Raw genomic sequence first — 115,343 nt, forward strand, 5'->3', positions numbered from 1 at the left:
CGGCGAGCGGCGAGAGCACACCGGCGGCGATCGCCATGGGAACGAGCAGCAGCGCCGATTCGGTCGGGCTGAGCCCACGACCCAGCTGGAAGAAGAACATCATCGGCAGCGACATGCTGGTGACGCTGAAGCCGACGGTCGCGATGCCGATGTTCGCCACCGAGAAGTTGCGGTCGCGGAACAGCTCCATCGGCACCAGCGGCTCGCTCTTCGTGCGGAACTGCTGCCAGATGAAGAGACCCATCACGACCACGCCCGCGATGATGAGACCCCACACCGTGATGGGTCCCCAGATCACGCCCCAGTCGTACGTCTCGCCCTCCTGAAGACCGAAGACGATCAGGAAGAGACCGATGGCGCTGAGGAAGACGCCGACGATGTCGAAGCGGTGCGGATGCGTCTCGAGCTTGGGCACCAGCATCCACGCCAGCACGAACCCGACGATTCCGACGGGGATGTTGACGAAGAAGATCCACTCCCACCCGAAGCCGTCGACGAGGAGGCCTCCGGCGAGGGGTCCGACGAGCATGGCGACGCCCGAGGTCGCGCCCCACAGCCCCATGGCCGCGCCGCGCTGGTTCGGCGGGAAGGTCCGGGTGATGACCGCCATGGTCTGCGGCGTCATCATCGCGGCGCCGAGGCCCTGCACCGCGCGGAACGCGATGAGGGTGCCGAGGGTGGGCGACAGCCCGCAGGCGAGCGAGGCGAGCGTGAAGACCGCGAGGCCGGTGAGGTAGATGTTCTTCGGGCCGAAGCGGTCGCCGAGGCGTCCGGTGATCAGGAGCGGCACCGCGTACGCGAGCAGGTAGGCCGACGTCACCCACACGACGTTGTCGAGGTTGGGTGTGCCGGGGTCGAGGTCGGCCTTGATCGCCGGGTTCGCGACCGACACGATCGTGGTGTCGACCAGGATCATGAAGAATCCGATGACGAGCGCCCAGAGGGCGGGCCACGGGCTGTGGGTCTTGACGGGCGACGTCGACGGATGCTGCGCGTCGATCGGCGGGTCGGCAGGCGCGGCGTCCGCGCGGGTGGTTTCTTCGGTCACTGTCGTGCCGCCTCTCTCTGGGCGATGTAGCGCTCGGTGGGCTCCCCTGTGGAGCCCCAATCGAATTCGGGATCGGAGATGCGCGCGACGGCGGTGTCGAGCCACGCGAGGTCGGCGGCGATGAGCGCCACGTCGCGGTCGAGTTCGAGCAGGTACTGAGCGGGCACGCCCTTCTCGCCCGCGTGGACGAGGCCCGCGGCGAGCGCGACGCGCGCCTGCTCGAGCGCGCCTCGCCGCAACGCGAGCAGCGCGATCGCCTCTGCGCGGTCGAGGTTGTGCGCCTCGGCCAGCGCCACCCGGAACCGGTCGGGCATGCCGGGGGCGACGAGCTCGCGCCGCACCCACTCGGGCACGGCCGCGGCGCCGGCATCCGTCAGCGTGTAGGTGGTGCGCTCGGGCCGGTTGCCGTCGCGGTCGACGCCGACCTCGGCGACGAGCGCATCCTTCTCGAGCCGCGCGACCGTGTGGTAGACGGTGCCGTTGGTCAGGGTGACGAGGCGGTCGTCCCGCCGCGCGCGCATCAGCCGGATCATCTCGTACGGGTGCATGTCGCCCTCGCCGAGCAGCGCGAGCACCATCAGCCCGAGGGGCGTGAGTCGCGAGATGGGGTCGATCATGTCACTCCGTGTCGAATAGTCCACGTGGACTATATGCGGTGCGCGCGAGTCGCGCAAGACGTCGGCGAGACGGAGCGCTCGGTGCCGGCGGGGCACTCCGCGATAATGAACGGGTGACGGATGCCGCCCCCACCCCCGACCTCGCCGAATGGCGCCACGTCTACTCGGGGAAGGTGCGCGACCTGTACGTGCCCGCCGACACCGCCGACGGAGCAGAGCCTGAACGGATGCTGGTGGTGGCGAGCGACCGCGTGAGCGCGTTCGACCACGTGCTCGAGCCCGGCATCCCGGGCAAGGGCGTGCTCCTCACGACGCTCAGCCTGTGGTGGTTCGACCAGCTCGCCGGCGGCGACGGCGGGCGGCGCATCCCGAACCACCTCACCGCGACGAGCGTGCTCGGCGACGGCCCCGACGGCATCGCGAACACCGCCGACGACCTGCGGTCGCTCGTTCCCGCGCAGTTCACCGGCCGCGCCATGGTGGTCAAGAGCCTCGACATGCAGCCGATCGAGTGCGTCGTACGCGGCTACCTCACCGGCTCGGGCTGGGCCGAGTACCAGCAGACTCGTACCGTGTGCGGCATCCCCCTGCCCGACGGTCTCACCGACGGCGACCGCCTGCCCGAGCCGATCTACACCCCCGCGTACAAGGCCCCGATGGGCGAACACGACGAGAACATCTCGTTCGAGCGTTCGGTCGAACTCGTCGGCGCCGAGCGTGCAGCAGAGCTGCGCGACCTCTCGCTCGAGATCTACGCGCGCGCGGCGGCTCTCGCCGAGTCGAAGGGGCTCATCCTCGCCGACACGAAGTTCGAGTTCGGTCTCGACGCGAACGGCGTGATGACGCTCGCCGACGAGGTGCTCACGAGCGATTCGTCGCGCTACTGGGATGCCGCCGCCTGGGAGTCCGGCACCACGGCGAAGGAGCGCATGGCGAGCTTCGACAAGCAGATCGTGCGCGACTGGCTCGCCGCCAACTGGGCGCCGCCGCGCGAGGGCGAGCCGCCGGCGCTCCCCGCCGAGATCGTCGAGCGCACCGCCGACCGCTACCGCGAGCTCATCGAGCGCCTGACCGGCGCCTGAGCCCATCCCGCCGGCCCGGCCACCTGCGCCCGCACCACCTGAGCACTCGCTCACCACGCAACCGAACCGAACATCGAACCGAGGAGCTCCCATGCCTCAGTGGACCCTGCACGGAAACGGCCGCACCGTCGAGCCCGGCGCCGTCGTGAAGCCCGACGAACGCCTCAACTGGGGCGCGACGATCGCGATCGGCATGCAGCACGTCGTCGCCATGTTCGGCGCGACGTTCCTCGTGCCGATCCTGACGGGGTTCCCGGTCTCGACCACGCTGTTCTTCTCGGGCGTCGGCACGCTGCTCTTCCTCATCATCACCAGGAACAAGCTGCCCAGCTACCTCGGGTCGTCCTTCGCGTTCATCGCACCGGTCACCGCGGCGACGGCCTCGCAGGGCATGGGCTCGGCGCTCGCGGGCATCGTGGCCGTCGGCATCCTGCTCGCCCTCGTCGGGTTCGTCGTGCAGTTCGTCGGCATCGGCTGGATCGACAAGCTGATGCCGCCCGTGGTCGCGGGCGCCATCGTCGCGCTCATCGGGTTCAACCTGGCGCCGGTGGCGTGGACGAACTTCCAGCAGGCGCCGATCACGGCGACCATCACCCTGGTGTCGGTCGTGCTCTGCAGCGTGCTCTTCCGCGGGTTCCTCGGGCGCATCTCGATCTTCCTCGGCGTGATCATCGGCTACGCGGTGGCGCTGATCCGCCAGGAGGTCGACTTCACCGCGGTGAACGCGCTGATCGAGAAGGGCCAGTGGATCGGGCTCCCCGAGTTCCACCTCGCCGACTTCGCCTCGCCGGGCACCTGGTCGGTCATCGCCATGTTCCTGCCGGTCGTGCTGGTGCTCATCGCCGAGAACGTCGGCCACGTGCGCGGTGTGGCCACCATGACCACGCGCTCGGTCAACCGCCAGACCGGACGCGCGCTCATCGCCGACGGTGCGGCGACCACGCTCGCCGGCGCGTTCGGCGGTTCGGGCACGACGACGTACGGCGAGAACATCGGGGTCATGGCGGCCACCCGCGTCTACTCGACCGCCGCGTACTGGGTCGCGGGCGCGTTCGCGATCCTGCTGTCGCTCTCGCCCGTCGTCGGTGCGGTGTTCAACTCGATCCCGGCGGGTGTGCTCGGCGGCGTGACGACCGCGCTCTACGGACTCATCGGCGTCATCGGCATCAAGATCTGGGTCGACAACGGCGTGGACTTCTCGCGCCCGGTCAACCAGTACACCGCCGCGGTCGCCCTCGTGATCGCGATCGCCGGGTTCACCATGCAGTGGGGCGACTTCCAGCTCGGGGCCATCGTCATCGGCTCAGCGGCAGCCCTGCTCATCTACCACCTCGGCAACCTCATCGCCCGCTGGCGCCGCACCGGTGCCGACGACGGCGGCCCCATCCCGGCGATGGGCCAGCTCGGCGGCGACCCGCAGGACGCCTGATCGCGGTGACGGATGCCGCATCCCGGGGCGGCCGGGAATGCGGCATCCGGAACAATGGTTGTATCTACACGTGAATGACGTGACTCCCGCCGACAAGCTCGCCGCCGACGCCGCGATGGGCGCCGTGACCCTGCTCGTCGGCGACCTCGACGCGATGACGCGGTACTACCGCGACGTCGTGACGCTGCAGGTGATCGCCGCCGACGGCGACACCGTCACCCTGGGCCGCGCCGGGCGACCGATCGTGGTGCTGCGCCACGAACCCGCCCTGAAGCACGCCACCCCCGGGTCGGCCGGTCTCTTCCACACCGCGATCCTCTTCGAGAGTCAGCGCGCGCTCGCGGCCGCGCTGTACAGCGTCGCGCAGCACGCCCCCGGCACCTTCACCGGCTCGGCCGATCACCTGGTCAGCCAGGCGTTCTACTTCACCGATCCTGAGGGCAACGGCATCGAGCTGTACTGGGACCGCGCCCGCACCGCGTGGTCGTGGACGCACGGGCAGATCGAGATGGCCACGCTCTACCTCGACCCCAACCAGTTCCTCCGCGAGCACCTGACCGAGGACGCCGCGCTCGGCTCGACCGCCGCGGACGCGGCATCCGTCGGCCACGTGCATCTGTCGGTCGGCGACGTCGCGAGCGCCCGCGCGTTCTACGTCGGCGCCCTCGGCTTCGACGAGACCGCCGGCCTCGGCAACCAGGCCGTGTTCGTCAGCGCCGGCGGCTACCACCACCACATGGCGATGAACGTGTGGAACTCGCGCGGCGCCGGGCCACGGATGCCTGCACTGGGGCTCGGCCGCGTCGACCTCGACCTGCCCGACGCCGACGCGCTCGGCGCCCTCGCCGAGCGGCTGCGCCACCACGGCGTCACGGTGCGCGACGACGGACGCACGCTGGCGTTCGACGACCCGTGGGCGAACCTGCTGCAGGCCACGGTGGCCGGGCGCGGCTGAGCCGCGGCGCGCGTTTCGTCTCGTCGCTGCGCTCCTCGCTCAACGACCGGTAAGGGCTCGCGGTCGTTGAGCGAGCGCAGCGAGACGAAACGCCCGACTCAGGCCACCGGAGGCGCGCACGGTCGTTGAGCGAGCGCAGCGAGACGAAACGCCCCACTCAGACCGCCGGAAGGGCTCGCGCGCGTTTCGTCTCGTCGCTGCGCTCCTCGCTCAACGACCGGAAGGGCTCGCGGTCGTTGAGCGAGCGCAGCGAGACGAAACGCCCGGACCGTCAGACGGAGTCGCGGACGACCAGCTCGGTCTCGAGGATCGTGACGTGACGCGGATGCCGCCCGGCGAGGATGTCGAGCAGCGTCGTGGCCATCCTCTCCCCCTGCGCGAACGAGGGCTGGCGCATCGTCGTCAGGTGCGGGACGACGGAGGTCGCCACCGGGGAGTCGTCGAAGCCGATGATCGCGAGGTCTTCGGGCACCCGGATGCCGGCTCGTCCGAGCACCGCGAGGGCGCCGCGCGCCATGAGATCGCTCGCGACGAACAGGGCGTCGGGTCGGTGACCCGCGTCGAGGATGCGCTGCATCGCGGCGGCGCCGCCGTCGGAGGTGAAGTTGCCGTCCTCGACCGCGACCGGCTCGAGGTCCCACGCGCGCAGCGCGTCGTGGAAGCCCTGCAGCCGGTCGACGCCCGCAGGCATGTCGAGGGGGCCGGTGATCGTGGCGATGCGGCGCCGACTGCTCTCGACCAGGTACGTCGTGGCGTCATAGGCGCCGCGCACGTTGTCGACGTCGACGTAGTAGTCGCGCTCGCGCTCCCGCACGGGGCGCCCGCCGTAGACGACCGGCACCACCGTCGCGATGCGGTCGATGAACGTGTCGCTCGTGTGGTGCGAGACCACGATCGCCCCGTCGACGGCGCCGGAGCGCACGTACGAGGTGGTCTTGTCGCCCGGGTCGTCGCTCGCGATGAAGAGGTTCAGCACGTAGTCCGACCGGCTCAGGCGCGCATTGATCCCCGACACGATCGCGGCGAAGAACGGGTCGCCGAAGAACCGCGTGGTGTCTTCGGGGACGATCAGCGCGATGGCGTGGGTCTGCCGGCTCGCGAGCGAGCGCGCGGCACGGTTGGGCACGTAGTTGAGCTCCGTGATCGCGCGCTGCACCGACTCGAGCGCCTCCGGGCTGACCGCCGTGGAGCCGTTCACGACGCGCGACACGGTCGAGCGTGAGACGCCCGCCGCTGCGGCCACCTCTTCGATCGTCACCGTCCCGCGGATCGCATCCGTCACCATCGGCGTCACACCCTCCTGTTCGCCCGCGGCTCGACGCTACACCGCGACCGACGCCGGGACGGCGTCGAGCGCGCGTGCGGCGATGATGCGGCTGTACTCCAGGCCGGAGTCCTTGACCGCCCGCTCCTGGGTGTCGTAGTCGACGCGCACGATGCCGAAGCGCTTCTCGTAGCCCCAGGCCCACTCGAAGTTGTCGAGGAACGACCAGTAGAAGTAGCCGCGCACGTCGACACCGGCATCCTGAGCGTCGAGGATGGCACCCAGGTGCCCGCGCACGAAGTCGACGCGCTCGTCGTCGTGGACGCGGGTCTCGCCGTCCTCGGCCACCGGCTCGTCGTCGTACGCCGCACCGTTCTCGGTGACGTACAGCACGGTGCCGGCGGGCTCGGCGTACTCGCTCCACACGCGCGACAGCAGCGCGGTGAGACCGGCGGGCTGCACCTCCCAGTGCATCGACGTGCGCTCGAGGCCGCGCTCGTAGTTGTGGATGCCCTCGTGCGACGGGAACGGCGAGTTGCTCGGCCGGTCGGTGGGAGCGTCGCCGCCCCGCGGCGGGTTCGCCGACGGCGTGCCGCCGACGAGGTCGCCGTGGTAGTAGTTCACACCGAGCGAGTCGAGGGGCGCCGAGATGACCTCGAGGTCGCCCGGCTGCACCGCCTTCTCGAAGGACTCGACCGCCGCGGCATCCACCGCACGGAAGTCCTCGACGATGTCGGCCGGGTACGCGCCACGGAACACGGGGTCGAGGAACCAGCGGTTGTGCTGCCCGTCGAGCCGGCGCGCGGCGTCGAGGTCGGCGGGGCTGTTCGGATCGGCCGGCTCGGCGACGGTGAAGTTCAGCGTGATGCCGAGGTTCAGCGACTCGTCGCGTGCGCGGAGCTCCCGCACGGTCTGACCGTGACCGAGGAGCAGGTGGTGGGATGCGAGCATCCCCTCCTCGACGCTGTAGTGGCCGGGCGCGTGGATGCCCGCGGTGTAGCTGAGGAAGGACGAGCACCACGGCTCGTTGAGCGTCGTCCACACGTTCACGCGGTCGCCGAGGGCGTCGTGCATCGTGAGTGCGTACTCGGTGAACAGCTCCGCGGTGTCGCGGTTCGCCCAGCCGCCCTTCTCCTGGAGCGCCTGCGGCAGGTCCCAGTGGTAGAGCGTGAGCCACGGCAGGATGTCGGCGCCGAGCAGCTCGTCGACCAGACGCTTGTAGAAGTCGACGCCCTGCGCGTTGACCGCTCCGCCGTCGGGACGCACCCGCGACCACGACGTCGAGAAGCGGTAGGTCTGCAGACCCATCCGCTTCATGAGCGCGACGTCGTCGGCGTAGCGGTGGTAGTGGTCGCACGCGACATCGCCGTTGTCGGCGTTGATCACGGCGCCCGGCACGCGCGAGAACGCGTCCCAGATGGAGTCGCGGCGCCCGTCCTCATGGGCGGCACCCTCGATCTGGTAGGCCGCGGTGGCGGCACCGAACAGGAAGTTCGACGGGAAGGGGCGAGTGGGAGTCGCGGTCATGCTGACGCCGTCCTCTCGTGTGTGTGGGGAAGTGTGGGGATGCGGGCGGGCTCAGCCCTTGACGGCGCCGGCCATGATGCCACTGACGAGCTGCTTGCCGGCGACGGCGAACAGGATCAGCAGCGGAACGGTTGCCAGGAGCACGCCCGAGAGCACGATCGAATAGTCGACGAAGTAGTTTGACTGCAGCATCGACAGTGCCACGGTCAGCGTGGGATCGCGACGGTCGAGCACGATGAACGGCCAGAAGAAGTTGTTCCAGGCACCGACGAACGTGAACAGGAACAGCATCGACGCGGCCGGGCGTGCGGCGGGGACGCCGATCGTCCAGAACGTGCGCATCATCGTGGCTCCATCCACGCGTGCTGCCTCGATGAGCTCATCGGGCACGGTCTGCTGCAGGTACTGCGTCATCCAGAACACGCCGAACGCGCTCGTGATCGCGGGGATGATGATCGCCCCGATCTGGCCCGTCCAGCCGAGGTCGGCGAACAGGATGTACAGCGGCACGACGCCGAGCTGCGTCGGGATCGCCATCGTGGCGACGACGAACACGAGCAGGCCCTTGCTGCCCGCGAAGCGGAGCTTCGCGAACGCCCAGCCGGCGAGCGTGGAGGTGAGCACGACGGCTGCGGCGATCAGGGTGGAGCTGTACAGCGAGTTCCACAGCGCCTTCCAGAAGCCGACGGCGGGGTCGTTGACCACCTCGAGGGCGTTGGCGATGAAGTTGCCGCCCGGGATCCACGACATGTTCGGGTCGTTGATCGTGGTCGAGTCGCCCGAGCCGATGAGGAAGGACCAGTAGTAGGGGAAGATCGCAGAGACGATCACCACGCCGAGGCCGGCGTAGACCCAGAATCCGGCGCGGTAGCCGCGGATCTTGGTGGTGCGGTCGCGGTCGTGGCGTCCGCGACGCCCGGGCGCCTCGTGCTCGACGAGCGAGAGGGGGGGTGCGGCGGTCATCGGCCCGCTCCCTTCTTGAACAGGCCGCGCTTGAGCGGCGAGACGCCTCGGCCGCCTTCGTCGCGGACGAGCCGGCGGGTGATCGCGAGGTTGATGAGGCCGATCACGAGGATGATGAGGAACAGGATCCACGCGAGCGCGGCGGCCCGGCCGAAGTTCCACTCGCGCCAGCCGATGTTGTAGAGGAACAGCGAGATCGTCAGCCACTGCTGGGCCGACCCGCCTTCGCCGGTGTTGTCGAACTGGCTCGGCTCGTCGAAGATCTGCAGGCCGCCGATCGTCGACGTGATGATCACGAAGATGAGGGTGGGCCGCAGCGACGGCAGCGTGATCGACCAGAACTGGCGGAATCCGCCGGCGCCGTCGACGGTCGCCGCCTCGTAGTATTCGCGCGGCACAGCCTGCATGGCGGCGAGGAGGATCAGTGCGTTGTAGCCGACCCAGCGGAAGTTGACCATCGTGGCGATGGCGACATGGCTCGCGAAGACTTCCTTGTGCCACTGGACGGCCGGGAGACCCAGGTCGGTGAGGATGTTGTTCACCAGGCCGTGGTTGTCGCCGAACATGTTGCTGAAGATGAGGGCGACAGCGACCGGGGCCATCACGTACGGGAGCAGCACGCTCGTACGCCAGAACGTCTTGGCGCGGATGTTCTTGTCGAGCATCGCGGCGATGAAGATCGCGAGGATCAGCTGCGGCACGCTCGAGAGCAGGAAGATGCTGAAGGTGTTGCGCAGCGCCGCCCAGAAGTGGGGGTTCTGCAGGAGCCAGACGTACTGGCCGATGCCGATGAACTCGCCCTCGTTGCGCACGAGATCCCAGTCCATGAACGAGATGACGGCGGTGTACGCGATCGGGAAGAGGCCCACGACGGCGAACATGATGAAGAACGGCGAGATGTAGAGGAACGGCGAGAACTTGAGGTCCCAGCGGCTCAGCTTCTGGCTGAACGAGAGTACGCGCACGCGCCGCGCTTCGGGCTCAGATCCGGCCGGCGGCGCTACGGGACGCGCTTCGGTGGTGGTCACGAGTGGCTCCGGTTCGAATGGGGTGGATGCCGGGTGGGTGCGGGAGCGGACTCCCGCACCCACCCGGTCAGCTGGTCAGGTCAGCGGCTCAGAAGGCCTCGACCTCGGCGACCCACGTGTCCCACGAGGTCTGCTCGTCCTCGACACCGTCGAAGACGCGGTTGACCGCGTTCTGGAGCGCGTCGTGGTACTTGAAGTAGCTCGCGTCCTTGTAGGGCGCGACCGTGACGGCCTCGGCGCGGGTCGAGAGGATCTCACCGGTCGGGGCGTCGTTGAAGTACTCGTTCGTCGCCGATGCGAGCTCGTCGCTCTCGAGCGCCTCGACCTGGCTCGGGAAGGTGCCCGCGGCAGCGAACGCCTGCATCTGCTGCTCGGGAGCCGTCAGCCAGTCGGCGAGCGCGAGCGCCGCGTCGACGTTGGCGCCGTCGGCCGGAACGGTCAGGTACGAGCCGCCCCAGTTGCCGCCGCCGTTGGGGAAGACATCCGCGATGTCCCACCCGGTCACGTCTGCAGCGTTGCCCGAGATGACACCCAGCATCCAGCCGGGGCAGAGCATGGTGGCGAACTCACCGTTGGCCATCGAGGCGAACCAGTCGTCCGACCACTGGCCCGAGTAGGCCGAGTTCGGGATGGCGCGCTCGGTGACGAGCTTGTACGCGTTCTCGATCTCGGGGTTGCTGGTCGCGATGACCGTGCCGTCCGACTCGGTGTACGTGTACTCGATCTGGTTGACGATGCCCTGGAGCACCGAGTTCGCCGAGTCGATCATCGGCTTGCCGGTGGCTTCCTTGTACTGGTCGGCCACGTCGAGGAAGTTCTCCCAGTCGCCGTTGAACAGGTCGGCGACGCCCTCGCGGTCGCTGGGCAGGCCGGCGGCCTCGAACAGGTCGGCGCGGTAGCAGATTCCCTGCGGGCCGATGTCGGTGCCGAAGCCGACCAGACGGCCGTCGGCGTCGGTCGCAGCGGCCTCCTTCCAGTCGAGCCAGCGGCCCTTCACCGAGTCGGGAGCCTCGGCGAGCATGTCGGAGTACTGCATCGCCTCGGCGAACCAGTCGATCTCGACCGCTTCGATGTCGGCGAGGCCGCCCTTGCCGAGCTTGGCGAAGTAGTTCGAGCGGGCGTCGCCCGACTCGGCTGCACGGGTGTGCTCCACGGTGACGTTCGGGTGCTCGTCCATGTACTGCTGGAGGAGCTCGTCGGTGTAGCCGAAGTCGTTGAACGTGGCGATGGTGAGCGTGACCGGCTCATCGCTGTCGCCGGCCGGCTCCTCGCCGCCACCACCGGCACAGCCGGCGAGGACGATTGCGGTTGCCGAGAAGGCGGCGACTGCCACTGCGCTTCTGCGGAAGGCACGAGTGTTCACTGTCACTCCTTTGTGTTTTCAGATCGGATGCTGGTGTGTTGCAGATGGGCTCTCGCGACTTCGCGTCTGAGCCCCGGTGCCGTGGGAGCGTTCCCACCGGACGATGGGTAACGCTATGGGATCGCTCCCACGAATGTCAAGGGAGCGCTCCCATGGTTTCGTCACGGTTGTGTCACGACGTCGACGGACGTGCCCATGGGCGTCCACCCGACCCGGAATCGCGGGACGGATGCGGGGACCGTAGACTGGAGCCGACCCCTGCCCCGCGACATCCGGCGTTTCGACTCCTCGCTGCGCTCGTCGCTCAACGACCGACCGCAGCGGCCGCACGCGGCCGCCAGGAGGACTCATGCCCACCATCGTCGTCGACGTCATGCCCAAGGCCGAGCTGCTCGACCCCCAGGGGAAGGCCGTCTCCGGCGCCCTCGCGCGTCTGGGTGTCGAAGACTTCTCCTCCGTCCGCATCGGCAAGCGATTCGAGCTCACCGTCGAGGGTGAGGTGACCGACGAGGTGCTCGCCGAGGCGAAGCGCATCGCCGACGAGATCCTCTCGAACTCGGTGATCGAAGACGTGGTGGGCGTCGAGGTGGTCGCGTGACCACCCGCGTCGGGGTCATCACCTTCCCCGGCTCGCTCGACGACCGCGACGCACAGCGCGCGATCGAGATCGCCGGCGGCGAGCCCGTCGCCCTCTGGCACGGCTCGCACGACCTCGACGGCGTCGACGCCCTCGTGCTCCCCGGCGGCTTCAGCTACGGCGACTACCTGCGCGCCGGTGCCATCGCGGCGCTCGCGCCGATCATGGCCGAGGTGAAGGATGCCGCGGCCCAGGGGATGCCCATCCTCGGCATCTGCAACGGCTTCCAGATGCTCGTCGAGGCGCACCTGCTGCCCGGCGGCCTCATCCGCAACGCCCACCAGCAGTTCATCCGCCGCGACCAGAAGCTGCGCGTCGAGAACGCCGACACGGCCTGGACGAGCGGCTTCGATCTCGGGCAGGAGATCGTGATCCCGCTCAAGAACGCCGACGGCGGCTACATCGCCTCCGATGACGAGCTCGACCGCCTCGAAGGCGAGGGCCTCGTCGCGTTCCGCTACCTCGGCGTGAACCCGAACGGGTCGCTCCGCGACATCGCGGGCATCACCAACGAGCGCGGCAACGTGGTGGGGCTCATGCCGCACCCCGAGCATGCCGTCGAGCCGGGCTTCGGCCCGAACACCGCCGAAGCCATGCGCTCGGGCGTCGACGGCCTGCCGTTCTTCACCTCGGCGATCGCCGCGGTGGTCGCCGCCGCGGCCTGAGCCGCCTCGCTGACCCCGCTCGGCCGCCGGGGAGTCCGAGCACCTCACGGCTGGGGAGCGACCGACTCCTCAGCATCCGAGCGGTAGACATCGATCCGCCCGTCGTTCAGGACGAACATCACCCCGGTGCCCTCGGGGAACGCGGCGCGGAACTCCTCGGGCATGGCCTCGGTCACCGTGAACTGGGCGATCGCGGGGAACGCCGCGGCGGTGCATCCGGAGTACGTGGGCGACGTCGACGACCAGGAGTATCCGTCGGACGGGATCGTGTCGGGCACGTCAGCCGACGCGACCACCATGAAGCATGTGTCCCCGGTCGACGGGAAGCCCTCGGCTGCGGTGAACAGCGTCAGCCCGTGGAAGTCGTATACCAGCGAATCGACGGCCACGCCCATGAAGCCCTCGGGAACGACGAGACTCGGGTCAGGCTCGAGCGTGGCGATCTTCGGCGCGGCCACCGTGAATTCCGCACCCTCCGTCCGAGTGAGCGCGACGGTGGCGGCGGTCACGGCGACGGTGACGCCGACGGCGAGGACCAGGACGAGCAACGGGATCAGCCACGACCGGAGCGTGCGCGGTGCCTGAGCGGGCGACGCCGGCCGGGCGGTCTCACCGGACGGCGCGGACGACTGCCGGGGACCACTCGGCGCGGTCTGCTCAGCCGCGTCCTGCGCGGGGGCGGCATCGGATGCGGTCGCGTCGCCGCGCGCCTGCGGGGTGTCGGCGTTCTCGACGCGCTGGCCACGCGCCTTGCCCTCGAGGTCCCGGAGCCGGCGGAGCGCTTCGGGATCACCCTCGATGTCGGCTGCGGGGCCGTATGCGCGTGCACGCAGAGCATGCAGCTCGTCGCGGCTCAGAGTGTCCATCCCGGGCATCGTCTCACATGCGCGCGTTCCGACTCGCTCCGTTCACGGGGGTGCCGGGGCATGCCGGGCGTTGAGCGAGGGAGCCCCGCGACCAGACGCAACGCCCCGATCAGACCGTGCCGGCCGGGGGCCAGACGCCGATGATGATGCCCATCACGACGAACGTCACGAGCTCGTGCGCGATGTTCAGCACCGTGAGCGACGACGGCCGCCCCTCGAACGCGTCATGGGTGATGAACCGCGCCGCCGTGAACCCCGCCCACAGGATGATCGCCGTGCCGAGCGCGGCCCACAGGTACGAACCCTCGTAGAAGTGCCACGCGATCGATGACGCGCCGGCCAGCACCCAGGCAGACACGAAGCTCACGATGACCGTCACGATGATCGGCATCCAGGCCTGCAGCCCCGTCTTCTCGGCGTTCAGGTCGACGTTCGCGAGCTTCGCCCAGCGCGTGCCGAACACCTTCGGCGTGTACCAGATCGAGCCGACGACCATCGTCGACAAGGTGGCGATGATGACCGCCCAGTAGTTGATCTCGGGCACCTGCATGGCAGCCTCCTCGGGTCGGGCCTGTCTCCTGGCGCGAGGCTACTCCCCGGCGCCGGGGCGGGCGCGGTGACGCGCGGTGACGGATGCCCGACCCGACGCCTCGCGGCATCGCGTAGCGTGGTCGGGTGACAGCATCCGATCTCGTCGTCAGTGTTCCGACCGATCAGCTCGCCGCCGATCTGCAGCCGCTCCCCGCCGGAGTCGAGCTCGTGGTGTGGCCGATGGACGCCCCCGCACCGCGCGACCGATTCGACATGGTCGTTCCGCCGTACATGTCGATGGCGAAGGTGCTGGCCCGTCTCGAAGGCGTCGAGGTCGGCCTCGTGCAGGGCCAGTCGATCGGCTACGACGGGGTCGCCGGCCTGCTGCCGGATGGCCTCCGCTTCGCCAACGCGGCGAGCGTGCACGAGACCTCGACCGCCGAGCTCGCCGTCGGGCTCACGATCGCCGCGCAGCGTCGGATCGACGCGTTCGCCGTCGACACCGCCGCCGGCCGCTGGGCGCCGGTGTTCGCCGACAGCCTCGCCGACCGGCGGGTGCTCGTGCTCGGCTGGGGCGGCGTGGGCACCGCGGTCGCCGCGCGCCTCGCGGGGTTCGAGGTCGAGATCACCGCGGTGGCCTCACGTGCCCGCGTCGAGGACGGGGTCACCGTGCACGGCGTCGACGAGCTGCCGTCGCTCCTCCCCGATGCCGAGATCGTGATCGTCACCCTCCCGGGCGGCGACGCCACGCGCGGCCTCGTCGACGACACGTTCCTCGCCGCTCTTCCCGACGGCGCACTGGTGGTCAACGTCGGCCGCGGCCCGGTGATCGACACCGACGCGCTCGTCGAGCACGTGCGCCGCGGCCGCATCCGCGCCGCGCTCGATGTGACCGACCCCGAGCCGCTGCCGGCCGACCACCCGCTCTGGGGCCTCCCCGGCGTGCTGATCGCCCCGCACGTCGGCGGCGCGTCGAGCGCGATGCGACCCCGCGTCGCGCGACTCGTCAAGCGCCAGATCGAACGGATGCTGGCGGGCGAGCAGCCGCTGAACGTCGTCCTCGGCGGCTGAATCCAGCCCGCTCAGGCCCGCTGGTCGTGGTCGTCGCCGGACCAGAGGTCGGAGCATTCGACCTCGACCACGCCGTGGCGCCGCAGATACCCCCGCGCGCCGCGGTCGCCGGTGATCGTGGCGATCACCGCGTCGACGTGCTCGGCTCCGATGACCACGGGATGCCCCGGCCGGCCGCCGTACACGGCCTGCGCGAGTCCGCCGGCGACGCCGTCGCCGAGCGCCGAGACCACGCGGCGCACCGCCGAGGCCGGCAGCTCCGGAGTGTCGACCGGCACGATCACGACCGCCTCCGCGCCCCCGGGAGCGAGCGCGGCGGAGAGGCCGGCGCGCAGCGACGCCGCCATCCCGTCGGCCCAGTCCGCGACCACCACCACCTCCGCGACCGGCGGCACGAGCGCGGCGACCTCGTCGGCGCACGCCCCGACCGCGACGACAACCCGGTCGCAGCCGGCACGACGCAGAACGTCGACGGCGATCACTGTCCACGGCGCACCGCCGGCGTCGCGTGCGAGGCCTTTGGGGCCGCCGAATCGCGTGCCGGCGCCGGCGGCGAGCACCAGACCGACCAGCATCCCGACCCCCTCGCGCGGCCGGGCCGTGCTCGATCCGCGCCGTCACGACAGCGTATTCCCTTCGAAACACACCGGGGTTAGCGTCGGGACATGCTCGAACTGGCCCGCGACCTGCTTCCGCTGCTGCGGAGCGGAGTCGCGGTCGCCGCCGTCACTGTCACCCACGTGGCGCGCAGCGCGCCGCGCGGAGTCGGGGCGACGATGGCCGTCACCGGCGAGGGCCGCGTGCTCGGCTCGATCTCGGGCGGCTGCGTCGAGAGCGACGCGATCGCGCTCGCCCATCTCGCCATCGGCACCGGCGTCGCGCAGCACGGACGCTTCGGCTTCAGCGACGAGACGGCGCACGCCGCCGGCCTCGCGTGCGGCGGCACGGTCGAGGTACTCGCCTACCCGGTGCGCGGCGACGCCGTCACGATCACGGCGCTCGAGGCTGCGGCCGCGGCCCGTCCGCTGCCGGTGGCGGTGGTCGCGACCGGCCCGGAAGCCGGTCGCACGGTCAGCGCCGACGACGCGCGTGCTCGCCTGACGGATGCCGCGGCCTGGCCGTTCGACGAGGCGGTGCGCCACCACGAATCGAAGATGCTCCACAGCGCATACATCGCCGAGACTCCACCTGCCGAAGCGACGGACGTCGCCGATCTGCTGTTGCTCGGCGCGCCGGGCGCGCCACGGCTGATCATCCTCGGCGCCGGTGAGCACGCCGCCGCGCTCTGCCGCGTCGGGGCGGCGGCAGGGTTCTCGGTGACCGTATGCGACCCCTGGCATACGCTCGTCACGGCCGATCGGTTCCCCGATGCCGAGACCCTCGAGACCGCGATCCCCGCCGACCACCTCGCCTCCCTCGACCACGCTCTGCTCGATGCGCGCACCGCCGTGTGCGTGCTGACCCACGACGAGCGCCTCGACGTGCCCGCCCTCGCCGCGGCGCTGCGCCTGCCCGTCGGCTTCGTCGGCGCGATGGGCGCCCGCAGCACGGTGGCGCACCGTCTCGAGCTGCTGCGGCAGGCGGGCGTCGCCGAGGTCGACCTCGCGCGCATCCACTCCCCCCTCGGCCTCGATCTCGGCGGCTCGTCCCCCGACGAGACTGCCGTGTCGGTGCTGGCCGAGATCATCGCCTCGCGCCACGGCGGCAGCGGTCGACCCCTCGGCGAGCTCGCCGGGCCCATCCACTCCTCGCGCGCCGACGCCTGCACGGCATCCCCCACCACGACAGGAACCGCATGACCCGCACCACCATCATCGAGGGCGCCCATGTGGCCACCGTCGATGCCGCCGGCACCGAGCACCGCGACGGTCACATCGTCATCGACGACGGTCGCATCACCGCCGTCGGCGCCGGTCCCGCCCCCGCCGCCCTGCGTGCGGATGCCGAAATCGTCGACGGAACCGGATGCCTCGTGACGCCCGGTCTCGTCAACACCCATCACCACCTGTACCAGTGGCTCACGCGCGGCTACGCGCAGGACTCGATCCTGTTCGACTGGCTCACGAGCCTCTACCCGCTGTGGTCGCGCATCGATGCCGGCCTCACCGGCGCGGGCGCCGCCGGCGCGATGGCGGTGCTCGCCCGCTCGGGGTGCACCACCGTCGGCGACCACCACTACATCTTCCCGCAGGGCTCGGGCGACATCGTGGGCGCCCTCGTCGAGTCGGCGACCACGGTCGGCGTGCGCCTGCACGCCACGCGCGGTTCGATGGACCTCGGCGCCTCGCAGGGCGGGCTGCCGCCCGACTTCGCGGTCGAGACGACGGATGCCGCCCTGAAGGCGTCGCAGGAGGCGGTCGAGCGGTACCACGACGCATCCTTCGACTCGATGGTGCGCATCGCTATCGCGCCCTGCTCGCCGTTCTCGGTGACCGCCGACCTGCTCCGCGAAGCTGCCGTGCTCGCCCGCAGCCTCGACGTGCGCCTGCACACCCACGCGTCGGAGACGGTCGAAGAGGATGCGTACTGCGCCGAGCACTTCGGAATGACGCCGACGGAGTACCTGGAGTCGCTCGGGTGGCTCGGCGACGACGTGTGGATGGCGCACGCCGTGCACCTCGACGACCCCGCGATCCGCCGCTACGCCGAGACCGGCACCGGCGTCGCGCACTGCCCGTCGTCGAACGGCCGGCTCGCCGCCGGCATCGCCCCGGTGCGCGCAATGCTCGACGCCGGGGTGCCGGTCGGGCTCGGCGTCGACGGCGCCGCATCGAACGAGTCGGGGCAGCTGGGCATCGAGATCCGCGAGTCCGTGCTGATGAACCGACTCCGCACCGGCGCGGACTCGATGAGCGTGCGCGACGGTCTGCGGGTCGCGACCATGGGCGGCGCTCGTGTGCTCGGTCGACAGGACGAGATCGGCTCGATCGAGCCCGGCAAGCTCGCCGACATCGCGGTGTGGCAGGTCGACCGGGTCGAGCACGCCGGCATCCTCGACCCGGTCGCCGCCCTCGGCCTCGGCGCCCTGCCTCCGCTCAAGCGCCTGTACGTCGGCGGCCGCGCGATCGTGGAGGACGCCACGCTCGTCAGCGCGGACGAGAACGCCATCGCGCGCGGCGTCGCAGCCGCCTCGCTCGAGCTCGCCGAGAGGCTCTGACCGCAGGCTGCGCCATGGACATCACCACCGTCACATCGTTCCGCCGCGCGTACGAGCGCGCCGATCTGCAGCTCGCCCCGGGCGAGGTGGTGCTCGCCGGCGGCACCTGGCTCATGAGCGAGCCGCAGCCGACGACCACAGGGTTCGTCGACCTCATGACGCTCGGCTGGCCGTCGCTGGAGATCACGCCGACGGGGCTGCGGATCGCGGCCACCTGCACGATCGCCGAGCTCGTCGCGTGGGCAGAGGGCCGCGGCGACGTCGCCGTCCCCGCCGAGTGGACCGCGGCATCCGTCTTCCCCGAAGCGGCGAACGCGCTGCTCGCGTCGTTCAAGATCTGGAACACGGCGACGGTCGGCGGCAACATCTGCCGGTCGTACGCGGCGGGCGCCATCACGACGCTCGCGGTGGCGCTCGACGGCGAGGCCGAGATCTGGATGCCGGGCGGCGGCGAACGACGGATGCCGGTGGCCGAGCTCATCACCGGCAACGGCACCAATTCGCTTGCCCCGGGCGAGGTGCTGCGCGCCGTCGAGCTGCCCGCGGCGGCGCTGCGGTCGACCACGGTGCTCCGCAAGATCGCCCTCGCCGAGCTCGGGCGGTCGGGCGCGGTGGTGACCGGCCGCATCGACGACGACGGGTCGAGCGTCTTCACCGTGACCGCGGCGGTGCTGCGCCCGGTGGTGCTGGGCTACGCCGGGATCCCGGATGCCGCGACCCTCGCCGCGGCCGTCGCGGATGCGCCGGGGTACTACACCGACCCGCTCGGCGCCGCGGACTGGCGGCGCGGTGTGAGCGTGGTGCTCGCAGAGCGGATCCGCGGCGAGCTGGCAGGCGTGCAGGTCGACGCGGAGGGCCGCTCGTGAGGTTCGAGGTCAACGGCGAGCAGGTCGAGGCCGAGCCCCGCGCCGGGCAGTGCCTGCGGACGCTGCTGCGCGAGAACGGGCACCACGAGGTGAAGAAGGGCTGCGACGCGGGCGACTGCGGTGCGTGCGGCGTGCTCGTCGACGGCGTGCCGGTGCACTCCTGCATCATCCCCGCCGTCCGCGTCGAGGGCACGGCGATCACGACCGCGGCGGGACTCGCACCCGACGATCGGCTGCACCCCGTGCAGGAGGCCCTGGTCGAGCACTTCGGATTCCAGTGCGGCTTCTGCACGCCCGGCATGGCCGTCACCGCGTCGACGCTCACCGCCGACGACCTGCCCGATCTCGACCGGCGCATGAAGGGCAACCTCTGCCGGTGCACCGGGTACCGCCCGATCCGCGAGGCGATCGAGTCTGTGCTGGGCCCGGTGCGCGAGACCGGGAGGGCGACGGATGCCGCGCGCGTTTCGTCTCGCTCCGCTCGCTCAACGACCGAACTCCCCTCCGATCTGTCTCGCTCCGCTCGCTCAACGACCGAACCCCCCTCCGATTCGTCCCGCTCCGCTCGCTCGACGACCGAGCACGACGAGCCCCGCGTCGGGGCATCCGTCCGTCCCGAACCCGGTCGCCGCGTCGTGCAGGGCCTCGAGCCGTTCACCTTCGACACTGACCTCACCGCCGACGCGCTCGTGCTCCGTGTCGTCGGCTCGCCGCACGCGCACGCGCGCGTCCGCTCCATCGACACGACTGCCGCCCGTGCGGTCCCGGGCGTGGTGAAGATCTTCACGCACGAAGACGTGACCGCCCGCCGCTTCTCCACCGCCCGCCACGAGCACCGCGAGGACGACCCCGACGACACGCGCATCCTCGACGACACGATGCGCTTCGTGGGGCAGCGCGTCGCCGCGGTGGTCGCCGAGACCGCCGAAGCGGCTGATGCGGCATGCGCCCTCATCGCGGTGACGTACAACGTGCTCCCGTCGGTGCTCGACCCCGAGGCCGCCCGGGCGCCCGGCGCGCCCCTGCTGCATCCCGACCGCACGCCCGCAGACCGGGTCGAAGACGCCGCGCGCAACGTGGTCGCCACCCTCCACGACGGCATCGGCGGCGACGCCGACGCGGCCCTCGCGGCGAGCGCGGTCACCGTGACCGGCACCTGGAGCACCGGCCGCGTCTCGCACGCCCAGCTCGAGACCCACGGCGCCATCGGCAGGCTCGACGACGACGGCCGGCTGGTGATCCGCTCCAGCACCCAGGTGCCGTTCCTCGTCCGCGACGAACTGGCGACCCTGTTCGGACTCCCGCAGGATCGCATCCGCGTGCACGCCGCGCGCGTCGGCGGCGGATTCGGCGGCAAGCAGGAGATGTTCACCGAAGACCTCGTCGCCCTCGCGGTGCTGCGTACCGGGCGGCCCGTCGCGTACGAGTTCGCGCGGACCGATCAGTTCCGCCGCGCGTCGGTGCGGCATCCGTTCCGCGTCACCGTGACGCTCGGCGCCACGGCCGAAGGCAGGCTCACCGCCATGAAGCTCGACGTGCTGAGCGACACGGGCGCCTACGGCAACCACGGCATCGGCGTGATGTTCCACGGATGCGCCGAGTCGATCAACGTCTACCGCTGCGCGGTCAAGCGGGTCGACGCGGAGGTCGTGTACACGAACAACGTGCCGTCGGGAGCGTTCCGCGGATACGGGCTCGGTCAGGTGAACCTCGGCGTCGAGTCGGCGATGGACATGCTCGCCGAGCGCCTGGGACTCGACCCGTTCGACCTGCGCCGCATCAACGCGGTGCGCGAGGGCGACCCGCTGCTCACGGTGCACGACGAGCACGAGGAGGGGCTCGTGTGGGGCAGCTACGGCCTCGACCAGTGCCTCGACCTCGCGCAGGGCGCGCTGCGCAGGGGCAACGGCGCCGAAGCACCCGCGGGGTGGCTGGTCGGCGAGGGCATGGCGATGTCGTTCATCGCGGCGATGGCCCCCGGCGGGCACATCTCCCACACCACCGCCACGCTCCGCCACGACGGCGCGATCGTGATCGCCGCCGGCACCGCCGAGTTCGGCAACGGCACATCGACGGTGCTGCGCCAGATCGCGGCGACCGTGCTCGAGGCATCCGACGACCGTGTCGTGCTGCGGGCGTCCGACACCGACCTCGTCGCCCACGACACGGGCGCGTTCGCCTCGTCGGGGGTCGTCGGTGCGGGCAAGGCCCTCACCGCCGCATGCACGGAGCTGAAGTCGCGGATGCTGCACGCCGCACGGCGGGTGACCGGAGCCGACGACGCGCACCTCGTCGCGGGCGGCGTCGAAGCGGGCGGGCGCCTGGTCGCCTACGCCGAACTCGTGCGCGCGGCCCCGGCCGCCCACCGTGCGCGCGAGGGGATCATCGGCACGGGCGAGGAACGCGGCGACGAGCGCAACCTGTCGTTCAACGTGCACGCGGTGCGGGTCGCCGTCGACCCCGAGACCGGTTCGGTGGCGGTGCTGCAGTCGGTGCAGGCCGCTGACGCCGGCTTCGTGATGAACCCGGCGCAGCTGCGCGGACAGATCGAGGGCGGCGCAGCGCAGGGCCTCGGCAGCGCGCTGTACGAAGAGGTGCTGATCGACGAGAACGGGGCGGTCGAGAACCCGATGTTCCGGCAGTACCGCGTTCCGCAGTTCGCCGATGTGCCCGTGACCGAGGTGCTGCTCGCCGACACCCACGACTCTGTGGGTCCGTTCGGCGCGAAGTCGATGAGCGAATCCCCGTACAACCCGGTCGCCGCCGCCATCGGCAACGCGATCGCCCGGGCCGTCGGCCGGCGTCCGTTCCGCCAGCCGTTCATCCGCGAGCGGGTGTGGCGCCTCGCCCAGGGCGGTGACTGAGTCCCGTCACACCGCCGAAACATGCTGACGCATGCGTCGAAACCTCGGTCCCCTAGCGTCGCCCTGATCACACTGCATCACGTGCACAGCATCAGAAGGGGAGCCAACCCGATGGCATCACACAGCAACCTGGGGCGACGCAGTCGCCTCGCGGCCGGCGCGGCCGCATTCGCAGCATCCGCCCTCGTGCTCGCGGGCTGCGCGTCGGGCGGCGGCGAGCCCGCCGCATCCGGCGACGGCACCGAGGAGGCCTCGTACGGCGACATCAGCGTGCAGTACTCGTGGATCAAGAACGAGGAGTTCGCCGGCGAGTTCTACGCGTACGAGAACGGCTACTACGACGAGGCCGGCTTCGGCGAGGTGACCGGCATCGCCGGCCCCGACACCGGTGTCGCCAAGCTCCTCTCCGGAACCGTGCAGTTCGCCCTCAGCGACGCGGCCTCGGTCGGCGCAGCGGTCGCCGAGCAGGACGCCCCGCTCAAGATCGTCGGCGCGACGTTCCAGAAGAACCCGTTCACGATCCTCTCGCTCGCCGACGGCGGCGACATCGCCACCCCCGAAGACCTCATCGGCAAGAAGATCGGCGTGCAGGACTCGAACGCGTCGGTGTTCGCCGCGCTCCTCGCCGCCAACGGCATCGACGAGAGCGAGGTCGAGATCGTCCCCGTCGACTTCGACCCGACCCCGCTCATGAACGGCGACGTCGACGGCTTCATGGCCTACCTGACCAACGAGGCCATCACGGTCGAGATGGCCGGATACGAGGTGACCAACCTCGCCTACGCCGAGAACGGCCTGCCCTACGTCGCCGAGACCTTCACGGTGACCGACCAGTACCTCGCCGAGAACCGCGACCTCATCAAGGCGTTCCTCACGGCCGAGATCAAGGGCTGGACGCACACCTTCACCGAGCCGGTCGACGACACGGTGACGCTGGTGACCGACTACTACAACGAGTCGGCAGCCGCAGGCGACCTCACGTTCGGCGACCTCGACCCCGCGAAGGTGGCCGCCGGCATCGAGGCGCAGGCGCTGCTCATCTCGACCGAGGAGACCGAGGCAAACGGCCTGTTCACCATCTCGGACGAGCTGCAGGAGCAGACCCTCGCGTCGCTGGCCACCTCGGGCTGGGAGCTCGAGGCCGACCAGCTGTTCGACACGTCGATCATCGACGAGATCTACTCCGAGAACCCCGACCTGCTGGACTACCTGCCGTAGTCCGCGACGACACGCACCACCCACACAGCACATGAGCGACATCGAAACGGATGCCGCGGCCACGGCGCCGACGGCGGGGGACACCTCGCCGTCGGCGCCTGCGCCGGGCACCGGCATCCAGATCAGCGGACTGTCGAAGACCTTCGGGCTTCGCGGGGGCAAGACCCTCACCGCCCTGCAGGACACCGACCTGCACACCGACAAGGGGTCGTTCCTGGCACTGCTCGGCCCCTCGGGCTGCGGCAAGTCGACGATCCTCCGCATCCTCGCCGCCCTCGACCACCCGTCGTCGGGCACCGCCCTCGTCGACGGCGAGACCCCCGACCAGCTCCGCGCCAAGAGCGAGCTCGGGATCGCGTTCCAAGACCACGCGCTGCTGCCGTGGCGCAGCATCCGCAAGAACATCGAGCTTCCGTTCGAGGTCGCCGGCCGCAAGGTCGACAAGGCCTACGTGCAGGAGCTCATCGACCTGGTGGGCCTCAGCGACTTCGCGAACGCGAAGCCCTCGCAGCTCTCGGGTGGCATGCGCCAGCGCGCGTCCATCGCGCGCGCCCTCGTGCTCAAGCCGTCGGTGCTGCTCCTCGACGAGCCGTTCGGCGCGCTCGACGACATGACGCGGCAGAACCTCAACCTCGAGCTGCTGCGCATCTGGACCGAGAAGCCCGCCACCACGCTGCTCGTCACCCACGGCATCAGTGAGGCGATCTTCCTCGCCGACCGCGTCGCGGTGATGTCTCCGCGCCCCGGTCGGGTGAAGGAGATCATCGACATCGACCTGCCGCGGCCGCGCACTCCCGACATGATGCGCTCCCCCGAGTTCCACGCGTACGTCGACCGGGCGTCCGAGCTGCTGTTCGGCGCCGACGGGCGCGCCGAAGCGGAGGCCTGAGCATGGCCGCGCGCCGGGTGCCGACGTGGCTCGCCGGCCTCATCGGCGCCGCCGCGCTGATCCTGGTGTGGTGGGTGTTCGCGCTCACCGCATTCCGCCCCGCGGAGGGCACGACGTTCACCCCGGTGCCGACGCCCTGGGCGGTGTTCGACTGGCTGTTCGTGCAGGGCAACATCGCCGGCGCCTGGGGCGTCTTCCAGCCCACGATCACCGCGGCCGCCATCGGCTACATGTGGGGCAACGGCATCGCACTCATCCTCGCCGCGTTCGTTCTGGTCGTGCCGAGGCTCGAGACGCTGATCACCCAGATCGCCGTCGTCACCTATTGCCTCCCGATCGTCGCGGTCGGCGGCATCTCGGTCGTCGTGCTCGGCGGCGCGAAGAACCCGGGCGACCCGTCGGCCACCGCGATCTTCCTCGCCGCGCTGGTGTGCGTCTTCACGACCGTCGTCGGCGCCATCCTCGGCTTCAAGTCGGCCGACAAGGCGTCGCTCGACGTCGTGCGCGTGTACGGCGGCGGAGCGTGGACCCAGCTGTACAAGGTGCGCCTCATCGCCGCCCTCCCCGCGATCCTCAACGCGCTGCAGATCGCCGTGCCGACCGCCTTCCTCGGCGCGGTGCTGGGCGAGTACCTCGGCGCGATCACCGCCGGCGTCGGCCCGACCCTCATCCGCCTGCAGGGGCAGCTCGACTCGGCCGGCGTCTGGTCGGTGTTCCTCCTCACCGCCGTCTTCGCGCTCGCTGCGTACGCCGTCGTGGGGCTTCTCATCCGCCTGGTGACGCCCTGGGTGGCGGGGAGCGCCCGATGACCCCCGAGGACCAGACCATCGACACCGTCACCGCTCCGCCGGCGCCCACCGTGCAGGTCGCCATCGCCGCCGACGCCGCCGCGCAGGCGCGGGTGCGCGCCGATCGCCGCCGGGCGGTGACGCGCGCGCTGCTGCGCTCGCTCGGCAACGCCGCCATCACGATCGCCGTGCTGCTCCTGCTCTGGCAGGCGGTCGTCAGCCTCACCGGCATCTCGCCCTTCATCGCGAAGGGCCCGGCCGACGTCTGGCAGTTCCTGTTCACCGATCCGGATGCCGCGGAGAACCGCGCCGCCATGGCGCCGCTCGTCGCCCAGACCCTCGCGGACTCGGCGCTCGGGTTCGTCGTCGGCATGGTGGTGGCGATCGTGCTCGCCGTGCTGTTCAGCCTCTCGCGGGCCGTCGAGGCAGGTGTCATGCCGCTCGTGCTGCTGCTGCGCACCATTCCGCTCGTCGCGCTCGCCCCGGTGATCATCCTCATCACGGGGCGCGGGACGACAGCATCCGTCGCCGTCATCGGCACCATCGTGGTGCTGTTCCCTGCACTCGCGAACGTGCTGTTCGGGTTGAACCGGGCCAGCCAGCAGAGCCTCGACGTCGTGCGGGTGTTCGGCGGCGGCCGCTTCATGACCATGCGCAAGGTGAACATCCCGGGAGCCCTGCCGAGCGTCTTCGCGGCAGCGCGCGTGTCGGTGCCCGCGGCGGTGACCGGCGCGCTGCTCGCGGAGTGGCTGTCGACGGGCACCGGCATCGGCGGGTCGATCCTGAAGTTCAACGCGCAGGCGCAGTTCACCGAGCTGTGGGCGTCGATCGCGATCATCACGGTGATCACGCTCGTGCTGTACAACATCGTGCAGATCGCCGAGAACATCGTGCTCGCCCGCATGGCGATGACCGCCTCGTAGAGGTTGCGCGCGGGGTTCATCTGGAGCTGCGGAGCGCGGAGCGCGGAGTCTCAGGGCGCGGGGCGCGCCGGGCGCGCGGGGCGGGCTCAGAGCGCGCGGGGCGGGCTCAGAGAAGGATGAGGATGCCGCCGACGACGGATGCCGCGGCCAGCACGAGCGCGATCGTGATCAGCACGACGTGCACACGGTAGAACGCCGTGCGTGCGCCTTGCTCGTCGCGGGCGCGCGGGTCGTTGGCGATGCGCGGGTAGAAGCGCGGCCACACCACGGCGTTGAAGAGCGCGTTGGCGAACAGGAGCACGGCGGCGAGGATCAGCACCCCTAGATGCTACGTGGGCGGATCCGGTGGTGCGGGCGTCGGTACCCGGGCGTAGCTTCGGTGCCGGGGGATCGGACAGAGGAGTCGAAATGGCATCGAAGCTCGGAAACATCGTGTTCTACGCCGACGATCCGCCGGCGCTCGCGCGGTTCTGGGGCGCCGTCTTCGGGTATCCCGAGCAGACGTGGGACGAACCCCTCAAGGGCCAGCTGCTCGCGGCCGGGCTCACCCAGGCCGACCTCGACGCGCGCGGTCTCGCCGAAGATCCGGAGGGGGTGGGCCCGCGGTTCTTCTTCCACCATGCCGACGGCGCGAAGGACGAGCGCAATCGGCTGCACCTCGACATCAGCGCCACACCGGGGAGGGAGCCGACCCACGACGAACTCGAAGCCGAGAAGGACCGGCTCGTCGCGCTCGGCGCGAGCGTCGTGCGCCTCGTCGACCAGTCCTGGGGTCCGTGGCCCGAGCACTACTACCAGATGCAGGATCCCGAGGGGAATGAGTTCTGCCTGCAATGAGGCCCGCCGGGCGTGCGCGCGAACACCGGGGCGGGTCAGAGCTCGTCGAGTGTCACCGTGCGGCGATCGCGGATGCTGCGCCCCACAGCCTCGGTGAAGGTCATGTACGCGAGGCCGTCGGCGAACGTCGTCCGCCGTATCCGCTCGTTGCCGCGGATCGCTCCGACGAACTCCTGCTCGACGCGCCAGCCGATCGCCTCGGCCGGGGGAACGTCGATGGCGGCCAGTGCGGCGTCACCCCGGCGCCCACCTGACAGCACGCCGTCGGCGATGCGCAGCGTGCCGTCGGTGCCGAACAGATGCACGGCGTTCTGCGGGCCGAGCCCGGTCGCCTGCGAGAGGTGCATGCTCAGGTGCGCACCGCCGGTCAGGGCGGCGAGCACATCCAGGTGGTCGGGAACGTCGACCACCTCGACCCCGCCGCCGGCGGCAGGGCGCTGCGGCACCGTCGTCGCGCCGAGCGCGGTCACGCGGTCGGCCGGGCCGACCCAGCGCAGCACCGCCTCGTACCAGATGCCGAGCGACATGATGTTGACGCCGCTGAACTCGGTGGTCTGCCGCCAGGTGCGTGCCGCGGCACGGTCGGCGAAGCCGCCGCGCTCGACCACCTCGATCGAGACCAGGTCGCCCAGGAAGCCGTCGTCGATCAGGCGCCGCACCGTCGCGTCGAGCGCGAGCGTGAACGGCGCGGGCACCACCTGCGCGACCAGGTCGGGCCGGGCATCCGCCGCCGCCACCATCGCGCGCGCCTCGGCGACGTCGCGTGCGAGCCGCGCCTCGCACAGCACGTGCTTGCCGGCCTCGAGCGCCGCGATCGACACCCGCGCGTGGTGGTCGGGCCAGGTGCCGACGACCACCGCGTCGACATCGGGGGCTGAGGTCACGTCGGTCCAGTGCTCGGCGATGCGCGGGATGCCGAACTCCTCCGCGACCGCCCGCGCCGACGCGGCGCTGCGGTTGGCGACCGCGACGACCTCGACGCCCGCGATCGCCTGCAGCTTCGGGATGTGGTGCAGCCGGGTGTTGCCCCCGGCGCCGACCACTCCGATGCGCAGCGGGTTCGTTCCTGCGGCATCCGTCGTCATCGTTTCCTCCGTCCGGGACGCCGACCGCGCCCTCGTGAACCCTAGCCGCCGACAGTCTGTCGAGATCGCCCGAACTGCTGTCGGGGCTTCGACTGCATCACGGTTTGCGCACTCTCGCCTTGCGGCGGGCAGAGATCAGGCCCGACGGTCGGCGGCGAGGTGCAGGATCGACTCCGCGAAGGCACGGATGCCGCGCGCGACGTCACCCGTCGAGACCGCCTCGTCGGGGTGGTGGCTGATTCCGTCGGGGTTGCGGAGGAACAGCATTCCGACCCCTGTGATCGAGCCGATGGCCATGCCGTCGTGACCGGCGGGGCTGAACAGGGTCGCGGGCACGTCGGACACCCCGGGGAGTGTGGCGAGGATGCCCTCGCGCACGACGTCCTGGAGCAGCGGCGCGCAGAATACGGCGGGCGCACTGTGGATCTCGCGCGCCTGCCATCGCAGGTGCCGGCGCCCCATGATGGCGTCGAGCTCGGCCTCGATCGCGAGCCACACGCGGTCGCGCTCACCGTCGAACTCCCCGCGGAGGTCGAGCGACAAGTGCGCCTCACCCGGCACGACGTTGACCGCGCCCGGGTACGCCTCGAGCTGACCGACGGTGCCGATGATGTGGTGCTCGGCGCGGCAGATGCGCTCCACGGCGAGCGCCGCCTCGGACGCACCGAGAAGTGCATCGCGGCGCATGTCGTACGGGGTGCCGCCGGCGTGTCGGGACTCCCCCTCGACGATCAGCTGGAACCGGCGCGCCGACGCGATCGACGACACCACCGCGAGCGACTCGCCTCGGCGGTCGAGCTCGGGCCCCTGCTCGATGTGCGCCTCGAGGTAGCCGACGAGCTCGTCGGGGTGGCGCGCGGCTTCGCCGATGCGGCCGGGGTCGAGGCCGAACTCGCGGAACGCCTCGCGCAGCGTCGTGCCGTCGCCGTCTCGCAGGTTCCACCACTCGTCGTTCCAGGTTCCGGCGACGGCGGATGAGCCGAGCAGGGCCTTGCCGAAGCGGGTGCCCTCCTCGTCGGAGAACGCGATCACCTCGAGCGCGAAGGGGAACGGCGAATGCCAGGCGCCGTCGGGAGTCGGCTCGCGCAGCAGCCGCACCACCTCGAGCGCCATGAGCACCCCGACGATGCCGTCGAAGCGTCCGGCGTCGGGAACGGTGTCGAGGTGCGACCCGAGCAGGAGCGCGGGCGCGTCATCGCGCCCCCCTCCGGAGCGGGCGTGCTCGCCCCGAGCGGGCACGCTCACCACGTGGTCACCGTGCCCGCTCGGGGCGAATGTGCCCGCTCGCGAAGATGAGGGGGAAGGGTGGGGGGCGAGGCGACCGAGCTGGTTGCCGGCGGCATCCATGCGCGTCGTCATGCCGAGCTCGCGCATCCACTCCGCCGCGAGGCGGTTCACCCGGGCGTGCTCGGGCGACAGGTACACGCGCTCGATCGACCCGCTCGTCGCCGTCACGCGCGCGAGCTCGTCGCAGCGCGCCATCACGCGCTGCGCGGCCGCGGCGATCACGTCGGGCGACACCTGCAGCAGGGCGGCCGTCATGCGCCTCCCCCGGTCGCCGCCGGCACGGCGGGGATCGCCGCGCCCGAACAGCGGATCAGCACGGCGAGCATCACGCCGCACCCCGGTAGACGTCGGCCGCGGCATCCACCCCGCCCCCGGCGGGAACGGATGCGCCGAAGCGGCGCAGCACCTGCTCGAGGGCCGCGAGGGTGGTGAGCACGGCGTCTTCGCGCGCGTTGTAGCCCATCGTGCCGATGCGCCAGACGCGCCCGTGCAACGGCCCGAACGAGGTGCCGATCTCGATGCCGAAGTCCTCGAGCAGGGCCGCGCGCGCCGCATCGCCGGGCACACCGGCGGGGATCTCGACAGCCACGACGTTGTTCATCTTGTGCGCGACGTCGCCGAAGACCGTGAGACCCAGCCCCTCGACGCCGGCGAGCATCGCGGCGCCGGAGACCCGGTGCCGCTCGATCACGGCATCGCGTCCTTCGAGCAGCAGCACGCGGGCGCACTCCCGCGCCGCGTACAGCATCGACGTGGCCTCTGTGTGGTGGTTGAGCCGGCGCGGACCCCAGTAGTCGAGGATCATGCCGAGGTCGAAGTAGTTGGAGCGCACGAAGTCGGCGGCGGAGGCATCCCCGTCTTCACGGATGCCTGCCTCGATGCGACCGCGCGACCGGATCACCTCGACGGCGCGCTCCGACAGGGTGATGGGCGACGACCCCGAAGGGCCGCCGAGGCACTTCTGCAGGCCGGCGGTCGCGGCATCCAGCCCCCACGCGTCGGCCTCGAAGTCGTTGCCGCCGAGCGACGCGGTCGCGTCGGAGTAGAAGAGCACGCCGTGCCGCTCGCAGATCGCGCCGATCTCGTCGAGCGGCTGGTTCATGGTGGTCGAGGTGTCGCCCTGCACGAGTGCGAGGAGCGTGGGCTTCACCCGCACGATCGCCTCTTCGATGGCCGAGGGCGCGAACACCTGCCCCCACGCGGTCTCGATCGTGTGCACCTCGGCCATGGCCCGTTCGGCGATCTCGGCGAGCAGGTGTCCGAAACGGCCGAACACCGGCACGAGCACGCGGTCGCCGGGGCGCACGAGCGACACGATCGCCGCCTCGATGCCGGCGCGCGATGTGCCGTCGACGAGCAGGGTCGCGTCGTTCGACGTCGCCCACACCCCCCGGTAGAGCTCCTGCGTCTCGCCCATGAGCTGCGTCATGTACGGGTCGTACTGGCCGACCAGCGGCGCCGACATGGCGCGGAGCACGCTCGGGTACGCCGAGATCGGCCCCGGTCCCATGAGAAGTCGTGCGGGCGGATCGATCGGGCCGGGGATGGCCGACGGCGTCATGCGAGTTCCGTTCTGTGGGCGGCGGCGGCGAGTCGGCGGGCGAGGCGCACGAGCGCGATGTCGGATCCGGCGCGCGAGACGAGGCAGACGCCGACCGGCGCGCGGCCGAGCGGCGAGTCCACTTCGAGCAGCGGGATCGACACGGCCGGCAGTCCGCCGATCGCCGCGGGAGTGGTCATGCGCAGGGTCGCGGTGCGCAGCGCATCGACGCCGGGACCGCCGGCGGCACGCGACGGCGCCGGGCCGGGGACGGTCGGCAGGATGAGCACGGCGGCCTGGGTGAGGTGCTGCATCCGCTCGCGGAGCACCTCGAGATCGCGACGGGCGGATGCCTCGGCCTCGGCCGTGACGGCGGAGGCGAGACGGAACCGCTCGGCGACCGCCGCGCCGACGGCACCCGGGTTCTCGTCGAGCCAGGCGCCGTTGTTGCGCCAGGCCTCCGCGCCTTGCACCGTGCGGAACGGCTCGTGGTACTCGGCCAGGTCGCCGATGGCGACACGGCCGAGGGCGGGCGGGTCGTCGGATGCCGCGAGCCGCACGAGCAGCGCGTCGAACGCCTTCTTCGTCTCGGGCTCGACGGCCTCGAGGGCCTCGTCGGGCACGAGGAACCGCCACGGGAGCTCGGCGGCCGCAGTGCCGAGGGCGTGATCGGTGGAGGCCGATCCGTCGTAGCTCAGGCACCAGTCGGCGACCCGCTGCAGGGTCGCGCCGTCGCGCGTGAGCCATCCGACCGTGTCGAACGACTGCGCGAGGGGCAGCATCCCCTGCCGGGGAACGAGGTCGTGGCTGGTGCGCAGCCCCCACAGGCCCTGGTACGAGGCGGGAACGCGCACGGAGCCGGCGGTGTCCGTCGCGAGGCCGACCTCGGCCTGGCCCGTCGCGACGGCCGCCGCCGGTCCGCTCGACGAGCCGCCGGGCAGGGCACCGGGCACCGCCGCGTTGGGCGGTGTGCCGTAGTGCACGTTGTCGCCGGCGACCGAGTACGCGAACTCGTCGGTGCGGGCGATGCCGCGCAGCGACGCGCCGCCGCGGAGCAGGTCGCCGACCGCGGTCGCCGTGGCCGTCTCGGGCCGGGCCGCGTCGAGGAACGTCGGATTCCCCGCCCCGATGCGGTAGCCCTTGATCGCGAAGAGGTCCTTCACCGCGACCGTCAGTCCGGCGAGCGGTCCCTCCCAGGCACCCTGGTAGAGCGGGTCGCCGACCGTGCGCCAGATCGAGCGGTCGAAGGCTGCGGGGCGACCGGTGACGTGCGCGGCCGTGATGAGCCAGCGGCCGTCGATGCGCTGCCAGATCTGCGTCTGCAGGCCCGATCCGCCGGCGTGATAGCGCGAGACCGACACCAGCAGCGCGGCATCCGTCGACAGCATCCGGTACTCGATGCGCTCGATCGTGCGGGGCGAGACCCCGCCGCGCACGCCGCGGAAGGCGCTGATCGCGTCGTGTCCGACCAGGAGCCCGGCCGCATCACCGCGGAGGGTCTCGGCGCCGGGGGCGAACGCCGCGTCGAGCGCGTCGAGGTCGTTCGCGAGGATCGCCCGCTCGTACGAGTCGAACGCGGTGAACAGCTCGGCGGGGATGTCGTCGGGGTAGCTCATGCGTCGCTCCCGGAGGATGCCGGCGGGCGGGCTACGCCGGCGAAGTCGGCCTCGCGGATGCGGGCGTGCACACCGCACACGATGTCGACCACCTGCGAGATGTCGAAGTCGGTCGCGGCCGACAGGTAGGCGTAGGCGAGGTGCTCGTCCATGCCGTAGCGCGCCTTCAGCAGCGAGAGCGCGGCGCGCACGCAGTTGCGCATCGCGACGTTGAGGTCGGGGTCCATGCCGGTCGGCACGAGGTACTCGTCGGTGCGCACGAGGGGTCCGACCAGCTCGCCGAACTCGGCAAGGGCTACCGCGCGCGGCACCACGTCGAAGGTCAGCGTCGCGCGCAGCGACGCCTCGAGCGCGGTGAGCGCGACCTCGCCGTCGCCCTGCGCGAAATGCGGGTCGCCCACATAGGCGAGCGCGCCGTCGACCTGCACCGGCAGGTAGAGCACCGCGCCTTCGACGAGCAGCTTGATGTCGATGTTGCCGCCGTGGCTGCCGGGCGGCACCGAATGGGGGCGCTGGTCGCCCGCGACGGCGACGCCCATCGTGCCGAGGAAGGGCGCGAGCAGAAACTCGACCACACCCTCACCGCCCTCGACCACGGGGAGCACGCCGACGAGGCCGGCGTCGCGCCCCTCGACCGCGCAGAACACGCTGACGTTGTGCTCGCCGCGGGGCAGCTCCCCCACGAGCGCGCCCTTGCCGTGCCGGTTCGAGATGACGCCGTACGGCACGCGCAGATCGAGACGGTCCACCGTGATCTTCAGCAGGTCGCCGACGGCGGCGCCCTCGATGAACACCGGGCCGGTGACGACGTGCGGGCCGTCGGCGAGCGGGTCGCGCGACAGCGCGGCAGCGATCGCGACCGCGTCGTCGAGCACGGATGCCGCCGGCACGCCCTGGGCGGTGAACCAGCCCAGCGGGTCTTTGCCCTGGTCCTCGAGGATGCCCTCGTGGCTCACGGTGTCGAATGTGACCGACTGACCCGCGGCGACGGTGAGCGCCGGAGCGTCGGCTGCGCACGGGAGGCGCCCCCACATCACGGTCTCGGGGGTCGCGCGCAGGTAGTGGTCGCCGGGGGTGTCGCCCACCCCGGGCTGGAGGATCGGGAACGCGGCATCCATGGCCCCATCCAATCCCATCGATGTCACGACCGGGTTTCCGCTCATGACACCGCCCCCACCGCCGCCGACAGGAGGCGGCCCTTGGGCTTGCCGCGGAACCGGGGCGCGGCGCCGGCCGCTCCCTCGGTGACGTTGTAGATCGCGCGGCCGCGCAGCCACGTGCGGCGGATGCGGCCCGACAGCACGCGGTGGTCGTACGCGGTGATCGGGTTGCGGTGGAGCAGCTCGGCAGCTTCGACCCGGAACGGGTCGTCGACGCCGAAGACCGTCAGGTGCGCGGGCGCACCCACCTCGATCGCACCCGCACCTGTCAGGCCGGCGACCCGGGCGGGGCCGGTCGTGTACAGCGGCAGCACGCTCTCGAGCGGGATGCCGCGCATCCGCGCCTCGGTCCACACCGCCGAGAGACCCACCTGCAGGCCCGCGATGCCGCCCCAGGCGAGGCCGAAGTCGCCGCCGCCGGAGCGCTTGAGATCGACCGTCGACGGGGAGTGGTCGCTGACGATCGCATCGATCGTGCCGTCGACGACGCCCTCCCACAGGCGGTCGCGGTTCGACGCCTCGCGGATCGGCGGGCAGCACTTGAACTCCGACGCCCCGTCGGGGATGTCTTCGGCGGCGATGGTGAGGTAGTGCGGACACGTCTCGACGGTGAGGCGGATGCCGTCGGCCTTCGCCGCGCGGATCGCGGGCAGCGACCCGGCATCGCTCAGGTGCAGGATGTGGGCACGCGCGCCGGTGCGGCGGGCCTCGGCGATGACGGCGTCGATGGCGGAGGCCTCGCTGGCGGGTGGCCGCGACGCGAGGAACGCCTCGTAACCGCGGCCGAGCGCACCGGCCGCGTGCGCCGGGGGCTCGTGCAGGAGCGCCGGGTCTTCGGCGTGCACGATCAGGCGCGAGTCGATCGCGGCGATCTCCTCCATGGCGGCGGCCAGCTGCGACCGGTCGAGGTGGCCGAACTCGTCGACCCCCGAGGGGGCGAGGAAGCACTTGAAGCCGTACACTCCGGCGGCGTGCAGGGGTGCGAGCATCCCGAGGCTCTCGGGCACCGCTCCGCCCCAGAACCCCACGTCGACGAACGCGGACGGCTGGGCGGCGGCCTTCTTCACGGCGAGCGCCGCGGGGGTCGTGGTTGCGGGGATGGAGTTGAGCGGCATGTCGACGAACGTCGTCACGCCGCCCGCGGCGGCGGCGAGGGTCGCCGAGCGGAAGCCCTCCCACTCGGTGCGGCCCGGCTCGTTCACGTGGACGTGCGAGTCGACGAGGCCCGGAAGCAGCACGGCGTCGTCGGGCACGATCGCGGTCTTGGCGCCCGCGACCCGGTCGCCGACGGAGAGGATGTCGACGACCACGCCGCGCTCGACGACGACGGCCGCCGGCCGGAAGGCCCCTCCGAGGAAGGACCTTCCGGCACGGATGACGAGGCGCTCCGGCATCAGGCTCCGTTCTCTGCGGCGGATACGACGGGGACTGCCGACGTGTCGGCGTCTTCGACCGGCGGACGCAGGTTCCACATGACCGCGAGATACAGGATGCCGCCGATCGCCGCGCCGATCACCCAGGCGAACCCCTTGAGGTTCGCGAGCACGGGCACCCACACTGCCGCGACCGAGAAGACCGCCGCGACGAGCACAGCCACGATCGCGCGCACGTTCCAGCCCTTCTGGTAGTGGTAGCGGCCCTCTGGGCTCATCGTGAACAGGTCGGCGACCTTCAGCCGGCGGCGCTGGATCAGGTAGTAGTCGGCCACGAGCACACCGTAGAGCGGAGCGAGGATCGCGCCAAGGGTGTCGACGAACGTCGGCAGTCCGATCTGGCTGATCACCGCCACCCAGAGCGCGCCGATGATGAAGCCGAAGACCGCGGTCAGGTACCCGCCCGCCTTGAAGCTGATGCGCTGAGGGGCGAGGTTCGACAGGTCGTACGCCGGCGGGATGAAGTTGGCCACGAGGTTGATACCCACGGTCGCGACCACGAAGGTGATGGCCGCCACGATCGTGAGGAACACGTTGCCGACGAGACCGACGATCTCGGCCGGGTTGGTGAGCGGGTCGCCCTCGCCGCCCTGCAGCACGATGTACGAGCCTGCCGTGATGAACAGGCTGAGGAACGTGAAGAACGTCAGGCTCACGGGGAGCCCGAGGAAGTTGCCGCGCTTCATGGACTTCTCGCTCTTGGAGAAGCGCGCGAAGTCGCCGAAGTTGATGATCACGGCCGAGAAGTAGGCGATCATCGTGCCGATCACCCCGACGAAGGCGAGCACGGCGTCCCAGCCGACCTTGTCGTCGTTGGCGAAGAGCGACCCGACCGCCGGCAGCAGCCGGTCTCCGGCCTGCACCCAGATCGCCACCAGCAGGAACACCATCACGGCGTACACGGCGGGGCCGGCGAAGTTGAGGAACTTCTCGATCCACGAGATGCCGCCGACGAACAGCACCACCTGCAGAGCGGCGACGAAGATGTACGACACCCAGTCGATGAGGTCCATGCCGAGGAACGGAACGAGGTCGGGGTCGCCGAAGATCGCGTTGAGCGCCATGGCGACCGCCGTCGAGGCGAAGTAGGTCTGCGCGCCGTACCAGAACATCGCGACCACGCCGCGGATGAGAGCGGGGAACTGCGCGCCCTGCACACCCATGCTCGAGCGCGCCATCACGGCGTACGGGATGCCGTACTTGACGCTCGGCTTGCCGGTGAGGTTGACCAGCCAATTGACGAAGAAGCCGGCGAGGATGATGGCCGCGAAGACCCACCAGCCGTTGATCCCGGCGGTCACGAACAGGCCCGCGGCGAGCGTGTAGCCGGCGAGGCTCTGCACGTCGTTGGTCCAGACGTTGAAGATCTCGAACGCCCCCCAGCGCCGCTTCTCGGGCGCGAGCGGAGCGAGGTCGTCGTTGTAGAGCGAGGGGTGGAGGTCGGATCCGACGTTCGTGTCGAATTCGGATGCGGGCGGTGTCAGGGTCATGGCGGTCTCCAAGCGGTGCGGGATGCGGATGCTGGATGGAGCGGGGTGGTGCCGAAGGATCGCCGCAGGCGACACGGCGTCGTGACCGTAAAGCTATTGCTTAACGAGTCCGGGCAGGTTTCACCCCTGTAACGCCTCCATGACGTTAAGTGACCGCTTAAGTCGAGCTCAGTCTGCGGCGGGGCCGTCCGCCTCGACGAGCGTCAGCCAGACCGCAACGGCGACCTCGTCGGTGTCGTTGACCACGCGGTGCGGGCGCGTCGCCGCGAACGAGAGCGATCCGCCCGGCCCGAGCCGCACCGAGCCCTCGGTGAACTCGAACATCAGCTCGCCGCGCAGCACGTGGCCGCTCTCGTAGCCGGCGTGCACGAGCATCGCGCCGTCGATCGACGACGACGATCCGGGCGGGTAGGTCGATTCGAACCAGTCCACGCCGGGGAGCGCGGCCGGGGAGAGGCTGCGGTACGTGACGCCCTGACCGAGGTGGGCGCTCTCGGCGGCATCCGGCTGCGACACGAGCACGCCCTCGAGCGGCTCGGTGACGTCGGCCACGTCGCCGTCGAGCCGCGGCGCGAACACCGCGGTGTCGTCGAAGATCGACGACACCGGCACGCCCAGCACGCTCACGAGCTCGATGAGCCGGTTGACCGACGGCTGCATCGCGCCGGTCTCGATCTGCGACAGCGCGCTCGACGAGATGCCCATCGCCTGCGCGACGGAGGCGAGCGAACGGCCGGAGGTCTGGCGGATGCTGCGCAGTCGCGCTCCGATCTGGGTGGGGCTGTCGGTCACGCCCATGTCGCCTCCCGTGGTGCAGGTGTGCCCACATCGTAGGTGGCGAACGTGTCGATCCGTCGACGCCGTTTCCGGACGCAGGGTGTTAAGTCCCGACTTAACGCACTCGTTACACGGGCTTCACACCCGGCGCGACCGCCGGGGTTTGAATGAGGCCAGTCCCACCAGCACCCCCGTCCACGGCCGGGCCGCCACGCGCCGGTCACCCGAATCAGGAGCATCCACCCATGCCCTCTTCGCGCATGCGAATCCTCATCGCGGCAGCAGCCGCGACCGTCACAGCACTCACCCTCGCCGGCTGCAGCTCGTCGGGCGGTGACGACGCCGCCTCCGCCGAGGAGACCGTCACCGTCAAGGTCGGCACCCTCCGCGGTCAGCCGCACTTCTACCAGCCCTTCCTCTACAACGACTACGCCGAGGACGGGGTGAAGTTCGAGGTCGTCACCCTCGACACCACGCCCGCGCTCTCCGACGCGCTGGTGTCGGGCTCGATCGACTTCGCGATCTCGGGAGTCACGCCCTCGATCGCGTCGATCGCGCAGGACCGCGACCTGAAGATCGTCGCGAGCGCGGCTGACGGCGGTTCGGGCTTCATCGGCAATGGCGAGACCTCGCTCGACGAGCTGACGGGCGAGAAGATCGGCATCATCCAGGGGTCCGCCCAGGAGGTCGCGCTGCGCCTGCTGATCGACGAGGCCGGCATGACGCCCGAGGACTTCGAGCTCACCCCGATCCCGGTGCCCGAGATGGCTGCCGCGTTCACGGCCGGCGACATCGCGGCGTTCATGGGCGTCGAGATCGGCGTCTCGATCGCGAAGGGCAACGGCGGCACCGAGGTGCTCGACCCGTACTCGACCGAGATCGGCAAGGTCAACATCGGCCTGATCACGACGGGCGCGTACATCGAGGAGAACCCCGAGGTCGTGCAGAAGGTCGTCGACACCCACGCAGCCACCACCGAGTACATGGCCGACAACATCGAGGAGTGGCTCCCCGGAATGGTCGAGGAGTTCGGCGGCGACGAGGCGGTCTTCACCTCGGCGCTCGAGAACTTCTGGCTGCGCTCCGACCTGTCTGACGAGTACGTCGGTCAGCTCGAAGCCCTCGCCACGGCGATGGCCGAGATCGGCCTGATCGACGAAGCGCCCGGCGCCGACGACATCGTCGACACCTCGTTCGCACCGTGATCCGGTGAGCGGGGGCGGCGACCCGAACGCCGCCCCCGCTCCCTTCCCCCTCCCCCTTCCCGTCTCCCGAAGGAGCCGTCGTGGCCGAGACCACCGACACCGCGATCGCCGACCAGGCGCCCGCCGCGGCTGCGAGCCCGGTGCGCCGGCGCCCGCCCGCCCGTCGCCCCAACAACCGCACGGGCCTCAAGCGCTTCCTCCTGGCCCTCCCGGTCCCGTTCCTGTTCCTGGTGTTCTGGCAGGTCGGACAGCAGAACGCCTGGGAGGTGCCGGTCGTCGGCATCCGCATGGAGTATCTGCCGGCACCCGCCGACGTGATCACGGCGCTGTGGAACTATGCGTTCGGCAGCGCCGACCCCGACGCGTTCTCGGGCGAGCTGTGGATCAACCTCGGCGCCTCGAGCCTGCGGGTGCTGACCGGTTTCGCGATCGCCGCGGCGATCGCCATCCCCCTCGGCATCCTCATGGGCCGGTACTACACGATGGACTCGCTCTTCGACCCGTTCATCAACCTCTTCCGCCCGATTCCCGCGACCGCGTGGGTGCCGCTCGTCGGACTCCTCATCGGCTGGGGCGACCAGGCCACCGTCTTCCTCATCGCCCTGTCGGCCTTCTTCCCGATCGTGCTCGGCGCGATCAGCGGCTCGAAGGAGGTGCCTCCGCGACTCATCGAGGCCGGGCAGATGCTAGGCGCTCGCAAGTGGGAGGTGCTCGCCCAGGTCGTCGTGCCGGCATCCGCCGCCGCCGTCATGAACGGTCTGCGCGTCGGCCTCGGCATCGCCTGGGTGGTGCTCGTGCTCGGCGAGTCGGTCGGCGTGAGCGTCGGCCTCGGAGCCGACATCATCCTCGCCCGTGACGTGGTGCGCACCGACCAGGTGGTGGTGGGCATGATCGTGATCGGCGCCGCCGGCTTCCTCTCGGATCGCCTCCTCGTCGGGGCGTTCCGCCTCGGCACGCGCGGCCGCCCCCTCATCAAGTGACCCTGCGGACCAACGGAGAACCGACATGAGCATCGACACCCCCGCACACACCTCGGCCGCCGTCGACATCGTCGACCTCGGAAAGCGCTACGGGCCCGAGTGGGCCGGCGTGCAGGCGGTCGCCGACGTCGACCTGCACATCGACTCCGGCGAATTCGTCGCCGTGGTCGGGGCCTCGGGCTGCGGTAAGAGCACGGTGCTGCGCATCCTCGCCGGCTTCGAAGAGGCGACGAGCGGCTCCATCGCACTCGGCGGCGCCCCGATAACCGGTCCCGGCCCCGAGCGGGGCGTGGTCTTCCAGGACTACGGACTGTTCCCCTGGCTCACCGTGCGCGAGAACGTCGCCTACGGGCCGCGACGCCGACGGGTGCCGCGCGCCCGGGTGGCCGAACTCGTCGACCGCTACATCGAGGCCGTCGGCCTCACCCGCTTCGCCGGCAAGTACCCCGGACAGCTGTCGGGCGGGATGCAGCAGCGGGTCGCGATCGCGCGCGTGCTCGCCAACGAGCCCAAGGTGCTCCTGATGGACGAGCCGTTCGGCGCGCTCGACGCCCTGACCCGGTCCGATCTGCAGGCCGAACTCAAGCGCATCCACCGCGAGACCCGCACCACCGTCCTTTTCATCACGCACTCGATCGAAGAGGCGGTCTTCCTCGCCGACCGGGTCGTCGTGATGACCGGCGGCGCCGCACACGGAGTCCCCGGACACATCAACCGCATCGTCGACATCGACCTGCCCGACCAGCGCGACATCACGAGCCCCGCCTTCAACGAGTACAAGCGCGAGATCTCCGACCTCGTGCACGCCGTGGTGGAGCCGGTCTGAGCCGCATGCGCCGCCGCGCGTCACGGCACAGAATGGATCCATGACGCGGGACGGGTCGATGCTGAGCGGTCTCGGCATCGACGGCACTGCCACCGACGACGAGGTGTACCGGTTCATCGTCGGCAACATCGGCGCGAGCGCCGACGACGTCGCCCGGGCCATCGACCGGAGCCCGAAGAAGGTGCTCCGCAGCATCCGGCGCCTGCGCGACCTCGGACTCATCTCGCCGTCCAGGCTCGCCCCTGAAGACGGAGTCGACTCCGCCGATGATCCCGCGGCGCGGTGGCGGGCGACCGCGCCCGACGCGGCGCTCGGCCCGGTGCTCCGCCGCGCGCGCAGACGCCTCCACCACGCCGAGGCGGCCCTGTACGACCTGGTCGACCTCTACCAGCGCGAGCACGTCGCCGAATCGCCGTCGGACTACCTCGAGCTCATCGAGGGACGCGACGCTCAGGCCCACCGCCTCCGCCAGCTCCAGCGCGGTGCCCGCGTCACGATCGACGCGTTCCAGACCGGACGCAACGCGGTCATCGACATCGCCACGGCGATCAGGGCGCCCAACCTCGTCAACCCGGTCGAGGCGGCCCCGGCCGATCCGGGAGAATCCCCCGATGGCCTCCCGCCGGTCGCCTTCCGAGTGGTGGCCGACGGCGACTTCCTCACCGAGCCGGAGGCCCTGCGCGCCCTCGACAACCGGGTGGCGATGGGGCACGAGGTGCGCATCGCGGATGCTCCGCTCATCAAGCTCGCGATCGCCGACGGCAACGTCGGGATGTTGCAGGTCAGCGCGACGACGGCGGTCGTGCTCCACCGCCCGCTGGTGGTGCTCGGAATCGAGCTGTTCGAATCGGTGTGGCGTCACGCCCGCCCGTACGAGCCGGGCACGACGCCCCTCGAGCCGGCCGACCGACGACTCCTCCAGCTCATGCTCGCCGGACTCACCGACACGGCGATGGCGCGGCAGCTCGACATCTCGCCGCGCACCGTGCAGCGCCGGCTGCGTGCTCTCATGGACGAGGCGAGGGTCACAACGCGGTCGCAGCTGGGCTGGCACGCCCTGCGCAGCAACTGGGTCTGAGTTCCGTCGCCCCCGTGGCGAGATCTCGCCGTGGCATCAGTTCGCCGCGCGATCGGCTGTCGGTCGTCCGTCCGCTCCCGCAGGGTGGAATCGACCCGAAGGGACTGGCATGCAACATCACCCGCGCATCCTGCGCATCTTCGCCGCCACGGCTGCAGCAGCGGCCCTCACCGCGGCATCCGCACTCACCGTCACCACCGCGTCCGCCGAGGAGCCCGCTCCCGCGGAGCTGGCCGAGACGGCGAGCGGATCGCGCGCGGTCTCGTTCACCCTCGTCACCGGCGACGTCGTCCACGCGACCGTCGGCGCGGACGGCGACCTCGGCGCACTGCGCCTCGAGAGCGCCGACGGCGTCGAGGAGGTGTGGTCGACCTGGATCGACGGCGACAGCACCTACGTCGTGCCCGCCGATGTGCAGTCCCTCGTCGACGACGGCACGCTCGACCGCCGCCTGTTCGACATCGCGCAGCTGTGGGCCGACGGGTACGACGACGCGTCGACCGAGACGCTCCCCGTGATCGTCGAGTACGCCGAGGGCGCCCCCGCGAGCCGGAGCGCGATCCGCGGCACCACGGTGACGGCCGACTTCGACGAGATCGGCGCCGATGCCCTCGCCGTGTCGAAGGAGCGCGCCGCTGCGGCCTGGGCGAGTCTCAACCCGGCAGCAGGGGCGCGCAGCAGCGCGGGCGTCGAGCGCATCTGGCTCGACGCCAAGGTCGAGGGCACCGCGCTCCTCGACGGGCTCACCCCCACCGTGCCGCTGACCGGCGCCGACGTCGCCCACGAGCTCGGCTTCGACGGCACCGGCGTGACTGTCGCCGTCCTCGACACGGGCTACGACCAGAAGCACGTCGACTTCGACGGGCAGGTCGCAGGCAGCGCCTCGTTCGTGACGAACCAGGCCGTGCAGGACGGCAACGGCCACGGCACCCACACCGCGTCGAGCGTCGCCGGCACCGGTGCCGCCTCGGACGGCACCTATGCCGGCATGGCGCCCGGAGCCGATCTTCTGATCGGCAAGGTGCTCGGAGACGACGGCAGCGGTCAGAGCTCGTGGATCATGGCGGGCATGCAGTGGGCGGTCGACCAGGGGGCCGACGTCGTGTCGATGTCGCTCGGCAACTCCTCGAACACGGTCTGCGCCGGACCGGATGTCGCCCTCGTCGAGGCGCTGTCCGACCGGGCCCTGTTCGTCATCGCCGCCGGGAACGAGGGTCTGCGCGCCCAGGTCTCGACGCCCGGATGCGCCCCCTCGGCGCTCACCGTCGGCGCCCTGGACCGTGACGACGTGACCGCGCCGTTCTCCAGCCGCGGCCCGTCGGTGGGCGGCACAGCCGCCAAGCCCGACATCGCCTCCCAGGGTGTCGACGTCGTCGCCGCCCGCACCGGCGGCGGTGCCGACATGCCGTACGTCGCATACTCGGGCACCTCGATGGCCACGCCCCACGTCGCCGGAGGCGCCGCACTGGTCCTTCAGGCTCACCCCGACCTGACGCCGGCCGAGCTCAAGGCGCGCCTGACGTCGTCGGCGTCCGCGGTCGACGAGCCCGTGCTCGAGCAGGGCGCGGGCCCGATGGACGTCGGCCGCGCCGTCGCGCAGGCGGTCTCGGGTGCTCCGGGCCGGCAACTCGCGACCTTCGCGTACCCGCAGTCGGGCCTCGGCACCAAGCAGTCGAAGGTCACGCTGACCAACTCCTCCGCCGACGACATCGCGCTCGACCTCGAGCTCCAGGCCTTCGGCGACGACGGCAGCAGCGTCCCCGGCGCGATGTTCAAGCTCGGCACGAAGAAGAACGCGATCGTGGTGCCCGCAGGCGACTCGATCGACGTGCCGATCACCATCGACCCGTCGGTCAAGCTGCAGGCCGGCGACTACGGCACCGTCACCGCCCGCCTCATCGGAACCGGTGCGGACGGCGAGCGCGTCACCGTGCCGTTCTCGGTCGTGATGGAGGGGCCGACCGCGAAGGTCACCGTCGTGACCAAGGACCGCCGCGGTGCATCGCCCGACACCATCTCCTCGTTCCGGGTCATCAACGTCGAGGACGGCACCTCAGGGGGCTACGGCGTCGGGACGGGCAGCGTCGTGCTCACCCTGCCGCACGGCAGCTACGACTTCGGCGCCACCATCCTCACCCGTGATGCCCCCGGGGCCGGAAGCCTCGTCGAGTCGGTCACCCAGCTGTACGAGCACGCCGTGAAGATCACGGGCGACACCACAATCGTGCTCGACGCGCAGGAGGCGACCCAGCTGAGCTGGAAGGCTCCGCAGGCAACCGAGCCCCGCGGCTTCTCGATCGGCTACACCTACGGCCTGATGGAGAACGGCGGGTCGAAGACCGGATCGCTCACCACGGTGCCCTCGTACGTCAAGCAGCTGTTCACGAAGAAGGAGAACGTCGACGACCGCTTCACGTTCGAGGCCACGGCCCGACTCGTCGCACCCGGCCTCGAGATGACCTCGTCGGGCGGTCGCACCGTCGACGATGTCGCGGTGGTCTACGCCCCCGAGTACGACGGCGCCGGCTCGGCCGAGCTCGTCAATGTCGGTCCGGGCACGGCGGCGAACCTCGCGGCCGCCGACGTCGAGGGCAGGATCGTCCTCATCGACGGCTCAACCTCGGTGCAGGGCGGAAACTCCTTGCAGTGGAGCAACGAGCTGAGCGGCCGCGGGGCCAAGGGCGTCATCGCCTACTCGTCGTCGGCATCCGGCCGCGTGCAGATCACGGGCGCGGGCGTGACCCTGCCGATGGCCACGATCACCCGGGCCGACGCCGACGCGCTGATCGCCGAGCTCGAGGCCGGCCCGGTCACCATGACCTGGGACGGCAGCGCGGCGGGCTCGAGCCCGTACGTGTACAACGTCGCGACGGTCGTCGACGGCAAGGTTCCCTCCGGTGTCCAGCGCCTCCGCGAGGACGACCTCGCGGAGGTCCCGACGAAGTACTACACGATGGCGGCTGAGTCGAACACCTGGTACCTCGACATCTCGCTCGAGATGCCCGGGGCGACCTCGGTGTACGCCTCGGGGTCGATGCTCCCGGCGAACGCGCCGCTCGAGCGGACGGAGTACTACACCGCCTCGCCCGACGTGACCTGGACGACGATCAGCCGCATGACGTCGAACATCGCCAACGCCGCATCATTCGACGGCCCGCGCACCTACGAGGCCGGAACGACCGAGCCGACGTCGTGGTTCAAGACGCCGCTCGGCGCATCGGCGAACACCTTCGGTGCGCCGATCCTCAACCGCGACCGCAACGGACTCGAGCTCACGCTCGGGTGGTGGGGAGACGCGGCCGGGCACGACTCGACCGGCTACATCTACGCCGACAGTCGCACGCGCGGCGTGTGGGTCGACGGCACGGCGACCACGCCGGCGGCCGGCGTCTACGCGGTGCCCGAATCGGGTGCGGAGGTGCGCGTGCAGCAGGCGTTCACGCGTCGGCTGCTGACCACGCAGAAGCTCGGCGCCGCGTACACGACCGACTGGACGTTCCGCACCGACCGGTCGCTGCAGGGCGCTCAAGCGGTGCTCGTCCCGTCGGTCGACGTCTCCATGGATCTGACCAGCCGAGTGCTCTCCGGCACCGACGCGGAGATCGTGCTGGGCGCGGTGGACGACTCCACCGGCGAGGCGGCCGACCTGTCGTCGGTCACCCTGCAGTACGCCACCGGCGCCCAGGCGACGGTCGCAGCGGTCACCGCGTGGACCGACGTCGCGGTGACGCGGGGCGACGACGGCACTTGGCGCGCGAACGTGCCCAACGACGTGCCGGCCGGCACCTTCGTGCACCTGCGCACGAAGATGACCGGCGCCGACGGCTCGACCGTGCAGCAGACGACGATCCGCTCGTACGAGGTCGGCGGCCGCATCGACGCGAAGGTCAGCGCCCGCAGCCAGTGCGTGAACGGCAAGGTCGCGGTGGCGGTGCATGCGCTCAACCGCAGCGACGTCACCGCCGACATCACCCTCACCACGCCGTTCGGGTCGACGACCGTCGCCGACGTGGAGGCGGGGAAGGCCGCGTACAAGCTGTTCGACACGGGCGTGCAGCGCCTGCGCGACGGCGGCTCAGCAAAGGTCACGGCAGCGGGCACCGTCGGCACCCTGGCGGTCACGACGGAGTATGACGCCGCCTACGACGCCCTGCGCTGCACGGGCTGATCCCCATCTGGGCGGGATCGACGGGCGGGGTCGCATCGCGGCCCCGCCCGTCGGCCTGCGCCCGGAAGCACAGCCTGCCCGTGCCATCGGGGCTCCCGGCGGCGGTCACACGCAGGACACAGCGCGGTAACACCGGGCCGACTCGATCCCGGTAGCCTCGGCGCGGTGAGGACACCCATGCACATCGACGAGTTCGACCGGCTGCCCGAGGCCGACGCCCGCGCGGTCGTGTCGGTGTGGGCGGCGATCAGGCCCTGGGTCGATGCCGTCATCGCGGACCGGCCCTACGGCACGGTCGACGCCCTGGCGGCCCGGGCCGCCGAGCTCGCAGCCGGCTGGACCCGCGCAGACCTCGACGCGGCCCTCGCCCACCACCCGCGCATCGGCGAGAAGCCCGCGGGGGCGGGCGCCGAAGCGACGGCATCCCGTCGCGAACAGGCGTCGATGACGGATGCTGCGGCCGACGTCACCGCACAGATCGCGGCCGGCAATGCCGCCTACGAGACCCGGTTCGGCCGCGTGTTCCTCATCCGCGCGGCCGGCCGGACCCCCGACGAGATGCTCGCGGAGCTGCAGCGTCGCCTGGGGAACGACGACGAGGCCGAGGCATCCGAAGCCCTCGGGCAGCTGGCCGAGATCGCCCTGCTGCGCCTGCGCGGTGCCATGACCGGCGCCTCCGACGCCAGGATGGTGCCATGACCAGCCACCTCACCACCCACGTGCTCGACGCGACCAGCGGCGCCCCCGCCGCGAACGTCGTCGTCTCGCTGGCACGCCACCTGCCCGGCGGCGGCACCGAGGGCGTCGCCCAGGGGTTCACCGACGCCGACGGGCGGCTCGCGCTCGGGCCGGAGCGCCTCGACGCGGGCATGTACGCGCTCACGTTCGGCACCGGCGCGTGGTTCGCCGACCGCGGCATCCCCACCTTCTATCCGCTCGTCACCGTGACCTTCACCGTCGAAGACACCGACCGGCACTACCACGTGCCACTGCTGCTGAGCCCGTTCGCGTATTCGACCTACAGAGGGAGTTAGCCATGGTGTCCGTGAGCCTCGGAGCAAACAAGTACGGCAAGGCCGAGAACCGCATCGTGCGGGTGTACCGCGACACTCCGCGGCACGAGATCGTCGACCTCAACGTCACCTCTCAGCTGCGCGGGGAGGCCCTCGCGTCGTCGTTCCTCGAGGGCGACAACGCCCTGGTCGTCGCGACCGACACGCAGAAGAACACCGCGTTCGCGTTCGCGAAGGAGCACGGAATCACCTCTCCCGAGGACTACCTGCAGATCCTGGGTGCCCACTTCGTCGACGCCTTCGAGTGGATCGACGGCGGTCTCTGGCAGGCCGAGCAGTACGAGTGGGAGCGCATCGTCGTCGGCGGCATCCCGCACGACCACTCGTTCGTGCGATCCGGCAAGGCCGTGCGCCTCGCGGCCGTGCAGAAGATCGGCGGCGCCACGCACGTGACCGGCGGGGTCAAGGACCTCGTCGTGCTGAAGTCGACGGGGTCGGAGTTCTCGGGCTTCCCCCGCGACCGATACACGACCCTCGCCGAGACGACCGACCGCATCATGGCGACCTCGGTGACCGGGCGCTGGCGCTTCCTCCCGGAGGCGGTCGCGGCCGGGATCGACTACAACGGCCTGTACGCCGAGGTGCTCGAGGTGCTGCTGTCGACATTCGCGACGGTGCACTCGCTCGCGCTGCAGCAGACCCTGTTCGAGATGGGACGCGCCGCCATCGAGGCGCGGCCCGAGATCGCCGAGGTGCGTTTCGCGATGCCGAACAAGCACCACTTCGTCGCCGACCTCGCGCCCTTCGGCCTCGAGAACCCGAACGAGGTGTTCTACGCCGCCGATCGCCCGTACGGGCTCATCGAGGGCACCGTCGTGCGCGACGGAGTCGACGCCGCTCCGGATGCCTGGGTGGACCTGCCCGCCTTCGTCTGACCCCGGCGGCAGGTGGGCGTTTCATCTCCTCGCTCCGCTCGTCGCTCAACGACCGAACCACCGCGCCGTCGAGCGCGCGCAGCGCGACGAAAGGCGTCTACCGACTCCGCGCGGGCAGCAGCGATGCGACGAAGTCGAGCTTGTCGAGCACCGGCGCCGGGATCGTGAAGGGGTACAGGTCGTCCTTGCCCATCGAGCGGTTCACCGCGTTGAGCGCAGTCGACAGCGGGACCCACACGTCGACGACGAGCACCCGCATGCTCGATACGTCTGCGGTGCCGCGGGCGACGGCATCCGTCAGTCCGAACGCCGTCGCGCTGTCGACCGTGTCGAGGATGTGCATCAGGTGCGCCCAGGTCTCGGCGAAGTCCTCGAACGGATGCATCGTCGCGTACGCCGAGATGAACGTGCTCTGCCAGCCCGCCGGCGCCCCCTCGACGTAGTGGCGGTCGACCGCCGCCTGGTAGTCGGCTCGCTCGTCGCCGAACAGTTCCCGGAACCGCGGGGTTTCGGCATCCGTCACCAGGGTCCACTGCGCATAGTGGCCGAACTCGTGGCGGAAGTGCCCGAGCAGGGTGCGGTACGGCTCGGCGAGCTGCTCGCGCAGCCCCTCGCGGTGCGCCGCCTCGCTCTCGGCGAGGTCGATCGTGATGACGCCGTCGACGTGCCCGGTGACGACGGGCTGAAGGGTGCTCGAGAGCAGGTCGAAGCAGAGACCGGATGCCGCGTCCTCGGCGCGCGACCGCACCTCCACGCCCAGCCGGTCGAGCTCCGCCAGCAAGTGGCGCTTCGCACGCTCGGCCGGCACGAAGTTGGCGAGACCCGCGAGGTCGGCGTCGTTCGGACGCACGCGGGTGAAGTCGCATCCCTCGCACTGCCCGCCCTCGAGCCGGGCGAGCCAGGTGCAGCCCGACAGATTGAGGTTGCGGCACACGTGCCAGATCAGGCCCTCGGCATCCACGTACCGCCCCGCCTCGTCGACGGGCACGATCGCCTGCTCCTGCCGCGAGTAGCCGAGCGCCGACCCGCACGAGACGCACACCGAGTTCTCGAAGAACAGTCGGGCGTCGCACACCCGGCACCGGAAATCCTGCATGTCGAGAACCCTACGTGTGAAACGTGAACGCGAGCGGGCGCGAACTAGACGGCGACGGGCGTCTGATCGACCGGAGCGACGTCCACCGACACCCGTAGCGTCGACTTCTTCGCCTTCGACCAGATGATGCCGCGCACCGGCGCGACATCGCCGTAGTCGCGGCCCCAGGCGACCGTGATGTAGCGGTCGTTCGCCCACTGGTCGTTGGTCGGATCGATCGCGAGCCACTCGTTCGAGGCGGGCAGCCACACTTCGAGCCACGCGTGCGAGGCGTCGGCGCCGACCACCCGCTCCTTGCCCGGCGGCGGCTGGGTCGCGAGGTACCCGCTGACATAGCGGGCCGCCAGCCCGTGCGAACGCAGGCAGGCGAGCGCGACGTGGGCGAAGTCCTGACACACCCCCGCGCGCTTGCGCATCGCGTCGGCGACGGTGCTGGTGACCGTCGTCGCCTTCGTGTCGTAGTCGAAGTCGCGATGGATGCGCCGCATGAGGTCGGTCGCGGCATCGCCGAGCGGGCGGCCGGGCAGCAGCGACTCCGCGCCGTAGGCCGCCGCTTCGGCGGTGTGGGTCACCCGCGGCGACTCGAGCGCGAACTCGGTGGCGGCCCAGCCGCCGGGTCCGGTGTCGCCTTCGAGCGGCCGGGCGACCTCCCACGGCATCGCGAGCGCCTCCTCGTCGTACTCCGGGGTGCGCACGGCCACCTGGCTCAACGCGTCGATCGTCAGCCGCGTGTGCGGGTCGGTGACGTGGAAGTAGGTGACCGAGTTGCCGTAGTAGTCGGTGTCGGGCGCGACGTCGGCGGGCAGGGGATCGACCGTCACCGCGTGCGACGAGACGCTCTGCCACGCCAGCGTGCGGGGGCGCAGGTGATGGATGCCGACGCTGTTGCCCACGGGCTTGTCGTAGGTGTACTCGGTGCGGTGCGAGAGCAGGTAGGTCTTCATGCGCGCGCCATCTCCTCGATGAGCGACAGCGACGACATCTGCATCGCGGGCGGGCCACCGGCGAAGTGCAGGTCGGCGATCGCCTCCGACAGCTGGCGCAGGTCGCGCGCGGTGGTGTCGAGGAATTCGGCGAGCGCGAGGCGTCGGCCCTCGGTCTCGGCCGCGAGCAGCGCCACGTCGACGCCGTCGAGCGTGCCCGCGAGCTCGTCGCGCAGCCGCTCCGGTCGGGTCGAGCCGGTGGAGTCGGGCAGTGCTGCCAGGTGCACCCGCAGCCGCTCGAGCGAGAACGCCAGCGAGCGCGGGTTGTCGAGGTCTTTCAGCAGCAGGTCGAACACGCTGCGCGTGCCGCCATAGCCGCGGTAGCGGCGGCGGTGGGTGACGAGACTCTCGGCGGCGAGCAGCACGCCGTCGAGCACGGCGCGGTCGGTGGCCGCGGCATCCGTCGACGTCGTCGTCGCATGGAGGAGCGTGCACAGCTGCAGCGACCGCTCGAGGTAGCGGCCCGCCGAGATCATGTGCCAGCCGCTGTCGCGGATCATGTTCGCCGTCACGCCGTGCAGCGACAGCACGCCGGTGAGCATGCGCTCGGCCGAATCCGCGATCTGGGGGCTGTGACGAGACTCCCGCACCGCGGCCTTCGCGCGGTCGGCGAGGCTGAACACGCGCCAGGTGTCGCCCGAGAGCTGGTCGCGCACCCCTTCGAGCGCTCCGCGCATGCGGGCGAGCGCGTGGGCGCCCGAGCCGAGGCGGTCATCGTCTAAGAGCAGGGAGCGCAGCTCGTCGTCGACGGCCAGCCAGCGGGTGCCGGCGAGGCGGTGGAGCACGTCGAGCAGCACCGCTCCGGCGAGGTCGCGGCCGCTGCCCGCCCGGTCGAAGTGGGCGTGGGTGGCGACCACGAGGCGCAGCAGGTCTTCGGCGCGCTCGGCGTACCGGCCGGCCCAGAACATGTCTTCCAGGGCACGCGGTGCGAGCGTGGGGATCGAGGGGATCATGTCGACCGGCGACGCGGCGGGGAGCCCCTGATCGGGTTCGGATGCGTCAGCCTTGAGCACCCAGACGTCTTTGGTGAGCGGCGATCCGTCGTGGTCCCACGTGGTCGCCATGCCGCCCGCGAGCGTGCGGTACGCCGAGCCGTGGCGCATGGTGAAGGCGCGCAGCGCGAGCGGCCGGGAGTGCGCGGAGCCGCGCCCCCACACCGGCGCGTGCGACAGCGGCAGCCGGCCGATGCCCACGTGGCGGTAGGGGTGGGCGAGGATGCGCGCGCGCAGCTCGTCGGGGGTGCCCGCGACCGCCGTGCCGTCGAGGGTGCGGATGATCACGCTTCCGTGGTCGTCACCCAGGCGCGCGAGCACCTCGGCGAGACCCTCGCGATCGCCGCACCACCACGCCGGTGCCGCCGGCAGCCGCAGCTGCTCGCCGAGCAGGCGCTCGCATGCGCCCGGCAGGAACGCCAGCAGGGCGGGGTTCTCGAGCACGCCGGCGCCGAGCCCGTTCACGACGTGCACGCGCCCGCGGCGCACGGCCTCGACGAGTCCGGCGATGCCGAGCCGCGAGTCGCCGCGCATCTCGAGCGGGTCGCACCACGTCGAGTCGACCCGTCGCAGGATCACGTCGACGCGGTCGACGGGCTTCGAGCGCGGCCAGCGCGGCGGCTGGATCCATACGCTCCCCTCGTGCACGACGAGGTCGCTGCCCTGCACCAGCGGGAAGCCGAGGTGATTCGCGATGTACGCCTGGTCGTACGCGGTCTCGGAGTGGGTGCCGGGCGACAGCACGACCACGCGGGGGTCGGTGTCGCCGGCGTCGGCGCTGCGCAGCAGGGCATCGCGGAACGCCGCGAAGTAGGGGGCGAGCCCGTGCAGATCGGCTTCCTGGTACAGCTCGGGCAGCAGGCTCGAGATCACCTGCCGGTTCTCCATGGCGTAGCCGAGGCCCGACGGCGCCTGCACGCGGTCGCTCAGCACCCGCCACTCGCCGTCGGCGTCGCGGCCGAGGTCGGTGGCGGTCATGAGGAGCGGATGCCGGTCGGCGATGCTCGGGCGGGCGATGGCGCGCACGAACCCGGGGTGCGCGACGACCGCCGCGGCGGGGATGACTCCGTCGGCGAGCAGCCGCTGGTCGCCGTAGAGGTCGGCCATGATCGCGTTCAGCAGCTCGGCCCGCTGGGCGAGACCCACTTCGAGCCGCGACCACGACGCCGCGTCGACCACGAGCGGGAACGGGTCGAGTCGCCACGGGCGGGTGCCCTCGCGGTGCGTGTATGTCACGCCGTCGTCGGCGAGCGCCGATGCGATCTCGGCGTCGACGCGATCCACCTCGGACGGCGTGAGGCTGAGCGTCGCAGCCGCCAGGGCCTTCCACGCCGGGCGCAGGGTGCCCTCGGGGCCGATCACCTCGTCGAAGCGCGCGGCCTCCCCCGCGTCGCCACCCGGAAGGGGCAGCGTCGCCTGGGTGAGGCTCGTCGCGTAATCGTGGAGGACGGTCACCGCGGGGGAACCCTCCGCAGATCGAGGGTGTGCGGGTAGTCGGTGGTCGCGGCGGCACGACCGGCCTCCCGCATCGCGGCGATGTCGAGGCGGCCCGGAGTGTGACCGTGCGGGGCGAACCGGGCGGCGCGGCGCGCCTCGGCCTCGTTCGCGTTCACCGGCGGGTGGTCGTACGAGCGTCCGCCCGGATGCACCACGTGATACGTCGCCCCGCCGAGCGAGGCCTCGGCCGCGGCATCCACCACGTCGAACACCAGCGGGGCGTGCACCGGGATCGACGGATGCAGGGCAGACCACGGCTGCCAGGCACGGTAGCGCACGCCGGCGTAGTACTCGCCGAGGTGCCCGGTCGGGGTGAGAGGCACAGGTACACCCTGACACGTCACGAGGTGCCGGGCCGCATCGACGCCTCGCACCCGCACCTGGATGCGCTCGACCGACGAGTCGACGTAGCGCGCCGTGCCGCCGGCCGTCGCCTCCTCGCCGAGCACGTGCCAGGGCTCGATCGCCTGACGCAGCTCGAGCTCGACGCCGTGCCCCGACGCCCCGCCGATACGGGTCATCCCGATGCGCGGGAAGCGGAACTCGACGAACGGATCGAGCCACGTCTCCTCGAACGCGATGCCGTGTGCGCGCAGGTCGGCCACGACCTCGGCGATGTCGGCAGCGGCGCCCTGCGGCAGCAGGAAGTCCTCGTGCAGGCGCGTGCCCCACCGCACGAGCGGCGCCGTGTACGGCTTCTCCCAGAACATCGCGACAAGGCTGCGCACGAGCAGCGCCTGCACGAGGGCGAGCTCGGGATGCGGCGGCATCTCGAACCCGCGCAGCTCGAGCAGGCCGAGCCGGCCGCGGCTGGAGTCGGGGCTGTACAGCTTGTCGATGCAGAACTCGGAGCGGTGGGTGTTGCCGGTCAGGTCGGTGAGCAGATGCCGCAGCGCCCGGTCGACGAGCCACGGCAGGGCGGTGGCGTCGGGGTCGTCGGTGACGGCCGCGAGGCGGTTCACCTCCTGCAGCGCGATCTCCATCTCGTAGACCGCTTCGGGGCGACCCTCGTCGAACCGGGGCGCCTGGCTCGTCGGCCCGATGAACCGACCTGAGAAGAGATAGGAGAGAGACGGATGCCGCTGCCAGTAGGCCACGAGCGACGCGAGCAGGTCGGGTCGGCGCAGCAGCGGGGAGTCGATCGGCTGCGTGCCGCCGAGGGTGATGTGGTTGCCGCCGCCGGTGCCGGTGTGGAGGCCGTCGAGGTCGAACTTCTCGGTGCTGAGGCGGCTGTGCCGCGCGTGCTCGTAGAGCGACAGGGTGAGGTCGCGCTGATCGGCCCACGATCCGGTCGGCTGCACGTTGACCTCGATGACCCCGGGGTCGGGGGTGACGACCAGCTGCGTGAGCCGCGCGTCGGGCGGCGGGCCGTAGCCCTCGAGAACGATCGGCACGCCGACGTCGCGGGCTGCCGTCTCGATCACGGTCAGCAGGTCGGCGTACGCCTCGAGCGTGGTGGTCGGCGGGAGGAAGACGAGCACGTGGCCGCCGCGCGCCTCGATCGCGAGCGCGGTGCGGGGCGCGTCCGCCGGGTCGACCACCGAGACGGAGGGGATGCCGGGGGCCAGTGTCGGCCCGGCTTCGACGTACGACGGCTCGCCCTGCTGCTCGGGGTCGGTCCACGAGACCGAGTCGAGCGGCAGCCGCAGCCCCACGGCGCTCGAGCCGGGGGTGAGCACCAGCCGCCCGCGGCGGAAGCGCCAGGCGGGGCTCGTCCAGGCGTGGTCGGTCGTGATCGGCAGCACCCATCCGGTGGGCTCGGCGACGGATGCGTCGAGCTCGGCGAGCGCCGCCTCGTCGAGGCCGTCGTCGTCGGGGGCCGGGCCGGCCGGCTTGCGCACCTCGGCGGCGAGCACCGCAAGCGGGTCTTCGAACGCCGGGATCAGCTGCTCGGGCGGGAGGCCCAGCACCTCGGTGATGCGGCGCGCGAGCGCCGCGGCGCGGGCCGCGGCATCCGGATGCTCTTCACCCGTCCACGGATCGGCGAACAGCTGCGGATCGTGCCAGAGCGGCACGCCGTCGGTGCGCCACTGCAGCGCGATGTTCCAGCGCGGCAGCGGCTCGCCGGGGTACCACTTGCCGTCGCCCCGGTGCACGGCTCCGCCCTGTGCGTACGCGGCACGGAGTCGCTCGGCGAGGCCGGTGGCGAGCTCGCGCTTGTGGGTGCCGTCGGCGGCGGTGTTCCACTCCGCGGCGGTGGCGTCGTCGAGCGCCACGAACGTCGGCTCGCCGCCCATCGTGAGGCGCACGTCGCCCGCGCGCAGGCGCTCGTCGACGGCTTCACCGAGCGCGTCGATGCGCTCCCACTGCTGCCCGGTGTACGGCTTGGTGGTGCGCGGGTCCTCGTGCACCCGGCGCACCTCGTTGCGGAAGTGGAACTGCACCTCGACCGGCGCCGTCGCCCCCTCGATCGGCGCGGCGGTGCTCGGATGCGGGGTGGCCGACAGCGGGATGTGCCCCTCGCCCGCGAACAGGGCGCTGGTGGCGTCGAGCCCGACCCAGCCCGCGCCGGGGATGAACACCTCGGCCCAGGCGTGCAGGTCGGTGAAGTCGGCTGTCGGACCGCTCGGCCCGTCGAGCGACGCCTGGTCTGCGGCCAGCTGCACGAGGTAGCCCGACACGAAGCGGGCAGCGAGCCCGTGCGCCCGCAGGAGCGCGACGAGCAGCCAGGCCGAGTCACGGCACGAGCCGATCGCACGGCTCAGCGTCTCGTCGGGCGACTGCACGCCCGGCTCCATGCGCACGTCGTACGCGACGGCGTCGTGCACCGACCGGTTGAGCGCCGAGAGGAACTGCACGGTCGGCACACCCTCCACCGGGAGCGGCGGCTGCGCCAGCATCCACGCCTTCGCCTCTGCGCTGTCGTCGACGGGCGCCATGTAGGGGGCGAGGTCGGCCTCGAGCTCGGGCGCGTAGGCGAACGGGAACCGCTCGGCGTACTCCTCGATGAAGAAGTCGAACGGGTTGATCACCATCATGTCGGCGACGAGGCCGACGGTGATCTCGAGGCGGCTCACCTTCTCGGGGAAGACGATGCGCGCCACCCAGTTGCCGAACGGATCCTGCTGCCAGTTGATGAAGTGGTTCTTCGGGCTGATCGCGAGCGAGTACGCCTCGATCGGCGTGCGCGAGTGCGGTGCGGGACGCAGGCGCACGAGATGCGGATGCACCGTCACCGGCTCGGCGAAGTCATAGCCGGTGTAATGCTCGAGCGCCACCTTGATCGACATGGGTCCAGGGTGGCGCATATCTGTTGCCGGGTGGTTACGTGTGACCGCACGGAACCGGATGCCGCTGGGCTCTGCGCGGTCGCCCGCCCGTAGATGACTCGAACAAATGTCCGAGCCTCATGCCATGATGGATCCATGGAAATAGAACCTGCAGACGACGCGACGGGTGACGTGCGTGCGGCCGAGAACGCGGCGCTCGTGCACCTGGCCGACTCGCTCGCCGCGTTGCAGTCGATGATCGCGACGCTGCAGGCGCAGGAGAACGTCATTCTCGTCGCTGCCCGCGACATCGCCGACCTGCAGTCGAAGCGGCTTCCGGCAGACTTCCGCAACCGCGAGATGCCGCTGCGCAACACCACCGCCGAGCTGGCAGCGGCGCTGCGGGTGAGCGACCGCGTCGTTCAGGCGCGCATGGCCGATGCCTGGACCATGGTGGCCCGCTTCCCCGCCACCCACACCGCCCTCGCCGAAGGACGCATCACCCGCACGCACGCGTCGGTGATCGTCGACGCGGGTGCGGCGATCGTCGACGACGACGCGCGTGGCAGGTATGAGCACACTGCCCTCGATCGCGCGCAGGGAGAGACTCCTGGCCGACTGCGCCCGATCGCGCGCAGCCTCGCCGCGCGCGCCGAGCCGACGTCGGCCGCCGAGCGGCATCGCCGCGCCCGTGGTCGCCGTGGCGTGTTCGTGCGCGACGTCGAAGACGGCATGGCCGAGGTGCTCGCGGTGGTGCCGTCGGTGATCGGGCACGGCATCCACGACAGACTCACCCAGATGGCGCACGAAGTGCGACAGGCGTCATCGCACGACGACGCTGCGACGCTCGAACTGTTCGACGACGACGGCACGCCGGCCGAGCGCGACGCGCGCACGATGGACCACCTGCGCGCCGACATCCTCGCCGACCTCGCGCTCGCGGGTGGTCCGCTCGCGGCCGGCGACGGGCTCGACGCGATCCGCGCGCGCGTGCAGGTGACGCTTCCGGTGCTGGCGCTCGCGGGGGTGCGCGACGACGGCGCAGAGCTCGCCGGGGCCGGCCCCATCGACGCCGAGACCGCCCGGCGCCTCGCCGGCGGGGCCACGAGCTGGACGCGGGTGATGACACATCCGGTCACCGGAGCCGTACTCGCTGTCGACGGGTATCGCCCGACTGCAGATCTGCAGCGCGCGCTGCGCGTGCGCGACGAGCACTGCCGCTTTCCGGGGTGCCGCCAGCCGGTGTGGCGCTGCGATATCGACCACAGCCACGACGCAGCGCTCGGCGGCGAGACCCGCGTCGACAATCTGGCCCACGTCTGTCGTCGGCATCACGTGCTGAAGCACTCGCAGCAGTGGAGGGTGCGCCATCTCGGAGGCGGATCGCTCGAATGGACCACGCCGGCCGGGCGCACCTACGTCGACGTGCCTTCGCCGACGCTGCGCTTCCTCCCGACCGATGTCCCCGACGGTGATCCGCCGCCGTATTGAGGTGCACACGACCCGCCCCTCGATGGCGGCGATCGATGACGGCAATCGACGACGGCAATCGACGACGGCGGAGCCCGGGAGTGGCCTGCTCCGCGGGGTCTCCACCGTCGTCCGTGCTCAGAGGGCGCTCGCGCACTGCCTCCGGTTCGCCCCGGCCCCGGGCAGTTCTCGGGCTTCGAGCTTTGCCACGCCGGGTCGACCTGTGTGGACCGGCCCGGTCATGCGTCGACCGGCCGGCCTACTTCGTATCGTCGGGAGCCGCCGGCTCGGCGGCATCAGTTCCCGCCTCAGCGCCGACGATCACGGCCACGTCATCCGTCGCTGCGGAATCGTCGGCCTCCCCGGCATCCGTCCCTGCCCCCTCGAGCAGCTGGGTCGGGATCAATCCCGTGCCCTCGGCGTCGGGGTGCACCAGGGCGACGGCGGCGGGGCCGCGCACCGCGTCGGACGCGTCGATGTGCGGGTCGGCTGCGCGCGCGGCGCGCATCTCCTCGGAGTTCAGCAGCAGATTCAGCAGGATCGCCACAATCGCGCCCGCCGAGATGCCCGAGTCGAAGATCAGCTGGAACCAGGTGGGGAACTCCTCGTAGATCGTCGGCGTCACCGTCGGCAGGAGCGCGATGCCCACTGAGATCGCCACGATGAGCACATTCTTGTTGTTGAAGCGCACCTTGGTCAGCGTCCGGATGCCCGACGCGGCCACCATGCCGAACAGCGCGATGCCGGCGCCGCCCAGCACCGCACGCGGCACGCCCTCGACCACCGCCGCCACCGCGGGGATGAGGCCGAGGACCACCAGGATCGCGCCGGCCATCGTCGCGACGAAGCGCGATCGCACACCGGTGAGCGAGACGAGCCCCACGTTCTGGGCGAACGCGGTGTACGGGAACGTGTTGAAGATGCCGCCGACAACGGTGCCGAGGCCGTCGGCGCGCAGGCCGTCGGCGAGCTGGCGACGCGTAACCGGCTTCTCGACGATCTCGCCGACGGCGATCATGTCGCCGGTCGTCTCGGTCATGATCACGATGCCGACGACGAGCATCGACAGGATCGAGAAGATCTCGAACTGCGGCAGACCGAAGTAGAAGGGGGTCACGATCGCGAACCACTGGGCGTCGGCCACGTGCGACCAGTCGACCATCCCGGGCACGAACAGGGCGGCGATCGTGCCGATCACGAGACCCAGCAGCACCGACACCCGCTGCAGCGCCGGCGGGGCGAACCGCTCGATCAGCACGATGACGAGCAGCGTGCCCATGGCGAAAGCCACGTTGATCGGCGGAGCGCCCGGGTGCTCCTCGGTCGCACCGGTCATGATCCACCCGGCTGCGACCCGCATGAGCGACAGGCCGATGATGAGGATGACGGTGCCGGTCACGATCGGCGGGAAGAAGCGGAGCAGCTGCGAGAAGAACGGTGCGATGAGGATCATGAAGACGCCGCACGCGATCACCGCGCCGAACACCGTCTGCACGCCGTGCTGCTGCCCGATCGCGATCATCGGACCCACCGCCGCGAAGGTCACGCCCTGCATGAGCGGCAGTCGCACTCCGAAACGCCAGAACCCGATGGACTGCACGATGGTGGCGAGCCCCGCGACGAAGAGATCGGCACTGATGAGGAAGGCGAGCTCCTCCGGCGAGAAGCCCAGCGCGCCGCCGACGATCAGGGGCACGGCGACCGCGCCGGCGTACATCGCGAGCACGTGCTGCAGGCCGAGGGGGAAGAGGCGGCCGAGCGGTGGAACCGCGTCGACGGAGTTCTCCATCGTGCGGCCCGTTCGGCCCGTGCGCGGTGACCGCGCCGCCTTGCCGGTGGTGGCCGTGTCGTCTGTCTTCGTCATGCGCGCGCTCCCTGAACCCGGAGCGGCGACCAGCGGATGCGCCCTGTCGCCGTTGGGTGAACCTACCCGCGCGCTTGCGTCGTCACCAGGGCGAGGCGAGTTTCGTCGCGGGGATTTCACCGCGCGAAACCGACCCGCAACACGGCGGCGGGCATCGCAGACCCTGCGTCAGGGAACGGGCACGCCGCCCGGTTCCGCCTCGGTCAGCACCAGCACCCCGGTCTCGTCGGCGCCGCAGAAGCGGGCGAAGGAGCCGAAGTACGAGTCGGCGTTCGACCCACCTGGCAGGTCGTCGACCTCGACCACCGCACCGATCGCGGCGACGGGGTCGCCGTCTCCGACCTCACCGGTCGCGAGCACGACCTCGTCGTCGTCCTGATGGGCGCCGTCGGGCCACACGATCCAGGCGCCGTCGGGATCCGACCCCGGCTCGTCGGCTCGCCAGGTGAAGCATCCGTTCGACTCCACCGCGACCGCGCCGTACAGCTGCTCCGCCGCCGTTCCGGCGATCTCCTCGGCGTCGGGCGGATCCAGCGTCGGCAGGCCGAATCCCGCGCGCGCACCGGGATCGCTGCACCCCGTCGCCGTCGCACAGACGACGAGACCGGCCAGCGCGATCGACAGTGCGCGGCGCACGGACATCAGGCTGTGAACACCGAGCACACGTCGCCGACCGCGGCGCGGCCGCCGAGCGCCTCGAGCTCCATCAGCACGGCGGTGCCGACCACCACGCCGCCGAGCGCTCCGACGAGCTCGTGCGCGGCGACGAGGGTTCCGCCCGTCGCGAGCACGTCGTCGACGAGCAGCACGCGGGTGCCGTCGGCGATGTCGTCGTGCGCTTCGATCGTCGCCGTGCCGTACTCGAGGGCGTAGTCGACGGATGCCGCGGGCCGCGGCAGCTTGCCCGCCTTGCGGATCGGCACGAGGCCCACGTCGGCGCGCATGGCGACGGCACCGGCGAGGAGGAAGCCGCGCGCCTCGACGCCGGCGACCACGTCGAACGTGCCCGCGAACGGCTCGATCATCGCGTCGATCACGGCGGTGAGCGCGGCGCCGTCGGCCAGCAGCGGCGTGATGTCGCGGAAGAGGATGCCCGGCTCGGGGTAGTCCGGGATCGTGCGGATGAGCGATTCGGCGCGTGCGAGGGCTTCGTTCACCCGCCAACCCTAACGCCGCGCGCGCCGCAGCCACGGGTCGAAGATGGTCGGACACGCGCCGCGGACACCGGAATGTAAGCGCTTGCAGTACCCTGGCCTCATGACTTCGCCCGAGACCGCTTCGCGCAACGATGCGACCATCACCACCGCGGGATCCGAATGGTGGCGCACCGCCGTCATCTACCAGATCTACCCCCGATCGTTCGCCGACGCAACAGGTGACGGCATCGGCGACCTCCCGGGCATCACCGCGCACCTCGACGATCTGCGCGATCTCGGCGTCGACGCCCTCTGGCTGAGCCCGTTCCAGCGCTCGCCCCAGAAGGACGCCGGGTACGACGTCTCGGACTACTGCGACGTCGATCCGCTGTTCGGTACCCTCGCCGACTTCGACGAGATGCTCGCCGGGGCGCACGCCCGCGGCATCCGTCTCATCGTCGACCTCGTGCCGAACCACTCGTCGGATCAGCACGTCTGGTTCCAGGAGGCGCTCGCCTCCCCCGCCGGCAGCGACGCCCGCGCCCGCTACATCTTCCGCGACGGCAAGGGCACGAGCGGCGAGCTGCCGCCCAACAACTGGGAGTCGGTCTTCGGCGGCCCCGCGTGGAGCCGCATCACCGAGGCCGACGGCACCCCCGGCCAGTGGTACCTGCACATCTTCGACTCGTCGCAGCCCGACTTCGACTGGACCAACCCCGAGGTGCGCGAGGAGTTCCGCCGGGTGCTGCGGTTCTGGCTCGACCGCGGTGTCGACGGCTTCCGCGTCGACGTCGCCCACGGCATGATCAAGGCCGACGGCCTGCCCGACTACCTGCCCGACCCCGAGGCCGGCTCGATGGGCGGCGAGGCCGCCGACGTTCCGTACTGGGGCCAGGACGGCGTGCACGACATCTACCGCGACTGGCGACTGCTGCTCGAGGAGTACGACGGCGACCGGGCGCTCTGCGCCGAAGCATGGCTGCCGACGCTCGAGAAGACGGCACGGTGGGTGCGGCCCGACGAGATGCACCAGGCGTTCAACTTCATCTACCTCGAGACGCCGTGGGATGCCGCCGCCCAGCGCGCGGTGATCGACGAGTCGATCGCCGCGTTCGGCGCGGTCGGCGCCCCGAGCACCTGGGTGCTCTCGAACCACGACGTCGTGCGGCACGCGTCGCGTCTCGCGCTCACCGCCGAGAACCCCCAGGGCGCCGGCATCGGGCCGGACTCCCCCGGCCTGCCGATCCCCGAGGTGGGCCTCCGCCGCGCTCGCGCCGCGACCACCCTCATGCTGTCGCTGCCGGGCTCGTCGTACCTGTACCAGGGTGAGGAGCTCGGCCTGCCCGAGGTCATCGACATCCCGGGCGACGCCCGTCAGGACCCCACCTGGTTCCGCACGAACGGCGAGCGCTACGGACGCGACGGATGCCGCGTTCCGCTGCCGTGGGAGTCGGATGCCCCGGCCTACGGGTTCAGCGACACCGGTGCGACGTGGCTGCCCCAGCCCGCGGAGTGGGCGACGCTCGCGCGCGACGTGCAGGTCGCAGACCCCGCGTCGACGCTCTCGCTCTACCGCACGCTGATCGCGCTGCGTCGCGAGCACGGCCTCGGTGCCGGCTCGATCGTGTGGCTCGACGGCTTCGGCGACGACGTCGTGGCGCTGCGCAACGGCGCGGTGACCGTTCTCGCGAACATCGGCGAGAAGCCCGTCGCGGTCCCCGCCGGCACGGTGCTCGCCGCGAGCGGCCCTCTCGCCGACGGCGCACTCCCCGTCGACACGACAGTCTGGATCGCCGCCGCGTGACGCGCGCGGATCGGGCCACGACGTGGTGAGCATCGATGAGGTCGCGAGGGTCGCCGGAGTGTCGACCGCGACGGTCTCGCGCGCGCTGAGCGGGCGCGGGCACGTCTCGCTCGCCGCGAAGACCAAGGTGCAGGCGGCGGCGAAGGGCCTCGGCTACGTCGTGTCGGCGTCGGCGTCGAGTCTCGCGTCGGGCCGCACCCGCAACATCGGCGTGCTGGTGCCGTTCCTCGACCGCTGGTTCTTCTCGACGGTGCTGAGCGGCATCGCGTCGGCACTGATGCGCCGCGGGTACGACATCACGCTGTACGCCCTGTCGGCCGACCGCGACGAGCGTCGCGACGTGTTCGACACGTTCCTGCGCCGCCAGCGCGTCGACGGCGTGATCGCGATCTCGCTCGAACTCGGCGAGGACGAGACCGGGCGCCTGCTCGAGCTCGGCATGCCCGTCATCGCCATCGGCGGCCCCAATCCGAGGCTCACCACCCTCACCGTCGACGACCTCGCGGTCGCGCGCCTCGCCACCGAGCACCTCCTCACGCTCGGGCACCGCGACATCGCCCACATCGGGGCGAGCCCTGAGTTCGACGTCGACTTCCACGTGCCGACGCACCGCCGGCAGGGGTTCGAACAGGCGCTCTCCGACGCCGGCATCGAGGTGCGCCCCTCGCTGTTCGAGCCTGCGGACTTCACGATCGAGGGCGGGTTCCGCGCGGCGAAGCAGCTGCTCGGCAAGCCCGGGGGCCGGCCGACCGCGATCTTCGCGGCATCCGACGAGATGGCGATCGGAGCGCTGCTGGCCGCCCGAGAGCTCGGCTACCGCGTTCCCGAAGACCTGTCGGTCGTCGGCATCGACGGTCACGAGCTCGGCGAGTTCTTCCGCCTCACCACGGTCGACCAGTTCCCGCAGGGGCAGGGCGAGCGCGCCGCCGACGCGATCCTGGCCGAGCTCGAGGCGAAGGACGCCCACGCCGAGCCTGCCGCGCACGAGCCGGGCGAGCTCCCGTACGACCTGATCGTGCGCGGCTCGACCGCGCGACTCCTCGCCTGAGCAGGCTTTTCGTCTCGCTGCGCTCGCTCAACGAGCGGGGAATCGGTCGTTGAGCGAGGACGCGCAGCGACCGAGACGAAACGCCCCGACCACGCGGCGGGCCCCGGCTAGGCTCGACCGCATGACCCTCGCCTGAACGGGCGTTTCGTCTCGCTGCGCTCGCTCAACGAGCGGGGAATCGGTCGTTGAGCGAGGACGCGCAGCGACCGAGACGAAACGCCCCGACCACGCGACAGGCCCCGGCTAGGCTCAACCGCCCGACTCCTCGCCTGAGCAGGCGTTTCGTCTCGCTGCGCTCGCTCAACGAGCGGAGAATCGGTCGTTGAGCGAGGACGCGCAGCGACCGAGACGAAACGCCCCGACCACGCGACAGGCCCCGGCTAGGCTCAACCGCCCGACTCCTCGCCTGAGCAGGCGTTTCGTCTCGCTGCGCTCGCTCAACGAGCGGAGAATCGGTCGTTGAGCGAGGACGCGCAGCGCCCGAGACGAAACGCCCCGACCACGCGACAGGCCCCGGCTAGGCTCGACCGCATGACCCTCGACCTCGAAGCGCTCTACATCGATCTGCACCGTCACCCCGAGCTGTCGTTCCAGGAGACGCGCACGGCGGGGGTCATCGCGCATAGCCTCACCGACCTCGGCATCGAGTTCGAAGAGGGCGTCGGCAAGACCGGCGTCGCCGCCGTGATCCGAAACGGCGAGGGCCCGGTCGTGTGGCTGCGCGCCGACATGGACGCCCTCCCCGTGCCCGAGCAGACCGGCCTCGACTACGCGAGCACCGCCCGGGGCACCGACCCCGCCGGCACCGATGTGCCCGTCATGCACGCGTGCGGGCACGACATGCACGTGAGCTCGCTGCTGGGGGCGCTCGAGCGGCTCGTCGCGACGAAGAGCGAGTGGAGCGGCACCGTCGTGGCGGTGTTCCAGCCCGCCGAGGAGTACGGCGCCGGCTCGCAGGCGATGATCGCCGATGGCGTGCTCGACCGGTTCCCGCGGCCCGACATCGTGCTCGGCCAGCACGTGACCCCGCTTCCCGCGGGCACCATCGGCGTGCGTAGCGGCACGCAGATGGCGGCATCCGACGGCCTCACCGTCACCCTGCTCGGCCGCGGCGGCCACGGCTCCCGGCCGCAGGCGACGATCGACCCGATCGTCATGGCGGCCGCGACGGTGATGCGACTGCAGACGGTGGTCTCGCGCGAGGTCGACCCGCGCGACGTGGCGGTGGTGACGGTCGGCTCGATCCACGCCGGACTCAAGAACAACATCATCCCCGCCGAGGCGAAGCTCGAGCTCAGCCTCCGCTACCCCGACGACGAGGCGCGCGCCCGTGTGCTCGAGAAGGTGGAGCGCATCGTGCGCGCCGAGGCGCTCGCCTCGGGCGCCGAGGAGCCGCCGGTGATCGTCACCGACCACTCGCTCCCGCCGACGATCAACGACGTCGATGCGACCGCCCGCCTCACCGCCGCGTTCGACAGGGCGTTCGGCGCCGGCACCGTCATCGATCCCGGCATGTTCACCGGCAGCGAGGACGTCTCGTGGTTCGCCCGCGAGGCCGGCGTTCCGCTGGTGTTCTGGTTCTGGGGCGGCGTCGACCCCGCGGCTTTCGCGGCAGCGAAGGCGGCGGGCACCGTCGAGCGCGACATCCCGACCAACCACTCGCCGTTCTTCGCACCCCTGCTGCAGCCGACGCTCGCGAACGGCGTCGAGAACCTCGTTGTCGCTGCGCGCGAGTTCCTCACCGACGCCCCCGCCTGAGCCGGACGCCTCCGCCCGAGCCGGGCGCTCCCGCCCGACCCGAACGGTCGGCCGAGCCGGGGGCCGCCCTCAGTCATCCGAGGGAGCGACGACCGGCTCGCGCGCATCGACGAGGCGCTGACCCGAGATCACCCCGGGCAGTCCGCGGCGGTCGGGTGTCGTGAGCACGACGATCACCGATGCGACGGCGAACAGCGCCGCGACGAATCCCCAGAGCGTCGGCAGCGCGATGAGCACGAGGTATCCGCCGATGCCGCCCGCCCACCGCAGGAACCGGGCGATCGGCACGAAGATCGGCCCTCCCTCGTACCGCAGCCGCACCGCGTGGTCGCCCACGGTGGCGCCCGTGGTGACGGTGACCACGAACCACACGACGATCGCGGTGACGTCGCCCACCGTCTCGGCCGCACTGCCGTCGCGGACGGCATCCGTCGCCCCGAGGGCGTTCAGCACCGCCTGCACGATCACCATCACCGAGAACGCGGTGAGCCAGGCGCCCAGCACATCGCACACCATCGCGAGGTACTTGCGGGCACGGGTGACCGGCTGCGGAGAGGTGGTGTCGGCACCGGGCACGAAGCCGCGATGACGGCTGGGCACGGCCAGGGCGATCAGCGATCCGATGACCGCGCCCGCGGTGTTCGTGAGCAGGTCGTCGACGTCGAACTCCCGATACGCGCAGGGGTAGAACCCCCACATGCCGGTCAGCTGGGCCGTCTCGACGAGGAGCGACAGGCCGAGACCGACGAGGAGCGCGGTCAGGATGCCCCGGCCCGTGAGCACGCGCAGGAAGAAGCCCAGCGGCAGGAAGAGCAGCACGTTGAGCAGCAGCTGCAGCACGAGGGGATCGGCCAGGAAGAGCCCGGGCCGCATGAGCGCACCGCGCAGGGCGCCGACGAAGGCGAAGAGCTCGAACCGCGGCGATGCGCACACCATCGTCTCGCGGTCGGGCAGCGGCAGAAGGGTGTACGCCAGGATGGCGACGAGCGACACCAGGGCACCGGCCCACAGCGCGAACCGGGCGAACCCGAAGCCGCCGGTGCGCCGGTAGCTCCACGCGATGAACGGCACGAAGACGGCGATCGCCACGACCGCGCTCAGACCGACCGCGGTGAAGCCGAGCATCACCGGCGCACCCATGCGGCGAGTCTTCCAGACCCGGCGCACCCTGCCCACGCGGATCTGTTCCGGACCCGCCCGCTGCGGCCGTATGGATTCCGTGAGGATGGGCTTCCGGATGCGTCCGCGGCGCTCGCACGCGCGTAGCATCACCCGCCGTGACGAATGATTCCCGTGAGGTCAGCGACGAGCCGCCTTTGGCGAAACGCCTGATCATCGGCGAGCCGCTGACCTCGGAAGCCCTCGACGAGCAGCTGCTCCCGAAGCGCCGCGCGCTGCCGATCTTCGCGTCCGACGCGCTCAGCTCGGTGGCGTACGCGCCGCAGGAGCTGCTGATGATCCTGCTCATCGGCGGCACCGCGTTCCTGGCGCTCAGCCCCTGGGTCGCCGCGGGCGTCGTGCTGCTGCTGATCGTGGTCGTCGTCAGCTATCGCCAGCTCATCAAGGCATACCCGTCGGGCGGCGGCGACTACGAGGTCGCGCGCACGAACCTCGGCGAGGTGCCCGGCGTGGTCGTGGCATCCGCCCTCCTCGTCGACTACGTGCTGACCGTCGCGGTGTCGGTCGCCTCGGGCGTCGACAACATCATCTCCGCCATCCCCGGACTCGACCCGGCCCGCATCGAGCTGGCCGTCGGCTTCGTCATCCTGATCATCGTCGTGAACCTGCGGGGCGTGCGTGAGGCGTCGTTCGCGTTCGCGATCCCCACCTACGTCTTCATCGGCTCGGTCGCCGTCATGATCGTCGCGGGCCTCGTGCGCACCGCGCTCGGCGACCCGCCCGTCGCCTCGAGCGCGGAGTACGCGGTGCAGGGCGAAGAGCTCACGCAGGCCGCGATGATCCTGCTCGTTCTGCGCGCGTTCTCGTCCGGATGCTCCGCCCTCACCGGCGTCGAGGCCGTGTCGAACGGCGTGCCCGCGTTCCGCAGGCCCAAGGTGCGCAACGCCCAGTCGACGCTCTCGCTCATGGGCGGCATCGCGATCCTGCTGTTCGCCGGCCTCACCGCGATCGGCCTCATCTCGGGCGTGCACTACGCCGAGAACGCGTGCCACCTCATCGGCTTCGACTGCAGTCAGCCGCAGCCGAGCCTCATGGCTCAGGTGGCCGCGGCCACGTTCGGCGCCGGGTCGATCCCGTTCTTCATCATCCAGGCGGCGACCGCGTGCGTGCTGCTGCTCGCCGCCAACACCGCGTTCAACGGCTTCCCGCTGCTCGGCTCGGTGCTCGCCCGCGACGGCTACGCCCCGAAGGCGATGAACACGCGCGGCGACCGGCTCGTCTACTCGAACGGCATGATCCTGCTCGGCATCGGCGCGATCGTCGTGCTCGTCGTGTTCCGCGCGAACCTGACCACGCTCATCCAGCTGTACATCATCGGCGTGTTCGTGTCGTTCTCACTCGGGCAGATCGGCATGGTGCGCCACTGGAAGCGTGTGCTGCGCGACCTCGCGAAGCTGCCGACGGATGCCGCGGCCCAGGTCTCGGCATCCGTCGAGCGGCGCTCGGCGTACAAGGGGCTCGTGATCAACACGCTCGGAGCGGCGATGACCGTCTTCGTGCTGCTGATCGTGACGATCACGAAGTTCACCCACGGCGCCTGGCTCGTGTTCATCGCGATCCCGGTGCTCGCGGTGCTCATGGTCGGCGTGCACCGCTACTACCGCGACGTTGAGCACGAGATCGCCGTCGACGACGCGACCCACTTCGGGTCCGAGGGCGACCTCGCCATCGTGCTGGTGAACCGCCTGCAGAAGCCGGTGATCAAGGCGATCGACTACGCCCTCGCGGCACGCCACGACAAGACCATCGCCGTGCACGTCGCGGTGAGCGAGGCCGAAGTGCTCGAACTGCAGCGCCAGTGGGCGGAGCACCGCATCCCGATGAAGCTCGTGATCATCGATTCGCCGTACCGCTCCTACGCGTCGCCTGTTGCGAAGTTCATCAAGCACTACCGCGAGCAGCACGGGTCGTCGGTGGTGACCGTGTACCTGCCGCAGTACATCGTGGGCCACTGGTGGGAGTCGCTGCTGCACAACCGGCGCTCGCGGCGCATCGCGCAGCAGCTGATGCTCGTGCACGGCGTCTCGATCACGCTGGTGCCGTGGCTGCTCGATTCGACCGAGCTGATCTACGGCCGGCGCTCGCGCCCGCTCCCGGGCGACGAGCGGGCGGGGCGCCCGGCGCCGCCGATCGAGCGGCACGGACGCAGGGTGAGCAGACCTGCGGGCCCGCCGACCCAGACAGAGTCCGCCGAGACGCCGACGCCCGCCGGAGTATGACCCGAGCCTGACCCGGCTTCGGGCACGGGGCGGAGCGATCCGAAGGGTCGCACCCCTCCGCCCCGGCGGACGTGCGGGACGAAGGGGTGCGGATCGTGCTCGGGTTCAGCCTGCGTACGTCTCGAACTCCGCCACGCGCGGGGTGGCGGTCGAGCCCGTGATCTCGAAGTTGATCTTCTTCAGCGTCGTGGATGCGAACGACGCGGTTCCGGCGCTCGTGCCGGAGGCCAGCACCGCGCCGGTGTCGTTGTTCACGACGCGCCACGAGGTGATGTTGCCGACGGCTCCGGATGCTTCGCGGATGACGACCTTCGACACGGTCTTCGCCGAGTCCCACTTCACCGAGATGCGCCCGGTGCTGCCCGACGGCGACCAGTAGGTGGTCGCGGATCCGTCGATGGCGCTGCCGTACGACGTGCCGCCGCCCTTGCCCGACCCGTCAGCGCCCGCGCCGAGGCTGAGGTTCGTGCCGGTGGGAGGCGTCGTGGGAGTGGGTGTCGGCGTGGAGGTCGGAGTCGTCGTCGGCGTCGGGGTCGTGGTCGCCGTCGGCTCCGGGTCGGGGTTCTGCGGGGTGCACGAGCCGTCCGACACCTTCAGGCCGGTGTTCGCGCCCGCCGTCGCCGCGACGACGCTCGGCACGCAGTTCGCGGCATCCGCCGTGAACGCGTACGGGATCGACACCGACGTCGTCGACGTGGGGTTCGGTCCAGCCGGGTTGTAGTCGTCGCCATTGGCCGGCGACCAGGTCACGTTGTCGAAGATGTTGCCGCTGACCTGCCAGGTTCCGGCCTGGTCGGTGTAGAAGGTGCCCAGCACGTCCTTCGAGTCCTCGAAGTAGTTGCTGTCGACCCGCGCCTGAGCTCCCGCGCGCGAGTTGATGCCCGACTCGTTGAGGCTCACGTAGTGGTTGTTGTACATGTGCGCGATGCCGCCGCGCAGGAGCGGCGCACGCGAGTCGATGTTCTCGTACAGGTTGTGGTGGAACGTCACGAACCCGTTCGCGCGGTCGCTCTCACTCGAGCCGATGAGCCCGCCGCGGCCGGAGTTGCGCAGGATGCTGTACGACAGCGTCACGTACTTCGTGTCGGCCTTCATGTCGAAGAGACCGTCGAAGCCCTCGGACTCGCCGCCCGACGCCTCGAGCGTCGTGTGGTCGACCCACACGTTGCGCACGCTGCTCTCCATGCTGATCGCGTCGCCGCCGTTGGAGGTCGGCGATCCCGACTTCTTGACGTTCCGCACGGTCACGTTCTGCACGATGATGTTCTCGGCCTCGCGGATGTGGATGCCGATCTCGTCGAAGACCGCACCCGAGCCGACGCCGATGATCGACACGTTGCTGATCTGCTTGAGCTCGATCACCCCGGCGGCGGTGTTGCAGCTGCCCGACACCTTCGCGGTGTTGCCGGGGGTGATCCGCCCTTCGACCTGGATGGTGATGGGCGTGGTGTCGGTCGCGCGGGCGCACAGCGCCGCGTGGATCTCGGTTCCGGTCGTCGCGCGCACCACTGCGCCTCCGGCGCCGCCGGTCGTGCCGCCGTTCTGCGTGGCGAACCCGGTGGCTCCGTCGGTCGCCGCGTGGGCTGCGGGCAGGCTGACTCCCATGATCGCTCCGGCTGCCACCAGGGCTCCGGCCGCGGTGGCGGCGATCGTTCTGCGGACGTTCGTTCTCTTCATCGCTCTTCCTTCTCACCATTGAGTGGGCACTCGACATCGAGTGCGTCCTTCTCGGCGTCCGCTCCGAGAAAGCGCTTTCTCAGCCATGATAGGAGGTGGATGCGTCTGGCGGCAAGCCCTTTCCCGCGAGGTGTGAGGAATCTCATCGACACCCGGCGGGTGCGCCCGACCGCCCGGGGCGCCGCCATCGCGCGTAGCCTGGAAGGGTGAGTTCCCCTGCGTCCGTCCTCGATCTCGCTGCGATCCGCGCCGACTTCCCCCTGCTCGCCGAGCAGGTGAACGGGCAGCCGCTCGTCTACCTCGACTCGGGCGCCACCAGCCAGAAGCCGCAGGCGGTCATCGACGCCGAGGTGGCCTTCCTGACCCGATCGAACGCGGCAGTCCACCGCGGCGCGCACACGCTCGCGGCCGAGGCCACCGAGCTGTTCGAAGACGCCCGCGCCGCCGTCGCCGGCTTCGTCGGCGCCCAGCCCGAACAGCTGGTGTGGACGAGCGGAGCGACCGCCGGACTCAACCTCGTCGCCTACGCGATCGGCAACGCCTCGGTCGGTCGCGGGGCCCCGGCGAGCGCCCGCTTCGCGCTTGGGCAGGGCGACGAGATCGTGATCACCGAGACCGAGCACCACGCCAACCTCATCCCCTGGCAGGAGCTCGCCGCCCGTACCGGCGCGGTGCTTCGCCACATCCCCGTTCGCGACGACGGCACGCTCGACCTCGAGGTCGCGGCATCCGTCATCGGCGAACGCACGCGCATCGTCGCGTTCACGCACGTGTCGAACGTGCTCGGCATCGTGAACCCGGTCGGTGAGCTCATCGCGCTCGCGCAGAAGGTCGGTGCGGTGACGGTGATGGATGCCTGCCAGTCGGCGCCGCACCTGCCGCTCGATCTGCCGGCGCTGGGCGTCGACCTCGCCGTCTTCTCGGGCCACAAGATGCTCGGGCCGTACGCGATCGGCGGACTGTACGGACGCAGCGACGTGCTCGAGGCGCTCCCGCCGTTCCTCACCGGCGGATCGATGATCACCACCGTCACGCTCGAGAAGGCCGACTACCTGCCTCCGCCGCAGCGGTTCGAGGCGGGGACCCAGCCGGTGTCGCAGGCCGTCGCCCTCGCGGCGGCGGTGCGCTACCTCGACGCGGTGGGCATGCCGGCGGTGCACGCGCACGAGAAGGCGCTCGAGCAGCGCATGGGCGAGGGACTGCGCTCGATCCCGGGCATCCGCCTGCTCGGCGACCCCTCGACAGGCTCGGGGACCACGACCGGTTCGGGGGCCACGGGTGTCGAGCGCGTGGGTCTGTGGGCCTTCGACGTCGACGGGGTGCACGCGCACGACGTCGGCCAGTTCCTCGATGCCCGCGGTGTCGCCGTGCGCGTCGGCCACCACTGCGCCCAGCCGCTGCACCGCCGATTCGGCCTCACCGCGTCGGTGCGCGCCTCGGCCGCCGTCTACAACACCGAGGCCGATGTCGACACGTTCCTCGACGCCGTCTCGGGTGTGCGCGCGTTCTTCGGGGCCGGCGCATGAGCGGGCTCGAATCGCTCTACCAGGAGCTCATCCTCGACCACTCGAAGCGCCCGCACGGCAAGGGTCTCGCCGACGACGAGGGCCGCACCGCCACGTCGTACCAGCGCAACCCGATCTGCGGAGACGAGATCACCCTGCGCGTGCGGGTCACCGACGACGGTTCGGCCGTGAGCGAGATCACGTGGGACGGGGCGGGATGCTCCATCTCACAGGCATCCGCATCGATGCTGGTCGCGCTGGTCGAAGAGGACGGCGGTGACGACGGACTCGGCCGCGAGGCGGCATCCGCCCTCGTCGACGGCTTCCGTGAGGCGCTGCGCTCGCGCGGCACCATCCCGCTCGACGAGGAGACCTTCGGCGACGCAGCCGCACTGTCGGGGGTGTCGAAGTACACCGCCCGGGTGAAGTGCGCGATGCTCGCCTGGGTCGCCTTCGAAGACGCCCTCGCCCGGGCCTGAACCGGGCTCCTCCGGAAGCGCGCGATCCCGGGCCCGACCCCGGGACGCGACCGTAGGGGCTCCGTGAGGGAGTGGGCCGAGGGCGTTTCCATTTCGTGAGGACGCCCGCGACACCACCCCGCGCAGGGTTGCATCGGATGTCGAACCCCGCCTCTCCGGCGGGGCGATCCGAGCCCCTGGAGTCCCCGTGCTGGATGCCGTCTATCTCGCGACCACGATCGCGCTCTTCGCGCTCGTGGCGCTGATCGCCACCGCTGTGGAGAGGATGGGCCCGCACGCCCGGCCGTCCTCCCGCCCCGAGCAGGCCACCGGGGAGGAGCGTCGGTGATCGTCTTCTCGCTCATCGCCGCCGTGCTCGGCGTCGCCGCCGTCGTCTACCTGGTGGTCGCCCTGGTGAAGCCGGAGAAGTTCTGATGGACGCCACCACCGTGTGGACGGGCATCCTCCAGATCGCCACCGTCCTTCTCATCCTCGCGCTCCTCTACCGACCGCTGGGCGACTGGATCGCCCGCGTCTACACGTCGGCGAAGGACTGGCGCATCGAGCGCGGCATGTACCGCCTCGTGGGCGTCGACCCCCGGTCGGAGCAGACCTGGCAGGGCTACGCCCGCGGCGTGCTCGCCCTCTCGCTCGTGGGCGTGCTGTTCGTCTACGCGCTGCAGCGGTTCCAGGCGGTGCTGCCCTACTCGCTCGGCCTCCCGGCCGTGCCCGAGGGCCTCGCCTTCAACACCGCCGTCTCGTTCGTCACCAACACCAACTGGCAGTCGTACTCGCCCGAGCTCACCCTCGGGTACACGGTGCAGCTCGCCGGGCTCGCGGTGCAGAACTTCGTGTCGGCCGCCGTCGGCATCGCCGTCGCGATCGCGCTCGTGCGCGGCTTCGCTCGGCGTGGCTCATCGACCATCGGCAACTTCTGGGTCGACCTGACTCGAGGCATCGTGCGGCTGCTCCTGCCGCTGTCGATCATCGCCGCGGTCGCGCTGCTCACCGCCGGAGTGGTGCAGAACTTCGCCGGCTTCACGACCGTCGACACCCTCTCGGGCGGCACCCAGGTGATCCCGGGCGGCCCGGTCGCCTCGCAGGAGGCGATCAAGGAGCTCGGCACGAACGGCGGCGGATTCTTCAACGCCAACTCCGCGCATCCGTTCGAGAACCCCACGCCGTGGACGAACATCCTCGAGATCCTACTGCTCCTCGCGATCCCGGTCGCCATGCCGCGGGCCTTCGGCCGGATGGTCGGAGACGACCGCCAGGGCTACGCGATCCTCGGAGTGATGGGCACGCTCTTCCTCCTGTCGATCACGGCCCTCACGTGGCTCGAATCACGGGGGCTCGGCACCGCTCCGCAGCTCGCGGGTTCGGCGATGGAGGGCAAGGAGGTGCGGTACGGCATCTGGGGCTCGACGCTCTTCGCCGGGTCGACGACGCTGACGAGCACGGGCGCGGTCAATTCGATGCACGACTCGTACACCGCGCTCGGCGGCATGGTGCCGATGATCAACATGATGCTCGGCGAGGTCGCCCCCGGCGGCGTCGGATCGGGACTGTACGGGATGCTCGTGCTCGCGGTCATCGCCGTGTTCGTCGGCGGCTTGCTCATCGGACGCACGCCCGAGTACCTGGGCAAGAAGATCGGCCCGCGCGAGATCAAGCTCGCGAGCCTGTACATCCTCGTCACGCCGATCCTCATCCTCACGGGCGTCGCGCTCAGCTTCGCGATCCCGGGCGTCCGCTCCGACATCGAGGCGACCTCGATCTGGAACCCGGGTGTGCACGGCCTCGGCGAACTGCTCTACGCCTTCACGTCGGCGGCGAACAACAACGGGTCGGCCTTCGCAGGTCTCACGGCGAACACGCCCTGGCTCAACACGGCGCTCGGCGTCGCGATGCTGCTGGGCCGCTTCATCCCGATCGTCCTCGTGCTCGCCCTCGCCGGCTCCCTCGCCGCTCAGGAACGCGTCCCGGCCACCGTCGGAACCCTTCCCACCCACCGACCGCAGTTCGTCGGACTCCTGGCGGTCGTCGCCGTCGTGATCACCGCACTCACCTACTTCCCCGTACTCACGCTGGGTCCCCTGGCGGAAGGGCTCGTCTGAACATGTCCACCTCGACCACCCGCACCGAATCGACGGTCCCTGAGCTCGTCGACGGGCCGGCCCCGGCACCCCACCCCTCCGAGACGCCCGCACGCTCGCGCGCGTTCAGCGCGGCGCAGCTGGCCCAGGCGCTCCCGGGCGCGCTGCGCAAGCTGAACCCCGCCGCACTGTGGCGCAACCCCGTCATGTTCCTGGTCTGGGTCGGTGCGGCCCTGACGACCGCGATCGCGATCGCCGAGCCGTTCCTCGGCGGTTCCGAGAGCTCGGGCGGCGCGCCCCTGCCGTTCGGCTTCACGTGGGGCATCGCGGTCTGGCTCTGGCTCACCGTCCTGTTCGCCAATCTCGCGGAATCCGTCGCCGAGGGGCGGGGCAAGGCGCAGGCGGCGACCCTGCGGCAGACCCGCACGTCGACGACCGCCCACCGGCTGGTGCGCTACGACGCCGAGACGGATGCCGCCGGTGAGCGCACCGACGCGGTCGCGGTCGCCTCCACGGATCTCACCCTCGGAGACGTCGTCGTGGTCGGCGCGGGCGACCTCATCCCCGGCGACGGCGACATCGTCTGGGGCATCGCCACCGTCGACGAGTCGGCGATCACGGGCGAATCGGCGCCCGTCGTCCGCGAGTCCGGCGGCGACCGATCGGCCGTCACCGGAGGCACGCGCGTGCTCTCCGACCGGATCGTCGTGAAGATCACCTCGAAGCCCGGCGAGACCTTCGTCGACCGCATGATCGCGCTGGTCGAGGGGGCTGCCCGCCAGAAGACGCCGAACGAGATCGCCCTCGGCATCCTCCTCGCGAGCCTGTCGATCGTCTTCACGGTGGTCGTGCTGACCCTCAACCCCATCGCGTCGTACGCGGCGTCCCCCGTCTCGATCCCCGTGCTCGTCGCCCTGCTCGTCTGCCTCATCCCGACGACGATCGGCGCGCTGCTCAGCGCGATCGGCATCGCGGGCATGGACCGGCTCGTGCAGCGCAACGTGCTCGCCATGTCGGGAAGGGCGGTCGAGGCCGCGGGTGATGTCACGACCCTGCTCCTCGACAAGACCGGCACGATCACCTACGGAAACCGGCGGGCCACCGCGACCGTCGCCCTGCACGGCGTCGGCGATGCCGAACTCACCCGCCTCGCCGCCCTGTCGTCGCTCGCCGACCCCACCCCCGAAGGTGCGTCGATCGTCGAGCTCGCCGTGGCACGCGGCATCCGCGTCACCCTCCCCGCAGACGCCGCGGTCGTGCCCTTCACCGCGCAGACCCGCATGAGCGGCCTCGACCTCGCAGACGGCACGCAGCTGCGCAAGGGCGCGGCGAGTGCGGTGCTCGCCTGGCTCGCGTCCGCGGGCGAGGTCCCCACCGAGGTGCGCAGCGAGGTCACCCGAGAGACCGAGCTCATCGCGCAGTCGGGCGGCACGCCGCTCGTCGTCGCGGTGCTCGCGCCGCGAAGCGACGCAGACGGCGCGGCGACCGGCCGCGTCCTCGGGGTCGTGCACCTCAAGGACGTCGTGAAGGACGGCCTCCGTGAGCGCTTCGACGAGCTGCGCGCGATGGGCATCCGCACGGTGATGATCACGGGCGACAATCCGCTCACAGCAGCGGCCATCGCGAAGGAGGCCGGCGTCGACGACTACCTCGCCGAAGCGACGCCCGAAGACAAGCTGGCCCTGATCAAGCGCGAGCAGGAGGGCGGGAACCTCGTCGCGATGACCGGCGACGGCACCAACGACGCTCCCGCACTGGCGCAGGCCGACGTCGGGGTCGCGATGAACACGGGCACGTCGGCGGCGAAGGAGGCCGGCAACATGGTCGACCTCGACTCCGACCCGACGAAGCTCATCGACATCGTCCGCATCGGCAAGCAGCTGCTCATCACGCGCGGGGCGCTCACGACGTTCTCGCTCGCCAACGACATCGCGAAGTACTTCGCGATCATCCCGGCGATGTTCATGGGCGTCTTCCCGGGCCTCGCCGCGCTGAACGTCATGCAGCTGTCTTCGGCGGCGTCGGCGGTCACGAGCGCCATCATCTTCAACGCGATCGTGATCGTGTTCCTCATCCCGCTGGCTCTGCGCGGGGTGAAGTACCGGGCGGCGAGCGCATCCCGCACCCTGAGCCGCAACCTGCTCGTCTACGGGCTCGGCGGCGTGATCGCACCCTTCATCGGAATCAAGCTGATCGACCTGGTCGTCAGCCTCATCCCGGGCTTCTGAGCCCACGTCTGGAGACCGGACATGTCCACCATCCGCACCACCCTCCGTCAGAGCGGCGTCGCCGTCCGCGCGATGCTCGTGTTCACCCTCGTGCTCGGCATCGGCTACACGCTGCTGATCACCGGCATCGGCCAGATCGCCCTTCCCTGGCAGGCGGGCGGCTCCGTCGTCCGCAGCGCCGACGGCGCCGTCGTCGGCAGCGCGCTGCTCGGCCAGCCGTTCACCGATTCCGGCGGCGCCCCGCTGCGCGAGTACTTCCAGTCCCGTCCGTCGGCCGCGGGCGACGGGTACGACGGCGGCGCCTCGAGCGGGTCGAACCTCGGCCCCGAGAACGCCGACCTCGTCGCCGCGATCCAGGACCGGCAGGCCGCGATCGCCGCGTTCGAGGGCGTCGACGTGTCGGAGATCCCCGCCGACGCCGTCACCGCGTCGGCGTCGGGGCTCGACCCGCACATCAGCCCGGCGTACGCACAGCTGCAGGCGGCCCGCGTGGCCGAGGCCCGCGGACTGCCGATCGATGAGGTGCAGTCGCTGGTGGAGGAGCACACCGAAGCCCGCGACCTCGGCTACCTCGGCGAGCCCCGGGTGAACGTGCTGAGCCTCAACCTGGCTCTCGACGCCCTCGCGGGCTGACTCACTAGGGTGATCGCATGAGGCGCGGAACGCTGCGGGTGCTGCTGGGCGCCGCCCCCGGCGTCGGCAAGACCTTCGAGATGCTCGAGGAGGGCCGGCGCCTGCAGGCCGACGGGGTCGACGTCGTGGTCGCGGTGGTCGAGACCCACGGCCGAGCCGCGACCGCCGCGCTCATCCCGGGCCTGCACGAGATCCCCCGTCGCACGGTCGCGCACCGAGGCGTCGAGCTCGACGAGATGGACGTCGAGGCGGTCCTCGAGCGCGCCCCCGCACTGGCGCTCGTCGACGAGCTCGCCCACACGAACGCCCCCGGGTCGCTCCACGCGAAGCGCTGGCAGGACGTGGAGCAGCTGCGCGACGCCGGCATCGACGTCATCACGACGGTCAACGTGCAGCACATCGAGTCGCTCAACGACGTGGTCGAGCAGATCACGGGCATCACGCAGCGGGAGACGGTGCCCGATGCCGTCGTCCGCGGCGCCGACCAGATCGAGGTCGTCGACCTCGCCCCGCAGGCCCTCCGCGACAGGCTGTCGGCGGGTCAGGTCTACCCGGCTGAGCGCATCGACGCCGCGCTGTCGAACTACTTCCGGCTCGGGAACCTCACCGCCCTGCGCGAGCTGGCGCTGCTGTGGCTCGCCGACGAGGTCGACAGCGCCCTCAACCGCTACCGCGCCGAGCAGGGCATCGAGGGCACCTGGCACGCCCGCGAGCGGGTGGTGGTGGCGCTCACGGGCGGACGCGAGAGCGAGACCCTGATCCGCCGCGGCGCGCGGATCGCCGCGCGGTCGGCGGGCGGCGAGCTGCTCGCGGTGCATGTCACCGGCCAGGACGGGCTGCGCGACGCCGCACCCGGAGCACTGTCGGCGCAGCAGGCCCTCGTCGAGTCGCTCGGCGGCACCTATCACCAGGTCGTCGGCGACGACATCCCCCGGGCGCTCGTCGAGTTCGCCCGCTCGGTGAACGCCACCCAGCTGGTCATCGGCGTCAGCCGCCGCGGACGCCTCACCGCAGCCTTGACCGGGCCCGGCATCGGCGCGACCGTCATCCGCGAGTCGGGCGACATCGACGTGCACATCGTCACGCATGCGGCGGCCGGGCGCTTCGCCCTGCCGCGCATCTCGGGCGGTGCCCTCAGCTGGACGCGCCGCCTGCTCGGGTTCGCCGTCGCGCTCATCGGCGGGCCGCTCCTGACCTGGCTGCTGGTCACCATCCAGAACGAGGAGACGATCACGAGCGACGTGCTCGCGTATCAGCTCCTCGTCGTGATCGTCGCCCTCATCGGCGGCATCTGGCCGGCCGTGTTCGCGGCGGTGATGTCGGGGCTGACGCTGAACTTCTTCTTCGTCGAGCCGTTCCACACGGTCACGATCGCCAACCCGCGCAACGCGTGGGCCCTCGTGCTCTACGTCGTCATCGCGGTGCTCGTGAGCTTCATCGTCGACCGGGCCGCGCGGGCCGCGCGAGCCGCGCGGCGATCGGCCGCCGAGTCCGAGCTGCTCGCCGCGGTTGCCGGCAGCGTGCTGCGCGGCCAGGGCGCCGTGCCCGCGCTGCTCTCCCGCACCCGCGAGGCGTTCGGCATGTCGGGCGTGCGCCTGGTCGCGGCCTCCGGCGACGTCGTCGCGACCGACGGCGAGCCGCTCCGCGACGACCGCCATACGCTCGTGCCCGTCGGCGACCGCGCGACGCTCGAGCTGCACGGACCCGAGCTGAGCGCCTCCGAGCGCCGCCTGCTCGACGTGGTAGTCGCCCAGCTCGACTCGGCGCTCGAGCAGACCGCACTGCAGGAGACGGCCCGCGCGGCCGACCTGCTCGCCGAGACCGACCAGGTGCGCAGCGCCCTGCTGTCGGCCGTCAGCCACGACCTGCGGCGACCGCTCGCCGCAGCGGTCGCCGCGGTCGGCGGGCTGCGGGCCGCCGGACCCGCTCTGTCGGCCTCCGACCGCCGAGAGCTGCTCGACACGGCCGACGAGTCGCTCGGAACCCTGGCGAGGCTCGTCACCGACCTGCTCGACGTCAGTCGCATCGAGGCCGGCGTCCTCGCCGTCTCGCTGTCGCCCGTCGATGCCGCCGACGTCGTCCTCGCCTCGGTCGACGAGCTCGGCCTCGGCCCGGCGCAGCTCGACGCCGCCCTCGACGAGCACCTGCCTCCGCTGCGTGCGGATCCCGTGCTGCTGCAGCGCGTGATCGTCAATCTGCTCTCCAACGCCGCGCGGCACACCCCGAGCGGATCGCGGGTGCGCGTGGCGACGAGCAGCCTCGGGGATGCGGCGCAGATCCGGGTCATCGACCACGGCCCCGGGCTGCCACCCGGACCGCACGACGACATCTTCGCCCCGTTCCAGAGGCTCGGCGACACCGACAACACGACCGGGCTCGGCCTCGGCCTCGCCCTCTCGCGCGGGTTCACCACCGGCATGGGCGGCACCCTCACACCCGAAGACACCCCCGGCGGCGGCCTCACCATGGTGATCGAGCTTCCGCTCGCCGCAACACCCAGCCAGGAGCGCACGGCATGAAGATCCTGATCGCCGACGACGATCCGCAGCTCGTGAAGGCGCTGCGCATCACCCTCGCAGCCCACGGCTACGAGGTGGTCGCAGCACCCGACGGCGCCGCGGCGATCGCCCTGGCCGCCCAGACGCGCCCCGACATCGTCATGGTCGACCTGGGGATGCCGCGGCTGGACGGGGTGCAGACGATCGAGGCCCTCCGCGGCTGGACGACGGCGCCGATCCTGGTCATCTCCGGCCGCACCGGCTCGGCCGACAAGGTCGAGGCGCTCGACGCGGGTGCCGACGACTACGTCACCAAGCCGTTCCAGATCGACGAGCTGCTCGCGCGTCTGCGTGCGCTCGCGCGCCGGGCCACGGCATCCGTCGACGAACCCGTCGTGCGCTTCGGCGACGTCGAGGTCGATCTCGCCACCAAGACCGTCACCCGCAGCGGCGAGCGCGTGCACCTCACACCGACCGAGTGGCGGATGCTCGAGTTCCTCGCCCGGAACCCCGGGTCGCTGGTGACCCGCCAGAGCATCCTCAAAGACATCTGGGGCACCGACCAAGTGAACGACACCGGGTATCTGCGCCTGTACATGTCGCAGCTGCGCAAGAAGCTCGAGCGCGACCCGGGCAGCCCCGTGCACCTGCTCACCGAGTCGGGGATGGGCTACCGGCTCGTGCTCGACGAGTGAGGGGATGCCGCTGGCCGCGGCATCCCCTCATCACGTCGCCTCGAGATCAGCTCTTGATGAGGTCGCGCTCGAGCCGCGCGTAGCTGGTCTCCATGCCGTCGGTCATGCCGGTCGCGAGCACCATGTCGCGGGTCTGCATGTCGGGGTAGGTGATGATGATCGTCAGCAGCGTCGCGCCGTCCTCCTCATAGAGCGACAGGTCGTTCGTCGTCGACGGGTAGTCGGTGCCGATCATGTGCTCGGTGGTGACCGCACGGCGCGGCGCCTCGAAGACGAGGTTCTCGCCGTCGAAGCCGAACCCCTGCCCCGCGGTGTCGCCCCTCGGCTCCCACCAGTACTTGTAGCGGCCGCCCACCTGGGGGTCGACCTCGCACTCGGTCATCGCCCAGCCGTCGGGGCCGAGCAGCCACTTCTGCAGCAGCTCGGGCTCGTTGTGGGCGCGCCACACGAGATCCTGCGGGCCGTCGATGAGACGCGTGATGCGCACGTGCGTGTCGTCGAGGATCTCGGTGCGCGTCCCTGCGCCCAGCGCGTACTCGCGCAGATCCTGCAGCACCGCGTCGAGCTGGTCCATCGCCTGACGCGAGCCCTCGATCGCGCCCATGGCGATGATCTCCTGGAGCGACTCGGCCGTGGCCAGGTAGCTGACGTTGCTCAGGCGCGACCCGGTCGCCGTCGCCTCGAACGTGAACACCATGCGGCTCTCGGGCATGCCGTCCATGGGCTTTCCGTCGTCGCCGACGAACACGTCGAGCACCTCGAACGAGTTCGGCGCATCGATGCGGAGGAACTCCCAGCTGCCGCGCGAGACCTCGCCGGTCGGGCTCGTCATGTGGTAGCTCGCCTTGCCGCCGGGCGTGAACTCGAACTCGGTGAACGTCGCCGGCCAGCCGGGAGGACCCCAGAAGCGCTCGAGCTGCGCCGGCTCGGTGAACGCCCGCCAGAGGCGCTCGACCGGGGCGGCGAAGTCGGCGGTGAGCGTCATGGTGAGCTCGTCGGTGTCGGTGGTGATGTCGGTGACAGGCATGTCACTCTCCTTCGTCGGGGTCGTGCGTGGTGTCGGTGATGGGTTCCGCCGGAGGTGCGGCGGAGGGTTCCGGCTCGGCCAGGAGTGCGTCGAGACGGTCGATGCGCGAGCGCCAGAGCAGCTCGTACCGGGCGAGGAGCTCGCGGGCGTGGGCGATCATGACCGGATCCGCCCGCACCCGGCGCTCGCGCCCCTCGGCGCGCTTGATGATGAGCTCGGCGGCCTCGAGCACCGCCACGTGCTTCTGAACCGCGGCGAACGACATGTCGTACGCCGTCGCGAGTTCAGACACCGACGGTTCGCCGGTGAGCGTCCGGCGCAGGATGTCGCGCCGGGTCGCATCGCCGAGCGCCCGGAAGAGGCGATCGAGTGCATCATCATCGAGTCCAAGTTCTACAACCATTTGGTTGTACGTTAGACCCGCGGATGCTCCGCGTCAACCCCTGGCGCGAAAAGACGCGGCCGGCGGATCCCCGAGGATCGCCGGCCGCGTCGTGAGATCGAAAGGTCAGCCGAGGCCGTGGCGCTCGTCGGCGCCCGCGGCATCCCCGCTGATCGGCTTGCTCGACAGGCCCACCGAACCGGCCCCTGCCGGCCCCGACAGTGCGGCCGACACCGCGACGGACTCGTCGACGTCGGGGTACTGCGGCATGAGCTGCACCGAGGTCTGGCGCTTCTTCTCGCGCTTGGCCTTGCCGGCCGCCGCCCACAGGTTCAGCGCCTCGACGAGGATCGCGAACGCCATCGGGCCGTAGATGAACGCCTTGTCGATCTTGATCTCGAAGCCCTCGGCGACGAGGAACACACCGATCAGCAGCAGGAACGACAGGGCCAGCATCTTCACCGTCGGGTGGTTGTTGACGAACGCGAAGATGAACCGCGAGGCGAACAGCATGATGCCGAACGAGAGCACCACGACGGTGATGATGACGACGAGGCTCTCGGTCATGCCGACCGCGGTGATGACCGAGTCGAGCGAGAACACCAGGTCGAGAAGCAGGATCTGCACGAGCACCGAGCCGAAGGTGACGGTCTTGCGCCCGGCGCCGCCGTGCTCCTCCTCGTGACCCTCGAGCTTGTGATGGATCTCGGTGACCGCCTTGTAGACGAGGAAGAGGCCACCGGCGATGAGGATGAGGTCCTTCCACGAGAAGCCCATCTCGCCGATGAAGAACACGTCCTCCTTGAGCGTGATGATCCAGCCGGCGAAGAGCACGAGGATCACGCGCATCACCATCGCGAGGGTGAGGCCGAGGTTGCGGGCCTTCGCCTGCTGCTCCTTCGGCAGCTTCGACGCGAGGATCGAGATGAAGATCACGTTGTCGACGCCGAGCACCACCTCGAGCACGAACAGCGTGAAGAAGACGGCGATCAGATCGGGCGTGAAGGCGAGGGAGAAGTCCACGGAGCCATCGTATGAGCCTCCTGCCGGATGCCTGGGAACTCCCCCTGCATACCGCCCGGGCCATATGGCCCCGCGTAGTGTGGGCGCCAGCGATCGGCGACCTGCCTTTGGCTCCGCGTCGGTCCTCGGTTGCATCGCGAGTGGTCGGCATCCGACCAAGGGGGCGCATCATCGCACCTGTCGCATCTGCCGCAACTGTCGCACCTGAGGCCGTCCTCGGTCCGGTACGCCAGACCTATGCCGGCACCGATACCTTCCCGCCCATCGCGCGGGCCTACACCGATGTCGCGCAGGTCGTGCGCGAGACCGGACTCCTCCGGCGCACGCGCCTCTTCTACGGCGCGGTCGGCCTGGCGATCCTGCTGGGGATCGGCGGCGTGATCACCGGCTTCATCCTGCTGGGCGACAGCTGGTTCCAGCTGCTCATGGCCGCAGCCCTCGGCATCGTCCTCACGCAGGCGTCTTTCCTCGCCCATGAGGCCGCCCACAAGCAGATCCTCGAGGGCGGGCGCTCGAACGACCGGCTCGGGCGCATCATCGCCGCCGGCGTGGTGGGCATCAGCTACTCCTGGTGGAACGCGAAGCACAACCGCCATCACGCGAACCCGAATCGTGTCGGCAAAGACCCCGACATCGAGATCGACACCATCTCGTTCATCGAGACGGATGCCGCCTCCGCCGGACGCTTCCGCGCGCTCATCACCCGCAAGCAGGGGTGGCTCTTCTTCCCGCTGCTCACGCTCGAGGGGCTGAACCTGCACTACCTGGGTCTCAAGCACCTGTTCTCCCGCGGCGAGCTGAAGGACCGCTACCTCGAGCTCGGCCTCATCGCCCTGCACTTCGCGCTGTACCTCACGCCGGTCTTCCTGCTGCTGCCTCTCGGCATGGCGTTCGCCTTCGTCGGCGTGCAGCTCGCCGTGTTCGGCGTCTACATGGGCGCGTCGTTCGCGCCGAACCACAAGGGCATGCCGATCATCGCGCCCGACGCCAAGCTCGACTTCTTCTCCAAGCAGGTGCGCACCTCACGCAACATCCGCGGCGGCTGGTGGGCCACCTGGCTCATGGGCGGGCTCAACTACCAGGTCGAGCACCACCTGTTCCCGAGCATGCCCCGCCCGCACCTCGCCAAGGCCCGTCAGATCGTCATCGACCAGTGCCGCCACCTGGGCGTGCCGTACACGGAGACGAGCCTGTGGGAGTCGTACGGCATCGTCATCGCCTACCTCAACCGCGTCGGGCTCGCCGCGCGCGACCCGTTCGACTGCCACCTGGTGGCGCGCTTCCGCCCTTCCTGACCTCCGGGAGCCCAGCGGGTCCGCACCCATCCGGGACACACCCCGCGCGCGACCACCCGATCGGCCGATGAGGTCGAGCCCATCGGCCGATGCGCGCCAGCCCGGCCGGCGCGAGCATCGGATGCATGACCGACGCATCGCATCCGCACCGCCGCCGCGCGCCCGAGTGGGCGGCGCCTGCGGGGCTCATCGCCCTCACGCTCGTGCCGATGGCTGCCGGGGCCTCACGCCTCACGCAGCTCGGCACGGGCGCCGCGATCACGGCCGAGAACGCCCGGTTCTTCGACTCTCCGGTGCCGGTGATCGCGCACATCGTCGGCTCGACGCTGTTCCTGCTGCTCGGGGCGCTCCAGTTCGCACCGTCGCTCCGCCGTCGCGCGTGGCACCGCCGAGCCGGACGCCTCGTCGCTCCGGCGGGGCTCGTGTCGGCGGCATCCGGAATCTGGATGGCGGTGCTCTACGACCTGCCCGACAACAGCGGCGTCGTGCTCCTGGGGATGCGCGTCGTGCTGGGCCTCCTCATGGCGGGGGCGATCGTGTTCGCGTTCGCGGCCATCCGCCGCGGCGACGTGACCACCCACAGCGCCTGGATGACCCGCGCCTACGCGATCGGACTCGGCGCCGGCACCCAGGTGCTGACGCTCCTGCCGTTCACCCTCGTCGCGGGCCCTCCCGACGAGTTCGCGAACACGGTGCTCATGGGTCTCGGCTGGGCGATCAACCTGTTCGTCGCCGAGGTCGTGATCCGTCGCCGTGCGCGTCGGATGCCGGGCGCCGTGCACGCGGCGACCCGCCCCGCCCCGGCGGCCGCGCCGCACCTATCATGAGGGGCATGACGAGCCCGGTGCGTGCTCTGTGGGATGCGCCCGCCGCCGTGCCCCCGCCGCCCCGACGCGTCTGGCGCGACTGGGTGCTGGTGGGCGTGCTCGCACCGCTGGCATTCGTCGAAGCCGCCCTGCGCCCCGAAGTGCCGCACCGATGGCTGTGGGCGGTGGTGCTCGCCGCCCTCGTGCCCGCCCTGCTGTGGCGGCGCGCGCATCCGCTCGCCGCACTCGCGGGCGCCTACGCGGTCGGCGCGGTCGTGGGCCTCGTCACCGGCGGCGACCCCGAGCTCTACGTGACCGCCGCGTTCCTGATCCTGCTGTACGCCGTGATGCGATGGGGCAGCGGGCGGGCGATCATCATCGGGGCGGCGCTCGTGCTCATCGGATGGGCGACATCGTTCGTCACCGGCTCGCCGACGCCGGGCGACGCGATCGGCGGCCTCGCCGTGGTCGCCCTGACCTCGAGCCTCGGCTTCGCCTTCCGCTGGCGGGCGGCGTCGCGGGCGCGCGAGCTCGACGAGGTGCGGCTGCGCGAGCGCGTGCAGCTGGCGCGCGACCTGCACGACACCGTCGCCCATCATGTGTCGGCGATCGCGATCCAGGCGCAGGCCGGCACGGCGGTCGCCGGCACCGATCCGGATGCCGCGGCCCGGGTGCTCGTCGCGATCGAGCAGGAGGCGGGTCGCACGCTCGACGAGATGCGCTCGATGGTGGGACTCCTCCGCGGCGACGGTGCGGTCGAGCTCGCCCCGACGCCCGACCTCACCGCACTCGACACGCTGACGGATGCGTCGACGCCGACGGTGCACGTGCAGGTGATGGGCGATCCGCGCGCCGTCGCCCCGGCAGCGGCGGCCGCCGTGTTCCGCATCGCGCAGGAGGCGGTGACCAACGCGCGGCGCCACGCGATCGGCGCAACGCGCGTAGACGTGACCGTCGAGATCGGCGGGGTCGACGCCGATGCCGGCACGGTGCGGCTGACCGTGCGCGACGACGGCGAGCCGGCGGCATCCGTCGCTCCGGGATTCGGCATCACCGGCATGACCGAGCGAGCGACGCTCCTCGGCGGCACGTGCACCGCGGCGCCCGGCGAGCGCGGCGGCTGGGTCGTGACAGCCCGGATCCCGCGGGGCGCCCGATGACGATCCGCGTGCTCATCGCCGACGACCAGGAGCTCGTGCGGACGGGGCTCCGCATGATCCTCGACGCGCAGCCCGACATCGAGGTGGTGGGCGAGGCGGCCGACGGCGCCGAGGCGATCGACCGCGCCCGCGAGCTGCGACCCGATGTGTGCCTCTTCGACATCCGGATGCCGGGCACCGACGGCCTCGCGGCGACGGAGGCGCTCGCGGGCCCGGGCGTCGCCGACCCGATCCCGGTCGTGGTGATCACCACGTTCGACCTCGACGAGTACGTCTACCGGGCGCTGCGCGCCGGCGCGCGGGGGTTCCTCCTCAAGAACGCCGGACCGGCGATGCTGCGCGAGGCGGTGCACGCGGCAGCCCGCGGCGACGCCCTCATCGATCCGGCGGTGACCGTGCGGCTCATCGCCGCGTTCGCCGGCACCGAGGCTGGCACGGGCACGAGCTCGGGGCCGGGTGCGCCTGTCGGCGGCAGCACCGCAGCCGCGGCATCCGCTCCCCTCACCGAGCGCGAGGAGCAGGTGCTCGCCGCTGTCGCGCGGGGTCTCGGCAACGCCGAGATCGGCCGTGAGCTGCACATCTCACTCAGCACGGTGAAGACCCACATCGCGGCGGTGATGACCAAGATCGCGGCCCGCAATCGCGTCGAGCTGGCGATCTGGGCGGCCGAACGAGATCGGGCGAGCGAGCGGCGAACCCTTAACTAGACTTGACGGGTCCGGCATCCCCCGATTCATGGAGTTGAGCCGCGTGACCACCCCCTCCTCGCAGAGCATCGCCGACACCGTCGCGAACGCTGAAGCCACCCCCGAGAAGGAGCAGCCGTACGCGGCGCTCGGCCTCAAGCCCGACGAGTACGCGAAGATCCGCGAGATCCTCGGCCGCCGTCCCACCTCGGGCGAGCTGGCGATGTACTCGGTGATGTGGTCGGAGCACTGCTCTTACAAGTCGTCGAAGATCTACCTGCGCAAGTTCGGCGAGAAGGTCTCCGACGAGATGAAGACCCGCCTCATGGTGGGCATGGGTCAGAACGCCGGCGTGGTCGACATCGGCGAGGGCTGGGCGGTCACCTTCAAGGTCGAATCGCACAACCACCCCAGCTACATCGAGCCGTTCCAGGGCGCCGCGACCGGCGTCGGCGGCATCGTGCGCGACATCATCTCGATGGGCGCACGCCCGGTCGCCGTCATGGACCAGCTGCGCTTCGGCGCCATCGACAACCCCGACACCGCGCGCGTCGTGCACGGTGTCGTGTCGGGCATCAGCTTCTACGGCAACTGCCTGGGTCTGCCCAACATCGGCGGCGAGACCGTGTTCGACGCGGTCTACCAGGGCAACCCGCTCGTCAACGCCCTCGCGGTCGGCGTGCTCCGCCACGAAGACCTCAAGCTCGCCAACGCCACCGGCGCCGGCAACAAGGTCGTGCTGTTCGGCGCCCGCACCGGCGGCGACGGCATCGGCGGAGCATCCATCCTCGCCTCCGACACGTTCGCCGACGGCGGCCCCACCAAGCGCCCCGCGGTGCAGGTCGGCGACCCGTTCGCCGAGAAGGTGCTCATCGAGTGCTGCCTCGAGCTGTACCGCGACGAGCTGGTCGAGGCGATCCAGGACCTCGGGGCGGCCGGTATCTCGTGCGCGACCAGCGAACTCGCCGCCAACGGCGGCTCGGGCATGCGCGTCGACCTCGAGAACGTGCTGCTGCGCGACCCCACGCTCACGCCCGAGGAGATCCTCATGAGCGAGAGCCAGGAGCGCATGATGGCGATCGTCGCTCCCGAGAAGCTCGAGGCCTTCCTCGCCGTCGTCGGCAAGTGGGACGTCGAGACGAGCGTCCTCGGCGAGGTGACCGGCGACGGCCGCCTCCAGATCTTCTGGCACGGCGAGGAGATCGTGAACGTCGACCCCTCCACCGTCGCGGTCGACGGCCCGGTCTACGAGCGCCCCGTGGCGTACCCGACCTGGATCGACGCGCTGCGCGACGACTCGGCATCCGCGCTCCCCCGCTCGAGCGACGCCGATACCCTGCGCCGTCAGTTCACGCAGCTGGTCGCGAGCCCCAACCTCGCCGACACGTCGTGGGTGACCAACCAGTACGACTACTACGTGATGGGCAACACGGCGCTGAGCTTCCCCGACGACGCCGGCATGATCCGCGTCGACGAGCAGTCCGGCCTCGGCTTCGCGATCGCGACCGACTGCAACGGCCGCTTCTGCCAGCTCGACCCGTACCAGGGCGCCAAGCTCGCCCTCGCCGAGGCATACCGCAACGTGGCGGTCACGGGGGCCATCCCCACCGCCGTCACCGACTGCCTCAACTTCGGCTCGCCCGAGAACCCCGAGGTCATGTGGCAGTTCTCGCAGGCCGTCGACGGTCTGTCGGACGGATGCCTCGAACTCGGCGTCCCGGTCACCGGCGGCAACGTGTCGTTCTACAACCAGACCGGCGACCAGCCGATCTTCCCGACGCCCGTCGTGGGCGTGCTCGGCATCATCGACGACGTCGCCCGCCGCATCCCGTCGGGCTGGCAGGACGCCGGCGAGAACATCTACCTGCTGGGCGTGACCTCGACCGAGCTGAGCGGCTCGCAGTGGGCAGGCACCATCCACGGGCACCTCGGCGGCCGCCCGCCGGCTGTCGACCTCGCGGGCGAGCGCAAGCTCGCCGAGCTGCTGCACGCGGCCGGCCAGCAGTCGCTCGTGTCGTCGGCGCACGACCTGTCGTCGGGTGGCCTCGCGCAGACCCTCGCCGAGGGCGTCATGCGCTTCGGCGTCGGCGCGCGCGTCTGGCTGAACGAGATCATGGAGCGCGACGGGGTGGATGCCGCGACCGCGCTGTTCTCGGAGTCGACCGGCCGGGTGATCGTGACCGTGCCGCGTGAAGACGACGTGAAGTTCCGCGGGCTGTGCGAGGGCCGGGGCTACCCGGTGCTGCGCATCGGCGTGACCGACGCGGCAGCCGACGGCGATGCCCCCGCACTCGAGGTGCAGGGCCTGTTCACACTGCCGCTCACCGAGCTGCGCGACCTGTCGCACGGCACGCTCCCCGCCGCCTTCGGCCCGATCGTCGCCGAGCCCGTCGCCTGACCCGTTTCGACTCGCTGCGCTCGCTCAACGACCGTTCATCTCCCCGGTCGTTGAGCGAGGAGCGGAGCGACGAGACGAAACGCCCCACCCTAGACTGGACACCATGGCGACCGACGACGACGAGTACAGCGACTTCAACGAGACCCGCCAGCAGCGCGTCAAGATCGTCGCCTGGGTGACGATCGTCGCCCTCATCCTCGTCGGCGGCGGCGCCACGGTCTTCGCCCTCCTCTTCGGCTGATCCCCAGCCCATGCGGCCTCGACCGCGATTACCATGGGCTTCGTGGAGCCGATCCTCGTCTTCTTCGGGAGCGTGTGGTGGATCGCTCCGGCCGTCGTCGGCGCCGGAGCGGTGAGCTACGGCGCCCTCACCACCGGCAGGCGCCGGGCGCGACGCCTCGAGCTCGACGCCGCCCGCCACGAAGAGACGCGGGCGTACAAGGCCCTCGTCGCGGCGAAGGCGCAGGTGCGCTCCGCCCACGCCGACCTCCTCGCCGCCAAGGCCCAGTCCCGCGCGAGCGGCCGCCAGGCGCTCATCGACGCGGTGCTCCCGTCCGATCCGGGGACCGTCGACGCGCATCGGCGACTCCAGGCGGCCAAGCAGGATGAGCGGTCGGCATCGCTCGCCCTGCGTGCGAGCCGCACCCGCATCAAGGCGTCGTACGCCGAGTACCGGGCATCCTCGTCTCGCGATCCGCTGCCGCTCGCGCGCCTCATGGCCGAGCACGACGCGATAGCGACGCGCTTCGTGGCGTACGAGACCGATCCGGAGCTGGCGATCGCCTACCCGCAGATGACGGATGCGCGGCATCCGGCGACCCTCGCCTTCCTTCAGGCGCTGCGCGACGCGGGCTCGCATCGGCCGTCGAGTGCGCAGGCGAAGGTGTCGCCACCGCAGTTCCTCGACTACCGGCAGGCGGTGCGTCACCTCGCGGTCGCGTTCGACGAGGCCGAGCGAGCGGCCGGTGCAGCCCCGCGCCAGCCGGTGGTGCTCGGCGGATGGACGATCCCCGAGTGGCTGGGCGTCGTGCGCCCGAACACCGGGCGCCCGACGGGCTGAGACGCCCGCTCCCGCGGCGCGCGTGCTCCGGCGGGTGGCTAGCATGGCAGGGTGGAGCCGTTCTTCGACTTCCTCCAGGGTTACTGGTGGCTGGCGTTCCCGGCGTTCGGGCTGCTCGCAGCGGCCGGCAACGCCTGGGAGCGCGGCGCGCGGCGCCGCCACAAGCAGCGCCTCGAGATGATGCACGCGAAGGCCGAGTTGAAGGCGGCTCAGGCGGCGGCGCGCGGCAAGCCCGTGGCTGCGGCATCCCTCCCGCCGATCACGGGGGCGACGGCGACTGCCGGTGCCGAGAAGGCGACGGATGCCGCGGCGCCCGGAGCGGGCGCCGGCGACCCGGGGCTGCAGAAGCTCATGAAGACGCACGACGACATCGCCGCCCGGTGGCTGGAGTACGAGCTCGACGTGGCCAAGGTGATCGCCTTCCCCGCGATGAGCGACGGGCGTCAGCCGCTCACTGCGGCGTTCCTGCGCGCCAAGCGCATGGCCGACGGCCTGCGACCGGCGTCACCGAAGGCGAAGCTCACCGCGGCTCAGCTCGCCGAGTACCGCGCGGCGGTGACCGACTTCGACGTCGCCTTCGACCTGGCCGAGCGCGATGCCCGGCGCATCCGCGATTCGGAGTTCTCGCCTGTCGAACGCAAGCGACTCGACACCGCGAAGCAGCTGCTCACCGTCGCGATCGACCAGGCGGCGACCCCCGCCGAGCGCCAGGTCGCCTACCGGCGCGTGCGCGAGGAGCTCAACGGGCTCATCTCGCTGTCTGACGAGGCGATCGAGGTGCTCGAGAACAAGGTCATGCTCGAACTGCCGGCACGCACCGGCACGCAGGCGACCGCTGCGGATGCCGGTTCTGCCGCAGGCTCCCCGGTGCCGCAGGCTCCAGCCGCGGCGCCGAAGACCGCTCCCGCGACTCCCTCACCTCCCGCGGCACCGCCGAAGTCCACGACCGGTCAGCCCGAGAAGTGGCCGATCCCCGCGCGCACGAGTGAGAAGCCGGCGCCCCGGCCCGGCGTCACCCCGCCGCCGGCGACCTGACCCCAGCGCTCACCCCCGAGAACGCACTCACTCGTCGGCGCAGATGTCAACCCGGCGGACAGATGCCGGCCTATGGGGTTGACTGCACCCATGTGGACCGTTCTCGTCATCCTGCTCGTCGCCTGGGCGATCGTCGCCGTCGTCGGGTTCGCCTTCGAGGGGCTGATCTGGCTGGCGGTCATCGGAGTCATCCTGTTCCTCGGCACCGTCGTCTTCGGGCTCATCCGTCAGCGGCGCCGCAACAACCGCGGCTGACGCAGCCGGCCAACGTGATCGGCGTCGGCCGGCTGACGGTGCGCGGCGGATCGTCGGTTCGACTCGCAGCGGCTCCCAATCCATTACTGCATACAGGTAATCATGTAGTAATGTAACTAAATGCCCGCACCCCTGCTCCTCGATCGTCTTCTGCAGATCGCCGACCTGTTCCAGCGCGACATGGCGCGCGAGTACGAGGGCACCGCGCTGTCGCCGGCGAGGATGGCCGTCCTGTGGACGGTGCACCACGCGGGGCCGTCGCCGCAGCACGCCATCGCCGAAGCCCTCGACGTGACACCGCGCAACATCACCGCGCTCGTGGACGCACTGGAGGGCGCGGGGTTCGTCGAGCGACTGCCGCATCCCACCGATCGGCGGACGCGCCTCGTCGGACTCACCGCGGACGGTGTGAGCGTCATGTCGCGCACCACGCGCGAGCACGAAGCGCTGAACGCGACGCTGCTCGATGCGGTGGACGAAGCCGACCGGCAGCGCGTCGAAGCCGGCCTCGCCGCCATCGCCGAGCGCCTGTCCGCCATGGTGGCCGAGGCCTCCGCCTCCGCCTCCACCTCTGCCTCTGCCTCTGCCTCTGCCTCCGCCACGGAGCGCACGACATGACTGGCGCCGAGGTCACCGACTCCGCGCTCGCGAAGACCGGGTCGTTCCTCGCCCGCGCGGTGCGCATGGAGCTGCGGATCTACGACTCCATCGGCCGCGCGATCACCCGGCGGCCCGCGATCGATCGGGGCGGCTCCGGGTTCACCTATCACCGCCCCGTCCTCACGATCCTGATCATCTTCATCGCCCTGTCGGCGCTGGAGATCCCGATCCTCGACCTCATCGTGCACCGCTGGCCGGTCGTGCGCATCATCGTGCTCATCGTCGGAATCTGGGGCCTGACCTGGATGATCGGGCTGCTGTGCGCGTACTTCATGCGACCGCACGTCGTCGCACCCGGCGGCATCCGCATCCGCGAGGGTCTCGAGACCGAGATCTTCCTCTCATGGGACGACATCGCCTCCGTCGGCCGCGTCCGCCAGGTCGACCCGCCGAAGTCGCCGCGGTTCAGCGACACCGAAGACGGCCGGCTGCTGTCGCTGCGGATGCAGGATGAGACGAACATCGAGATCCGGCTCGAGCGCCCGACGAGTGTGCGCCTCGCGGGTCGCCCGCCGAAGGGCGGCATCCACGACGTCGAGGCCGTCCGCCTGTGGACCGACGACCCGACGGGGTACCTCGCCGCCGTGGACCGCCACATGCCGTGACCGCCCGCCGTTCGCCCCGTCAGGATGCCCGCTCGGTAGGTTGGGGCGATGACCTGGGAAGACGAGACTGAACTCACCCGGCTCGAATTCGATGTGCGGGGCCGACTGGTGGATGCCGGCATCCCCATCGCCGCAGTGACGGATGTGCGCCACCGCGCCCCGGACGTGGCGTTCTCGCACCTGGCAGTGACCCCACCCGACCTCACCGCTCTGCTGCGGCAGATGGCACCCCGCGTCGTGTTCGTCACGTCGACCCCGTTCGACGCCGACGACGTCGAATCGAGCGACCCCGAGCTGCTGGCCGCCGCCCAGCGGCACTCCGGCGATACGTTCCGGCTCTCGGTGATGTGGGCCGTCGACGGAACCCTGTTCGCGTGGGTCGCCGTCGCCGACTGGCACGACAGGCTCCTCGCCGAGGCGGAGCTGTCGGAGTATCAGGCGGAGGGCACCGATCAGGTCGAGCGCGAGCTGCGCACGGAGCCGAACGGAACGGCCGTGCAGAAGCTGATGGAGATCGTCATGGCATCGGGCGAGTTCCGCGGAGCGACCACCAACCGGCGCACGGCCCAGGTGAAGATCATCATGGACGCCCATCCCGAGCTGGTCGCCGATCTCTGGTTCCCGAACGACTTCACCCGGCGCTCCCGCGCGGCTGCGGCCGTCGAGGTCGCGCGGCACGAAGAAGAACTCGACACCGACGACACGGTGCTCGAGCAGATCACGATGGAGCTCGCCGGCGGGAGGCCGGTCAACCAGCAGCGGCTGCGGGTGGCCGAGATGCTTCGAGCATCGGCCGACGGCTGGGCTCTGTCCGAGAGCTTCGTCGAGAAGATCCGACTGCGGGCGTCCGAGCGCAACTCGCGGCGCTGAGTACCCGGCCAGCGGCCGCGTCGGGCGACGGCGGCGACCTACGATCGGAACCGCAGTCCGCGAGCGGCGAGTTCGTCGGTGAGGATCCTCACGGACTTCGGGCCGACGCCATGGATCGCGAGCAGCTCCGCTGTGGTGACGGCGGTGAGCTGGTCGAAGCGCGTCAGGCCGTGCACACCGAGCTCACGGCGTGCGACCTTGCCGATCGACGCGGGGAACTCGGATTCGTCTGCCACCCGGCCACCCTATCGACGACGGCATTGACCGGATGCCGCGGGCCGACGAGGATCGCCGCATGGCTCACACAGTGGCGTGGTTCGACATCCCGGTGACCGACATGACGCGCGCGATCGCGTTCTACGAGGCTCTGACCGGCCAGACGCTCACGCGACTGCCCGTCGGCGCCGACGAGGAGACGGCGCTCTTCGAGGCCTCCGATGGAGATGTGAGCGGCTGCCTGTTCGCCTCTGCGGAGGACCAACCCTCCATCCACGGCTCGCGCGTGTACCTCAGCGCGGAGCCGTCGATCGATGACTGGCTCGCGCGGGTGGAGCCGGCAGGTGGTGAGGTGCTGCGTCCGAAGACGCCGATCCCGGGTCGCGGACACTTCGCGTACATCCGTGACAGCGAGGGCAACCGCGTCGGACTGCACTCATCGAGCTGATGGCGCTGCTGTTCCTGCACGGCGCGGGCGGTTACGCGGAGGACCGTCCTCTCGCCGACGCGATCGCAGCCGAACTCGGTGAGTCCGTGGACTACCCGCACTTCTCAGCCGAAGACATGGCGTACACGCATCAGGCGGACTCCATGCGAGCGGCGCTCGACGCGGTCGGTCCGAGCGATCTCGTCGCCGCGCACTCGTTCGGAGCGTCGGTCCTGTTGCGCGTCCTCGCCGAACGCGCTCGCCCGGTGCCCCGTCGCGTCGTGCTGCTCGCGATGCCCGACTGGAGCGCCGACGGCTGGGATGTCGCCGAGTACGAGTTCACCGGACCCCCACCGCTCCAGCAGGTCTCGCTGCACCACTGCCGCGATGACGCGGTCGTCGAATTCGCCCATCTCGCCCTGGCCGCTGCACTGCTGCCCGATGCCGCGGTGCACGCGCACGACGCCGGCGGCCACCAGTTCGACGGCCTCGCCCCCGTGATCGCCCGCGACCTACGAGCGTGAGCACCGCCGCGTCGCGCCCACATGGCGTCAGTCGCGCGTGAACTCCAGGATCCGGGATGCGGCAGGCGCAGCATCCCGGATGAAGGTCTCGTGACCGTGGCCGTCGATCTCCACCAGACGACCGTCGGGGAGGAGGGCGACGAGCTGCTCGCACCACCGACGCGTGGAGACGTAGTCATCCCCTCCCCGCAGCACCAGGGTCGGCACCGTCGCCGCGGGCGCGACATCCTCCGGATGGTGCACGAGCATCGCTCGGAATTTGCGTCGCAGATGCGGGCCCGCGCGCAGGTACTCGCGCAGGCCGAGGACCACCACACGCGGGCTCTCGACGAACAGGTCCTGGGCGAGCCGCGCGACCTGGCCCGACACGGATCGGGCGGCGGGGTCCACCGTCGGTCCTGCCAGCACCAGATGGGAGACGAGGGATGGATGCCGCACCGCGAGCTCCAGCGCGATCTGCGCACCCATCGAATGCCCGATGACCACGGCCCGCTCCTCGCCTCGCGATTCGAGCAGCTCGGCGATCAGGTCTGCGACGCGTTCCAGAGTCGGCGTGCGCGCGGGTTCGGCGGCCTCTCCATACCCGGGCAGGTCGATGGCCCAGACGCGGCCGTACGCGCTGAGCTGCGCCCTGAGATCGGCGAACACCCTGCGGCCCATGCCGATCCCATGGATCAGCAGGAACAGGGTCGGTCCGCTGCCGCCGGCCTCCACGACGAACTGCGCACCCTGCACGCTGACCGTGCTGACCGTGCTGTCCTCGACGGACGTGCTCGTGATCGCGTCGACGATGTCGTCGACAGCATCCTCGAGCCCCTCGTCATCCGCCACAGCCCGAGGATATTCGTCGGGATCGGGGGCCGGGATCAGGTGCGCGCCTCGGCCGAAACTGCTCTACGGCCGATCCACAGCCAGGCGACCGCCCCCAGGAGTGGGACGAGGAGCACGATCAGCACCCAGGCCAGTGCCTGCACCGCGGTGAGGCGGCGGGCGGAGCGTGCAAGGCTCACGAGCGCCGTGATCATGAGCGCGACGACGGCGATGGCCACGATCGACCACACGATGTCGTAGCCGGCGGGGATCAGAGGATTGTGCACGTCGCCCATCGCTTCAACCTAGGGCATCCCGGGCTCGGGCAGGTCGCTGACGTGGCGTGCTCAGTCGTAGGCGAGCACGAGTCCGGCAGCCACCACCACGAGGACGAGCGCACTCACCGCGAGCGCTCCGAAGAGCAGTCGCCTGAAAAGCCGTTCGTCTCCCACCCAGAGATCATCCCGCGCCAGCGTGAACGACCGGTTACCCGCCCGCGATGCTCCGTGAGACGCGCGCGCGTCAGTGGATCGTCTCGCCGCGGTCGAGCATCGCGACGTACTCGGCGACCCGCGCCGCGCGCGACTCCGGCCGCTTGAGGGTGCTCACCCGGATCGCCATCGCGAAGCGGTTCTGCGCCGACTGCGCGGCGAACGCCGCTGCGATCCTCGGGTCGGCATCGAGTGCCGCCTGGAGCTCGGCGGGAACCTCGCCGTCGCGCTGACGGTAGGCGGCATCCCACCGCCCGTCCTGCTTCGCACGGTCGATCTCGCGCTGGCCGGCGGGCCGCATGCGGCCCTCTTCGATGAGCCGGGCGACGTGTTCGATGTTCACCTTCGACCACATCCCCCGCGGTCGGCGCGGGGTGAAGACCTGCAGGAAGTAGTCCGAGTCCAGCGACTGCTTCTGACCGTCGATCCAACCGACGCACAGCGCCGCATCGAGCGCTTCGGCGTAGGTGATGCCCGGCTTGCTGCTCGCCACCTTGCGCAGACGCAGCCTCACCCCATCAGGATCAGGATCCGACTCCAGCCAACGGGTCCACTCATCGACGGTGTCGACGTGCAGCTCGGGCTTGGCGGAGTGGGCGACCATCCTCGAACGGTAGCCCCTCCCGCCGACAGAAGTGTCGCGGTGGTCGCTCATCACCCGCGTGTGGATGTCTGCCGATCAGCAAGATTCAGCCGTCTCAACGCTGCTTGGATGGCGATCGCCGCAGCCCCCCGCGCCCACGCGGTGAAGCCGGAGCGGTCGACGTGGATGCTCAGCGGGTCGGCGAGCGGGTCGCGGTCGGACAGAGCCGCCGCCTTCACCCGCTCTTCGTTCACCCCGAAGAGCTCGATTCCGTCGCCGGCGAGCACGACGGTGGGCTGCAGGGTGAAGTCGGCGGCGAGCGCGATGAGTCGTCCGAGCGCATCGGATGCGGCGTCGACGATGGAGCGTGCCGCTGGATCCCCCTGTCGAGCGAGCGCGAGCGAATCGTCGTAGGTGACGGGGCGTCGGAGCGCCGCCGACACCTGCGCGGCGATGGACCCCGATGTCAGCATTGCCTGCGCGCATCCGATGTGGCCGAGCGAGCATCGCGGACCGCTCGGCGCGAGTGGGATGTGGCCGGCGAGTCCGACCCCGGCTTCGCGGGATCGGACCACTTGGTCGTGGATGACCAGTGCGTGCCCGATGCCGGTGCCGATCGTGATGACGTTGAATCCGGGGATGCCACGCCCCGAGCCGAACCAGTGCTCCGCTTCGGCCAGCGCGATCAAGTCGTTCTCGAGCGTCACCGGCACGCCGAGCACGGCGCTGAGCATCTCGGCGAAAGGGACGTCCTCCCATCCGAGAAACGGCGCGCGCTCGACGGTGTCGTCGGTGACGGAGGCGCCGATCGCGACACCGACGCCGACGAGTTCCGATGCGCCGAGCGCGTGAACGACGCCGACGATCTGCTGGGCGACGGCGGCGGGGTCGCGGTCCGCGATGGCTGCCTCGATGGTCATGGTCGGATTGGCGCGTGCGTCGGTGGCGACTGCGTAGATGACGTCTCCGGTGAGCTTGACTCCCACGAAACCACCGAGCGACGGCGATACGTCCAGGGGTCGCACCGGCCTGCCGACGCTTCCGTCCGAGTAATCGTCGAGCTCGACCAGCACTCCGTTGTCGAGAAAGGGCTTGGCGAGCCGGGTGAGGCTCGCGGGTGACAAGTTGAGGCGCGAGGTGAGAGCGCTGCGTGAGATCGGGCCGTGGATGAGCACAGCCCGCGCAAGCGCGGATTCACTCTCTGTCAACACGCCGACCTCCTCTTCGTTTCATGATGGCACGAACACTACGTCCCAAGCGCCAGATTCCGGACGGCGAAGCCACTCTTGAGGATTAGTTATTTTCGTAGTAGAACTAATGCATGCTTCGCAACGAAGAAGGCACCCGAGCCGGGAACGCTGCCGCCCTCGCCGCTGCCACCCTCCATCTGCGTCACGGAGGGACGAGCGTCGTCATCGATGTGACGTCGTCCGCCGCACCCACCATCGTCCATTGGGGTGAGGACCTCGGCGACCTGAACCGCGCAGCACTCCAGAGCCTCGCCTCATCCGCCGTTCCACAGCGAGTGTCGGGGGGCCTCGACGTCACGCCTCGGCTGACGGTGGTCGCCACGCAGGCGGACGGGTGGCTCGGCACGCCCGGCCTCGAGGGCCACCGCGCCGGCGCGGGTGTCAGCATCCGATTCGTCGCCGCCGGGATCCAATCCAACACGCAGCGCGCCACCATCTCGCTCGTGGACACCGAAGCGCATCTCTCGGCAGAGCTCGAGTTGCGGCTCGGCGAAGCCGGGCTGCTGCACCAGCGACTGACGCTCCACAACATCGGGTCGACGGACTACACCGTGCAATCGCTGCAGCTCGCCTTCCCCGTTCCGTGGGACGCGACAGAGCTGCTCGACACCACAGGGCGCCATCTGCGCGAGCGTCACCCCCAGCGACGCGAGTTCACCTTCGGCACACACGTGCGCGAGAGCCGCCGCGGGCGGCCGGGCGCCGACGCGACCCTGCTGCTCGCGGCGGGACGACCAGGATTCGGTTTCGAGCGCGGACGGGTCCATGCGATCCACGTCGCGTGGAGCGGAAACCACCGCGTCATCGCCGAGCGTGTGGTCACGGGCGAGGCTTTCCTCGCGGGCGGCGAGCTGTACGGCCCCGGTGAGGTCATCCTCGCTCCGGGCGACACCGTCGCCACTCCCTGGGTCATCGGATCCTGGGGTGACGGGCTGAGCGAGCTTGCACACCGCTTCCACGACGAATGGCGCGACCGGCCGCAGCACCCGCGGCGCGCGCGGCCGGTGACCCTCAACACCTGGGAGGCGGTCTACTTCGATCACGACCTCGACCGGCTGACCGCGCTCGCGGACGCCGCGGCAGAGGTCGGCGTGGAGCGATTCGTGCTCGACGACGGCTGGTTCGCCGGCCGTCGCGATGACACCGCCGGCCTCGGCGACTGGTTCGTCGACGACGAGGTCTGGCCCGACGGCCTGCACCCGCTCACCGCACACGTCCATGAGCTCGGCATGGAGTTCGGGCTGTGGGTCGAGCCCGAGATGATCAACCCCGACAGCGCCCTTGCGCGCGAGCATCCGGACTGGATCCTGCGCGGTCGCATGGCGCTTCCTCCGTCGGCCCGGCAGCAGCAGGTGCTCGATCTCTCGCGCCCCGAGGCCTACGCCCACATCGCGGAGCGACTGCACGCGCTCCTCGAGGAGTACCCGATCGCCTACCTCAAGTGGGATCACAACCGCGATCTGGTGGATGCGGGGGCCGGCCCTGAAGGCGGCACCCGCGTCCGCGCACACACGCTCGCCCTGTACCGACTGCTTGACGAGCTCAAGCAGCGGCACCCAGGTGTCGAGATCGAGAGCTGCGCGTCGGGGGGCGCCCGGGTCGACCTCGGGATCCTGGACCGCACGGATCGCATCTGGACGAGCGACAGTCTCGACCCGTTGGAGCGCCTGACCAACCAGCGGTACACGGCGCTCGTCGTGCCGCCCGAGATGATGGGCATGCACCTGACCAGCCCCGTGGTCCACTCCACCGGGCGCCACGTCGACCTCGAGTTCAGCGCGGCGACCGCCCTGTTCGGGCATTTCGGTCTCGAATGGGATCTGACGAGCACCGATGCCGCGACGCGCGCCCGAATCGCAGAATGGGTCACTTTCGCCAAGCGCATCCGCCCCCTCGTCGCCACCGGCGGGACGGTGGACGTCGACGACCTCGAGACGGGCATCGACGTGCGCGGCATGGTCGCTCGCGATCTGTCGTCCGCCGTCTTCGTCATCACCCAGACGCAGACTTCCGCGTCGTACCCACCCGGGCGCGTACGTCTTCCGGGCCTCTCACCCACGCGCACCTACCGGGTCACCCTCAGCATGCTCACGCCCGACACCGCGGGCCAGTCCGAACTCACGTGGGCGTCTGAGGGTCTCACCCTCACCGGCCGTCAGTTGGCGACGATCGGCGTGCGCCCACCCGTCCAACTCCCGCAGAAGTCCGCGGTGATCGAGATCACCGCGCTCGGCTGACTCCATCCACCCCTGCGCAAGGAGGCGCATCTCATGAAAACCACCCGTCGAAGCACGATGCGAATGGTGGCGGCACTGACCGCGGCCGGTATGACAGTCGGCCTGGGGGGCTGCGCGAGCAACCCGTCGAACGGCATCACCACGTTGAACTTCTTCCAGTTCAAAGGCGAGGCGCTCGAAGACTTCGAGCAGATCATCACGGACTTCGAGGCCGAGAACCCCGACATCCGCGTGGTGCAGAATCAGGTCGCCGACGCCGACACCCTCATCCGCACGCTGCTCGTCAAAGACAAGACTCCAGACGTCATCACACTCAATGCGAACGGCAACTTCGGGCGCCTCGCACAGGCCGGCGTGTTCTACGACTTCTCCGACGAGCCGGTGCTGGACGACATCAACCCCGCGGTGCAGGAGATCCTCGCCGACCTCGGCACCAAGGACGACGAGGTGAACGGTCTCGGCTACGTCAACAACGCCAATGGTGTGATCTACAACGCCGAGATCTTCGACGAGCTCGGACTCGAGGTCCCGGAGACCTGGGACGACTTCATCGCCGTCTGCGACGCGCTGCAGGATGCCGGGATCACGCCCTTCTACGGAACCCTCGCAGACTCCTGGACCGGGCTCCCCTCGTTCAACGCGCTCGGCGCGTATCCGGCGCAGGGCGCGTTCTTCGATCAGATGCGCGAAGAAGGGGAGAGTGTCGGCCCGGACTCGGAAGTGTCGTTCCAGAAGGACTTCGCCGACGCGCTCGATCAGCAGTACGAACTCTTCTCGAACTACATGCAGGACGGCTATCGCGGTCGCACCTACGACGACGGCAACGCCGCATTCGCGAACGGCGACGTCGGGATGCTCCTCCAGGGGATCTGGGCCATCAACCCGGTCAAACAGATCAATCCCGACATCGATGCGCGCATCTTCCCGTATCCGGCCACCGAGGACCCCGACGATCGCCTGCTCGTATCGGGTGTGGACGTCGTCGTGACCATGGGCAAGCACGGACCGCACCAAGAGGAGGCGATGCGGTTCATCGACTATCTCTTCCAGAAGGACGTCATCGAGGACTTCGCCGCCTCGCAGAACATGGTCCCCTCGCTGAAGGGAGCCCGGCTCAGCGACGACCCCGCCCTGCAGTCCGTCAAGCCGTTCTTCGACGACGGCAGGATCACCGGGTTCATCGATCACCAGATCCCGCCCAGCATCCCCCTCGCGGCGATCATCCAGCAGTTCCTGTTCTCCGGCGACAGCGATGCTGCCCTCGCCACCCTCGACAGCGAGTGGGCGAAGGTCGCCGCTCGCACGATCCCTGTGACAGGAGAGTGACATGAGCACCCTCACCGAGGCCGTGCGCACCTCATCGACGGGCGGCACCGCCAAGTCACGCGCGAAGCGAACGCGCAGCGATTCGCGCCGCGCCGCGTCTGCGTACTACTGGATGGTGTGGCCGGCGGTCATCGCGTTCGCCGCATTCCACACCCTGCCCGTGGTCGTCGGCATCTTCTTCAGCTTCACGAACTACGCCGGCTACGGCGACTGGAACTTCGTCGGACTCTCCAACTATGCGAACCTCTTCCGAGACGACCGGGTCCTTCAGGCCTACGGATTCTCGTTCCTGTTCGCCATCGTCGCGACTGTCCTCACAAACGCCATCTCGCTCGCGATCGCATTGGGACTGAACGCGAAGATCAAGGCGCGGAACTTCTTCCGCGGCGTCTACTTCGTGCCGTATGTCTTGGCGATCCTCGTGATCGGGTACGTGTTCCAGTTCTTCTTCTCGAACTCGCTGCCGAAGATCCTGTCGGGAATCCCGCTGTTCGCGGACAACATCCTGACCAATGAGACGTGGGCGTGGACCGCGATCGTGACGCTCGCAGTCTGGCAGGCCTGCGCGTTCTCGATCATCATCTACCTCTCGGGTCTTCAGACGATCCCCGCCGAGCTGTACGAGGCCGCCTCACTGGACGGAGCCTCGGCCGGCCGGCAGTTCTGGTCGATCACGTTCCCCCTCATCAGCGCCTTCTTCACGATCAATGTGGTCCTCAGCCTGAAGGGCTTCCTGCAGGTGTTCGATCCGATCGTCGCCCTCACCAACGGCGGGCCCGGCACCGCGACCGAGTCCGTCACCCTCCTCATCTTCCGAGGCGGGTTCTCCGGAGGAGAGTTCGCCTACCAGACGGCGAACGCCGTGGTCTTCTTCATCGTGATCACCGTCATATCGCTCCTCCAATTCCGGGTCCTTCAGCGCAGAGAGGCCGAATTCTGATGACCACCACGACCAACACCGCCGCACAGATCACCGAAGCCGCCCCGTCGCGGCGACGCCGGATGCGTGAGCCCTCCGACGACACGCGCAAGACCAACTGGTGGGCGACCGCGCTCATCGCCGTCTGCTCCCTCACGGTTCTCATCCCGATGTACCTGGCGGTCGTCGTCGCTCTCAAGACGCCCGACCAGTTGACGTCGGGCACCGGGTTCGAATGGCCGAACCCGATCCGGTGGGAGAACTTCGCGGATGCGTGGACCCGAACGGACTTCCCACAGGCTCTGGCGAACACGGCGATGATCACCGTCGGGTCCGTCGTCTTCACCTTGCTGACAAGCTCGGTCGTCGCCTATGCGCTGGCACGGAACATCCATCGGCCCTTCTTCAAGGGCGTGTTCTTCTACCTGCTCGCGGCGCTGTTCATCCCGTTCCCCATCATCATGCTTCCGCTGGTGAAGCAGACCGCGATCCTGGGCCTCGACAACCAGGCCGGCCTCATCGTGCTGTACACGATCTACGGGCTGAGTCTGAACATCTTCATCTACACGGCCTACATCCGCTCGATACCGATCGAGCTCGAAGAGGCAGCGCGGATGGACGGCGCAAGCACGTGGGGGGTGTTCTGGAGGATCATCTTCCCCCTGCTCACTCCGATGAACGCCACTGTCGGCATCCTCACCTGCGTCTGGGCGTGGAACGACTTCATCATGCCTCTCGTCGTGCTCACCGACCCTGCTGCTCGCACGCTGCCACTCGCCCAGTACGTCTTCCAGGGGCAGTTCAACACGGACTACACGGTCGCGTTCGCCTCCTACCTCATGGCCATGGCACCCCTGTTGATCGTCTACATCTTCAGTCAGCGATGGGTCATCTCCGGCGTCACCCGCGGGTCCATCAAATAGATCGCACTCCGGTTCGAGGAACGCGAGCTGGAACCCCTCCTCGATCGGCTGCAGCTGGACGCCGACCCCGACGCCGTCTTCGGCCCCCGGTGACCGGACGCGAGACGATCGACCAGGTCGACCCGAGCGGAGGGAGTACGTTCGGATCATGAGCGACAGGACAGTCGGCCGGCTGATCGGCGTCAGTGCGGCGATCGCCGCCGCTGGAGCGATCGTCGCCGTCGTCTACTTCTTCCAGCCGTGGCGCAGCTGCGATTATGAAGACACCTCGGCCGGCTGCGCCATGCTCCCGGCCGACGCCACCGTCATGCTCGTCGCGGTCCTCGTCACGCTCGCTGCCTGCGGCCTGCTCGTCATCGGGCTCGCCGTTCGGCGGACCCGTGCGAGCGAAGCCGGATCTCGCGTCGCCCGCTGACACCCGGGCGAAGATCGATCCGAAGCGATCGCGGCGCCGGCATCCGCTCACCCGCACGCGAAACGCCCCGACCTCTGCACAGCAGGACGGGGCGTTCGCGTGGTGGGCGTCGCCGCTCGAGCGGCGATGGCCTCAGGAGGTCAGGCCGTCGACGTACTCCTGGTTGTCGGCGATCCACTGCTCGACGATGGGGCCGTAGTCGTCGCCGTCGTACTCGTTGAACATCGCGTCCTCGAGCGAGTAGAGCAGGTCGCTGGGCATCTCGAAGTCCGAGATCCACTCGTGCACCTCGGGGAAGTCCTCGCCGAACGACGTCGACGCGACCGAGTGGATGCCCTCGGCGTCGCCGAGGAGGCCCTGCGGGTCTTCGAGGTCCTTGATCGGGAACGCGCTGTACGCCCAGTGCGGACGCCACAGCGTGACGACGATGTTCTCACCGGCATCCGTCGCCGACTGCAGCTCGGCGAGCATGGCGGGGGTGGATGCCTCGATGAGGTTCATGTCTTCGAGACCGTAGCCGGGCACGACCTCGTCGGCCGTGATGCGCATGAGGCCCGAACCGGGCTCGATGCCTACGATCTCGTCGCCGAACAGGTCGGCGTTGTCGGCCAGCTCGTCGAGCGAGTCGATGGGGGCGTCCTCGTTCACCGCGATGGTGAGCGCGGCTTCGTCGTTCCAGGCGCCCAGGTCGTCGAGGTCGTCGCCGTACTGCTCCATGTAGTCGGCGTGCGTGATCGGCAGCCACGTGTCGAGCACGAGGTCGAAGTCTCCGCCGGCGAGGCCCGCGTAGACCGGGGCCACGTCGGCATAGGTGAGCTCGACGTCGTAGCCCTTGTCGGCCAGGATCGCCTCCCACAGGTACGACGCGGCGATGCCCTCGTCCCAGCCGTTGAACACGGCGAGCTCGATCGCACGATCGGCGCCGCCCTCAGCCGCGTCCGCGTCTCCGTCGGTGCTCGAGCATCCGGTCAGGACGAGAGCCGCAGCTCCTGCCAGCGCGATGCCCGATGCCAGGTGCTTCCTCTTGGTCATCATGTCGACTTCCTCTCCATCCGCGCTTGCTGTCCGCGGATCGGTCTTGGTCACGACGCACGAATCTCGCGCGCCGCCGGCGGGCTGATGCACCCGCCTGGTCGTGAAGTGACGGATGCCGCGGCTCGCGGCATCCGTCACGAAAGTCAGCCCGCGACGGGGATGCGGCTCACCGAGCCGGCGGCATCCTGCTTGTCGCGCGCGGAACGCGCCTTCGACACCCGACGCGACCGGTCGGGATCGGCGAAGGCCGACGTGAGCCGGTCGAGGATCATCGCGATCATCACGACCGAGATGCCCGCCTCGAACGCGAGGCCGATGTTGATGCGGCCGAGGGCGCGCACGATCTCGCCGCCGAGGCCGCCGGCACCCACCATGCCCGAGATGACCACCATCGACAGGCTGAGCATGATGATCTGATTGACGCCGGCCATGATGCTCGGCAGCGCGAGCGGCAGCTGGATCTGGCGCAGGATGCGGCCGGGTGTGGCGCCGAACGCCTGTCCGGCCTCGACCACCTCGGCGTCGACACCGCGGATGCCGAGCTCGGTGAGGCGCACACCTGGTGCGAGGGCGAACAGGATCGTCGCGATCATGCCCGGCACCGCGCCGACGCCGAAGAAGACGATGGCGGGGATCAGGTACACGAACGCGGGGATCGTCTGCAGGAAGTCGAGCACCGGGCGCACCACGCGCGAGACGTGGTCGTTGCGCGCGGCCCAGATGCCGACCGGGATGCTGATCGCGGTCGCGATCGCGGCGGCGACCAGCACGAGGGCGAGGGTGTCCATCGCCGCTTCCCACTGATCGACCAGCACGATCAGCAGCAGGCCGAGGGCGGTGCCGAGGGCCAGCTTCCAGCCCTTCACCCAGAAGGCGAACGCGGCGAAGACGATGATGATCGCCCAGAACGGCGGGGACACGAGCAGCCATTCGAGACCGTCGTAGACAGCGCCGAGCACCGACGAGATCGCGTCGAAGAGCCAGCCGAGCACGTCGCCGAGGAAGTCGACGAGTGCCTCGACCCACTGACCAAGGGGGAGTCGCAGGTTCTCCATCACACGCCTCCTTCCGTCACGGATGCCGCCGGCACGGCGGCCACGGTGGCTGCGGCCGCGGTGCGCTGGGTCGGCGCGTCGGCGTTCGTCGCATCGGCGTTCGTCGCGCGGGTCGATGCGCGGGTGGCGGGTGCGGCCGAGGCGCCGGCGCCGACCGGCTCGCCGACGGCGGCGGACTCGCCGACGGCGGCGAGGGTCTGCGCGAACTCCGCCTCGGGTACGGTGACCGGGGCCTCGATGATCGGGATCTCGGTGGTCTGAGGATCGACGTTGCCGAGCGCGGCGAGGAGCGTCACGCGCGGGATCGTGCCGAGGAGGCGTCCGGAGTCGTCGACGACGGCGATCGGGATGGGGCTCTCGACGGAGCGCTCCACCACGTCGGTGAGGGGATCGTCGGGGCCGACGACGGGCTGCGCGCTGCTGACGATCGAGCGCAGGTCGCTGGTGCCGGCCTTGACCGCGCGCACGACGGCGCGATCGGTGACCGCGCCGATGTACCGGCGGTTCTCGAGCACCGCGACCGAGCCGACCTGCAGGTCGCGCATCACCCGAAGGGCGCCGCGCACACCGGCGCTCACCGGCGTGGTGGCGGCGGCCGGGGCCATCACGGCCCCCGCCGTGAGCACGCGGGCACGGTCGACGTCCTGCACGAACTGGGCGACGTAGTCGTTGGCGGGGTCGGTGAGGATCTCTTCAGGGGTGCCGTTCTGCACGATGCGGCCGTCGCGCATCACCGCGATGCGGTCGCCGAGGAACATCGCCTCGTTGAGGTCGTGGGTGATGAAGATGATGGTGCGTCCGAGCTCGCGCTGCAGCTCGACGAGCTGCTCCTGCATCTCGCGCCGGATGAGGGGGTCGAGCGCCGAGAAGGCCTCGTCCATCAGCAGGATGTCGGTGCCGGCGGTGAGCGCACGGGCGAGGCCCACGCGCTGGCGCATCCCGCCCGACAGCTCGTCGGGCATCGCCTCGGCGCGGTCGCCGAGGCCGACCTTCGCGAGGATCTCCTGCGCGCGGCGGCGACGCTCATCGCGGCCCACACCCTGGATCTCAAGCGCATAGGCGGCGTTGTCGAGCACGGTGCGGTGCGGCAGCAGGGCGAAGTGCTGGAAGACCATCGAGATCGACGAGCGGCGGATGTCGCGCAGCTCTTTCGGCGACGCGTCGCCGACGCTGCGGCCCTGCACCAGCACGTCTCCGGCGGTCGGCTCGTTCAGGCCGTTCAGCATGCGGATGATCGTGGACTTGCCCGAGCCCGACAGGCCCATGATCACGAAGATCTCTCCTCGCTGCACCGTGAAGCTCGCGTCGATGACGGCGGCGGTCCCGGCGTCGGCGACATCGCTGCGGGTGGCGCCCGCCTTCAGCCGGCGGACGGCGTCTTTCGGGTTGCGTCCGAAGACCTTGTGTAGATTGCGCGCCTCAAGGGCGGGTTCGACGGTCACGTGCTCCACCTCGACGACGCACGTCTGCGCGTCGTCTCTGGTTGCGCCCGGGTGACGATCATCGGCGCCGCCCGGCATCGCACACACGCGACACAGCAGCACTTCCGGCGACGCAACATCGGGTTCGTCGCCCAGACCGCCGACCATACGTCCGCCGCACCGGGATCCCCAGGACCTCACTCGCGCGGCGACCGCGGACTGGTCGTCAGTGGCCCGAAGGCCATCGTCCACGGTAACGATCATGCCGGTGAATGTAAAACCGAGCCCCTGACGGTGTTCGGCTGGTGGCCTCGCCGAGGCTGGCCTCGACACGTTCGGCGAGGCTGCGCTATTCACCCACTGACCAGCGGATTTCCCTCCCGGCAATGTCGGAGGCCCCTGCCATGATGAGGGGTATGGAAGACCTCGTCGAACGGCTCGAACAGCTCGATTCGCTGCTCGCCGATGCGACGGAATCGGCGCTCTCTTCCGGGATGCTCGGCTCGCTGTCGAACGATCGGCTGCTCGAGGCGATCGCGGCTGCATCCCGCATCTCCCGACGCGCCGAGGCGCTGCTGATCGAGAGCACATCGCAGGTGGAAGACCGGTCCGACATCGGGGTGCCGCGCGAGGCGCGGCTCACCACGATGCTCGGCTGCGCGTCGACAACCGAGGTCATCCAGCGCGCGACGGGCCTCTCATCGCGGTCGGCGAAGAACCTGCGAGCGGCGGGGCGCGCGATCGTGCAGCGGGTGGCGCTGTCGTCGGGCGAGACCCTTCCCGCCGAATTCCCCGCGATGCGCGCGGCGCTGATCTCCGGCCACGTCGGCGTCGATGGCCTGCTCGCCGTGACCGGGCCGCTCGCGCACCTCGTCGGCACCGCCGGGCGCGCGGCCCACGCCGCCGCCGACGAAGAGCTCGCGCGGTCGGCACGGGGGGGGTAGGGGCGGATGCTGCTCCCCCGGCATCCGCCGACGAGCTGCGCGCACTCGCGACGGTGTGGGCGATCTACTTCGACCAGGACGGCGCCGAGCCTCGCGACGTTCGCGCCGCGCGCCGACGAGGGCTGCGGATCGGCCCCCTCCGCGACGGGGTCATGGCCGTGTCGGGAAACCTGCTCGCCGAGGTCGGAGCGCAGCTGCAGCTCGTCCTGGACTGCCTGAACAACCCGCGTGTCGACGGGGCGGCCGCGACGGGCCCGTGCTTCGAGCCGGCCTTCGCCGGCGGGGCAGACGCCGGCACAGTCGATGAGCCGGATCCCGCCCTGCTCGCAGCCGCCGACACCCGGACCCGCACCCAGAAGCAGCACGACGCCTTTGCGACGATGCTGTCCAAGGTGGCGGCATCCGGAGCCCTGCCCACCAGCGGCGGGGCGGCGCCCACGCTGGTCGTCTCCGTCCGTGAAGACGACGTCATGGCGGGGCGCGGGTACGCGCACATCAGCGGTCTCGACGAGCCCGTGTCGCTCGGCGTCGCGCGGCACATCGCGTGCGCAGGAGCGGTGCAGCGCATCGTGCACGACGACGCCGGCCGCATCGTCTCGATCAGCACCCTCGACCGCGTGTTCAACCATCACCAGCGGCGAGCGATCGGCCTGCGCGACGGGGGGTGCCTCATCCCCGGGTGTCAGGTGCCGGCGGAGTGGTGCGAGATCCACCACGTGCAGGAGCACTCCCGCGGTGGCCCGACCCACACCGACAACGGCGTGCTCCTCTGCTGGCACCATCACCGCACGATCGATACCGGCGGATGGAAGATCCGCATGAACCGCGGGGTTCCCGAGGTGCGGGGTCCGAGTTGGTGGGATGCCTCGCAGCGCTGGCGCGCCGCCACCACGTCTCCGACGCGGATGCGGGAGCGGGTCGCACGCCGCACGTGATGCCGGCCGGCGGTTCGGGCGCCGGGCGACGACCGGGTTCAGGCAGCGGCAGACGCCGACCACGTGCTCGGCGGAGGAGGTGTCGACCAGCCGTCCGCGTCGTGGGCGTGCTCGAGCGTCTGCACCGCCCAGAACACCGCGAAGGTCACGAGACCGATCACCTCGACGATGAACACCGCGTCGCCGATGTCGACGCTGGCGCCACGGATGAGCAGGACCACCGCCGCGATGATGTCGCCCACGAAGGCGACAGCGAGCAGCGTGTAGATCACGGCGTAGGTGCGCCTCGAGAGGAACGCCGGGTACACGGTGTCGTCGCCGAACCACTGCCGGACCGCCTCCATCACCGTGACGATCATGATGACGATGAAGAACGTGCCCGCGGCGATCAGGTGACCCCACATCTGCAGGCCCTCCTGGGCGATCGGCGACCACGGCGACCACCAGAGCACGAGGTACAGCGCGAGGGTGGCGGTGCCGATCACGAAGATGATCCAGTACCACCACGACTGCACCTGCCCGGCTCTGACATCGCGCCACACGCCGAGGACGAACGCGGCGACGAGGATGACAGCCACGAGCGTCACCCACACCCAGAACCCGACCGAGACGTAGGCCAACTGGTCGGCCGGGATGCAGTCGAGCCCCGACGGCCAGCCCGTGACGCACGCGCCGACCTCGGCCTCAGGCCCGACCTCCCCGCGCAGCGTGCGCGTCGGGACGATCGCGATCAACGGCGCCAGCAGCGCCGCGTAGTCGAGGAGCCGGCTCTGCACCCCGCTCCCCGAGATCACGACGAGCGCCAGCGCGGCCGCACACAGCGCCGCCGTGAACACGATGCGCGCGGGCGAGTAGTAGTAGTGGCTGATCGAGCGGAGGATGTCGGCGTCCTCCGGCTTGAAGCCCGACGGGGTGAACGCGATGGCGAGGAAGATCGCGGCGACCACGCCCACCAGGCTGATCCGCAGGTACAGGTACGACCTCTTCAGGGTCTCGAGGTGCTGCTCGGCGTGAGACACGATCGACGTCCTCCCGGATCACTGGCCCCACCCACGGATCGCCCGCGGCGCAGCCGACAGGCCCCGCAATTGCGCACAGTCTGATGGCGACGCACCGCTCACTGCAAGGGGGATCTCCGATCACCCGGGCCGGTTCGCCTCGATCCAGTCGTCGATCCGCTCGAACCACGAGAACAGCCAGTCGGCCTGCTCGTCGCGGTCATCGGGGATGTCGGCATGGCCGACGCGCCACGCGCGCATCGTGATGCGCTTGTCCATCGGCAGCGCGCGCCAGATGTCGCCGAGCGTGAGCAGACCGTCGAGGCCGGTGTGGCCGATGAACACCATGTCGGGTTCGGATGCCGCGGCCAGCGCTGCGTGCACGCCGCCGGGCTGGGGCGGCATCACATGGCGCAGCTCTTCGGCGCGCTGCGCGAGGTCCTCGCGCCCCGCCGCCCGCAGCCGGGCGACCCGCGACCGGCGCCGGCGCTCCGACACCTGACCGCCCTCGGGGAAGATGACGAGCGCGTCCTGCCCGGTGAGCCCGTCGGCGAGCTCCTCGATCGACCTCTCGACCGCCTGCCCTCCTCCGCCGCGCCCCCGCCCGAATCCGGTCGGATGGATGAAGCGCGTGGGGATGCGGTTCAGCAGCACGTCGATCGCCGGGTCCCACTGCAGGGTGTCTTTGAGCACGATCCGCGGACGCCGGTGCGCGCTGTTGAGGAGGGTGTGGATGAGGATGAACGAATCGCCCGGCCCCCCGTGCCGTGAGGCGACGACCAGCGGCACATCGGGCCCGAGCAGGGCGTCGAATGCGGCGGCATCCGGATCCTCACCCGCACGCGTCTCGATCTCGAGCCGCAGCACGGCGCCGAACACCCAGAACAGCAGTCGCAGCGCCCAGGCGCCCACGCGATAGTGGGCACTGATGAACGCCGGCGAGCGCAGCTTCCACCCGAACCCCGATCCCACCCACAGGGCGAAGAGAACGAGCAGCAGCATCGAGTCCCAGAGCAGATACACCGTGACGAGCCACAGCACACGCACCAGGCGGAAGCGGCCGGGCACGAGCGAGGTGAGGGCGAGCGCGACCAGCAGCCACAGCGGCGCGGTCACGAGCAGCGTCACGCCCGCGAGGAAGACGGCCGGCGCGAGCACCAGCCGGCGCAGCCACGGCGGAGGCAGCCGCATCAGACGGAACCCGCCGGGGCCGGATCGTCGAGGTACGCCCAGGTCGCCTCGAAGGCACGATCGATGCGCTTCTGAACCGTCGCCATGCGGCGGTACGACATCAGCGAGTCGTCTCCGTCGAGCTCGCCGCCGCTCGGCAGCACGTGCAGGTCGACGTCGGGCGGCAGGGTGGCGAGGTCGCGCGCGAACCGGTGCCGTCGGGCGATCTCGAACGCCACGCGAGCGGCGTCGACGAGCGACCGCGGGGCCACGAGGGGCGTCTCGACCCGCCCGACCTGCAGCACGTATACGGTCGTTGCGCCCGCGGTGAGCGCCTGCTCGATGGGGATCGAGTTGACGATGCCGCCGTCGATATAGTGCTCGCCGTCGATCTCGACCGCAGGGAGCAGCCCCGGCACGGCCGACGACGCGAGGATCGCCTCGATGAGCGGCCCCGACTCGAACACGCGCTCCGCGGCGCGCTCGACGTTCGCTGCGACGACCCTCAGCGGCACGACGAGGTCTTCGAAGCGCGTGGTCGCGCCGAGGGCGGTCGTGAGCAGCTCGCGCAGCGGTTCGGGCGAGCTCAGGTGCGTGCGGGTCTTCATCAGCCGCCCGAACTGGCGCACCAGCGACTCGCCGTAGACCGCGTCGGCCTCGGGCGACATCCACGCCCGGCTGAGCGGCTCGATCACCGCGGGCGTCGGGTCGCGCGCGACGAGCGCTCCGTTGATCGCGCCGATCGAGGTGCCGACGACGACATCGGGACGGATGCCGCGCTCGAGGAGCGCCCGCAGCATGCCGATCTCGACGGCGCCGCGCACGCCGCCACCGCCGAGGACGAACGCGACCGTCATGCCCCACACCCTAGCCGCCGCCCCGAGCCGGACAAGATGCGGACGGGGGTCGACGCCAGACGGGGTTGACGCGGGCCGAGTTACGTGGTTACTTAGTCGAGTAACTAACCAAGGAAGCGAGACGGTGTGATCGAAGAAGGCCGGCCCCTGTTCCTCCAGATCGCCGAGAGCGTGGAGGACTCGATCGTCGACGGCACGCTCGCCGAAGAGGCGCAGGCGCCGTCGACGAACGAACTCGCCGCCTTCCATCGCATCAACCCCGCCACCGCCGCGAAAGGAGTAGCCGTGCTGGTCGAGAAGAACGTCGTCTACAAGCGTCGCGGCATCGGCATGTTCGTCGCACCCGGAGCCCGCGAGCGCCTGCTCGCCGAGCGTCGGGCGGCTTTCGCGGACCGCTTCGTCGATCCCCTGCTCGCCGAGGCGGGCAAGCTCGGGCTCGGCCCCGACGACCTCGGCGCGATCATACGCGAGCGCGCCGCCCGCAGCATCTGATGCCCCCGGCATCCTCACCCTGGAAGGAAGCACGATGACGCACGTGATCGAGGTGAAGAACCTCACCAAGCGCTACCGCGACACCCTCGCCGTCGACGACGTGAGCTTCACGATCCACAAAGACACCATCTACGGGCTGCTGGGCCGCAACGGCGCCGGCAAGACGACGGTGATGTCGATCCTCACGGCGCAGAACTTCGCCACGCGCGGCGATGTGCGCGTGTTCGGAGAGCACCCGTACGAGAACGCGAAGGTGCTCGGCCGCATGTGCTTCGTGCGCGAGAGCCAGAAGTACCCCGACGACGCGACCCCGCGCCACGCCTTCGCGATGGCGCGCCTGTTCTACCCGAACTGGGATCAGGAGTTCGCCGAGCGTCTCATCGACGACTTCCAGCTGCCGATGAAGAAGACGATCAAGAAGCTCTCGCGCGGCCAGCTGTCGGCCGTCGGCGTCATCATCGGCCTGGCCTCGCGCGCCGAGATCACCTTCTTCGACGAGCCGTACCTCGGGCTCGACGCCGTCGCCCGGCAGATCTTCTACGACCGCCTGCTCGAGGACTACACCGAGCACCCCCGCACGATCATCCTGTCGAGCCACCTGATCGACGAGGTCTCGAACCTCATCGAGCGCGTGATCGTCATCGACCGCGGGCGGATCATCATGGACGAGGAGACCGACGCCATCCGCGACCGCGCCGCGAACATCGTGGGCGAAGCAGCGGCCGTCGACGCGTTCGTCGCGGGGCGCGAGGTGATCCACCGCGAAGCGCTCGGCCGCGTCGCCTCGGTCACCGTACTCGGCCGCCTCACCGCCGAGGAGCGCGCACGGCTCGAGGCTGCCGGACTCGATGTCGCACCGGTGTCGCTGCAGCAGCTCATCGTCCGCACCACCCAGCACGCCGGCGGCGCCGGATCATCCGCCCTCGCCGCCGATGCCACCACCGACGAAGGAGCACTGCGATGAGCCGCACACTGAACGTCGTCCGCATGCAGCTGGTCAACCGTCAGACCTACATCTGGGTGCCACTGCTGGTGCTCGCCGGCTCGTTCCTGCTGAGCCTCGCGATCTACGCGCTCATCCCCACCGACGAGGCCAAGTACGGCGGTGGCGCGCAGGCGCCGCTGTGGTACTTCCTCGCCGTCGGTGTGCAGGCGCTCACTCTCACGTTCCCGTTCTCGCAGGCGATGAGCGTCACGCGCCGCGAGTTCTACCTCGGCACCCTGCTGACCGCGGCGATGACCTCGGGCATCCTGGCCGTCATCTTCACCGTCGGCGGACTGATCGAAGAGGCGACCGGCGGCTGGGGGATGAACGGCTGGTTCTTCCGCCTCGACTGGATCTGGGGCTCCGGCCCGCTGGCCGCGCTGGTGTTCTACTTCATCTCGGCGATGCTGTTCTTCATCGTGGGGTTCTGGTCGGCGACGATCTACAAGCGGTTCGGCTCGCTGATCCTCACGGCCGCGCTCGTCGGCCTCGGCGTCGTGCTCGTCGGGGTCGTGTTCCTCATCACCTGGCTCGAGGTGTGGCCGCAGGTGTGGACGTGGCTGGTCACACAGGGTCCGGTGGGCTTCACCGGCTGGATGACGCTGATCGCCGCCGTCCTCGCTGCGGGGAGCTTCACCACGCTGCGTCGCGCCGTTCCCTGACATCGACGGAGAAAGACGGATGCCTCGGCCTCGGCCGGGGCATCCGTGCGTTCAGGCGGGCGTTCGGCGGCTCAGCGGCCGTCGGCAGCCTCGGTGTGGTGGCGGATCACCTCGGACACCACGAAGTTGAACCACTTCTCGGCGAAGGCCGGGTCGAGGTCGGCCTCTTCGGCGAGCTGGCGCAGGCGCGCGACCTGACGCTCTTCGCGCGCGGGGTCGGATGCCGGCATCCCGTGCTCCGCCTTGAGGTGCCCGACCTGCTTGGTGGCCTTGAACCGCTCGGCGAGAAGGTGGATCAGGGCGGCGTCGATGTTGTCGATGCTGCCGCGCAGGCGCTGCAGCGTCGTCGTCGGGTCCTCGGTCATGGCGGCCTCCTCGGCCACGACGATACCCGACGCCCGATCCTGCCCTGCGCCGCGCGGGCGCGCGGCCCTAGAGTGTGACGCATGACCGACGCGAATCCCGCCGCCACCCCGGGCGAGGCGACAGCCCCCCTGGCCGCCGACCCCGCACAGGGGACGGATGCCGCGATCCCGGCCGAGTCCGCCGCGACGACCGGCGCCGGCTCGAGCAAACCGTTCTGGGCGCGTCTCGACAGTCCGTTCACCGTCGGGTTCCTGCTCACGCTCGGCGGCCTGGCCGCCGTGCTCCTCGGGATCGCCATCACGAACATCGCGACGATCCTCATCTACATCGCCCTCGCGGCTTTCGCGTCGCTCGGTCTCGATCCGGTGCTCAAGTGGTTCGAACGGCACAACGTCAGCCGCGTCTGGGCCATCGTCATCGTGTTCCTGATCTTCGGCGTGCTCCTCATCGGTCTGATCTGGCTCGTCGTGCCGACGCTCGTCGACCAGATCAGTCAGTTCGTCACGGGCATCCCCCAGACGATCACCGCCTTCCAGAACACAGACTTCTTCCACTGGCTGGAAGGCATCTTCGGCGACGGGCTCGCGACGCTCGTCGGCGACCTCCAGTCGTTCATCACGAACCCCGCGAACATCGCAGCGATCTCAGGAGGACTGCTGAAGGTGGGCGCCGGGATCGCGACCGCGATCTCGGGCGGGCTCATCATCATCGTGCTGACCCTCTACTTCGTGGCGTCGCTGCCGGCGATGAAGGAGTCGCTCACCCAGTTCGCCCCGGCCCGCAACCGTCCGAAGGTGCGGCGGATGACCGACGAGATCACCGACTCGGTCGGCAGCTACCTCATGGGCATGGTGATCCTGGCGTTCTTCAACTCCATCGTCGCCTTCCTGCTGCACTTCTTCCTCCAGCTGCCCTACCCGCTCCTCATGGGCGTGCTGGCCTTCATGATCACGATCATCCCGCTCGTCGGCCCGGTCCTGTACTGGATCACGGCGTCGGTGCTCGCCCTGTTCACCAGCCCCGTGGCCGCCCTGATCTTCGCGATCGCCTACCTCATCTACATCCAGATCGAGGCATATGTGATCACGCCGCGCGTTATGAGCAAGGCGATCTCCATCCCGGGCTCGCTCGTGGTGATCGGCGCCCTGATCGGCGGAACCCTGCTCGGCCTGCTGGGCGCCCTCATCGCCGTCCCCGTGACGGCATCGATCCTGCTGATCATCAAACAGGTCTTCCTTCCTAAGCAGGACGCCAAGATCTGACGTCGCCGCCGGTGAACACCCGGTGACGGGGCTCGACCTGCCCTGCGATCTGCGCCAGGATCGGGACATGACGTTCACCGACCCCTCCCCCGCGATCAGCGAAGCCAACCGACGCCTGCGAGAGACCCTGCCGTTCGACGACACCGCAGACTTCGACAACGCCGACCGCGGCTTCATCGCGACGCTCGACCCGCTGATCATCCGCAACGACGCCGGCTACGTCGTCTGGGACGGCCAGACGTACGACTTCCTCACCGGTGAGGCACCGGCATCGGTCAACCCGAGCCTGTGGCGTCAGTCGACGCTCGTCGCCAAGCACGGCCTGTACGAAGTCGTCGAGGGCCTCTACCAGGTGCGCGGGTTCGATCTGTCGAACATCTCGTTCGTCGAGACCGACTCGGGTGTCGTCGTCATCGACCCGCTCATCTCGGCCGAGCCGGCCGCGGCCGCGCTCAAGCTCTACCGCGAGCACCGCGGCGACCGCCCCGTCATCGCGGTGATCTACTCGCACAGCCACATCGACCACTTCGGCGGTGTCTTCGGCGTCGCCTC

106 protein-coding genes (2 of these 106 cut by a window edge) are annotated in these 115,343 nt (G+C 70.5%); 63 read left to right on the top strand and 43 right to left on the bottom strand.

The genetic code is table 11. The annotated features are described in order from the left end of the window. On the bottom strand, positions 1–1,000 hold the 5' portion of the coding sequence (locus JOD63_RS13805; protein ID WP_045274583.1) for a DHA2 family efflux MFS transporter permease subunit. The gene continues 512 nt to the left of window position 1, outside the view; only the first 1,000 of its 1,512 coding nucleotides appear in the window; its start codon is at positions 998–1,000; its stop codon lies off the left edge, out of view. A gap of 44 nt (positions 1,001–1,044) precedes the next feature. Then, positions 1,045–1,665, bottom strand: coding sequence for a PadR family transcriptional regulator (locus JOD63_RS13810; protein WP_045274548.1), 621 nt, complete (start codon positions 1,663–1,665; stop codon positions 1,045–1,047). A gap of 113 nt (positions 1,666–1,778) precedes the next feature. Here JOD63_RS13810 and JOD63_RS13815 point away from each other — a divergent pair, with 113 nt between their 5' ends. From JOD63_RS13815 to JOD63_RS13825, 3 genes are all read left to right on the top strand, one after another. After that, the gene (locus JOD63_RS13815; protein WP_045274549.1) at positions 1,779–2,747 is read left to right on the top strand and encodes a phosphoribosylaminoimidazolesuccinocarboxamide synthase; all 969 of its coding nucleotides are present in this window, start codon (positions 1,779–1,781) and stop codon (positions 2,745–2,747) included. Between the two features lie 91 nt (positions 2,748–2,838). Then, positions 2,839–4,176 carry a uracil-xanthine permease family protein gene (locus JOD63_RS13820; protein ID WP_045274550.1) on the top strand — a complete coding sequence of 446 codons (1,338 nt, stop codon included), beginning with the start codon at positions 2,839–2,841 and terminating at the stop codon, positions 4,174–4,176. Positions 4,177–4,291: 115 nt separating this feature from the next. Further along, the gene (locus tag JOD63_RS13825; protein WP_211088197.1) at positions 4,292–5,131 is read left to right on the top strand and encodes a VOC family protein; all 840 of its coding nucleotides are present in this window, start codon (positions 4,292–4,294) and stop codon (positions 5,129–5,131) included. A 271-nt stretch (positions 5,132–5,402) separates the two neighbouring features. Here the strand turns inward: JOD63_RS13825 and JOD63_RS13830 are convergent, their stop codons facing one another. From JOD63_RS13830 to JOD63_RS13850, 5 genes are all read right to left on the bottom strand, one after another. Continuing rightward, complete coding sequence (locus tag JOD63_RS13830; protein WP_045274552.1) at positions 5,403–6,416, bottom strand: LacI family DNA-binding transcriptional regulator; 1,014 nt, start codon at positions 6,414–6,416, stop codon at positions 5,403–5,405. A gap of 36 nt (positions 6,417–6,452) precedes the next feature. Beyond that, complete coding sequence (locus JOD63_RS13835) at positions 6,453–7,922, bottom strand: GH1 family beta-glucosidase (protein ID WP_045274553.1); 1,470 nt, start codon at positions 7,920–7,922, stop codon at positions 6,453–6,455. A 51-nt stretch (positions 7,923–7,973) separates the two neighbouring features. Then, entirely contained in the window at positions 7,974–8,885 is a 912-nt protein-coding gene (locus JOD63_RS13840) for a carbohydrate ABC transporter permease (protein WP_045274554.1), read from the bottom strand. After that, the gene (locus JOD63_RS13845) at positions 8,882–9,913 is read right to left on the bottom strand and encodes a carbohydrate ABC transporter permease (protein WP_045274555.1); all 1,032 of its coding nucleotides are present in this window, start codon (positions 9,911–9,913) and stop codon (positions 8,882–8,884) included. The genes JOD63_RS13840 and JOD63_RS13845 overlap by 4 nt, the downstream gene beginning before the upstream one ends. An 88-nt stretch (positions 9,914–10,001) precedes the next feature. After that, complete coding sequence (locus JOD63_RS13850; protein ID WP_045274556.1) at positions 10,002–11,276, bottom strand: ABC transporter substrate-binding protein; 1,275 nt, start codon at positions 11,274–11,276, stop codon at positions 10,002–10,004. A 349-nt stretch (positions 11,277–11,625) separates the two neighbouring features. Here JOD63_RS13850 and purS point away from each other — a divergent pair, with 349 nt between their 5' ends. Together purS and purQ are read left to right on the top strand one after the other, a co-directional pair. Further along, a complete protein-coding gene (gene purS, locus JOD63_RS13855) occupies positions 11,626–11,874 on the top strand; it encodes a phosphoribosylformylglycinamidine synthase subunit PurS (protein WP_045274557.1) in 249 nt (82 codons plus the stop codon). After that, the gene (purQ, locus tag JOD63_RS13860; RefSeq protein WP_045274558.1) at positions 11,871–12,578 is read left to right on the top strand and encodes a phosphoribosylformylglycinamidine synthase subunit PurQ; all 708 of its coding nucleotides are present in this window, start codon (positions 11,871–11,873) and stop codon (positions 12,576–12,578) included. Before purS ends, purQ begins: the two co-directional genes overlap by 4 nt. A gap of 44 nt (positions 12,579–12,622) precedes the next feature. Here the strand turns inward: purQ and JOD63_RS13865 are convergent, their stop codons facing one another. Continuing rightward, positions 12,623–13,444, bottom strand: a complete 822-nt coding sequence (locus JOD63_RS13865) for a hypothetical protein (RefSeq protein ID WP_045274559.1) — start codon at positions 13,442–13,444, stop codon at positions 12,623–12,625. Between the two features lie 109 nt (positions 13,445–13,553). Then, positions 13,554–13,994, bottom strand: a complete 441-nt coding sequence (locus JOD63_RS13870; protein WP_045274560.1) for a DUF1761 domain-containing protein — start codon at positions 13,992–13,994, stop codon at positions 13,554–13,556. A gap of 125 nt (positions 13,995–14,119) precedes the next feature. On the opposite strand from JOD63_RS13870, the gene JOD63_RS13875 reads away from it, so the two are divergent. Then, positions 14,120–15,046 (top strand): 2-hydroxyacid dehydrogenase, encoded by a 927-nt coding sequence (locus tag JOD63_RS13875; protein WP_045274561.1) that lies wholly within the window; start codon positions 14,120–14,122, stop codon positions 15,044–15,046. An 11-nt stretch (positions 15,047–15,057) separates the two neighbouring features. Here JOD63_RS13875 and JOD63_RS13880 read toward each other — a convergent pair whose 3' ends face one another. Continuing rightward, complete coding sequence (locus JOD63_RS13880) at positions 15,058–15,621, bottom strand: nucleotidyltransferase family protein (RefSeq protein ID WP_045274562.1); 564 nt, start codon at positions 15,619–15,621, stop codon at positions 15,058–15,060. A gap of 90 nt (positions 15,622–15,711) precedes the next feature. Between JOD63_RS13880 and JOD63_RS13885 the strand changes: the two genes are divergently transcribed. From JOD63_RS13885 to JOD63_RS13920, 8 genes are all read left to right on the top strand, one after another. Further along, positions 15,712–16,845, top strand: coding sequence for an XdhC family protein (locus tag JOD63_RS13885; protein ID WP_045274563.1), 1,134 nt, complete (start codon positions 15,712–15,714; stop codon positions 16,843–16,845). Then, a complete protein-coding gene (locus tag JOD63_RS13890; protein ID WP_045274564.1) occupies positions 16,842–18,203 on the top strand; it encodes an 8-oxoguanine deaminase in 1,362 nt (453 codons plus the stop codon). The genes JOD63_RS13885 and JOD63_RS13890 overlap by 4 nt, the downstream gene beginning before the upstream one ends. Before the next feature lie 14 nt (positions 18,204–18,217). Further along, entirely contained in the window at positions 18,218–19,069 is an 852-nt protein-coding gene (locus tag JOD63_RS13895; protein ID WP_045274565.1) for an FAD binding domain-containing protein, read from the top strand. Then, positions 19,066–21,933, top strand: coding sequence for a molybdopterin-dependent oxidoreductase (locus JOD63_RS13900; protein ID WP_045274566.1), 2,868 nt, complete (start codon positions 19,066–19,068; stop codon positions 21,931–21,933). The genes JOD63_RS13895 and JOD63_RS13900 overlap by 4 nt, the downstream gene beginning before the upstream one ends. 111 nt (positions 21,934–22,044) lie before the next feature. Then, complete coding sequence (locus JOD63_RS13905) at positions 22,045–23,151, top strand: ABC transporter substrate-binding protein (protein ID WP_045274567.1); 1,107 nt, start codon at positions 22,045–22,047, stop codon at positions 23,149–23,151. Positions 23,152–23,182: 31 nt separating this feature from the next. Continuing rightward, positions 23,183–24,040: an ABC transporter ATP-binding protein gene (locus tag JOD63_RS13910; RefSeq protein ID WP_245243944.1), complete on the top strand. Its 858-nt coding sequence runs from the start codon at positions 23,183–23,185 to the stop codon at positions 24,038–24,040. Between the two features lie 2 nt (positions 24,041–24,042). After that, positions 24,043–24,849: an ABC transporter permease gene (locus JOD63_RS13915; RefSeq protein WP_045274568.1), complete on the top strand. Its 807-nt coding sequence runs from the start codon at positions 24,043–24,045 to the stop codon at positions 24,847–24,849. Next, on the top strand, positions 24,846–25,751 hold the full coding sequence (locus tag JOD63_RS13920; protein ID WP_052682358.1) for an ABC transporter permease: 906 nt from the start codon (positions 24,846–24,848) through the stop codon (positions 25,749–25,751). Before JOD63_RS13915 ends, JOD63_RS13920 begins: the two co-directional genes overlap by 4 nt. 106 nt (positions 25,752–25,857) lie before the next feature. Here the strand turns inward: JOD63_RS13920 and JOD63_RS13925 are convergent, their stop codons facing one another. Continuing rightward, entirely contained in the window at positions 25,858–26,070 is a 213-nt protein-coding gene (locus JOD63_RS13925; protein ID WP_045274569.1) for an SCO4848 family membrane protein, read from the bottom strand. A gap of 89 nt (positions 26,071–26,159) precedes the next feature. Here JOD63_RS13925 and JOD63_RS13930 point away from each other — a divergent pair, with 89 nt between their 5' ends. Beyond that, positions 26,160–26,588 carry a VOC family protein gene (locus JOD63_RS13930; protein WP_045274570.1) on the top strand — a complete coding sequence of 143 codons (429 nt, stop codon included), beginning with the start codon at positions 26,160–26,162 and terminating at the stop codon, positions 26,586–26,588. Between the two features lie 35 nt (positions 26,589–26,623). Here the strand turns inward: JOD63_RS13930 and JOD63_RS13935 are convergent, their stop codons facing one another. The 8 genes from JOD63_RS13935 to JOD63_RS13970 form a co-directional block, all read right to left on the bottom strand. Continuing rightward, entirely contained in the window at positions 26,624–27,673 is a 1,050-nt protein-coding gene (locus JOD63_RS13935) for a Gfo/Idh/MocA family protein (RefSeq protein ID WP_045274571.1), read from the bottom strand. Between the two features lie 135 nt (positions 27,674–27,808). After that, entirely contained in the window at positions 27,809–29,215 is a 1,407-nt protein-coding gene (locus JOD63_RS13940) for a Zn-dependent hydrolase (RefSeq protein ID WP_045274572.1), read from the bottom strand. A 70-nt stretch (positions 29,216–29,285) separates the two neighbouring features. Next, positions 29,286–30,521, bottom strand: coding sequence for a pyridoxal-phosphate-dependent aminotransferase family protein (locus JOD63_RS13945; RefSeq protein WP_045274573.1), 1,236 nt, complete (start codon positions 30,519–30,521; stop codon positions 29,286–29,288). Further along, positions 30,518–32,116 (bottom strand): AtzH-like domain-containing protein, encoded by a 1,599-nt coding sequence (locus tag JOD63_RS13950; RefSeq protein ID WP_045274574.1) that lies wholly within the window; start codon positions 32,114–32,116, stop codon positions 30,518–30,520. Before JOD63_RS13950 ends, JOD63_RS13945 begins: the two co-directional genes overlap by 4 nt. Beyond that, positions 32,113–33,234 carry an acetamidase/formamidase family protein gene (locus JOD63_RS13955; protein ID WP_045274575.1) on the bottom strand — a complete coding sequence of 374 codons (1,122 nt, stop codon included), beginning with the start codon at positions 33,232–33,234 and terminating at the stop codon, positions 32,113–32,115. Before JOD63_RS13955 ends, JOD63_RS13950 begins: the two co-directional genes overlap by 4 nt. A gap of 41 nt (positions 33,235–33,275) precedes the next feature. Continuing rightward, complete coding sequence (allB, locus tag JOD63_RS13960; protein ID WP_045274576.1) at positions 33,276–34,670, bottom strand: allantoinase AllB; 1,395 nt, start codon at positions 34,668–34,670, stop codon at positions 33,276–33,278. Then, complete coding sequence (locus JOD63_RS13965; protein WP_045274577.1) at positions 34,670–36,199, bottom strand: NCS1 family nucleobase:cation symporter-1; 1,530 nt, start codon at positions 36,197–36,199, stop codon at positions 34,670–34,672. The genes allB and JOD63_RS13965 overlap by 1 nt, the downstream gene beginning before the upstream one ends. A 168-nt stretch (positions 36,200–36,367) precedes the next feature. Continuing rightward, positions 36,368–36,991: a helix-turn-helix domain-containing protein gene (locus JOD63_RS13970; RefSeq protein ID WP_169748383.1), complete on the bottom strand. Its 624-nt coding sequence runs from the start codon at positions 36,989–36,991 to the stop codon at positions 36,368–36,370. A gap of 230 nt (positions 36,992–37,221) precedes the next feature. Between JOD63_RS13970 and JOD63_RS13975 the strand changes: the two genes are divergently transcribed. From JOD63_RS13975 to pucL, 8 genes are all read left to right on the top strand, one after another. After that, the gene (locus tag JOD63_RS13975; protein ID WP_045274579.1) at positions 37,222–38,181 is read left to right on the top strand and encodes an ABC transporter substrate-binding protein; all 960 of its coding nucleotides are present in this window, start codon (positions 37,222–37,224) and stop codon (positions 38,179–38,181) included. Between the two features lie 80 nt (positions 38,182–38,261). Next, on the top strand, positions 38,262–39,161 hold the full coding sequence (locus tag JOD63_RS17870; RefSeq protein ID WP_211088128.1) for an ABC transporter permease: 900 nt from the start codon (positions 38,262–38,264) through the stop codon (positions 39,159–39,161). Positions 39,162–39,186: 25 nt separating this feature from the next. Next, a complete protein-coding gene (locus tag JOD63_RS13985; protein WP_045276720.1) occupies positions 39,187–39,987 on the top strand; it encodes an ABC transporter ATP-binding protein in 801 nt (266 codons plus the stop codon). 40 nt (positions 39,988–40,027) lie between these two features. Further along, the gene (locus JOD63_RS13990) at positions 40,028–41,065 is read left to right on the top strand and encodes a helix-turn-helix transcriptional regulator (protein WP_052682605.1); all 1,038 of its coding nucleotides are present in this window, start codon (positions 40,028–40,030) and stop codon (positions 41,063–41,065) included. A 109-nt stretch (positions 41,066–41,174) separates the two neighbouring features. Then, on the top strand, positions 41,175–45,233 hold the full coding sequence (locus JOD63_RS13995; RefSeq protein WP_052682604.1) for a S8 family serine peptidase: 4,059 nt from the start codon (positions 41,175–41,177) through the stop codon (positions 45,231–45,233). Between the two features lie 165 nt (positions 45,234–45,398). Further along, on the top strand, positions 45,399–45,932 hold the full coding sequence (gene uraD / locus JOD63_RS14000; RefSeq protein WP_157004045.1) for a 2-oxo-4-hydroxy-4-carboxy-5-ureidoimidazoline decarboxylase: 534 nt from the start codon (positions 45,399–45,401) through the stop codon (positions 45,930–45,932). After that, positions 45,929–46,267, top strand: a complete 339-nt coding sequence (gene uraH, locus JOD63_RS14005) for a hydroxyisourate hydrolase (protein WP_045276718.1) — start codon at positions 45,929–45,931, stop codon at positions 46,265–46,267. Before uraD ends, uraH begins: the two co-directional genes overlap by 4 nt. Positions 46,268–46,269: 2 nt before the next feature. Next, positions 46,270–47,181: a factor-independent urate hydroxylase gene (gene pucL / locus JOD63_RS14010; protein ID WP_045276717.1), complete on the top strand. Its 912-nt coding sequence runs from the start codon at positions 46,270–46,272 to the stop codon at positions 47,179–47,181. Between the two features lie 97 nt (positions 47,182–47,278). Here the strand turns inward: pucL and JOD63_RS14015 are convergent, their stop codons facing one another. From JOD63_RS14015 to JOD63_RS14030, 4 genes are read right to left on the bottom strand one after another with little or no spacing between them, the layout of a single operon-like run. Further along, positions 47,279–48,277 carry a zinc-binding metallopeptidase family protein gene (locus JOD63_RS14015; protein WP_045276716.1) on the bottom strand — a complete coding sequence of 333 codons (999 nt, stop codon included), beginning with the start codon at positions 48,275–48,277 and terminating at the stop codon, positions 47,279–47,281. Between the two features lie 44 nt (positions 48,278–48,321). Further along, a complete protein-coding gene (locus JOD63_RS14020; RefSeq protein ID WP_045276715.1) occupies positions 48,322–49,221 on the bottom strand; it encodes a transglutaminase-like domain-containing protein in 900 nt (299 codons plus the stop codon). Further along, positions 49,218–51,707, bottom strand: coding sequence for a circularly permuted type 2 ATP-grasp protein (locus JOD63_RS14025; protein WP_045276714.1), 2,490 nt, complete (start codon positions 51,705–51,707; stop codon positions 49,218–49,220). The genes JOD63_RS14020 and JOD63_RS14025 overlap by 4 nt, the downstream gene beginning before the upstream one ends. Then, positions 51,704–54,979: a transglutaminase family protein gene (locus JOD63_RS14030; RefSeq protein WP_045276713.1), complete on the bottom strand. Its 3,276-nt coding sequence runs from the start codon at positions 54,977–54,979 to the stop codon at positions 51,704–51,706. The genes JOD63_RS14025 and JOD63_RS14030 overlap by 4 nt, the downstream gene beginning before the upstream one ends. A 135-nt stretch (positions 54,980–55,114) precedes the next feature. On the opposite strand from JOD63_RS14030, the gene JOD63_RS14035 reads away from it, so the two are divergent. Next, a complete protein-coding gene (locus tag JOD63_RS14035; RefSeq protein WP_045276712.1) occupies positions 55,115–56,449 on the top strand; it encodes an HNH endonuclease signature motif containing protein in 1,335 nt (444 codons plus the stop codon). Between the two features lie 238 nt (positions 56,450–56,687). Here JOD63_RS14035 and JOD63_RS14040 read toward each other — a convergent pair whose 3' ends face one another. The 3 genes from JOD63_RS14040 to JOD63_RS14050 form a co-directional block, all read right to left on the bottom strand. Continuing rightward, positions 56,688–58,292: a nucleobase:cation symporter-2 family protein gene (locus JOD63_RS14040; RefSeq protein WP_084613685.1), complete on the bottom strand. Its 1,605-nt coding sequence runs from the start codon at positions 58,290–58,292 to the stop codon at positions 56,688–56,690. A 168-nt stretch (positions 58,293–58,460) separates the two neighbouring features. Continuing rightward, a complete protein-coding gene (locus JOD63_RS14045) occupies positions 58,461–58,928 on the bottom strand; it encodes a hypothetical protein (RefSeq protein WP_157004044.1) in 468 nt (155 codons plus the stop codon). Between the two features lie 5 nt (positions 58,929–58,933). Next, complete coding sequence (locus tag JOD63_RS14050; protein WP_045276709.1) at positions 58,934–59,449, bottom strand: adenine phosphoribosyltransferase; 516 nt, start codon at positions 59,447–59,449, stop codon at positions 58,934–58,936. A 100-nt stretch (positions 59,450–59,549) separates the two neighbouring features. On the opposite strand from JOD63_RS14050, the gene JOD63_RS14055 reads away from it, so the two are divergent. The 3 genes from JOD63_RS14055 to JOD63_RS14065 all read left to right on the top strand — a co-directional run bounded on the left by JOD63_RS14055 (position 59,550) and on the right by JOD63_RS14065 (position 64,038). Then, positions 59,550–61,232 carry a glycoside hydrolase family 13 protein gene (locus JOD63_RS14055; RefSeq protein ID WP_045276708.1) on the top strand — a complete coding sequence of 561 codons (1,683 nt, stop codon included), beginning with the start codon at positions 59,550–59,552 and terminating at the stop codon, positions 61,230–61,232. Positions 61,233–61,254: 22 nt separating this feature from the next. Beyond that, positions 61,255–62,280, top strand: a complete 1,026-nt coding sequence (locus JOD63_RS14060) for a LacI family DNA-binding transcriptional regulator (protein ID WP_045276707.1) — start codon at positions 61,255–61,257, stop codon at positions 62,278–62,280. Between the two features lie 531 nt (positions 62,281–62,811). Beyond that, a complete protein-coding gene (locus JOD63_RS14065; protein WP_045276706.1) occupies positions 62,812–64,038 on the top strand; it encodes an amidohydrolase in 1,227 nt (408 codons plus the stop codon). 69 nt (positions 64,039–64,107) lie between these two features. Here the strand turns inward: JOD63_RS14065 and JOD63_RS14070 are convergent, their stop codons facing one another. After that, positions 64,108–65,178, bottom strand: coding sequence for a VanZ family protein (locus tag JOD63_RS14070; RefSeq protein ID WP_045276705.1), 1,071 nt, complete (start codon positions 65,176–65,178; stop codon positions 64,108–64,110). 137 nt (positions 65,179–65,315) lie between these two features. On the opposite strand from JOD63_RS14070, the gene JOD63_RS14075 reads away from it, so the two are divergent. Next, entirely contained in the window at positions 65,316–67,436 is a 2,121-nt protein-coding gene (locus JOD63_RS14075) for an APC family permease (RefSeq protein ID WP_052682601.1), read from the top strand. Between the two features lie 105 nt (positions 67,437–67,541). On the opposite strand, the gene JOD63_RS14080 is transcribed toward JOD63_RS14075, so the two are convergent. After that, entirely contained in the window at positions 67,542–69,113 is a 1,572-nt protein-coding gene (locus JOD63_RS14080; RefSeq protein WP_045276703.1) for a pectate lyase family protein, read from the bottom strand. Positions 69,114–69,319: 206 nt separating this feature from the next. Here JOD63_RS14080 and JOD63_RS14085 point away from each other — a divergent pair, with 206 nt between their 5' ends. From JOD63_RS14085 to JOD63_RS14125, 9 genes are all read left to right on the top strand, one after another. Next, entirely contained in the window at positions 69,320–70,639 is a 1,320-nt protein-coding gene (locus JOD63_RS14085; RefSeq protein ID WP_045276702.1) for a SufS family cysteine desulfurase, read from the top strand. Then, positions 70,636–71,097 (top strand): Fe-S cluster assembly sulfur transfer protein SufU, encoded by a 462-nt coding sequence (gene sufU, locus JOD63_RS14090; RefSeq protein WP_045276701.1) that lies wholly within the window; start codon positions 70,636–70,638, stop codon positions 71,095–71,097. The genes JOD63_RS14085 and sufU overlap by 4 nt, the downstream gene beginning before the upstream one ends. Positions 71,098–71,284: 187 nt before the next feature. Beyond that, a complete protein-coding gene (locus JOD63_RS14095) occupies positions 71,285–71,425 on the top strand; it encodes a hypothetical protein (protein ID WP_157004043.1) in 141 nt (46 codons plus the stop codon). After that, complete coding sequence (gene kdpF, locus JOD63_RS18285; protein WP_045276700.1) at positions 71,422–71,511, top strand: K(+)-transporting ATPase subunit F; 90 nt, start codon at positions 71,422–71,424, stop codon at positions 71,509–71,511. Before JOD63_RS14095 ends, kdpF begins: the two co-directional genes overlap by 4 nt. After that, positions 71,511–73,193 (top strand): potassium-transporting ATPase subunit KdpA, encoded by a 1,683-nt coding sequence (gene kdpA, locus JOD63_RS14105; protein WP_045276699.1) that lies wholly within the window; start codon positions 71,511–71,513, stop codon positions 73,191–73,193. The genes kdpF and kdpA overlap by 1 nt, the downstream gene beginning before the upstream one ends. Before the next feature lie 2 nt (positions 73,194–73,195). After that, positions 73,196–75,400, top strand: a complete 2,205-nt coding sequence (gene kdpB / locus JOD63_RS14110; protein ID WP_045276698.1) for a potassium-transporting ATPase subunit KdpB — start codon at positions 73,196–73,198, stop codon at positions 75,398–75,400. Positions 75,401–75,421: 21 nt separating this feature from the next. Beyond that, the gene (gene kdpC / locus JOD63_RS14115; RefSeq protein ID WP_045276697.1) at positions 75,422–76,033 is read left to right on the top strand and encodes a K(+)-transporting ATPase subunit C; all 612 of its coding nucleotides are present in this window, start codon (positions 75,422–75,424) and stop codon (positions 76,031–76,033) included. Between the two features lie 17 nt (positions 76,034–76,050). After that, complete coding sequence (locus JOD63_RS14120) at positions 76,051–78,552, top strand: ATP-binding protein (RefSeq protein WP_045276696.1); 2,502 nt, start codon at positions 76,051–76,053, stop codon at positions 78,550–78,552. Then, positions 78,549–79,226, top strand: coding sequence for a response regulator (locus JOD63_RS14125; RefSeq protein ID WP_045276695.1), 678 nt, complete (start codon positions 78,549–78,551; stop codon positions 79,224–79,226). The genes JOD63_RS14120 and JOD63_RS14125 overlap by 4 nt, the downstream gene beginning before the upstream one ends. Positions 79,227–79,272: 46 nt before the next feature. On the opposite strand, the gene JOD63_RS14130 is transcribed toward JOD63_RS14125, so the two are convergent. From JOD63_RS14130 to JOD63_RS14140, 3 genes are all read right to left on the bottom strand, one after another. Next, positions 79,273–80,253 carry an SRPBCC family protein gene (locus tag JOD63_RS14130; protein ID WP_045276694.1) on the bottom strand — a complete coding sequence of 327 codons (981 nt, stop codon included), beginning with the start codon at positions 80,251–80,253 and terminating at the stop codon, positions 79,273–79,275. A 1-nt stretch (position 80,254) separates the two neighbouring features. Continuing rightward, positions 80,255–80,656 (bottom strand): ArsR/SmtB family transcription factor, encoded by a 402-nt coding sequence (locus JOD63_RS14135; RefSeq protein WP_045276693.1) that lies wholly within the window; start codon positions 80,654–80,656, stop codon positions 80,255–80,257. A 105-nt stretch (positions 80,657–80,761) separates the two neighbouring features. Further along, the gene (locus JOD63_RS14140; RefSeq protein ID WP_045276692.1) at positions 80,762–81,658 is read right to left on the bottom strand and encodes a TerC family protein; all 897 of its coding nucleotides are present in this window, start codon (positions 81,656–81,658) and stop codon (positions 80,762–80,764) included. A 149-nt stretch (positions 81,659–81,807) separates the two neighbouring features. Between JOD63_RS14140 and JOD63_RS14145 the strand changes: the two genes are divergently transcribed. The 12 genes from JOD63_RS14145 to JOD63_RS14200 all read left to right on the top strand — a co-directional run bounded on the left by JOD63_RS14145 (position 81,808) and on the right by JOD63_RS14200 (position 92,488). Then, entirely contained in the window at positions 81,808–82,953 is a 1,146-nt protein-coding gene (locus JOD63_RS14145; RefSeq protein WP_245618044.1) for a fatty acid desaturase family protein, read from the top strand. Between the two features lie 125 nt (positions 82,954–83,078). Beyond that, positions 83,079–83,780, top strand: a complete 702-nt coding sequence (locus tag JOD63_RS14150; protein WP_045276690.1) for a DUF2306 domain-containing protein — start codon at positions 83,079–83,081, stop codon at positions 83,778–83,780. Between the two features lie 5 nt (positions 83,781–83,785). Then, the gene (locus tag JOD63_RS14155; RefSeq protein WP_045276689.1) at positions 83,786–84,919 is read left to right on the top strand and encodes a sensor histidine kinase; all 1,134 of its coding nucleotides are present in this window, start codon (positions 83,786–83,788) and stop codon (positions 84,917–84,919) included. Continuing rightward, positions 84,916–85,626, top strand: coding sequence for a response regulator (locus JOD63_RS14160; RefSeq protein WP_045276688.1), 711 nt, complete (start codon positions 84,916–84,918; stop codon positions 85,624–85,626). Before JOD63_RS14155 ends, JOD63_RS14160 begins: the two co-directional genes overlap by 4 nt. Before the next feature lie 28 nt (positions 85,627–85,654). Beyond that, the gene (purL, locus tag JOD63_RS14165; RefSeq protein ID WP_245243946.1) at positions 85,655–88,003 is read left to right on the top strand and encodes a phosphoribosylformylglycinamidine synthase subunit PurL; all 2,349 of its coding nucleotides are present in this window, start codon (positions 85,655–85,657) and stop codon (positions 88,001–88,003) included. A gap of 103 nt (positions 88,004–88,106) precedes the next feature. Then, complete coding sequence (locus JOD63_RS14170) at positions 88,107–88,244, top strand: hypothetical protein (RefSeq protein WP_169748418.1); 138 nt, start codon at positions 88,107–88,109, stop codon at positions 88,242–88,244. Between the two features lie 42 nt (positions 88,245–88,286). Then, complete coding sequence (locus JOD63_RS14175; RefSeq protein ID WP_157004041.1) at positions 88,287–89,063, top strand: hypothetical protein; 777 nt, start codon at positions 88,287–88,289, stop codon at positions 89,061–89,063. A 51-nt stretch (positions 89,064–89,114) separates the two neighbouring features. Further along, the gene (locus JOD63_RS14180) at positions 89,115–90,098 is read left to right on the top strand and encodes a hypothetical protein (RefSeq protein ID WP_045276687.1); all 984 of its coding nucleotides are present in this window, start codon (positions 89,115–89,117) and stop codon (positions 90,096–90,098) included. 90 nt (positions 90,099–90,188) lie between these two features. Then, positions 90,189–90,353: a hypothetical protein gene (locus JOD63_RS14185; protein WP_045276686.1), complete on the top strand. Its 165-nt coding sequence runs from the start codon at positions 90,189–90,191 to the stop codon at positions 90,351–90,353. 120 nt (positions 90,354–90,473) lie between these two features. After that, positions 90,474–90,971 (top strand): MarR family winged helix-turn-helix transcriptional regulator, encoded by a 498-nt coding sequence (locus JOD63_RS14190; protein WP_052682599.1) that lies wholly within the window; start codon positions 90,474–90,476, stop codon positions 90,969–90,971. Beyond that, on the top strand, positions 90,968–91,618 hold the full coding sequence (locus JOD63_RS14195) for a hypothetical protein (protein WP_045276685.1): 651 nt from the start codon (positions 90,968–90,970) through the stop codon (positions 91,616–91,618). Before JOD63_RS14190 ends, JOD63_RS14195 begins: the two co-directional genes overlap by 4 nt. A 48-nt stretch (positions 91,619–91,666) precedes the next feature. Beyond that, positions 91,667–92,488, top strand: coding sequence for a hypothetical protein (locus tag JOD63_RS14200; protein WP_045276684.1), 822 nt, complete (start codon positions 91,667–91,669; stop codon positions 92,486–92,488). Between the two features lie 38 nt (positions 92,489–92,526). Here the strand turns inward: JOD63_RS14200 and JOD63_RS14205 are convergent, their stop codons facing one another. After that, positions 92,527–92,724, bottom strand: coding sequence for a helix-hairpin-helix domain-containing protein (locus JOD63_RS14205; protein WP_045276683.1), 198 nt, complete (start codon positions 92,722–92,724; stop codon positions 92,527–92,529). Between the two features lie 59 nt (positions 92,725–92,783). On the opposite strand from JOD63_RS14205, the gene JOD63_RS14210 reads away from it, so the two are divergent. Both JOD63_RS14210 and JOD63_RS14215 read left to right on the top strand, forming a co-directional pair. Beyond that, positions 92,784–93,152 (top strand): VOC family protein, encoded by a 369-nt coding sequence (locus JOD63_RS14210; RefSeq protein ID WP_045276682.1) that lies wholly within the window; start codon positions 92,784–92,786, stop codon positions 93,150–93,152. Beyond that, the gene (locus JOD63_RS14215; protein WP_045276681.1) at positions 93,152–93,655 is read left to right on the top strand and encodes an alpha/beta hydrolase; all 504 of its coding nucleotides are present in this window, start codon (positions 93,152–93,154) and stop codon (positions 93,653–93,655) included. Before JOD63_RS14210 ends, JOD63_RS14215 begins: the two co-directional genes overlap by 1 nt. 27 nt (positions 93,656–93,682) lie before the next feature. Here the strand turns inward: JOD63_RS14215 and JOD63_RS14220 are convergent, their stop codons facing one another. The 4 genes from JOD63_RS14220 to JOD63_RS14235 all read right to left on the bottom strand — a co-directional run bounded on the left by JOD63_RS14220 (position 93,683) and on the right by JOD63_RS14235 (position 96,750). Beyond that, complete coding sequence (locus JOD63_RS14220; RefSeq protein ID WP_245618042.1) at positions 93,683–94,486, bottom strand: alpha/beta fold hydrolase; 804 nt, start codon at positions 94,484–94,486, stop codon at positions 93,683–93,685. 35 nt (positions 94,487–94,521) lie between these two features. Continuing rightward, positions 94,522–94,761 (bottom strand): PLDc N-terminal domain-containing protein, encoded by a 240-nt coding sequence (locus tag JOD63_RS14225; protein WP_045276679.1) that lies wholly within the window; start codon positions 94,759–94,761, stop codon positions 94,522–94,524. A 226-nt stretch (positions 94,762–94,987) separates the two neighbouring features. After that, positions 94,988–95,560 (bottom strand): YdeI/OmpD-associated family protein, encoded by a 573-nt coding sequence (locus tag JOD63_RS14230; RefSeq protein WP_045276678.1) that lies wholly within the window; start codon positions 95,558–95,560, stop codon positions 94,988–94,990. Between the two features lie 50 nt (positions 95,561–95,610). After that, positions 95,611–96,750, bottom strand: a complete 1,140-nt coding sequence (locus JOD63_RS14235; RefSeq protein ID WP_045276677.1) for an ROK family protein — start codon at positions 96,748–96,750, stop codon at positions 95,611–95,613. A gap of 110 nt (positions 96,751–96,860) precedes the next feature. On the opposite strand from JOD63_RS14235, the gene JOD63_RS14240 reads away from it, so the two are divergent. The 5 genes from JOD63_RS14240 to JOD63_RS14260 all read left to right on the top strand — a co-directional run bounded on the left by JOD63_RS14240 (position 96,861) and on the right by JOD63_RS14260 (position 102,609). After that, complete coding sequence (locus JOD63_RS14240; protein WP_045276676.1) at positions 96,861–99,026, top strand: alpha-galactosidase; 2,166 nt, start codon at positions 96,861–96,863, stop codon at positions 99,024–99,026. Between the two features lie 33 nt (positions 99,027–99,059). After that, the gene (locus tag JOD63_RS14245) at positions 99,060–100,352 is read left to right on the top strand and encodes an ABC transporter substrate-binding protein (RefSeq protein WP_045276675.1); all 1,293 of its coding nucleotides are present in this window, start codon (positions 99,060–99,062) and stop codon (positions 100,350–100,352) included. Position 100,353: 1 nt separating this feature from the next. Then, on the top strand, positions 100,354–101,292 hold the full coding sequence (locus tag JOD63_RS14250; RefSeq protein WP_084613674.1) for a carbohydrate ABC transporter permease: 939 nt from the start codon (positions 100,354–100,356) through the stop codon (positions 101,290–101,292). After that, positions 101,292–102,194, top strand: a complete 903-nt coding sequence (locus JOD63_RS14255) for a carbohydrate ABC transporter permease (RefSeq protein WP_045276674.1) — start codon at positions 101,292–101,294, stop codon at positions 102,192–102,194. Before JOD63_RS14250 ends, JOD63_RS14255 begins: the two co-directional genes overlap by 1 nt. A gap of 148 nt (positions 102,195–102,342) precedes the next feature. Further along, positions 102,343–102,609 (top strand): hypothetical protein, encoded by a 267-nt coding sequence (locus JOD63_RS14260; RefSeq protein ID WP_045276673.1) that lies wholly within the window; start codon positions 102,343–102,345, stop codon positions 102,607–102,609. A gap of 132 nt (positions 102,610–102,741) precedes the next feature. Here JOD63_RS14260 and JOD63_RS14265 read toward each other — a convergent pair whose 3' ends face one another. The 3 genes from JOD63_RS14265 to JOD63_RS14275 form a co-directional block, all read right to left on the bottom strand. Next, positions 102,742–103,644 carry a glycine betaine ABC transporter substrate-binding protein gene (locus JOD63_RS14265; RefSeq protein ID WP_045276672.1) on the bottom strand — a complete coding sequence of 301 codons (903 nt, stop codon included), beginning with the start codon at positions 103,642–103,644 and terminating at the stop codon, positions 102,742–102,744. 143 nt (positions 103,645–103,787) lie between these two features. After that, positions 103,788–104,699, bottom strand: coding sequence for an ABC transporter permease (locus JOD63_RS14270; protein WP_052682598.1), 912 nt, complete (start codon positions 104,697–104,699; stop codon positions 103,788–103,790). Beyond that, the gene (locus JOD63_RS14275; protein WP_245618040.1) at positions 104,699–106,141 is read right to left on the bottom strand and encodes a quaternary amine ABC transporter ATP-binding protein; all 1,443 of its coding nucleotides are present in this window, start codon (positions 106,139–106,141) and stop codon (positions 104,699–104,701) included. Before JOD63_RS14275 ends, JOD63_RS14270 begins: the two co-directional genes overlap by 1 nt. A gap of 395 nt (positions 106,142–106,536) precedes the next feature. On the opposite strand from JOD63_RS14275, the gene JOD63_RS17880 reads away from it, so the two are divergent. After that, entirely contained in the window at positions 106,537–107,064 is a 528-nt protein-coding gene (locus JOD63_RS17880; RefSeq protein WP_045276670.1) for a hypothetical protein, read from the top strand. Between the two features lie 53 nt (positions 107,065–107,117). Further along, a complete protein-coding gene (locus JOD63_RS17885) occupies positions 107,118–107,999 on the top strand; it encodes an HNH endonuclease signature motif containing protein (protein ID WP_045276669.1) in 882 nt (293 codons plus the stop codon). Between the two features lie 38 nt (positions 108,000–108,037). Here JOD63_RS17885 and JOD63_RS14285 read toward each other — a convergent pair whose 3' ends face one another. The 3 genes from JOD63_RS14285 to JOD63_RS14295 all read right to left on the bottom strand — a co-directional run bounded on the left by JOD63_RS14285 (position 108,038) and on the right by JOD63_RS14295 (position 111,024). Continuing rightward, complete coding sequence (locus JOD63_RS14285; protein WP_052682597.1) at positions 108,038–109,018, bottom strand: hypothetical protein; 981 nt, start codon at positions 109,016–109,018, stop codon at positions 108,038–108,040. 120 nt (positions 109,019–109,138) lie between these two features. Next, positions 109,139–110,188, bottom strand: a complete 1,050-nt coding sequence (locus JOD63_RS14290; RefSeq protein ID WP_045276668.1) for a 1-acyl-sn-glycerol-3-phosphate acyltransferase — start codon at positions 110,186–110,188, stop codon at positions 109,139–109,141. Continuing rightward, positions 110,188–111,024, bottom strand: a complete 837-nt coding sequence (locus JOD63_RS14295; protein ID WP_045276667.1) for a patatin-like phospholipase family protein — start codon at positions 111,022–111,024, stop codon at positions 110,188–110,190. Before JOD63_RS14295 ends, JOD63_RS14290 begins: the two co-directional genes overlap by 1 nt. A gap of 126 nt (positions 111,025–111,150) precedes the next feature. Here JOD63_RS14295 and JOD63_RS14300 point away from each other — a divergent pair, with 126 nt between their 5' ends. From JOD63_RS14300 to JOD63_RS14310, 3 genes are read left to right on the top strand one after another with little or no spacing between them, the layout of a single operon-like run. After that, a complete protein-coding gene (locus JOD63_RS14300) occupies positions 111,151–111,516 on the top strand; it encodes a GntR family transcriptional regulator (protein WP_045276666.1) in 366 nt (121 codons plus the stop codon). 34 nt (positions 111,517–111,550) lie between these two features. Continuing rightward, positions 111,551–112,480 (top strand): ABC transporter ATP-binding protein, encoded by a 930-nt coding sequence (locus JOD63_RS14305; RefSeq protein ID WP_045276665.1) that lies wholly within the window; start codon positions 111,551–111,553, stop codon positions 112,478–112,480. Then, entirely contained in the window at positions 112,477–113,163 is a 687-nt protein-coding gene (locus JOD63_RS14310; protein WP_045276664.1) for a hypothetical protein, read from the top strand. The genes JOD63_RS14305 and JOD63_RS14310 overlap by 4 nt, the downstream gene beginning before the upstream one ends. A 71-nt stretch (positions 113,164–113,234) precedes the next feature. On the opposite strand, the gene JOD63_RS14315 is transcribed toward JOD63_RS14310, so the two are convergent. After that, complete coding sequence (locus JOD63_RS14315; RefSeq protein WP_045276760.1) at positions 113,235–113,528, bottom strand: chorismate mutase; 294 nt, start codon at positions 113,526–113,528, stop codon at positions 113,235–113,237. A gap of 81 nt (positions 113,529–113,609) precedes the next feature. Here JOD63_RS14315 and JOD63_RS14320 point away from each other — a divergent pair, with 81 nt between their 5' ends. Beyond that, positions 113,610–114,791, top strand: a complete 1,182-nt coding sequence (locus JOD63_RS14320) for an AI-2E family transporter (protein WP_045276663.1) — start codon at positions 113,610–113,612, stop codon at positions 114,789–114,791. A 67-nt stretch (positions 114,792–114,858) separates the two neighbouring features. Beyond that, positions 114,859–115,343, top strand: the beginning of a protein-coding gene (locus tag JOD63_RS14325) for an alkyl/aryl-sulfatase (protein ID WP_045276662.1). It continues 1,387 nt past the right edge of the window; only the first 485 of its 1,872 coding nucleotides appear in the window; its start codon is at positions 114,859–114,861; the stop codon falls past the right edge of the window.

This window comes from Microbacterium terrae, from assembly GCF_017831975.1.
Taxonomy (GTDB): domain Bacteria; phylum Actinomycetota; class Actinomycetes; order Actinomycetales; family Microbacteriaceae; genus Microbacterium; species Microbacterium terrae.

Excerpts from the sequence above, each read along its gene's own strand:
- JOD63_RS13810 (WP_045274548.1), bottom strand. The coding sequence starts at position 1,665 with ATGATCGACCCCATCTCGCGACTCACGCCCCTCGGGCTGATGGTGCTC.
- JOD63_RS13820 (WP_045274550.1), top strand. The coding sequence starts at position 2,839 with ATGCCTCAGTGGACCCTGCACGGAAACGGCCGCACCGTCGAGCCCGGC.
- JOD63_RS13825 (WP_211088197.1), top strand. The coding sequence starts at position 4,292 with ATGGGCGCCGTGACCCTGCTCGTCGGCGACCTCGACGCGATGACGCGG.
- JOD63_RS13830 (WP_045274552.1), bottom strand. The coding sequence starts at position 6,416 with ATGGTGACGGATGCGATCCGCGGGACGGTGACGATCGAAGAGGTGGCC.
- JOD63_RS13835 (WP_045274553.1), bottom strand. The coding sequence starts at position 7,922 with ATGACCGCGACTCCCACTCGCCCCTTCCCGTCGAACTTCCTGTTCGGT.
- JOD63_RS13840 (WP_045274554.1), bottom strand. The coding sequence starts at position 8,885 with ATGACCGCCGCACCCCCCCTCTCGCTCGTCGAGCACGAGGCGCCCGGG.
- purS (WP_045274557.1), top strand. The coding sequence starts at position 11,626 with ATGCCCACCATCGTCGTCGACGTCATGCCCAAGGCCGAGCTGCTCGAC.
- JOD63_RS13865 (WP_045274559.1), bottom strand. The coding sequence starts at position 13,444 with ATGGACACTCTGAGCCGCGACGAGCTGCATGCTCTGCGTGCACGCGCA.
- JOD63_RS13870 (WP_045274560.1), bottom strand. The coding sequence starts at position 13,994 with ATGCAGGTGCCCGAGATCAACTACTGGGCGGTCATCATCGCCACCTTG.
- JOD63_RS13880 (WP_045274562.1), bottom strand. The coding sequence starts at position 15,621 with ATGCTGGTCGGTCTGGTGCTCGCCGCCGGCGCCGGCACGCGATTCGGC.
- JOD63_RS13885 (WP_045274563.1), top strand. The coding sequence starts at position 15,712 with ATGCTCGAACTGGCCCGCGACCTGCTTCCGCTGCTGCGGAGCGGAGTC.
- JOD63_RS13890 (WP_045274564.1), top strand. The coding sequence starts at position 16,842 with ATGACCCGCACCACCATCATCGAGGGCGCCCATGTGGCCACCGTCGAT.
- JOD63_RS13895 (WP_045274565.1), top strand. The coding sequence starts at position 18,218 with ATGGACATCACCACCGTCACATCGTTCCGCCGCGCGTACGAGCGCGCC.
- JOD63_RS13905 (WP_045274567.1), top strand. The coding sequence starts at position 22,045 with ATGGCATCACACAGCAACCTGGGGCGACGCAGTCGCCTCGCGGCCGGC.
- JOD63_RS13910 (WP_245243944.1), top strand. The coding sequence starts at position 23,183 with ATGAGCGACATCGAAACGGATGCCGCGGCCACGGCGCCGACGGCGGGG.
- JOD63_RS13915 (WP_045274568.1), top strand. The coding sequence starts at position 24,043 with ATGGCCGCGCGCCGGGTGCCGACGTGGCTCGCCGGCCTCATCGGCGCC.
- JOD63_RS13920 (WP_052682358.1), top strand. The coding sequence starts at position 24,846 with ATGACCCCCGAGGACCAGACCATCGACACCGTCACCGCTCCGCCGGCG.
- JOD63_RS13930 (WP_045274570.1), top strand. The coding sequence starts at position 26,160 with ATGGCATCGAAGCTCGGAAACATCGTGTTCTACGCCGACGATCCGCCG.
- JOD63_RS13935 (WP_045274571.1), bottom strand. The coding sequence starts at position 27,673 with ATGACGACGGATGCCGCAGGAACGAACCCGCTGCGCATCGGAGTGGTC.
- JOD63_RS13940 (WP_045274572.1), bottom strand. The coding sequence starts at position 29,215 with ATGACGGCCGCCCTGCTGCAGGTGTCGCCCGACGTGATCGCCGCGGCC.
- JOD63_RS13945 (WP_045274573.1), bottom strand. The coding sequence starts at position 30,521 with ATGACGCCGTCGGCCATCCCCGGCCCGATCGATCCGCCCGCACGACTT.
- JOD63_RS13950 (WP_045274574.1), bottom strand. The coding sequence starts at position 32,116 with ATGAGCTACCCCGACGACATCCCCGCCGAGCTGTTCACCGCGTTCGAC.
- JOD63_RS13955 (WP_045274575.1), bottom strand. The coding sequence starts at position 33,234 with ATGGATGCCGCGTTCCCGATCCTCCAGCCCGGGGTGGGCGACACCCCC.
- allB (WP_045274576.1), bottom strand. The coding sequence starts at position 34,670 with ATGCCGGAGCGCCTCGTCATCCGTGCCGGAAGGTCCTTCCTCGGAGGG.
- JOD63_RS13965 (WP_045274577.1), bottom strand. The coding sequence starts at position 36,199 with ATGACCCTGACACCGCCCGCATCCGAATTCGACACGAACGTCGGATCC.
- JOD63_RS13975 (WP_045274579.1), top strand. The coding sequence starts at position 37,222 with ATGCCCTCTTCGCGCATGCGAATCCTCATCGCGGCAGCAGCCGCGACC.
- JOD63_RS13985 (WP_045276720.1), top strand. The coding sequence starts at position 39,187 with ATGAGCATCGACACCCCCGCACACACCTCGGCCGCCGTCGACATCGTC.
- JOD63_RS13990 (WP_052682605.1), top strand. The coding sequence starts at position 40,028 with ATGACGCGGGACGGGTCGATGCTGAGCGGTCTCGGCATCGACGGCACT.
- JOD63_RS13995 (WP_052682604.1), top strand. The coding sequence starts at position 41,175 with ATGCAACATCACCCGCGCATCCTGCGCATCTTCGCCGCCACGGCTGCA.
- uraH (WP_045276718.1), top strand. The coding sequence starts at position 45,929 with ATGACCAGCCACCTCACCACCCACGTGCTCGACGCGACCAGCGGCGCC.
- pucL (WP_045276717.1), top strand. The coding sequence starts at position 46,270 with ATGGTGTCCGTGAGCCTCGGAGCAAACAAGTACGGCAAGGCCGAGAAC.
- JOD63_RS14015 (WP_045276716.1), bottom strand. The coding sequence starts at position 48,277 with ATGCAGGATTTCCGGTGCCGGGTGTGCGACGCCCGACTGTTCTTCGAG.
- JOD63_RS14020 (WP_045276715.1), bottom strand. The coding sequence starts at position 49,221 with ATGAAGACCTACCTGCTCTCGCACCGCACCGAGTACACCTACGACAAG.
- JOD63_RS14030 (WP_045276713.1), bottom strand. The coding sequence starts at position 54,979 with ATGTCGATCAAGGTGGCGCTCGAGCATTACACCGGCTATGACTTCGCC.
- JOD63_RS14035 (WP_045276712.1), top strand. The coding sequence starts at position 55,115 with ATGGAAATAGAACCTGCAGACGACGCGACGGGTGACGTGCGTGCGGCC.
- JOD63_RS14040 (WP_084613685.1), bottom strand. The coding sequence starts at position 58,292 with ATGACGAAGACAGACGACACGGCCACCACCGGCAAGGCGGCGCGGTCA.
- JOD63_RS14055 (WP_045276708.1), top strand. The coding sequence starts at position 59,550 with ATGACTTCGCCCGAGACCGCTTCGCGCAACGATGCGACCATCACCACC.
- JOD63_RS14065 (WP_045276706.1), top strand. The coding sequence starts at position 62,812 with ATGACCCTCGACCTCGAAGCGCTCTACATCGATCTGCACCGTCACCCC.
- JOD63_RS14070 (WP_045276705.1), bottom strand. The coding sequence starts at position 65,178 with ATGGGTGCGCCGGTGATGCTCGGCTTCACCGCGGTCGGTCTGAGCGCG.
- JOD63_RS14080 (WP_045276703.1), bottom strand. The coding sequence starts at position 69,113 with ATGAAGAGAACGAACGTCCGCAGAACGATCGCCGCCACCGCGGCCGGA.
- sufU (WP_045276701.1), top strand. The coding sequence starts at position 70,636 with ATGAGCGGGCTCGAATCGCTCTACCAGGAGCTCATCCTCGACCACTCG.
- kdpA (WP_045276699.1), top strand. The coding sequence starts at position 71,511 with ATGGACGCCACCACCGTGTGGACGGGCATCCTCCAGATCGCCACCGTC.
- kdpB (WP_045276698.1), top strand. The coding sequence starts at position 73,196 with ATGTCCACCTCGACCACCCGCACCGAATCGACGGTCCCTGAGCTCGTC.
- kdpC (WP_045276697.1), top strand. The coding sequence starts at position 75,422 with ATGTCCACCATCCGCACCACCCTCCGTCAGAGCGGCGTCGCCGTCCGC.
- JOD63_RS14120 (WP_045276696.1), top strand. The coding sequence starts at position 76,051 with ATGAGGCGCGGAACGCTGCGGGTGCTGCTGGGCGCCGCCCCCGGCGTC.
- JOD63_RS14125 (WP_045276695.1), top strand. The coding sequence starts at position 78,549 with ATGAAGATCCTGATCGCCGACGACGATCCGCAGCTCGTGAAGGCGCTG.
- JOD63_RS14130 (WP_045276694.1), bottom strand. The coding sequence starts at position 80,253 with ATGCCTGTCACCGACATCACCACCGACACCGACGAGCTCACCATGACG.
- JOD63_RS14135 (WP_045276693.1), bottom strand. The coding sequence starts at position 80,656 with ATGGTTGTAGAACTTGGACTCGATGATGATGCACTCGATCGCCTCTTC.
- JOD63_RS14150 (WP_045276690.1), top strand. The coding sequence starts at position 83,079 with ATGACCGACGCATCGCATCCGCACCGCCGCCGCGCGCCCGAGTGGGCG.
- JOD63_RS14155 (WP_045276689.1), top strand. The coding sequence starts at position 83,786 with ATGACGAGCCCGGTGCGTGCTCTGTGGGATGCGCCCGCCGCCGTGCCC.
- JOD63_RS14160 (WP_045276688.1), top strand. The coding sequence starts at position 84,916 with ATGACGATCCGCGTGCTCATCGCCGACGACCAGGAGCTCGTGCGGACG.
- purL (WP_245243946.1), top strand. The coding sequence starts at position 85,655 with ATGGAGTTGAGCCGCGTGACCACCCCCTCCTCGCAGAGCATCGCCGAC.
- JOD63_RS14170 (WP_169748418.1), top strand. The coding sequence starts at position 88,107 with ATGGCGACCGACGACGACGAGTACAGCGACTTCAACGAGACCCGCCAG.
- JOD63_RS14185 (WP_045276686.1), top strand. The coding sequence starts at position 90,189 with ATGTGGACCGTTCTCGTCATCCTGCTCGTCGCCTGGGCGATCGTCGCC.
- JOD63_RS14190 (WP_052682599.1), top strand. The coding sequence starts at position 90,474 with ATGCCCGCACCCCTGCTCCTCGATCGTCTTCTGCAGATCGCCGACCTG.
- JOD63_RS14195 (WP_045276685.1), top strand. The coding sequence starts at position 90,968 with ATGACTGGCGCCGAGGTCACCGACTCCGCGCTCGCGAAGACCGGGTCG.
- JOD63_RS14200 (WP_045276684.1), top strand. The coding sequence starts at position 91,667 with ATGACCTGGGAAGACGAGACTGAACTCACCCGGCTCGAATTCGATGTG.
- JOD63_RS14210 (WP_045276682.1), top strand. The coding sequence starts at position 92,784 with ATGGCTCACACAGTGGCGTGGTTCGACATCCCGGTGACCGACATGACG.
- JOD63_RS14215 (WP_045276681.1), top strand. The coding sequence starts at position 93,152 with ATGGCGCTGCTGTTCCTGCACGGCGCGGGCGGTTACGCGGAGGACCGT.
- JOD63_RS14225 (WP_045276679.1), bottom strand. The coding sequence starts at position 94,761 with ATGGGCGACGTGCACAATCCTCTGATCCCCGCCGGCTACGACATCGTG.
- JOD63_RS14230 (WP_045276678.1), bottom strand. The coding sequence starts at position 95,560 with ATGGTCGCCCACTCCGCCAAGCCCGAGCTGCACGTCGACACCGTCGAT.
- JOD63_RS14240 (WP_045276676.1), top strand. The coding sequence starts at position 96,861 with ATGCTTCGCAACGAAGAAGGCACCCGAGCCGGGAACGCTGCCGCCCTC.
- JOD63_RS14245 (WP_045276675.1), top strand. The coding sequence starts at position 99,060 with ATGAAAACCACCCGTCGAAGCACGATGCGAATGGTGGCGGCACTGACC.
- JOD63_RS14250 (WP_084613674.1), top strand. The coding sequence starts at position 100,354 with ATGAGCACCCTCACCGAGGCCGTGCGCACCTCATCGACGGGCGGCACC.
- JOD63_RS14255 (WP_045276674.1), top strand. The coding sequence starts at position 101,292 with ATGACCACCACGACCAACACCGCCGCACAGATCACCGAAGCCGCCCCG.
- JOD63_RS14260 (WP_045276673.1), top strand. The coding sequence starts at position 102,343 with ATGAGCGACAGGACAGTCGGCCGGCTGATCGGCGTCAGTGCGGCGATC.
- JOD63_RS14265 (WP_045276672.1), bottom strand. The coding sequence starts at position 103,644 with ATGATGACCAAGAGGAAGCACCTGGCATCGGGCATCGCGCTGGCAGGA.
- JOD63_RS14270 (WP_052682598.1), bottom strand. The coding sequence starts at position 104,699 with ATGGAGAACCTGCGACTCCCCCTTGGTCAGTGGGTCGAGGCACTCGTC.
- JOD63_RS17880 (WP_045276670.1), top strand. The coding sequence starts at position 106,537 with ATGGAAGACCTCGTCGAACGGCTCGAACAGCTCGATTCGCTGCTCGCC.
- JOD63_RS14290 (WP_045276668.1), bottom strand. The coding sequence starts at position 110,188 with ATGCGGCTGCCTCCGCCGTGGCTGCGCCGGCTGGTGCTCGCGCCGGCC.
- JOD63_RS14295 (WP_045276667.1), bottom strand. The coding sequence starts at position 111,024 with ATGACGGTCGCGTTCGTCCTCGGCGGTGGCGGCGTGCGCGGCGCCGTC.
- JOD63_RS14305 (WP_045276665.1), top strand. The coding sequence starts at position 111,551 with ATGACGCACGTGATCGAGGTGAAGAACCTCACCAAGCGCTACCGCGAC.
- JOD63_RS14310 (WP_045276664.1), top strand. The coding sequence starts at position 112,477 with ATGAGCCGCACACTGAACGTCGTCCGCATGCAGCTGGTCAACCGTCAG.
- JOD63_RS14315 (WP_045276760.1), bottom strand. The coding sequence starts at position 113,528 with ATGACCGAGGACCCGACGACGACGCTGCAGCGCCTGCGCGGCAGCATC.
- JOD63_RS14320 (WP_045276663.1), top strand. The coding sequence starts at position 113,610 with ATGACCGACGCGAATCCCGCCGCCACCCCGGGCGAGGCGACAGCCCCC.